This window comes from Embleya sp. NPDC056575, from assembly GCF_042793325.1.
Taxonomy (GTDB): Bacteria; Actinomycetota; Actinomycetes; order Streptomycetales; family Streptomycetaceae; genus Embleya.
This window is the reverse complement of sequence record NZ_JBHTVA010000025.1, coordinates 1-115343: the sequence shown is the minus strand read 5'-3', so window position 1 is coordinate 115343 and position 115343 is coordinate 1. Positions and strand designations below refer to the sequence as shown.

Sequence of the window (115343 nt, the reverse complement as noted above, 5' to 3'; positions counted from 1 at the left end):
GGCCCGAACCCCCGAGGAGGAACTGGCCTCCGTATGGGTGCACGAGGTGTCGCATCTGCTTCGCGACCACCACGGGCGCAGCGACCGGGTGGCGCGCGAGCGCGGGTTGACCGGCCGCGGTGACCGGCTGCGGATGAACCTCGCCGCCGACTGCGAGATCAACGACGACGCGTTCGACGACGGACTGCCCCGGCCCGAAGGCGCCGTGCTACCGAGCCTGTTCGGGCTGTCCGAGGGCGAGTTGATGGAGACCTACCTGCGCGAGATCGTGATGGGACTGGTCACGCGGGACCTGGCCTGGCTGGACTGCGGCAGCGGCGCCGACGGGTTGGACCGGGAGTGGGATCTGGGACCGGACGGCGCGCACGGCCTGAGCGAGCACGAACGGGACGCGGTCCGGTTCCGGGTCGCGCAGGGCATCAGGGGTCGGCCCGGGCATGCCTCGAAGTCGTGGCGGCGGTGGGCCGAGGAGGTGTTCCATCCGCCGCAGCCGTGGCGGCAGCTGCTGGGCGCGGCGGTTCGCTCGGCGGTGGCCGGTGCCGGGGGCGCGGACGACTACACCTACGGCCGGCCGGCCCGCCGTTCGGCCGGCGTGCCCGGGGTCGTGTTGCCGAGCCTGCGTCGCAAGCCGCCTCGGGTGGCCGTCGTGGTCGATACGTCCGCGTCGGTGAGCGACGCCGAACTGGGCAGCGCCCTTCTCGAAGTGGCCGCCATCTCCCGCGCCGTGGGCGGCCGGCGCGACCTGGTCACCGTGGTCTCCTGCGACGCGGCGGCCCGGCTCGTGCAACCGCTGTGCGACGGCGAGGGCATCACGCTGCTCGGCGGCGGCGGTACGGACCTGCGCTCGGGCTTCGCCAAGGCCCTGCGCCGCAGCCCTCGCCCCGACGTCGTCGTGGTGTTGACGGACGGTCAGACGCCCTGGCCCAGTTCCCGCCCGTCCTGCCGCACGGTGGTGGGCCTGTTCCCCCGCATCCGCGACTACTCCGCGAACGAGGACGACCCCGAGTACACCCCGGACCTGCCACCCGACTGGGCCCACGTGGTGACGATCGGTCCAACTCCCTGACCGCCCACGGGAGTCCACCGGTGTTCGGGGTGTCGGCGGCACGGTGTCGACATCGCCGTCCCCGGCGTCGCGGTGTCGGACCGGGATGGAAGCATGGGGTTCCCGAAGTCGTGTCGACGACCCGGAAATGGTCGGCCTGCCGAGGAGGTCATCATCAGCGACGCCACCGGCCTGTGCATCGCGCCCCGCCCCGACGGCGGGTGCCGTGCACCGGCCCTCCCCGACGCCCCGGTTCCGCTGTGCGCCGAACACGTGGCCGCCACCTGCGAGTTCGCCCACGACGGCCTACCGGGCGACGAGGAGGAGGAGACCCCCTCCGGCCGGCGCCCGCGCCGACAGCCCACCGAGGTCACCATGCTCGGGGAGGGGCTCGTCTACTTCGTCCGCACCGACCGACGGATCAAGATCGGCTTCACCACGGACCTGCGCCACCGACTGGCACAGTCCGCCCCGGGCGAGGTCCTGCACACCGAACCCGGTTCGATCGCCGACGAACGCCGCCTGCACGCGGCGTTCCAGGACCTTCGCCTGCGCGGCGAATGGTTCCGCGCCGACCCTCGCCTCCTCGACCACATCGCCACCCTCAAGGCGAAGGCAACGGCGTAGCTTGAGGCCGCGGGCGGCCGCGAGGGTCGAAGCGAAGGCAACCGCGTGGATCAGGCGTCCCGTTCGCCCAGCACCGCCGCCAGGACGTGGCGGGCGTTGGTGGTCATCGCCCGGTTGGTTTCGCGGTAGTACGGGAGGGCGATCAGGGCCTGGGACAGGGTGCGGGCCCGGCCCAGGATCCAGCTCGCGTCGTCGACGTCGAGGGCGTCACGGAAGGTCCGCCGCGCGTCGGCGGGCAGCAGGTTCCAGGCCGGGAACAGGTCGCAGGCCGGGTCGCCCAGCCCCACACACCCGAAGTCGATCACCGCGGTCAACCGCCCGGCGCCGTCCACCAGCAGGTTGCCCGGCATCAGGTCGGCGTGCAGCCACACCGGCGGCTCGTCCCGCCCGGCGTCGGCCCGCAGTCCGTCCTCCCATACCGCGATCGCGGCATCGCAGTCGACGCCCTCCGCCGGGATCGCGCGCAGTTCCTCGATCGCCGACCGCGTCGAGGCGTCCAGCTCGGCGAGCGGTCCGCCCCGATGGGCCTTCGGCGCTCCCGGCAACTCGACACCGCGCATCGCCGCCACGAACTCGGCCAGGTCCTCGGCCAGCCGCGCGGGTGCCCGCAGTGCCCCCGGCTCCGGGTTCTCCCCCGCCAGCCACCGGTACACCGACCACGGCCAGGGATACCCGTCGGCCGGCTCCCCCGCGCCCAACACCTCCGGCACGGCCGTCGGCAGCAGCCCGACGAGGCGCGGCAACCACTCCCGCTCCAGCGTGACGTCCGCGACCCCGCCGCGCACCAGCGGCAGCCGCACGACCATGTCCGCGCCCAGCCGGTACATCGCGTTCACCGTGCCGCCCGACGGAAACCGCTCCACCGGCAGTCCCGCCCATCGGGGGAACTGCCCGGCGACCAACCGCCGCACCAGGTCGTCGTCGACGGGGTGCATACCGGAGTGCATCTGGCCTGTGTTCATCACCGGCCATCCGACCGCCCACCCGCGACGCCCGTCAACCGATTTCCGCCCCCACCCCGCCCCTGCGGCGCGCACCCGCCCAAGACGGCTTGCTCACTCGCCCCAGCGCGAAGCCGCCGCCCCCTCCTCCATCCCGGTGCGGCCCGTCCCGTCCTCGCCCCGTTCGCGGAGCAGTTCGCCGGGGAGGCTGTAGCGGGGGGCGTTCTGCGGATTCCGGCGGGCGTGGCGGACGATTTCCCCGGTCAGGGTCGCGGCCATCCGCAGCCGGGGGTGTTCGGCGTGGATCGCCCGTGCCTGGGCGTCGTCGACACATTCGGTGTCCACGCCGAAGTCGATGGCGATGCCCCTGCGGGTCAGGTACGTCAGCGTGCCGCGACGCTCGGCGATCCCGGCCGAGGTGTGCAGCGCGATGGCCTCCCAGACCCGGTCGACGTCGGCGGCGGCCGCCCCGCCCCCGGTCAGGAACGCCGCGGCCATGTCGGCCCCTTCGACCTCGAATCGTTGCCGGCCCTCGGCGTCGGGCGAGGTGCCGAGGTCGTGCAGCGCGCAGGCCGAGAACAGCAGATCGGGGTCGAAGTCCGCGCCGGGCCGCAGCCCGTCGTACGCGGCCTGCAATACGGCGAACCGGTAGCTGCGGAAACTGTGCTCCGCGGTCGGCCGCGACGTGCGAGCCCGCACGTACTCGATCGTCCGGTGGGCCAGGGGCGTGGTGGGAACGGCGGCGACTGTGTCCATGCCCCGACGGTAATCGGCGGATCGGCGCCCGAGGCAGTGGCACGATTGCCATTGATCGATAGCATCGTGCCATGCCCGCAGCAGCCCGTACCGGGGCCGACGCCCCGGTGCCACGCCCGCCCCACCACGTCGTCGTCCTGGCCCAACCCGGTGTCCTGGCCCTGGACTTCGGCATCCCGATCCAGGCGTTCGGCGACTGGGAGGGAAGCCCGTACCGGGTCACCGTCTGCACCGAGCACCCCGGCCCCGTCCCGGTCCACGGCGGCCCGTCGCTGCTCGTCGACCGCGGTCTGGACGCCCTCGCCGACGCCGACACGATCGTCGTGCCCGGGCTGGTCCCGCCCGACCCCCCGTCGCCGCGACTGCGCACCGCCCTCGCCGAGGCCGCCGCCCGGGGCGCCCGCATGGTGTCGATCTGCACCGGCGCGTTCGTCCTGGCCGGCGCGGGAGTGCTGGACGGCCGCCGCGCCACCACCCACTGGCAACGCGCCGCCGAACTGGCCCTGCGGTACCCGTCGGTGCGCATCGAACCGCAGGTGCTCTACGTCGACGAGGGCGACGTGCTGACCTCGGCGGGTGTGGCCGCCGGCATCGACCTGTGCCTGCACATCATCCGCGCCGACCTCGGCGCCACGATCGCCAATCAGCGGGCCCGCGCCCTCGTCGCCGCCCCACATCGCGCGGGTGGCCAGGCGCAGTACATCGCCCACCCCACCCCGCCCGAACGCGGCGGCGGGCTCGACGAGTTGCGGGCCTGGGCGCTGCGGCACCTGGACGAACCGCTGACCGTCGACCTGCTGGCCCGACGGGCCCGGCTGTCCCGGCGCACCCTCATCCGCCGCTTCCACGAGGAGACCGGACTGCCGCCCATGCAGTGGTTGTCCGACGCCCGCGTCGACCGTGCCCGCGAACTCCTCGAGGACTCCGACCTGTCCATGGCCGCTGTGGCCCGCCGGTCCGGCCTCGGCACCCCCGCCAACCTGCGCACCCTCTTCAAGCGCCGCCTCGGCGTACCCCCCAGCGCCTACCGCGCCACCTTCGACACGGCCGCCGCTCCGTAGCTGCGCCGGCCCGGCGGCGGCGTGGGGGCGCGTTCGATCGCGACCACGGCGGCGTCGTCCGCGAGCCGGCCGCCGACGTACGCCGGCAGGTCGTGCCGGAGGTGGTCGAGCAGCCCCTCGGGGCCGAGACCGCTCCACCGCGCGACACGTTCGGTCAGGGGATAGAACGTACCGTCGGGCGCCCGGGCCTCGATCACTCCGTCGGTGTACAACACCAGGATGTCCCGGGCGTGGAGCGTGAAGGTGTCGACCACGTAGTCGGCGGCGCCGATGCCCTGGCACAGGCCCAGCGGGGGTGCGGGCCACCGCGCGTCGAGGGTGTGCACCCGGCCGTCGCGCAGGAGCAGCGGGGGCGGGTGCCCGAAGGTGGTCAGCGCGCCCTCGCCGTCGTGTTCGCGCAGATCCGCGACGATGCCGGTGATGAAACGCTCGTCGGCGTCCGCGTCGGTCGAGGACAACTCGGCCAGGTAGCGGCAGATGCTCTCCTCCAGCGCGGCCGCCAGTTCGGGCAGCGCGGCGAACCGATGGGCGCCCTCACGGAACGCGCCGAGCAGTTGTGCGGCGTCACCGACGGCGGCGAGGCCCTTGCCGCGGACGTCGCCGATGATCAGGCGGATCCCGGCGTCGGTGCGGGCGAGCGCGTACAGGTCCCCGCCGATCTGCGCCTCGTCGTCGGCGGCCAGATAGAACGACGCGATCCGCAACGAGCCGACCCGACGCGGCAGCGGCCGAAGCAGGACCCGCTGTGCGGCCTCGGCGACCGAACGCAGCCGGACCACCTCGCGTCGGCGCTGTTCGCGGCGCAGACACAGATACCACACCAGTGCGGAGATCATGGCGACGGAGATGACCTGCATGAGGTGGTTGCGGGTGGTCAGGCCGCCGCGCAGCATGGCGATGAGCACCTGGGCGCCGACGGCGAGGGCCCCGATCCCGGCGGTCAGCCGCGGCCCGGCGAACGAGGCGGCGAGTGCGGGCGCCACGACCAGGAGTGGGCCGAGGTGCACGTCGGGTGAGGAGATCAGGTCCACGACCGTGATCACCACGATCAGTACGACGGTGAGTACCGGCAGTGCATGGGCCGTTTGCCATGGATGCCGGAACTCCGCGAGCCGCCGTCGGAGTACCACGTGTCCGAGTGTGCCCCTTCCGCGACGCCCTCGCGCGACCGAACCCCGGCGCGCCGGCATCGGCGGCGCATCGCGTGACGATCGATCACCGTCGGGCGGCCGGGGTCGCGGGAGGGTCGGATTACGGCATTCGTGGCATGCCGTGGTCCGGTACGGCGCGTTTGCCTTCGAGTCGGTCGTCCCCCGTGTTGGACTCGGCGGCGTGGCGAGGCGGTGGGCGTGCGGACATACGCGCGCGCGGCGCCGGTCGCGATCGGCATCGGCGGCAGTCGTGGACAGGAGCGGTGATGGCACGCGGCACGCACATCGAGGATCAGGAGCACGGCCGGCGCTGTCCGCTGGGCGCGACGTCGGCACACGCGTGCGGCGGCCCGACCGACGAGCGCGGCGTACCGATGCTGGGCCGCTCGCCGGCCGTCGGCGACGAGGACGGTCCGCCCGGGTGCGGGGTTCATCTGGGCGAGGTGCTGGTGATGCGCGATCCGGACCTGTGGATCGGCGTACTCTTCGACGCGCCCACCGACCGGGCCGCCGACTTCGACGGCGACGCCGGGGCGGTCGCGGAGTTCGCCGAGCATCTCGCCCTCGACGTGGCGGACCAGAGGGTCGACGAACTCGAGGAGCACGACGGCTTCGTCGCCCGCCCGGTGACCGCGGACGAACTCGCCAGGGCGGTCGAGTACGCCCTTGGCGCCATCGGCGTCGCGTAGTCCTCGCGCCGCGATCGCGCCGTAGTCGCGCGGTAGTCGCGCGGTAGTCGCGCGGTAGTCGCGCGGTAGTCGCGCGGTCACCGAAACCCGCACGGTGACCGGCCCGCCACACCCCGTCGGTGCAACGAGCGGACACGACCCCGCACCACCGCCCCGGCCCCGCACCACCCCCACCCACCGCCGTCACCGGCCCCTCTCCCGGGCCCCGTCGTGTCGACTGGCGATGCTCCGGACCAACCGCGAAGCTGGAGATCGGACCGGCATTCGCGACTCGGGTGCCGTCCGGTGCGACCGCCGAGCGGCGCACCAGCAACCGCCCGGTTCCGGTCGCGAAAAGACCACCGCGGCATGCCAGACCCGGCCGGCCGTCTCCCGTTCGGCTCGGATCCGAAACAGCCCACCCGCCCGTGCGCCGGTTCGTTGCCGGGCGCGCCCGGATGGCCGAAGGACTTCCGATGGCAGGTTCCTGCTTCACACCCCGGCAGCCCGAATCCCCCGCCCGGTCCGCGACCCGGTCCGCCTCCGGGGCAGCACCCTCCGCCGTTGTGACGCCGACCCCGACGATGGGCGTCGAGGAGGAATTCCTGCTCGTCGACGCCCGCACCGGCGCGCCCGCCCCACGCGCCGAACTCGTCCTGGCCAAGGCCGCCGACGCGGACACCACGCGTCTGGAAGCCACCCGCTACCAGGTGGAGTCGGCCAGTCCCGTCGCGCACACGGCCGACGAACTACACGCCCACCTCGTGCGATCGCGGCGCGAGTGCACGGAGGCGGCGGCCGTGTTCGGGTGTCGCCTCGTCGCCGGCGCCACCCCCGTCATCGCACCCGGTCCCGGGCCGCTGCTGATCGACGCCCCGAGGCGGCACGACCAGTCGATCCGCTACGGCGACCTGACCGACACGTTCGTCAACTGCGGCTGCCACATCCACGTCGGCACCCTCGACCCGGAGACCGCCGTACAGGTGACCTGCCGGCTCCGCCCCTGGCTGCCCACCCTGATCGCGCTCGGCGCCAACTCGCCGTTCCGCGACGAACACGACACCGGGCACGCCAGTTGGCGCAGCGTCGTCAACACCATGTGGCCCTGCTCCGGTATTCCGCCCCGGGTGACCTCCGTGGGCGCCTACGAGCACACCGTCGCCGGCCTGATCGCCACCGGCGCCATCAAGGACCGCAAGATGATCTATTGGGACGCGCGCCCGTCGGCGTCCTGGCCGACGGTGGAGGTCCGGGCGCCGGACGTGGCGACCACGGTCGACGAGGCCGTGCTGCTCGCCGTCCTGGTGCGCGCGTTGGTCGCCGACGCGCTGACCACGATCCGCGTGGGCGAACCCGCTCCGGACATCCCTGCGGAGGTCCTGGTCGCGGCCCGCTGGCGTGCCGCCCGCGACGGTCTCGAGGGCATGGCCGTGCATCCGGAGAGCGGGAAACTCGTGCCCGCGAACACGATGGTCGACGCGCTGGTCGAGCGGGTACACGACCATCTGGACGCGGCGGGCGACCTCCCCCACGTCGCCCGAACCCTCGCCGGCCTGCGCCGCGACGGTTGCGGGGCGCGGCGCCAACGCCTGGTCTTCGAACGCCGGCACCGTTACACCGACGTGGTCCGCTACCTCGCGGACGCCACCGAGCACCAGGGCGGGTAGCCCGGGGGTGGCCCCGTCGGCGGCCCGCGCACCGGCATGCGGCGTCGCCCCCCTCCTCCGCCCGGCCATGAACCCGTGAACCCTGATATCTCCGGGAGTTCGTCATGTCGTCGATGCCCACAACCGTGCCCGCCGCCGAACGTTTCCGGGCCCTGGGACCGCATCATCTGGATGAGATCGCGGACCGCTACGGTCTGTCGGACGACATCCGCGAGACCATCCGCGCGGTCGCGTGCGTACTGCCGTTCCGGGTCAACGAGTACGTCCTGTCCAATCTCGTCGACTGGGACGACATCCCCGACGATCCGATCTTCCGGCTGGTCTTCCCGCAACGCGGCATGCTCGACCCGGCCGACGAACGCCGACTGGCCGAACTGGCCCGCGCGCCGGAGGGCAGGGCCGAACTGCGGTCCCTGGTACGGCGCATCCGCGACGGCCTCAATCCGCATCCGTCCGGACAGCGACAACTCAACGTGCCGCGCGTGGGCGGGGCCGAGGTGCGGGGGTTGCAACACAAGTACCCGCAGACGGTGCTCCACTTCCCCGGGCAGGGCCAGACCTGCCACGCCTACTGCACGTACTGCTTCCGATGGGCGCAGTTCGTCGGCGACCCCGACCTGCGCTTCGCGGCGCCGACTCCCGACGGGCTCCTGGCCTACCTGGCGGTGCATCCCGAGGTAGAGGACGTCCTGGTCACCGGGGGCGATCCGCTGGTGATGTCCACCGAACGGCTGCGCGCACACGTGGAACCGATCCTGGGTGTCGAGACGGTGCGCACCATCCGCGTCGGTACCAAGTCGCCCGCCTACTGGCCGCATCGGTTCGTCACCGACCACGACGCCGACGACCTGCTGCGCCTGTTCGAGGAGGTCGTCGCCTCCGGGCGCAACATCGCCGTGATGGCGCACTTCAGCCATCCCCGGGAGTTGGAGACCGACCTCGCCCGCCGGGCCCTCGCGCGCGTTCGCGGTACCGGCGCGCTCGTGTACTGCCAGGCTCCGCTGATCGCGCACGTCAACGACGACGCGGCGGTGTGGGCTCGGCTCTGGCGGGCCGAACTGGCTTGCGGGGCGGTCCCGTACTACATGTTCGTCGAACGCGACACCGGCCCGCACGACTACTTCGCGGTACCGCTGGCCCGGGCCGCGGAGATCTTCCGCGGCGCCTATCGCACGCTGCCCGGCCTGGCCCGCACGGTCCGCGGGCCGGTGATGTCGGCGACGCCGGGCAAGGTGCTCGTCGACGGTGTCGAGGACGACGGGAGCGGCCGGTACTTCCGGTTGCGGATGCTCCAGGCACGGGAACCCGCCCTGGTCGCCCGCCCGTTCCGGGCCCGCTACGACGCCGGCGCCACCTGGCTCGACGACCTCGTGCTCGCCCCGGACACCCCCGCCGACATCGCGGCGGCGGTGGGCACATCCGGCCGCGGCGACATGAGCGGCACGAACGCCCCGGACACCCCCGGCGCTCCGCACGGGCTCGCCGATTCGGCGCGGCGGCGGAGCGGGTACGACCTTCGGCCGGCGGAGGCGACGCGGCGATGACCACCTGGCGCACCTCGCCCAATCTGGCGCTCAACGAGGTCGTGGATCGCCGCCGGGCCGCGGGGGTGCCGATCGTGCACCTCGGGTTCGGCGAGTCCCGGCTGCCCGTCTTCGCCCCGCTCCTGGACCGATTGCGGGCCGGGGCGCCGACCAACGCGTACGGCCCGGTGGCCGGTGACCTCGCGGTCCGCGCCGCGGTGGCCGGATACTTCGCCCGTCGCCGGCTGCCCACCGATCCGGAACAGGTCGTACTGGCACCGGGCAGCAAACCGCTGCTGATGGCGATCCAACATGTCGTCCCGGGTGACGTGTTGTTGCCCCGGCCGTGTTGGAACTCCTACGCGCCCCAGGCCCGGTTGGCGGGCAAGACGCCGATCGGGGTACCGATTCCCCGCGACTACGGGGGAGTTCCCGATCCGGACACCTTGCGGGCGCGGATCCGCGCCGCCCGGGCCGACGGGCTCGACCCGCGCATCGTGGTGTTCACCCTGCCGGACAACCCGACCGGGACGCTCGCACCGCCGGACGTGGTGCGCCGGCTCTGCGCGATCGCCGAGGCGGAGGACCTGGTGGTCGTCTCGGACGAGATCTACCGCGATGTCGTGCACGATCCGAAGACCACCGAACTGCTCAGTCCGGCGGAGGTGGTCCCGGAACGAACCGTGGTGACCACGGGGTTGTCCAAGAGCCTGGCGCTGGGCGGTTGGCGGATCGGCGCGGCGCGGTTCCCGGCCGGTGCGCGAGGTGCCGGTATCCGGGCCGAAGTCGTCGCGGTGGCCAGCGAGTTGTGGTCGACACCGGCCCGACCCATGCAGGAGGTCGCGCGGTACGTGTTCGAGGAGCCCGCGGAGATCCGCGAACGCCTGGCCGCGAGTGCCCGGCTGCACGGGGCGGTGGCCCGGGCGGTGTACACGCTCGCGGTCGGAGCGGGCGCCGAGTGTCGGCCGCCGACGGGCGCGTTCTACGTCTACCCGGACTTCGAGCCGCTGCGCGGTCCGCTCGGCGCGCTCGGCGTCACCGACTCGGCGACCCTGCAGCGCCGACTGCTGGACGAGTGCGGCATCGCGGTGTTGGCCGGCCACCTCCTGGGCGACGACCCCGGCGCGCTGCGGTTCAAGGCCGCCACCAGCATGCTGTACGGCGAAACGATCGCCGAACAGGAGGCCGCACTCGCGGATCCCGCCCCCACCGAACTGCCCCATGTCCGCGCCGGACTCGCCGCCATCGAGGCGGGTTTCGGCACACTCGGCGGTCGAGCGCACGGCGGCTGAACACTCGGCGGCCGCGCCCGCTCGCGTCGGGTCGGTCCGCCGGACGCCCGTCGGTCAGCCGGTCGCCCGGTGTGCTGCGGTGGTAGAGCACCCGGCGGCCGGCACGGCTGCGGGTCACCAGGCCCGTGGCGTGCAGGACGCGCAGGTGCTGGGAGACCGCGCTCGGCGTGACGTCGAGCCGGTCGGCGATCTCGACGCCGGCCATCGGCTCGGCGAGGAGGACGAGCGGTTCGGCCTTGGCGGCGCCGACGAGGCAGGCCAGGGCACCGGCGTCGGGGACGGGCTCCCGGATCCACAAGGTGGCCACGCCGCGGCTGGGATACATCGGCATCGGCGGCTCCTCCGCGCTGAGCGGCGGCGCGGGTTTGTGCGCGAACACCGAGGGCACGAGGAGCAGTCCTCGACCGGCCGCCGCCACGTGGTGCCGGCCGATCATCTTGTCGATGTACAACACGTCGTTGTCCCAGCGCAGGTTCGGGTGCATGTCGGCGAACAACGAGCGCGCGCCGCCCAGGGCCGGTTGCCGGGCGCGGTAGGTCATGTCGGCTTCGAGCAGGAGTCGCGGGCAACGATGCCTCGACCGGCCCCGGAGCGGAGTCCGCCATCCGCCGGAGCCGGCCGCTCCCGCGCGGTCCGACGGGCCGGGAATGCCCCGTCGGCTGGTCCTGATCCTGGCGCTGACCTGCGCGGTCGGCGTGGGCAACATCTACTTCCCGCAGGCGATCGTCCCGCTGATCGTCGCCGGCCCGCACGAGTCGCCCGACGCCACCGCCCTGGTGGTGACCGCGACGCAGATCGGCTACACGTTCGGGATCTTCCTGCTCGTACCGCTCGGCGACCGCCTCCCCAACCGCGCGTTCCTGGTCACCCTGCTCTCCGTCACCGCCGCCGGGCTGCTGCTCGCGGGCTGCGCGCCCGGTGCGAGTGTCCTCGTCGCCGCCGGGGTCGTGATCGGCGCCACCACCGTGGCCGCGCAGATCGTCGGCCCGTTGGCGGCCGGACCGGTCGCCGCCGAACATCGCGCCACGATGATGGGCACCCTGTTCAGCGGCTCGATCGGCGGCATGCTGCTCGCCCGCACGTTCAGCGGCGCCCTCGGCGAGGGGCTGGGCCGGCGTGCCCCGTATCTGGTGGCGGCGGCCGTGGTCGCGCTGCTCGCCGTCGCGCCGGCCCGGGCCCTGCCCGAGACCGAGCCCACCTCGCGCCAGGCGTATCCCGCACTGCTCGCCGAGCCGCTGCGGCTGCTTCGGGCCGAGCCGGAACTGCGCCGCTCCTGCCTGTACCAGGCGACCGTCTTCGCCGGGTTCTCCGCCGTGTGGACCTGCCTGACGCTCCTGCTCACCGGCCCCGCCCACCGCCTGGGCGCCCAGGCGGTGGGGCTGCTCGCCCTGGTCGGCGCGGCGACCATGGTCTGCACCCCACTCGCCGGGCGCCTGGTGGATCGGCGCGGGTCGGATCCGGTCACCCTGATCCGCCTGCTCGGCGTGCTCGTCTCCGCGGCCGTCCTGGTCCCGGGCGCCCGGGGCGGCGCCTGGGGTCCGGCCTCCCTGGTCGTCGGAACGCTGCTGCTCGACGTGGCGATGCAGTGCGGGATGGTCGCCAACAGGCCCGGGTGTTCGCGCTGCGCCCCGACGCCCGGAGCCGACTCGACACGGCCTACATGACGTGCGCCCACCTCGGCGGCAGCGCCGGTTCCTGGCTCGGCGTGCGGGTGTACGGGCGGGCCGGCCGGCAGGGGGTGTGTGCCCTGGTGGCGCTCCTCGCCGCCGTCGCACTGGCCCGCCACTGCGTGGCGCCGTACCGCCGTCGCCCGGTCGCGGTCGACCGCCCGTCGCTCACCAGGTGACCGGCAACTCGGCGACCCCGTACACCGCCGACGACGCCCGCAGCCGCACCCGCTCCGGCGGCACAGCGCAGCTCAGGGCGGGAAATCGGCGCAGCAACGCGGGGATGGCGATGCCCAGTTGCATGCGGGCGAGTTGCGCGCCCAGGCAGTGGTGGGTTCCGTGTCCGAAGGCGAGGTGCGGGGTGGGCCGGCGGTCGGGGTCGAAGCGGTCCGGTCGGTCGTGCACGGCCTCGTCCCGGTTCGCGGATGCCAGCGAGACCACGACGTGGTCTCCCGCGGCGATCGTATGGTCCCCGATCACCACGTCGGTCAGGGCCGTTCGGGGCAGGCCGTAGGGAATGACGCTGAGATAGCGCAGCAGTTCCTCCATCGCGTCCGCGACGGCGGCCGGGTCCTCGGTGTCGCGCAGTCGGTCGGCCGCCTCGGGTTCGTGCAGGAGCAGGAAGGTGCCCAGGCCCAGCATCGCGGCCACGGTTTCGTGTCCGGCCTCCAGCAAGTGGTTTGCCAGGCCGATGAGTTCGGCGTCGGTGAGGGTGTCGGCGTGGTCCCGGACGAGGCTGCCGAGCAGTCCGTCGCCCGGCCGCTCGCGTTCCCGGGCGACGAGGTCGGCCATGTACGCGTGCGCCTCGGCCGCCGCCGCGGCCACCTGCTCGGTGGGGCGGGCGAAGTCGAGCAGGGTGTTGGTACGGCGTTGGAAGCCCTCCCGGTCGGCGTAGGGCACGCCGAGCAGTGCGCAGATCGCCAGGGACGGGACGGGGAGCGTGAAGTGGGCGACGAGGTCCACCGGAGGTCGCATACGTTCCAGGGCGTCCAGGGCGTCGGACACGGTGCGTTCGAGGTCCGCGCGCATCGCGCGTATTCGGCTGGGGGTGAACGCTCCGACGAGCAGTCGGCGGACCCGGGTGTGTTCGGGTGGGTCGAGGCGCAGCAGGTTTCCCACCCGTCGGGCCTCGAGGTCCGGGCCGGCCGGGCGCAGCAGATCGGGCGTGCGGGCGGTACCGAACCGACGGTCGACCAGGACGCGGCGCGCGTCCCGGTCCCGGCTGACCAACCACAGCGCGCTGCCGTCGGGTAACGACACTTTGCGCAGCGGCTCTTCGGCACGAAGTCGGCGGAAGGCGTCGGGTGGGTCGAACGGGCGTCCTTCGGGGCGGACGCTGGGCAGGGGGATTGCACTGGTCCCGGACACGGGGCACCTCGCAGACGGTCGTCGAACGATGACGGTGGGTTGGTGCGTACTCTCGCCGGGGCGTCGCGACCGGGTCGGGGACGGTCTGCTCGGGGCACCGGGCGAAGGCGTCCCGATGTTTCCCCGACTCGGGACCGGCTACGCGCCGAGTCGGGACACGCCGTCGGCCCCGACCTCGGGTGGGGTCGGGGTCGGGGTCGGGACGACGTGGGGTGGGTTCAGTGGGAGGTGGACGCGAGCACCCGGTCCCGATCGGCCGCCAGGGTGGGGTAGTCGATGTAGCCTTCCTCGCCGCCCGTGTACATCAGGTACGCGTCGCGGATCGGGTTGAGCGGGGCGCCGGTGCGGAGGCGGTCGACCAGGTCGGGGTTGGCCAGGAAGGCCCGACCCAGGGAGATCAGGTCGGCTCCGGCCGCCAACAGCCGCTCGCCCGCGTGCCGGCCGCCGTCGGCGGGCAGCGGCCCTCCCCAGCCCAGGTTCGGGTTGGCGATCAGGGTGCCCGTCCAGAGTCGGCGGATCTCTTGGAAGACGGGCTGGTCCGGGTCGGCGAACACCACGTGCAGATAGGCGGGTTCGAGTTCGGCGAGAGCGGCGACCAGGGTCGGGTAGATGGCCTCGGTGTCGCCCTCGGCCATGCCGTTGGCGGTGACTCCGGGCGAGATGCGTACGCCGACCCGGTCCGCACCGATCGTGTCGACGATGGCCCGGACCACCTCCAGGGTGAAGCGGACGCGGTGCGCGACGGGGCCGCCGTAGGCGTCGGTGCGGTGGTTGGTGTTCTGCCCCAGGAACTGGTGCAGGAGGTAGCCGTTGGCGGAGTGCACCTCGACCCCGGCGAAGCCCGCGTCGATCGCGTTGCGCGCCGCGGCGGCGAAGTCGGCGACGGTGGACCGGATGTCGTCGAGCGTCATGACCCTCGGGACCACCGCCTCTTGGGGTCCGTCCGGGGTATGGATCGGCTCGGGGAGCGGGATCGCGGAGGGGGCGAGCGGGGTGAAGCCGCTGTTGTCGGGGTGGCCGACCCGGCCGCCGTGCTGGAGTTGGAGGAACATCCGCCCGCCCTCGGCGTGTACCGCGTCGGTGACGCGCCGCCACCCGGCCACGTGGTCCCGGTCGTGGATCGCGGGGATGTGGGGGTAGGTCAGCCCCACGGCGTTCGGCGTGGCGGCCTCGGCGATGATCAGCCCGGCGGTGGCGCGTTGTGCGTAGTAGGTGGCCATGATCGAGCGCGGGACGCCGTGGGCGTCGGCGCGGTTGCGGGTCATCGGCGCCATCACGAGGCGGTTGGGCAGTTCGAGGCCGCCGAGCCGGGTGGGCCGGAAGAGGGGGCTCGTGGTCGCGTCGGTGTGCACGGTGGTGTTCATGATCGTCTTCGTCCTTCCGTGGCGGGGGTCTCCCACCGGGCGGGTCGTCGGTTCGAGGTCTTGGGGCCGGGATCGGGACGCCGTGCGCCCTGGGAGTGCGATGAGGTCGGGTGCTCCTCGGTGACGGAGACGACTCTGTCCGGGGGCGCTTCGGGGATGCTTCGATGGCGCTGAGGGTCCGCTGAGGGTTCGCTGATGCCCGGTATGTACGGTGAACCGCATGCGATACGGGGTGCTGGGTCCGCTGATGGTGTGGGACGACGAGGGGGCGCCGGTCCGGGTCCCCGAGGCGAAGGTGCGGGCGCTGCTGGCCGACCTGCTGGTCCACGAGGGGCGGCCCGTCTCCACCGATCGGCTCGTCGACGACCTGTGGGGCGAGGAGCCGCCGGGCAACCCCGCCAACGCGCTCCAGGCCAAGGTCTCCCAGTTGCGCCGGGTACTCGGGCGCAAGCGGGTGGTGTACCAGCCTCCGGGCTACCGACTGTCCGTCGACGCGGAGGCGGACGAGGTGGACGCGGACCGTTTCCGGTCGCTGGTGGCCGAGGCGCGCCTGGCCGGCGACCCCACCGTGCGCGCGGCGCTGCTCACTCGGGCGCTGGGGTTGTGGCGGGGGTCGGCCTACGCCGATTTCGCCGACGCGGAGTTCGCCCGGACGGCGGCGCGGCGGTTGGCCGAACAGCGCCTGGCGGTGGTCGAGGAGCAGGCCGAAGCACGCCTGGAGTCGGGCGAACATACTTTGCTGATCGGTGAGTTGACCGACCTGGTGGCCCGCCATCCGCTGCGCGAGCGGCTGCGCGCGGTGCAGGTGCGGGCCCTATACCTGGCGGGCCGGCAGAGCGAGGCGCTGGCGTCGTACACGGACCTGCGCAGGCTCCTGGCGGACGAGTTGGGAGTGGATCCGGGGCGGGAACTGACCACCCTGTACGAGGCGATCCTGCGCCAGGACCCGACCCTGGCACCGACGGGGGGCGGGGCCTCGTCGAGCGGCCGGGCCGCGTCGGGAGCGCAAGCCGCGTCCCGGACCGGCGACTCGTCGGGAGCCGACACCTTGACGGAGGCCGACTCTCGGTCGGGGGGCGGCGCCGCGTCGGGGGCCGGCCCGGCTCCGGGCGCCGGGCCGAAGGCGGCGGCGTCCGGGGCCGCCCGGTCCAATCTCCCGGCCCCGCTCACCGCCCTCGTCGGGCGCGATGCCGACGTGGAGGAGGTCGGTCGGCTGATCGGGGGCGCGCGGCTGGTGACGTTGACCGGGCCCGGCGGTGTGGGCAAGACCCGGCTCGCGATCGAGGCCGCCGGGCGAGTGCACGCGGACCTCGTCGACGAGGTGTGGCTGGTCGAACTCGCCGGGCGACACGGCGAGACGGCCGATCTGGTACAGGGCGTCGCCGCCGCGCTCGGCATCCGCGACGACACTCCCGCCGGCCTGCCCGGCCTCGGCGAGCCCGAACATCCCGCCGACCGGCTCGCCGCCGCCCTGCGCGATCGGCGCCCGCTCCTCGTCCTGGACAACTGTGAGCACGTCGTGGAATCGGCGGCCCGGCTCACCGAGGTGTTGCTGCACCGGGTCCCGGGACTGCGCGTACTGGCCACCAGCCAGGAGCCGTTGGGCCTGACCGGCGAAACGTTGTTCCTGGTCGAACCGCTGCGCCCCGAGGACGCGGCGGCCCTGTTCGCGGCCCGCGCCGCCGCCGCGGCGCCGGGTTTCTCGCTCGACGCGGCCACCCCCGAACTGCGCGCGTCCGTCGCCGAGATCTGCCGGCGCCTCGACGGCATCCCGCTCGCCCTCGAACTGGCCGCCGCCCGCGTGCGCGCCCTGGGCGTACCGGAGTTGGCGGCCCGCCTCGGCGATCGTTTCCGAGTCCTGACCTCCGGACAGCGCGGCGCGCCGGCCCGCCAGCGCACCCTGCGGGCGGTGCTCGATTGGAGCTGGGAACTGCTCGGCGCACCGGAACGCGTCGTGCTGCGCCGCCTCGCGATCCACACCGACGGATGCACCCTGGACGCCGCCGAGGCGGTGTGCGCCGGCGACGGAGTCACCCGGGACGAGGTACTCGACCTGGTCGGCCGCCTGGTCGACCGCTCACTGGTCGTGATGGCACCGGGGCCGGCGGGCCCCCGCTACCGCATGCTCGAATCCGTGACCGCGTACGCCCTGGAACGCCTGGACGAGATGGCGGACCTCGCCGACGTCCAAGATCGCCACCTGCGGCACTACCTGGACCTGGCCGAAGGGGCCGAACCGCACCTGCGCGGCGCCGAACAACGCGCGTGGCTCGACCGGTTCGACGCCGAGGCGGGCAATCTGCGGGCCGCCTTGGACGAGGCGATCCGGCAGGCCGGCGCCGGTCGCCCGGAGGGAGCGCACGCGGCGGTCCGCCTGGTCCGCGCGCTCGCCTGGTGGTGGTTGCTGCGCGGCCGGCTGGTCGAGGGCCGCCGGGCCCTCGTGGCGGTCCGCGCGATCGCCCCGACGGCCCGTGCCGCCGGCCCCGCCGCCGCCGCTGCCGCCGCCGAAATCGGCGTCCTGCACGACGCGTTCGCGTTGCTCACCGGCGATCGACCCGCCCGGACCGCGTTCCCCGACGCGGCGATCGAGGATACGTCGCGGCGCGGCCGGCTCGCCTGGCTGTACGCCTACGCCCTGTTCAACGGCGGCGATCCCGTCGCGAGCGCCCGCGCCAACACGCACGCGCTGGTCCTGGCCGCGCGGGACGAGGATCGCTGGTCCGGGGCCGCCGGCCTCGGCCTGCGCGCGATGCTCGCCCTGGTCGGCGGCGACCTGGCCGACGTCGCGCGCGACGGCCTGCGCAGCGCCGAGCTGTTTCGTGAACTCGGAGACACCTGGGGCGAGTCGCAAACCGTGGCGGCACTGGCCACGATCGCCGAGATCCGCGGCGACTACCCGGAGGCGGTCCGCCGGCACACCGAAGGACTGTGCATCGCTCGCGAGTTGCGGCTCCCGACGGAGATCTCCGCGCGCCTGTCCGGACTCGGCCGACTGGCGCTGCTCGCCGGCGACCCGGAGCGGGCGCACGACCTGCATCGGCGGGCGCTGGAGTCGGCGATCGAGCAGGGCTACGTGTTCGGCGAGGTGCACGCGCGGATGGGACTCGCCCTCGGCGCCCGGCGCTCGGGCGACCTCGACACCGCCGAGACGCATCTGGTGCACATGCTCGACCGGTACGCCGACGTGTCCTCGCGGGCGGGCATCCATCTGCGCCGGTCCGAACTCGGCTTCGTCGCCGAACTGCGCGGCGACGCGGACGCGGCCTCCGCGCACCACCTCCTAGGCCTGGAACTCGCCGGCGTCCTGGGCGAGCCCCGGGCCATGGCGCTGTCCCTGGAGGGCCTGGCGGGTGCGGCGGCGCTGTCCGGGGACCCGGACCGTGCCGCGTTCGCGGCCCTGCTCCTGGGCGCGGCCGACGCGGCCCGCCGCAGCGTGGACGCCCCGCTGCCACCCGGGGAGCGTACCGACGTCGACCGGATCACCGCCGCGACGACGGCCACGCTCGGACCGCGAGCGTTCGCCGAGGCATACGAACGCGGCGCCGCCCTGGACCCGAACGCGGCCGCGCACATCGCCCGCACGACGCCCTCCCCCGCGTAACGAAGGTCGGCGACGGCCCGACGCCCGTGCTCACCCGAGGAGTTCGGTGAGGCGGGCCGCCTGGCGCTCGGCGGTCCCCGGTGGATTCCTGAGGTTCCGCGGATCCTCCATCGACAACAGGAACAGCCAGACGAGGGCGAGCAGGCGTCGGCAGTCCGACACACGCGCGGCCTCCGCCGGGGTGAGGTCGACCCGATCGAGCAGTCGACGCACGTCCAGGGACGTATCCACCCAACTCGATACGTGTTCGGTGATCTCCGCGAGTTCGAAGGCCCGGTCGCTGCGCCCGGACTCCTCGAAGTCCACGACCCGGATCCGCGCCTGTGTCCCGCGCACCGCGTCGTCCGGGCAAGCCCCGGGATCTTCCAGGTAGTTGGCGAGATTTCCGTCGCCGGGACCGAAAACCGCGGGCACCCGCCCGCGACCGAGGGCCCGCCGACCACCACCCCGATTCAGCCAGTGCACGCCCGCCGCGAGGGCCCGGCGGACCGGGGGTGTGGTGTCGAGCCGCCACCTCGCCCACTCGTCGATCCGGGCGATGATCGGATCCTGCTGCCCCGGCCGGACCGGGAGTTCGCGGACGACCTCGTCCGGGACGGCCGCGTACAGCGTGTTCAACGTCGTGGCCAACGCGTCGACACGCTCGTCCCGCACGCTCGTGCCGCGCAGCGCGGCCCCCGGCAGCCGGGACATCACCACGACCGGGCACGACGGTCGAGGATCCCGGCTCACCGGGCGCGGTGCCAGGTCGGGCGCGAAGCGGTGCAGCAGGGTCAGCGCGGTCCATTCCCGCCGGTGGTTGTCGTGCGCTCCGGCGCCGAACGTCTTGACCACCGTGTCGGGTCGGAATTCGAGGGTGTGGGTGCTCCACGGGCCGTTGGTCGTCATCCGGCCCAATCCTGCCGGATGGGCGCGTCTGGCACGGGTGGCCCGACGCGGCCCGCCCGGAGCCGGCAGCCCGCAGGTCAGGCGAGGCGCCCGCCACCGTCGACATGCAGGACGGTGCCGGTCACGTATGGGCTGGTGAGCGCGAACAGGACCGCCCGCACGACGTCGTCGGGCGTGCCGACCCGGCGGGCCGGGTTGCGCTCGGCGACCTGACGCAGGAACGCCTCCTTGTCGGCGCCCATGCCGTCCCAGGCGCCGGAGTCGACGATGCCGGGCGAGACGGCGTTGACCCGCAGCGGGGCGAGTTCCACCGCGAGCGCTTGGACCAGGAAGGCCAGCGCGCCGTTGGTGGTGGCCATCACCACCCGCCCGGGCGCGGGCCGCCACGCGGCCACACCGGAGAAGAAGGTGAACGAGCCGCCCTCGCGCATCCGGCCGGCCAGGTGCTTGGCGAGCAACATCGGCCCGATCACCTTGGCCGCGAACGCGCGCTCCACGGAGGCGAGTTCGAGGTCGGCGACCGGACCGTTCGCGGGCATCGCCGCGGTCGAGACCAGGTCGTCGAAGCTCCCGACCTCGGCGGCGAACGCGGCGATCGAGTCCTCGTCGGCCAGGTCGAGGGCCAGGGTCGCGGTCGGCCCGGGCAGTGTGTCCGCCGTCTCCCGCAGCCGGGCCGGGTCCGGACCGGCGAGGATCGTTTCGGCCCCGGCGGCCGACACCCGCGCGGCCAGGGCCCGGCCCATGCCGGATCCGGCCCCGACGACGACGATCCGCCGCCCTTCGAGGCTCGGGGCGGGGGTGTGCGCGGCGGTCCGGGAGAGGTCGGGCGTGACAGACATGGGTGGCACCTTCGTTGCTCATGCCGTATTTCGGGTGCATACGGCCGTGTATCCCGACTCTGCGGCACACCCCACCCATACGTCCAAGGCATAGTTTCTATCTCTGCCATAAACTGCGTCTATGGCAACGTTGCGGCAGTTGGAATACCTGGTGACCGTCGTCGACGCCGGGTCCTTCACCCGCGCCGCCGAGCTGCTGCACGTCTCCCAACCCGCGCTCTCGCACCAGATCCAGGCCCTGGAGCGGGACAGCGGGGGCCCGCTCCTGGAACGGCTCCCCCGCGCGGTCCGGCCCACCCCGATGGGCCGCGCGATGTTGCCGCACGCCCGTGCCGCACTCGCCGACGCCGCCCGGGCCCACTCGGCCGCCCGCCGCGTGGCCGGTCTGGAGACCGGCGAACTGCACCTCGCCTCGGTGTACTCGGTCAGCCTCGGCGTGCTCCCACCCGTACTGCACCGGTGGCGCCGCACCCACCCCGAGATCCGGGTGAGCCTGGTGGACCACCGGCACGCCGGCGAACTGCACGAGACGATGACCGCCGGACGCGCCGACCTCGCCGTCGGCCCGCCCCCACCGCGCTGGGAGGGACCACTGCGCGACCTGGGCGTCGAGGAGTTCGTCGTGGTCGTCCCGGCCGACGATCCGGCCGCCGCCGACGGCGCGACGCGGGTGCGGATCGACACGCTGGCCGAGCGCAGTTGGGTGCACTACGCGGCGGGCAACGGCCTCGCCGACGTGCTGGATCGTGCCTGCGCCGCCGCCGGGTTCCGGCCGAACACCGCCGTACGTACCGAACAGACCGCCGCCGCGCCCCTGCTCGCCGCGGCCGGCCTCGGTCCCACCCTGGTGCCCGCGAACGTCATCCCGCCGCACTTCCCCGGCCGACTGCTGCGCCCCGACCCACCCGTGCGCCGTGCCCTCGCCGCGTACACCCGCCCCCGGCCGGATCCGTTGACCACCGCGTTCCTCGACACGCTCACCGAGCACGCCCGCGTGCTGCCGGCCCACGTGCGCGCCCGGCTCGGTCCCGACCCGGACGGGGCCTGACGCCCGGCGACCGCCGACCGACGTTCGGCCTCCTCGATCCAACAGCACGAAAGCATCATTCGTAGGGGAAACCGGGCTTTCCCACACACGGCGCACTCCGACGCGCGATCATGTCGACATCCCGGGTGTGGGTGTTCCCGCACACCGGGCACGTCGAGCGAAGGAGTCGCCGGATGGCGTCGTCGGTTGAGGAACTGCGCGTGGCGCTGGAACGGGAGGCCGATGAACTGGCCCAGCGTCGCGAGGAGTTGGAAACGGAACTGGCCGAGGTGGAGCGACAACTCGACGCCCGCCGCAACGCGGTCGCACACCTGACGGTGATCCGCCCCCTCGTCGCGTCCGTACCGCGGCCCCGCAGGGAGCAGAAGTCCGCGCCGCCCGCCGCCGCTCCGGACCCGGCACCCGCGCCCAAGGCCGCGGCCGAGGCCAAGCGCACCACCCCCGCGCCGCGCCGTCGCAAGGCCGCGCCCCGCCCCAAGGCCGCCGCCCCGGCACCGGCCGGCCCGCGCCGGAAGGCCGCCCGCGCCCCGAAGGCCGCCGTCCCCGCGCCCGCCGCCGAGCGTCGGGTCCGCACCCACCTGCGCGACGAGATCGCCGCACTGCTGAGCGCGAGCGAGCAGCCGATGAACGTCCGCCGACTCACCGAAGCCCTGGGCGAGGAGCCCACGAAGAGCCGCCTGGAGAGCGTCCGCACCTCCGCCGAGGGCCTGGTCAAGGCGGGCCGCGCCGGCAAGGCCGGCAGGGGCCTGTTCACCGCCTCCGGCTGACCGGACCACCCGCGCCCACGACACCGCCCGCACGCCCCACCGGCCCTGAAGCCGACCTCGATCGGCGGCCCGTAGCGCCTTGCGCCGGGCGGGAGTTCGGGGGCCGCGGTGGCCACGGCGGCCCGCCGCGCGCACCTGCCGCGCCGGTCCGCCGCAACCCCGGCCGGCCGTCCGGGTATCCGCCCGGACCCACCCCACCCGAAAACGCGCCGGCAGCGCGGCACGAGCCCCCTCGGGGTCGGTGTGCCGCGCTGCCGCGTGCGCCGGGGGTCAGCGCTCGGCCGGGAGGTCGTATACGTTCTCCGGGGTGACGACGGAGGTGATCGCCTTGGCGAACAGCGTGCTGGGCTCGTTGCCTTCGTGCAGGATGTCGGTGTTGAGCAGGATGACCATCGTGGCGTCCTGCTCCGGCAGATACACCGTCACACTCTCGTAGCCCGGCAGCGAGCCGTTGTGCCCGACCCAGCCGCGGACGCGGAACAGGCCGAGCCCGTACCCGGCGTCGTCGAAGCCGGGCACGGGCACGAACTGCTCCCGCTGCTCCTGCACGGCCGGGGAGAGCAGCGTCCCGGTGGCCACCACCTTCGCCCAGCGGCGCAGGTCGTGCAGGTCGGAGATCATCGCGCCGGCCGCCCACCCCCAACTCGGGTTCCAGTCCGTCGCGTCGGCGACCTCTCCCGTCGGCGTCTGGTCGGTGTACCCGTGCGCGTGCGGCTCCGGGAACTCGGCGCCGCGCGGGAACAGCGTGTTCCGCAGGTGCGCCGGTCCGGTGACCCGCCGGTGGATGAACTCGGCCAGCGGCATCCGGCCCAGCTTCTCCACGACCAGGCCCAGCAGGATGGTGTTGGTGTTGGAGTACTGGAACTCGCTGCCCGGCGCGAAGACGTTCGGGTGCCGGAAGGCGTAGGCCAGCAACTCCTGCGGGGTGAACGCACGGGTCGGGTCGCTCTCCAGCGCCTGTACGAAGTCCGGATCGGCGGTGTAGCTGAACAGACCGCTGCGCATCTCCGCCAGTTGGCGAATGGTGATGTGGTCGCCGTCGGGCACCTCGTCGATATACAGGGAGATCGGGTCGTCCAGCCGGATCCGCCCCTCGTCGACCAGTTCCAGGAGGGCGGTGACGGTGAACGTCTTGGTCTCACTGCCGATCCGCATGTTGAGATCGGGCGTCATCGGCGCACCGGTGGCGATGTCGGCCACCCCCGTCGATCGCACGTAACTGCCCCGACCGGGGAACCACAGACCGACCGTCACCCCGGGCACGCCGGTCTCCCGACGGGTCTGCGCGATCACCTCGTCGAGACGGGCCACGATCGCCGGATCCAGGCCGTGCGACGCGTGGTCGCCGGGGTCCGAGGCTTCGACGCGCGGATCGCCGGCGACGACGATCGTCGGTGGGGCGGCCTGGGCCAGGGGGCCGGCCAGGGTGAGCGGGACGAGGGCGGAAAGTGCGAGCAGGGCGGTGGCGAGGCGGTAGCCGGAGGCACGGCGCATGGCGATATGTCTCTTCCGGAGATGAGGGGACCGGACAGCGGAGGGGACCCGCACGGCCAAGGTGATCATCCGTGCGCGCACCGGAGCGCGCGCCGACCGGCACCGCCCGGCGATTCCACCCGTACGGCCGCCGGCGCCGCACCCGGACGGCCGACATCGCACCCGGGCGCCGACATCGCGGGCCGACCGGCGCCGCCCCTCGGCCCCGATCGGGCGCCCGATAGCCTGAGGCGCACGCTTCCCGGCCGGTCGGGCGTCCAGCTCCACGGATGTCGGTCGCCGATTCGGCTTCGGTCCGGGAGCGGCCGTGTCGGGACCCGAGACACGTGCCGGTCGCGGTCGTCCCGCGGTCGGCACGCGGCCCGACACGACCGGCTCGCATCCCCTACCAACTCGGAGGTTCCCATGTCACAGACGGTCAACTTCAAGGGCAACCCGGTCGCCGTCGCCGGTCGCCTCCCGCAGCCCGGCGACAGCGCGCCCGACTTCTCCCTGGTGGCCAAGGACCTGTCCGACGTGTCGCTGGAGAACTACGCCGGCAAGCGGAAGGTGCTCAACATCTTCCCGAGCATCGACACCGGCACCTGCGCCGCGTCGGTGCGCCGGTTCAATGCGTCGGCGGCCGACCTGACGAACGCCGTCGTGCTGTGCATATCGGCCGACCTGCCGTTCGCCCAGGGCCGTTTCTGCGGTGCGGAGGGCCTGGACAACGTGGTGACGCTGTCCACCATGCGGGGCCGCGAGTTCCTGGAGAACTACGGCGTCGCGCTCACCGAGGGCCCGCTGGCGGGCGTCGCCACGCGCGCCGTCGTCGTACTCGACGAGAACAACGTGGTCGTGCACTCCGAACTGGTCGCCGAGATCGCCGAGGAGCCCGACTACGAGAAGGCGCTCACCGCCCTGAAGTAGGACGTGTCGCGGCGGGCCGATCGGATGGGGCATCCGTACGATCGGCGCCGGCCGCCACGACGCGGGACCGGATCGAGCCGACGACCTCGGCCGATCCGGTCCCCGGTTTCGGAACATCCATTTCGCGCGGAGATCCCCACATCGGCCGCGAATGGTCGATCCTGGTGCGGCCATCCGATGCCAGGTTTTCACCGATTGTCAGCCGGTACGACACCATCCGGCGGGTTCCTCAGGCCGGACGCCCGGATCGCCGGAGAGCATCGGTGCCGTACCGTGCCACGTCGTACCGCGCGTCGGCCGTGATTCGAAACGAGTCCCCGATGTTCGAACACGACGCACCGGACACGCCACGCGCCGCCACCCGCGCCCGGGCCCGCCGCCGGCCGTGGCGCGCCCTCGCCGTGACCGCGTGTGCGGTGGCCGTCCTGGCGTCGTCGACCGCGTGCGGCGGAGGCGACGACAAGAAGGCCGCCGCCGCGCCGCCGCCGAGTGCCGGTCCGCAGACCCCCGGTTCGCCGCCGCCGCCCGCCGCCGGCAGCGCCACCCCCACCGCGTCCGCGTCCCAGTCGTCGGTGCGGCCGTGTGTACCGGTCACCGCGACCGACAAGCCCACGCGCGGCACCCTCACCCGCGAGGACCTGCGCTTCGCGTCCCGCGACCCCAGGCCCGTCACCGGCGACGAGGTCTTCGGCCTCGCACAACTGCCGTACAAGTACGCGGGTGGCATGCTGACCCGGACCTGCGTGAAGACCGTGGACGACTGCACGGCCGTGGCCTTCGGCAAGGCCGCCGAGCAGATCGCGCGATCGGGCTGCGAACGCGGCGTCGTCGCGCTCTACGTGGACAAGGCGAACAACGTCCAGACCACGGTCGGCGTGCTCCAGATGCCCACCGCCGTGGCCGCCGCCACCCTCGCGGTGGACGACCCCGACGGCTTCCGGGCGGTCACGCCGCCGACGGCGTCCGGCGCCGAGAGCTTCGCGCCCGACGCCACCTTCAGCCGGGTCAACGAGTCGCTGTACCGCTACTACATCTACGAAATATCCGGCCGCGCGGACGGCAAGCAGCGCGAAGCCGGCGAGGCGGACCGCCACATCGCCGCCCAGAACGCCGTCTACCACCTCGTCGGCGACTCCCTGGACCGCCGCTCCGCCGGCGCCGCGTCGTAACCGACCGCCCTGCTCGGGACGGCAACCGCCCCGAGCGGGGGTACGGCACACATCCGGCGGTCGTGGGTATCGGATCCGCACGACCGGCGAGTGCCACCCCTCCGCACGACCGGCGATCGCTACCCCGCCACCATCGACAACGCCGACATGGGCTCTCCCGCCCAGATCCGCCGGGAGGCCTCCTCCGGATAGGCGGTGACCGTCGGCTCGGCGGCGAAGACCCGGGTCGCGCGCGATCGCGGCTCGTACGCGGGCCATCCCGGGTCGCCGTCCCTCGCGAAGGCCGTCCAGGCGGCGCGCATGTGGGCGGACAGCGCCTCCGCCTCCTCGGTCGGACCGGCGCCGAACAGCAGGGCGGGTTGGCCCCGATCCAGGTTGCCGAACACGAGCGGGACGTCGAGGCCGTGACAGGCGCCGAGGACACCACCCATGCCGGGTGCGGGCCAGGTCAGTTCGTACACGTGCGCCCGGCCGCCGCCGGCGATCCGCGCCTCGGCCAGATGCAGGCTGGGCATCCGGAACAGCCGGTCGGAGCGCACCAGTTCGTACAATTCCTCCGGACTCGCGTGCGGATACCCGGCGCGGTACCGGCTCGCGGCGTCGCGCTCCGGGCCGAACACGTCCAGGGCGGTCGCGGCCTGATCCTGCGTCACCTCGCCGAGCAGCCCGTCGAGCACGGTGAGCAGGCGCTGTTCGTCGCGCGTGTGGCCGACGAGGAGCGGTACGTCCCGCCCGAAGCCGTCGGCCAGGGCCCGCCACGGTGTGGCCGGGAGCGAATCGCCGTCGACGATCGGCGCGAACGGGGTCGCCCCGTGTGCGGCCGGCCCCCACCGCCCGGCCCAGCGGGTGATCCCGGCGGCCACCGCGTCCCCGGCCGCGGCCAACAACTCCGGCTCCACCTCGGAGAGTTCGGCCGTCGTGGAGCGCAGCCCCAACTCGGCGGCACAACACGCCGCGATGTCGGCGGCGAGTGCCGGCGTGAAGAACGTGCCCTGCACGCTCTGCGCCACGGCCCGGCCGAACAGCCCGGCCGCGCGCGGCATCGCCGACAACGCCGCGACCGACCCGCCGCCCGCCGACTGGCCGAAGACGGTGACCCGGTCCGGATCCCCGCCGAACGCCCGGATGTTGTCCCGCACCCACGTCAGCGCCGCGATCTGATCGAGCAGCCCCCGGTTGGCGGGCGCGCCCTCGATCAGGCCGAAACCCTCGAACCCCACGCGGTAGTTGAGCGTGACCACCACGACGCCGCCGTCCCGCGCCAGTCGCGCGCCGTCGTACTCCGGCAGACCTGACATGCCGACCGTGTAGGCGCCGCCCTGGATCCACACCATCACCGCAAGCCCCGCGCCGGGACCCGGATCGGGCGACCAGACGTTGACCGTCAGCCAGTCGTCGCCCGCGGCGCCGCGCGCCGACTCCGCCATCCCGAGCGCGCCGCCCTGAGGCGGCGGCGGCCCGTATGCCAGGGCCGGTCGCACCCCGTCCCACCCGCGCACCGGCCGCGGCGCGGCGAATCGCAGCGCACCCACCGGCGGCTCGGCGAACGGGATGCCCCGGAAGACCGCGACGCCGGCCTCCCGCCCGCCCCGCACCGCCCCGACCGCCGCCCGCACTTCGGGCTGCTCGACATCGAAGGGCTCGGGGGGCTCGGGGGGCTCGGATGCGCCAGGAATCATCACGAATGCCTTTCGGAGCGGGTCGGGTGCGCACGGCTTCGGCCCGAAGCACGGCGGAAAGCCCGCGTCGCCCCGGACACCCCGGATCATCCCGCCGCACCGAGCCGCGCGCCGGCGATTTACCCCCGAGCCGCCCCGCCCGCGACAAGCCGAAGCCGGGCGGCGGTACGGGACGCCCCCTCCTCGCCCCGCACCGCCGCCCGGCCCCGGCCGGCCGTGGCCGTGTCTCGGCTAGCGGCGCTCCAGCATCGGCAGCCGTGACCGGGCCGAGTGTGCGGCGACCGTGTACCAGAGGTTGACCAGGTCCATCAACTGGTCCGGGCCGGTCGCCTCGCAGCGCACCGTGAGCAGGTCGACCCGCTCCGCGCCCGGGACCGCCGCCGCGAGCTCGGCGGCCAGCGGGATCTGGAAGCCGACCTCGAAGACGAACTTCTCCGGCAGTTCCAGCGGCTCCAGGGCCCCGGCCTTCTCCACGGCCGCCGCGGCGCCGGCCCGGATCAGGTCCTGGGCGACGGTCGGGTGCACGTTGTTCGCGGCGGTGAAGCCCTCGGCGGTCTTGACCGGGACGGTGATCACACCGGGGAAGGCCGCGGCGGTGGCGGCGCAGACCTCGTTGTCGCCGGTGACCAGTCCGATCGGGACGCCGTGCCGGGCCGCGAGGAGCGCGTTGACCTCGGCCTCGGTGACGGGCTTCCCGTTCAGCCGGACCGAGGTGAAGTCCGACGAGAAGGTGTGCGCGAGCACCCCCGGCGCGCCGGCCGCCGCGTGGTAGCCGATGAACAGCGCGACGCCGTGGTTCGCGCCGAGGCCGTGCGCCATGCACTGGGCCTTCGGGCTGCCCAGGATCACCCGGGCGCGCGGGTCCAGGTGCTGCACGATCAGGTTGTCCATCGTGCCGTGGCTGTCGTTGATCAAGACGTTGTCCGCGCCCGCCGCGAAGGCACCCTCGATGGCCGCGTTGGCCTCGCCGGTCATGATCTCCTGCGCCCTGGTGTAGCCACCGCCGCCGCGCACGATCTGGTCGAGGGTGGCGATGCCCGCCACTCCTTCCATGTCGATCGAGATGTATACGTCCATGGAGTCTCCCGTTCGTCGCCGGTTGCCCGCCGCCCAGTGCCGGATGTCCGTCGGGCACCGCCGTCGGGCATCGCCCGTCCGGTGAGCATCACGCACCCCGGCCTGGACAAGCGTCGGCCATTCGGACAGGTTCGCATGGGGTTCTTCGTCCTCTCGGACGATTCGACCGCCGCGCACGCTGCCTAGCGTGAGCGCTCCCCGCGGCAGACCGCCGCCCGTCGAGGAGGTGCCCGACCCATGGGACGACCCACCCCGCCCGATGCCGCCACGCCGGCTTCCGGCCGCTCGGACCACTCGGCCGCAACGGGTTCGACGGTGTCCCTGCCGACCGCCGAAGACCTGCGGACGCGCCTCGCGGAGCTGGTCGAGAAGTCGGGGATCCCCGGGGCGAGCCTCGCGGTCCGGGTCGGCGATCGTACCGTCGCCACCGCGGTGGGCGTACTCGACGTCGAGACGGAGTACCCGGCGACCACCGACTCGGTCTTCCAGATCGGCTCGATCACCAAGGTGTGGACCACGACCCTGGTGATGCAACTGGTCGACGAGGGCCTGATCGACCTCGACGTCCCGGTCCGCACCTACATCCCCGATCTGCGACTCGTCGACGAGGACGCCGCCGCTCGGATGACGACCCGTCACCTCCTGTGCCACACCGCGGGTTTCGAGGGCGAACTGTTCGACGACCACGGCAACGGCGAGGACTCCCTCGCCCGCCTGGTGGCCAGTCTGGCCACGGTCGGCGAGCAACTGTTCCCGCCCGGCGAGACGTTCTCGTACTCCAACGCCGGATTCGACCTGCTCGGCCGCATCGTCGAGGTGTGCACGGGAGTGACCTGGGAGCGGGCGCTGCGCGAACGCATCGTCGCTCCGCTGGGTCTGAAGCATGTGGCCAACAACGCGACCGAGTCGATCCTGCTGCGCAGCGCGATCGGGCACATCGGCCGTCCCGACGGCACCAACGTCAAGGCGCCGGTGCACCACACCGACCGCAACGGCGCGCCCTCCGGCTCGGCGCTCGCCATGACCGCGACGGACCTGCTCGAATTCGCCGCCGCGCACATCCGGCTCGGGCAACTCCGCGACGGAAAGCGCTTGTTGTCCGAGGAGTCGGCGCGGGCCATGCGCGAGCCGCAGGTCGAGATCGGCGGCGACGGCGCGTTCGGCGCGCGGCTGTGGGGCCTCGGCTGGATCCTGTACGACTGGTCCGGCGGCGAGGTCATCGGCCACGACGGCGGCACGATCGGCCAGGGCGCGATGTTGCGCGTGGTGCCGGAACGCGACGTCTCGATCGCGCTGTTGACCAACGGCGGTGCCCTGTACGGCGTGTACGACCTGATCTGCGAACTCCTCGAAACCCTCGCCGACGTGCGCCCGCCCGCCCGGGCGGTCCCGCCCGCCGAGCCGCCGGCTGTCGACACGAGCTACCTGGTCGGCAGTTACGCGTCGCCGGCGCAGCGGTTCGACATCGCCGAATCCGAGGACGGGCTGGTCGTCACCACGCGACTGCTCGGCCGGCTGGGCGCGCTGTTGGGCGACGACACGATGACCATGCGGGTGGTGCCGACGAACGAGCGCATGCTGATCAGCACCGAGGCGGCGGGCGGGCGGCACCAGCAGTTCCTCTTCCTCGGCGAGGGCGAGCGGGCCGAATTCCTGCACGTGGGCCGGGCGATGCGCCGCATCCCGGACGCCGGGGCCGAGTAGCCGGGGCCGGACGCGGCCTAGAGGTCGGCGAGGACCTTTTGGGCCTCGTCGACCGCCTCGGGGCCGGCCGGCAGCAGTGGCAGGCGCACGTTCGGGGTCGGGATGCGGCCCTGGGCGTGCAGCACGCCCTTGATCACGGCGGGGTTCGGTTCGCGGAAGAGCGCGGCCGCCAGTCGGGTCAGGGCGTGCCCGAGCGGCCGGGCCCGGTCGAGGTCGCCGCGCCGCCAGGCGTCGGTCAGTTCGACGAAGCGGTCCGTGGCCACGTGTGCCGAGGCGAGTACACCGCCGGACGCGCCGAGCGCGAGCAGGGGCGACAGGAACGAGTCGTCGCCGACCAGGACCGCGAAGTCGGCCGGGAGGTCGCCGAGCAGGTCCACCGTCTCGCCGTCGATGCCGCCCTGCGCGAGCTTGACCCCGACCACGCCGGGCAGCCGGCCCAGCGCCCGCAGCGTGGCCGCGTCGAGGGGGCGGCCGGTGCGGTACGGGACGTGATACACGATCAGCGGCAGCGGAGCGGCCTCCGCCAGGTGGGTGAAGTGCGCCAGTACGCCGGCCTGCGAGGGGCGGCTGAAGTACGGCACCGGCACCAGCGCCGCGGCGGCCTCCGGCCGGTGCGCGAGGTCGGCCAGCGCGCGGCCGCCGGCCCGGGTGTCGTTGCCGCCGGCGCCGATCACCAGGACCGCGTCGCGCTCCGCGCGGACGCGGGCGCAAACGTCGATCACGGTGGCGCGCTCGTCGGGGTCGAGCGTGGCGGCCTCCCCTGTCGTGCCCAGGGCGACGATGCCGGTCGCGCCCGCGTCCAGGACGGAGCGGGCCAGGTCCGCGAGGGCGTCCACCGCGATGCGGCCGTCGGCGGCGAAGGGGGTGACGAGCGGGACGAGGATGCCGGTCAGGGGTGTATGCCACTGCCGAACCTGCGGAGTCTGCGGAGTGTGCCGATTTTGCCGTGTTCGCGGAGTCATGAACACGAGGGTGACCCGCACCGATCATGCAGGTCCAGTTCACATTCGTGAAGCTGAGCGTAAGCTGAGCCGATGCTCGATGTCCGCCGCCTGCGCCTGCTGCGTGAACTGTCCCTGCGCGGCACGATCGCCGCCGTCGCCGAAGCCCTCGCGTTCACCCCTTCGGCGGTCTCCCAGCAGCTCGCCACCCTCGAACGCGAGGCGGGCGTCCCGCTCCTCGAACGCACCGGGCGACGGGTCACCCTCACCCCGGCCGGACACACCCTGGTCGGCCACGCCGAGGCCGTGCTGGCCCGGCTGGAGCAGGCCGCGGCGGAGCTCGCGGACACCCGCCGCGGCCTGGCCGGCCCGCTGCGGATCGGCGCCTTCCCGACCGCGACCCGGGCGATGATCCTCCCGGCCCTGACCTCGCTCGTGGAGCGCCACCCGGGTCTGGAGCCGATGGTGGTGGAGATCGACCCGGCCCGGGTCGCGGACGCGTTGCGCGCGGGCGACCTGGACGTCGCGCTGATCCACGAATACGACTTCGTCCCGACGGTCGCCGAACCGGGCATCGCCACAAGCCCGTTGTGCACCGAACCGATGTACCTGGCCGGCCGATCCGCACCGCCTGCGGGCACCCCCACCGGATCGGTGCTCGCCGGCTGCCGGAACTCCCCCTGGATCACCGCCACTCCGGGCACGTTGTGCCACGCCATGACCATCCGCGCCTGCCAGGCCGCCGGCTTCACCCCGCATGTGCGCCACCAGGTCGACGACTTCACCACGGTGCTGTCCCTGGTCGCCGCCGCCCAGGGCGTAGCCGTCGTCCCCCACCTGGGCATCCCCACCCACACCCCCGCCCTGTCCCTCACCCGCCTCCCCCTCCACCGCCGCACCAAAATCGCCCACCGAGAAGGCGCCACCCACCACCCGGCCATCCTGGCAACCACCAGAGCCCTACAATCCTCCATCCCCACCGAACTCACCCCGATGTAATCCCCACCGCCACCGAAAAACCCGTTGGCCGCCGACGGGCGAGCCGGGACAATCCCCGTGACCGAAGTAAGGGGACGCATGGCCCGGTTCGTCTGCGCCGAGTGCGGCGCGGTGTTGTCCGCACCTGTGTCACGGGTGGCACTTCCGGTCCACGCCGGCCACGATTTCAGCCACCAACTCCTCCCGCCGCTCATGGAATCCGGGACCTACGCCATCGACCCCGCGCCCTTCGGACCGCCTTGGCGACGCTGGGACGAGGTGGGGCCCGAAGAGGCGGCGGCCCGTGGCGTGTTCGCGCCCACCCATGCCGTGTGCTTCGGCACGCCCGGAACGATGGTCATCACACCCGGTGACGCCCGAAACACCGCCCTGATTCCCGAACGATGCGAGGGCTCCTGCTACGGGGTGGACGGCAGGGCCGGGCCGAACCTGGCCTGTACCGGCTGCGGCCGGCCGGTGGCCACCCGGATCGACGACTGCGGAGCCTGGCAGGAGGTGCGATTCGCCCCACAGGCCGTACACCTCCTCGCCGGCGACGACCGCGAACCCCCGCCGCTCGACTGGGCCGGGTTCGCCAACGAGCACCCGGCCGTCGAGCCGATCGAGCCACAGGGGTGGTGGAATCCCCGCTGGGAGGCGGCGGTGGGGGTGGCTCTGGCCCACGTGGTCGCGGCCTCGGCGGGCCGCCCGGTCACGCTGCCCGGCGGTCTGCTCACCGAGACCTTCGGCCGTTGGCTCAACATCCTGCTGCCGCCGGGCCCGCCGGCGAAACGCCTGGTCCTGGCCGGCCCGGGCCTGCCCGACCCCGACGACGATGCCGACATCCTCCTGGTCCCGCGCCACCCGCGGACCGGCGAGGCCTGGCAGCCGCCCGCCCCCGTCGCGGGAGTGCCCCTGGCCGCCGAGGTGTGGATGTACCTGGCGTTCCACCGGGACCGCCGCCGGCAATGCGACCGCCCGCCGATTCCGGCGACCGGCGGCCTGCCCGAGGGCGTGCTCCGCGACGACCCGCCGCCGCGCAACCCGGGGAGCCGATTCCAGCCCGCGGGCCCCCTGTTCCTGCGCACCCTCGCCGGCCTGCCCGTCGTGCGCCTCCCATGGCTGCGCGAGATCTACGACCGCGTCGAAGCCGCCCCGTACACCTTCCCGTACTGACCCGACGAGCCGCTCACCCGCTCACCATCGTGGGCCCGCGGCGAGTCGGCGTGTGGTGGTCGTGGTCGTGCCGGTTACTCCCGGAAGCCGGCGCGTTGGCGGAGCCTGGTTGTCATCAGGGCCAGTGGGGGCCAGTTCAGGCGGCCTTGGCGGGCCACCGCTCGGGCGCGCATCTCGACGGTGGGGGCCGCGAGGGGGATCAGTCGTACGCCGGGGGCCACGGTCGTGTCCAGGGGCAGCAGGCCCACGCCGAGGCCGGCCGCGATCATGCCCTGGACCAGGTCGAGGCTGTCGGCCTGGTGCGTCACCCGAGGGGTGAAGCCCGCCATCGAGGCGAGCGTACGGATCACCGTCTCGTCGGCGGTGTTGCGGGAGTTGACGATCCAGTCGTGGGTGTCGAAGCGGCCGAAGACATCGAGCGTCGTGCCCTCGCACGCGTCGGCGTCGGCCGGGACGCCCAGCCCCCAGCGCGCGGTCCACAGCGGCGTCGCACGCACCGTCGGGTCCTCGGCGGCCGGCGCCAGGTTGTAGTCGTAGGCCAGTGCCAGGTCGGTGGCGTCCTCGGCCAGCAATGCCAGCGCCTCGGCCGGTTCGTGCTCGCGGATCAGCACGTGCACGCGCGGATGGCTCACCGCCAACTCCGCGACCACCGGCAGCAGATGGGCCCGGATCGCGGTGGCGTAGCCGGCGATCCGCAGGGTGCCGTTGGGCTCCGCGCCGGGCGACAGGTCGTGGTGCGCCGCTTCGACGGCGGCGAGGATGGTCACCGCGTGCTCGGCCAGTCGGCGCCCGGCCGGGGTGAGCCGGACCCGGCGCCCCTGCGGCTCGATCAGCGCGGCGCCCATGTCCCGGGACAACGCCGCGATCTGCTGCGAGACGGTCGAGGTGGTCGTGTTCGACACGTCCGCGACCGCGCGCATCGACCCGAGTCGGGCCAGTTCCACCAGCACCTGTAGGCGTCGGGTCTCCATACGTTGCTCTCCCGGGTGCTCCGCCGTGAATCGTCCACGATTGGTGAACGATATCTTTCGGATCGGCACGTGGACACGAACGATGAGCGAGCCCTCTACTTGTCATATGAGCATTCCGGATCCCCGCACCCGACCCCCCGAGATCGGGCGTCCCGCCGGCGGTCGGCCGCGACTGCCCGACGCCGCGACCGGGGCGTTGATGGCCGTCGCCGCGATGTCCACCGTGCAGCTCGGACTGGCCCTTTCCGTGCCGCTGATCGACGACCTCGGCGCGCTCGGCACGGTCGCCCTGCGACTCGCGTGGGCCGGGGTGCTCCTGCTGGTCCTGGTCCGGCCGCGGCCGCGCGACTTCGGCGCTCGGGACCTGTGGGCGTGCACCATGCTCGGCGTGGTGAGCGGGTGCCTGATGGTGTTCTTCATGCTCGCCGTCGCGCGCCTGCCGCTGGGCACGGCGAGCGCGCTGGAATTCCTCGGCCCGCTGGCCGTGTCCCTGTACGGCTCGGGTGGCGGGCGGCGGCGCTGGACCGCCCTGGCCGGGGTCGGCGTCGTGCTGCTCACCGAACCCTGGCACGCCGGCATCGATCCGCTCGGCCTGGCCTTCGCACTGGCCGCCGCGGCCTGCTGGGCGGCGTACATCCTGCTGACCCAACACGTCGGCGACCGGGTCACCGGCCTGAGCGGGCTGGCCGTCTCGATGCCCGTGGCCGGACTCGTCGCCCTCCTCGCCGCCGCACCGACCGGCCTGGGTCGGGTGACCTGGCACCTGGTGCTGATCATGTTGGGGCTGGCCGCGCTCGGCGCCGTACTGCCGTTCAGCCTCGAATTCCTCGCGCTGCGTCGGCTGACCACCTCCGCGTTCGGCACGCTGATGAGCCTGGAACCGGCGATCGCGCTCCTGATGGGCCTGGTGGTCCTCGACCAGATACCCGGCGCGATCCCGGCGGCCGGCGTGGTCTTCGTGGTTCTCGCCGGCATCGGCGCCACCCGCACCGGCGCCCGAACCGCCGCGCCGGAACCCGCCCACCCGACCGACCCGCTTCCGGATCCGCTCCCCGACCCGCTTCCCGACCCACAGGCCCGCGTGGCCGGATAGCGGCGGCCCGCTACCCCTCGCGCGCGGCGCGCGTCGCGGCCAGTCCGTCCAAAAGGTGTCCCAGGAGTCGGTCGAACGTCGCGTCCGGATCGGCGGGCCGTGCCGGTTCCGCCAGGATCCGGGCCAGGCGCGGATGGTCCGGGCTCGCGACGACCGCGCGCAGGTAGCGGCCCTGGGCCTCGGCCAGTTCGCGGGTGGTCCGCCCGGCGCGCACCGCGGCACGATCGCGGGCGACCTCGTAGCCGACGTGGCTCGCCACGAATCCCGTCACCAGGCTGAACACTTCGAGCGCGCCCTGCCCGTCGAACCCGGCCGGTTCGAGCACGGCGAGCACGTGTTCGGTGAAGGCGAGCGTGTTGGGGCCGAGCGTCTGCTGCTCCTGCAGGGCCGCCGGCAGCCATGGATGACGAAGCATCAGATCGCGTTGGGCGTGCGCGATGACGCGTAGATCCGCGGTCCAGGCCCCCGTCGGCGCGGGCGGGGTGGGCTGGTCGCCGGCCACCCGGTCGATCATCAACTCCAGCAGCGTCTCCTTGTTCGGCACGTAGGAGTACAGCGACATCACCCCGACGCCGACGCGCGCCGCGACGCCGCGCATGGTCACCGCGGCGAGCCCGTCGGCATCGGCGATCACGACGGCCGCGGCGGTGACCTCGGCGCGGCTATGCGCCGGCGGGCGGCCCCGACGCGGTTGCGGACGCTCCAGCCACAACGCCTCGGGGTCCACGCCGCCGCTGCGATCGGCCTCCGGACCGGCCACGACGGCTCCTTTCGCGGTGGGTGCCAGGGGTGTCCATCCAAGCATGCGTTATTCTCGTACTTAGTACGGGAAATGAGGCCCGCAACCAGGGCCGGCTCGTGCGGAAGGCGAGAGCACCATGACGAACACCACCGCCCACCCGACGTCCTCCAACCGCCCGCCGCGAAAGCCCCCACGCCTGGCACGGGCGATGCGGCGCACGATGCGCGGCATGCCCGCCGCCCCGCACCGGGTCCGGTACGAGGGCGGCCTGCGCGTCCCCGCCGCCAGCGGCGGTGCGCTGGTGGCCGACCACTACTTCCCGGCCACTCCCGGCGACTTCCCCACCCTGCTGCTGCGCTCGCCGTACGGGCGCGGGTTCCCGTGGGCGCCGATGTACGGTCTCGCCTTCGCCGAGCACGGGTTCCACGTGGTCCTGCAGAGCTGCCGAGGCACCGGCGGATCCGACGGCACGTTCGCGCTGTGGCACAACGAGGCCGCGGACGGGTCGGCGACCGTCGCGTGGCTGCGTGAACAGCCGTGGTTCACGGGCGTGTTGGGCACGATCGGGCCGAGCCACCTCGGCTACACGCAGTGGGCGACGGCGCTGGACCCGCCCTCGGAGCTGCGCGCCATGGTGATCCACGCCGGTCTGCACGATCCGCACGCGTACTTCCACGCCGGCGGCGTCTTCCACCTGGAGAACGCGCTTGCGAGCACCGCGGGCTTCGTGCACCAGCACCGGGGCAACCGGCACTTCGCCAAGGCCGCCCTCCGGCTGCACCGCGCGCAGCGCCGGGTCGCCCGCACGCTCCCCCTGCCGGACGCCTGTGCCGTCGGGCTCGGCGAGCGGGTGCCGTTCCTGGAGGACGCGCTCGCCCACCCCGACCCCGTCGACCCGCACTGGACCGGCGCGGACGCGGGCCGCGCCGCCGAGGCGCTGTCCGTACCGACGCTGCTGATCGCCGGGCGGCACGACGTCATGTTCGAGCAGAACCTGGAGCAGCACCGCCGACTGCGGCGGGCCGGGTGCGAGACGGGGCTGCTCGTCGGGCCGTGGACGCACGCCTCGATGTTGCGACAGGGGTGGCCGTCGGTCTTCGCGGACAGCCTGGCCTGGCTGCGCGCGCACCTGGACGGCGACCGGTCGGCGCTGCGCGAGGCGCCGGTGCGGATACACGTCGGCGGCGCCGACGAGTGGCGCGATCTGCCGGACTGGCCGCCGGCCGAGGCGGCGGTGCAGCGCCGGTACATCGCGGCCGACGGCACGCTGAGTCACGAGGCCGCAGCGACCGCGGCGCCCGCGGTCCTGCGCTACGACCCGACCGATCCGACGCCCTCCGTCGGCGGCGCGACCCTCTCGCCCAAGGCCGGGCCCCGGGACAACACCGCGTTGGAGGCGCGCGACGATGTGCTGACGTTCACCGCACCGCCGCTGACCGAGCCGCTGGAGGTCTGCGGTCCGGTGTCGGCGGACCTGTACGCGGCCACCGGCACCGACCACATCGACGTCTTCGCCCGCCTGTGCGACGTGGACGAACGCGGCCGGTCCACGAACGTGTGCGACGGCATCCTCCGGCTGGCCCCGAACGGCTCCGCCCCGGCGCGGGTCAGCGTCGCGATGAGTGCCACCGCGTACCGCTTCGGGCCCGGCCATCGCATCCGCCTCCAGCTGAGCGGCGGCGCCCACCCGCGCTTCGCCCGCAACACCGGATCGGGGGAACCCGCCCACACCGCACGGGAGATCGTGCCCACGAGCGTGGAATTCCACCCGGGATCGGCCCTCGTCCTGCCCGTCGTGCCGACCCGAAGCCAAGCCGGCGGATAGATTGCTAGCGTGCTAGCATTCCTCTCGTGGGTGACGAGGATGTGAAGCAGTTCAACGTGTATCTGCCGATCTCACTGATCAAGCAGGTCAAACACCGTGCCATCGAGTCGGAGCTGTCGCTGTCGGCGTTGGTCGCCGCCGCGCTGCGCGCCTACCTCGACGACACTCCGGGTGAACGAGAGCCATCGTCCGAAAAGGAGAGCTGACATGACGACCGAGGGCATCGAAGCCGTGTTCCTGGAGACGCACAACTGGGGCAAGGCCGCCAAGTTCTTCCAGGGACTGGGCTACGAGTTGGAGTTCTCGACCGGGCACAACTCCGGCCAACTGCGCAACGGCAACGGGCCGTTCGTATTCATCGCCGAGGTACCCGAGACGCGCGAGCCCGGGGTGCGGCTGGTCCTGCGGGTGCCCGACGAGGACACGTTCCGGCCCGCCGACGGGGTCGAGGTGGTCACCCCGTTCGAGGACACCCATTACGGGACCAGGGAGATGACCGTCCGCGACCCCGACGGGCGGGAGTGGACCCTGTCGGCGCCGGCCCGGCAGTGAACACCCCCGACGTCGACCGAACGGAGCGGCTTGTGCCCGACGAACGCATCGCGACGCCGGACGAGACGGCGCTGCGGGTGGCCCTGTGGCGGGCCCTGCACCTGCGCCTCGATCCGGCGCCGCACGTCTTCGAGGACGACATCGGCCTGCGCATCGCCGATCCCGACCCGGACTGGCGCGACCGGCCGGACATGGATCCGGACCTGACCCGCTGGTTCCGGGCCGCGATCGTGGCCCGGGCCCGCTTCATCGACGACCTGGTGATCGAACAGGTCGAGCGCGGGGCGGAGCAATATCTCGTCCTCGGCGCCGGATTGGACACCTTCGTCCAGCGCCGACCGGAAGTCGCGGCCCGGCTGCGGGTGTTCGAGGTCGACCAACCCGGTCCCCAGGCGTGGAAGCGCCGGCGACTGGACGAACTCGGCTACGGCGTCCCGGACCGACTGCACCTGGTGCCGGTCGACTTCGAGTCGGGCGCCTCGTGGTGGGACGAGTTGACCGACGCCGGATTCGACCCGACCCGGCCGACCGTGGTGGCCTCGACGGGCGTCGCCCTGTACCTGACCAGGCAGGCCAACGCCGACACGCTGCGCCGGCTCGCGTCACTGGCCCCCGGCTCCACGCTGGCCATGACGTTCCAACTGCCGCCGGAACTGCTCGACTCCGACGAACATCGCGCCGCGTTCCGGATCGCGATCGAGGGGGCCAAGGCAGCCGGGACACCCTTCGTCAGCTTCTATGCACCGGAGGAACTCCCGAAGTCGGCCCGCGAGCTCGGTTTCGCCACCGCCCGACACGTGTCGGCGGCCGAGCTCAACGAGCGCTACTTCGCGCACCGCCCGGACGGACTGCGCACCTCCAGCGGCGAGGAGTTGCTCGTGGCGACCACCTGACCGCGCTTTCGTACGCCCGCGTTCGCGGATGCTGGCGGTCCGCTCAGCGGCGCGGGCAGCCTCGGGTGGCCTCGGTGTGCGAACGCTCGAAGAAGGTTCGGCCGCCGCCGTAGCTCCACGGGAGATGGAAACCGTGGTGGTCGGTGGCGTCGAACCGCATCGCGAGTTCGGACCAGCGCTGCGACTTGGCCAACGCGTAGCCGAGCGCGCTGTGATCGGACAGCGCGCTCGGCCGGCGCGGCGAGCCGTCGACCGGGTAGCGGTCCAGGGCGGTGTCCAGGTCGCGCTGCCGGGACTCGGCGAGCCAGAAGGCCGTATCGTCGGCGGCGCCGTTCCCGCTGCCGTGCGTGTGCAGCGCGTACTCGATGTGCGCCTCGACCACGAGGATCACCAGGGGCGAGCCGTCCGGCGCCGCGGCCGCGGCCGTGCGGGCGAACGTGTACATCTCGTCGTGCGATCCGCACCATTTCTCGCACAGGTACTGCAATGCCGCGTCGTGCCCGGCCCGGTGGTGCGGATCGCGCTCGCGCAACGCCGCCCATCGGGCGTCGAACACATCACGCGCGACGCCGAGCCCGCGGCAGACCCACAACCACGAGACCCACGGGGTGGGATCGGCGCCGGCGGCCTCGGTCGCGAGCAGACAGGCGCGGTCGGCGTCGGCCAACAACCCCCGAAAGTCGGCGAATTGCCGTCCGCCGGTGAGGCTCGCCTGCTTCGCGGCGCGCGCGTTCCAGGCCGCGCGCACCATGGCGGCGGCCATCACCACCAGCGGGTCCGCCGATTCGGGGCGCTCCGCGCGCCACTTCCACACCCATTCGGGGTGCAGCGCGGCCGCCTCGCCCAACGCGGTCACGGCGACCACCCGCCGCGCCCAGTCGCGTCCCACCCGCTCCAATAACGCGGCGGCCGGCGTGAAATCGCCGTTGCGCGCAAGGCCCTGCGCGACCGCGCGGACCTCGGCGTCGTCGAGCGCGGCGTCCGACACGAACACAGGCACCGGCGCCGATCGCGGCGACGTGAAACGACCCCAAGCTGACATGGGCAAGGATCCTATGCGTCATCCCGACCCCCGGTCAGGGGGAGCGGGCGGGAATCGAGGAACGTCCACCCCGGGGGCACGGGAACACACGTGCCGGCGCTCCCGGACCCCGCCCGCGCGGCGGCGCGACCCGGAACACCGGGCGTCGGGGCGGTGGTTGCGACCGACGACATCGGCGTCCCGGGTTCAGGTCCGGCGCGCCCCCCGTCGGCGCAGGAACAGCACCGTCAGGCCGGCGCCGAGCAGAAGCGCGGCGGGCAGTCCCGCCCACACCAGCGGGCCGCCGAAGGCCCCGGATTCGCGGTTTTTCGCGGACGCGTGCCCAAGGTCGCGTTCGGGGCCGGTCGGGCCCTTCGATGCAGGGTTCTTCGTGGTCGGTGTCCCGGTCGCCGGCGGCTTCGGCTCGCGCGCGGAATCGAGGGGCTGCGCGCTTTGCGCGTACGCCGGGCCGGATTCCTTGGTACCGGCCACCGACACGTCGACCGCCAGCGACCGCGACGGCCCTTCGCCCTGGGCGGCCACGGCGATGTAGTACCAGCCGGGGAGCATGTCGGCGACCTCTTGTTGCCGGTCGCTGCGGTTGAGGAAGCGCACCGGACGGGTGGCGAAGGGGTCGACTCCCTTGGCGAAGATGTGCTCGGTGTCGTGGACACCCCACGCGTCCTGGGCCAACTGCTCGCGGACCGGATTGTAGAAGTGGGTCTGCACTCCGACGATCTCCTTCCCGCCGCCGACCCGGGTCTGGAAGGAGAGGCTCTGGCCCCAGTCGAGACGGACCCGGTAGAAGACCCATTCGCCCGGGGCGACGGTGTCGGTGTAGTGGCCGGAGCCGGGCAGGATCGCCGCCGAGGCGAACGAACCGCCGCCGCTCACGGGTCTGTCGGGGCCGCCGGGTTCGGTGTACTGCGCGATGTTCCCCTCGGCCGGGCCCTGGTCCAGGACCTGGGGTTCGAGCATGACCTGGAGTTCGAGCGGCACCGGGGGTCCGGTTCCGCGGCGGGTCACCGAGAAGACCTGGTGCCCGGGTCGCGCGCAGCCGTTGCCGCCCCCGCCGGACGCCGTCCACCGCACGGATGCCGTGACGACCTTGGCCAGGTTTTGATCGAGCCCGGTGTCCGTCTCGCAGAAGCTGTTGCCGCGCTCGCCCAGGTGCTTCACGTCCAGGGCCTCGATGCCCTTGACCTTGCTGACGGTGGTGCCCGAGACGTAGGCGGTGTAGCCCGCGGGCACGTCCACGGAGTAGTACCCGACCTCCTTGTCCGTCAACTCGTCCAGGTAGTTTCCGGGAGCCAGGACCGCGGCGCGGGCCGGATCCCGTCCACCCTCGACCGCGACCCCGGTCGGTTCGTAGCCACGCAGTGTGCTCCGCGTCATCGGGGCGAGTTCGCGTTCGGGTGAGGCCGCGCCCGAAGCGTCGGCGTACACCGCGCCGGAGCCTTGCCCGGTGCCGTGCGCCGTCGCTCCCAGTCCTGAAACTTCCGGCGCGATCGCCACCGCGACCGCGAGTGCGGCGGCGGCCGAACAGGCCGGGAGGGCTCTCCGTCTCATGCCCGGGAATGTAGATCGAATCACGGTCGCCAACAAGCCATTCGCAAGCGGGAACCCGGACGACCACAAGGTGCCTCTTTGCCCGCTTTTCGGACGCTTTTGGGGTTGCGCAGCCGGAGCCGGCCTCATCCCATTTTCCCGCAGTGGCGGAGATTCACTGTGCATATTGAAACCCAAATTCACCGATCCCCCGCTTTGCCAGTGCAATCCGTAACCGAGAAGAGGAAAGACGGGATTCGACTCGCGGCCCCGTCGACCGCAGAGTGACGTGACGCTCCGTGGTTGCGACCTGCACCGCGCGCGCGATGGAGACTCCGGCATATACGACCCCGAGGGACTTTTCGGATATCGGATCGCTCAATAACTGTGCAGATCGGAACCGACACCCGGCGACAGCGCGCTCTGCCAGTGCAATGTGTAACTGGAAAAGTGAATCCCGGGCACGTCGCGCTCTTGTACTCTTGGCGAAAGAAGCCTGGCGCATCGGGACCGGTCGCCGGAGGAAAGACAAAGACTTATAACCGTGGAGTTCGAGAGCCCTCGAGCCCATGGCGTAATGGCGTACACCTTCGCGCGGCCTGCCTCGGACGGATGACACGCCCGAATCGCATGGGATCCGCATTCGACCGCACGCCGATCCAAGAGATAGCGCTGGAGGTGCGATGAGCAAACCAACGGGAACCAACCCGTGGATTACTGCCACCGTGACCGAAGCGCCGGAGGTCCCGGACGTTCGACCCGTTTCCCCCACACCCGTCGTCACGCCGATCAAGCCGGGCCCCGGAACACTGTCTCCGCCGGACGGCGGTGGCCTCCCGTTCCGGACCCTTCAGCCGAACGAAAACGCTCCGTGGTGGTGGGTGGGATGTCACGGCGGTGCCGGGGTCGGCATGCTGAGCGCGACGTTTCCGGCGGGTCGTGACGCCGCCAGACAGTGGCCGATACACCATGACGGCAGGTACACGAGGGTCATCCTGGTCGCCCGGACCAGTGTCCCCGGGCTGCGCGCGGCACAGACGGCCGCGCGGCAGTGGGCATCCGGTGCCGTCCCACAGGTTCAACTCCTGGGGCTGGTCGCGGTAGCGGACGCGCCCGGCACCCTGCCGAAGCCGTTGCGCGATCTGGTGAAACTCGTGGCGGGCGCCTTCCCACGAACCTGGGCCATCCCCTGGATCGAGTCCTGGCGATTCGGTGAGACTCCCCCCCTCACCGCTCTCCCGAAATCCCTGACCCAGTTGGCCAGAGATTTAAGTCCCCTGGTTGCGAGAAATTGAGGCCCAGTCTTGACATCCACCCTGATTTCTTCGGCTCACGGTGCGCACCTTTGGGTGTCCGGCAAGACCCCGCCCCCGCCGGGGAACAAAGACATGCCGAAGCCGAAGACGTTCTCTCCGGCCGGAACCGGGCTCGACGAGGGCTTTGCCAAGATTGCAGGTCTGGCAATCTACGGAATTCTGATCATGTCTTTCCTGACGGCGATCCTGTGCACCGCCAACATCTTGAAGGCACACAAGGACGGGGGGCAGGCATCTTTCGTGGGGCTCGGGATGTCGATGCTCACCGTGATCGTCTCGGGCAGCATCGTCACCATCTTCAACTGGGTGACGTGACAATCGGCTCCTTCCAGTTCCCGTCGAATCGTTCGCGGCCCAGTCCGGAGAAAAGCGCATGGCTTGGATCAGAAGGGAACAGTCGGCAGGCTTCGGCTTCGACGACGATGAAGGCAGTCGCTTCGCTCAGCCCGGCTTCATAGCCTCGGCGCTGGTAATCCTGTTCGTCATCATATGCGCCGCTTATGTGATGATCGACGGCAGCGGTGGGGGCAAATCGGGCCCCAAAGCAGGGAAGCCGCCCCAGGCTCCGCCGGCGGCGACCCTGGGACCGGTGGATCTCCCACGAGACCCCGACGCGCCTTGCCCCCACATAGCCACAACCGACGAACGCCTCCTCACTCGGCCGCCTGCGGACGTCGAATGGATATCCTTCCGCACCGTTCTGGTTCCCATGTCACGCACCGTGGGGCCGGCCGTCGTACAAGGCGACGTGGCTCGTTGTTACGCACAAACTCCCACCGGGGCTCTTCTCGCCACCGCGCAGATCACCGCGCGCTACTTCCTGGCGGACAACTGGCCGAGAGTGGTCAAGAAACAGGTCGCGTCCGGGCCCGGGGCGGAGGCGTACGAGAACCAGCGCTACGCCGCGGAGCTGTCGCGAGGAGCGGCACCTGCCCCCGCGCCGGGGAGCGTCCCGCAGATCACCGGTTTCAAGTTCGTCAACTACAACGCGGACGGAGCGGTAGTGGAGCTGGCCCGCCGCCTCCCGGACGGCACGCTGCAGGCATTCGTGCACACGGTCGTCTGGAGAGAAGGGGACTGGAAACTCCAACTCGGGCCCGACGGCTCCGACTCCACCAGCGGCCAACAACTCACTTCACTCGAGGGTTTTGTTCCCTGGGGGGGCGCGTAACCACGTGATACAGAGCAAACGGCGAGCATGGCGGTCCCGTGCCGCAGCGGGAAAGCCTCGAAGCCGCTTCGAGGCCCTGGTGCGCACGGCGATGGTGGTCGGCATTCTTCTGGTGCTGTTCACGTTGCAGAGCGGCCACCCGAGCATCGCGGACGACAAGGTCGACAAGTGGGCCGCGGGCTGCGTCTGGATCCCGGAGAACGCCGCGGGCAGCAAGTGGACCTACTACTGCGCGACCGACGACCCGGCGAAACCTCAGATCGACGTCGCCCCGGGGTTCACGGTCCTGGGTGGCAACGCGGACGAGACCAAGACCGACCACGACCTGGAGAACTGGCTCAAGAACGAGAGCAAGCTCACCGGTGAGGCGTTGACGGCCAGCGGAGGCGTCGGTCGGACTCCGCTGACGAGCACTGATGACCAGAACAAGTCGTTCGTGCTCCCCGGCGGCAAGGAAGGCGTCAATCCGTGTGTCCTCATGGACGGCAAGCACGGCGGCCTGAACAAGAAACGAGACGTCCCTTGCGTCGACGTTCGCGCCGATCTCCTCGCCAACCCACCGACGAACCCTTGTTTGCGGCTGCCGAGCGCACAGGTGGCCGCGACGCAGTCCTGTCTGCGTGCACACCCTGTTTGGCGCGAACTCGCGCCTCCTCAGATCGGGGACGTCCCGCCGTGCAGCGGGGGCGTGAAGAGTTCCCTGTGCCCCGACAGCGGAGTCATCACCACAAACGCGAAGGAGCACGAGGACGACGCGTTCCTGACCAAGCCCATCACCTTCATCCGCGAACAGAGTCAGACCGCTGTTCGCATCACGTTGATGTGGTGGATCACCTCGCCGGATCCGTTGATCAGCGAGAACAAGCGGGACTGCCAGCCGGACGCCGACAAGCCCACGGACGCCGAAAAGGCCGCGGCACGCGACAAAGGCTATCCGTGCAGCCGCAACACGGCCGATTTCCTGACCCGGTACACGAACCCCTTCACGTACACCCTGGCCCTGGCCTGCGTCGTCATCGCAGGGCTCAGACTCGCCTACACACGTGACGTGAGTTCGGTGCGGGACGTGGTGAAGGGCACCTTCACCCTCATCCTCGTCACCGGCAGCGCGGTGTTCGTGGTCAATCTCGCGGTCAAGGCCTGCCAGGTCTTCACCAACTGGATCGTCGTACGCGGGCTCGACCCCGATACCACCGGATACGACTCCTCGGAACGCGCTCTTCAAGAGGCCGCGGACAGGTTCGCCAAGAGTCTCGAAAGCTTCAATTCCATCGTGCTGTTCCTGATTGCCGCGCTGATCATCATCGCGTCGAACATGGTCCAGTACTTCTACATGACGGCGCGCCTTTTCTTCGTGATCGTGCTCACGGGAACGCTTCCGTTGTCGGCCTCGGCGACGTCCACAGCCGCCGGAAGGAACGTTTTTCAAAAGCACATCTCGTATCTGGTGGCGTTCATCTTCGTCAAACCCGCGTCCATGATCATCTTTGTCGCGGGTGCGAGACTCTGGGCACCTCCCGGCTACGAGTCGCTGAACATGGCCGAGCAATTCCGCGGCCTGTTCGTACTCGCGCTCGTCACCCTGGTCGGACCCGCGACCGTGCGTGTCGTCTTCGCACTGACCGGCCCTGCCGCGGGTTCCAGCGCCGCAAACATCGGAACTGCCGGAGCCGTCCTGACGCTCGGCGCCCGACCCGTCACCGGCGCGGCGAACCTGCTTCGGCACAGATAGGTGATAACTGATGACCAACACGATGTCCCAGGAAGTGCGCACCTACGGCAACTGGCAAAAACCCATTTCTCCGGGGCTCGGCCGTTTGGGATTCGCGGGAACCGCAGCCGGTATCGTCGGCATGCTGTTCGTCATCATCGTGATGATGTTCTCGTTCATCGGCGCGATCGTTCTGGGCGTGATCATCGCTCTGGCCCTGGTGCCGATGGTCATGCGCGACAAGCACGGCCGAAACGGGCTTCAGTGGGCGGTCGCCCGGACGTCCTGGTCCGCGGGCAAGTCTCGGGGGGCGCACCTCTACCGCTCGGGCCCACTCGGTCGGGTCGCCCTCGGAACGTGCAAACTCCCCGGCCTGGCCGCGGGATCCAAGCTGTTCGAGGCGAACGACGCGTACGGCCGGCCGTTCGCGATCGTCACGATTCCGGCGACCAATCACCACACTGTCGTCTTGACGTGCAGTGCCGACGGCGCCTCCCTCGTCGACCCCGCCCAGGTCGACACCTGGGTCGCGTACTGGGGCCATTGGCTCTCCCAGATCGGCCACGAGCCCGGCCTCGTCGCGGCATCGGTCACGATCGAGGCCGCGCCGGACACCGGTGAGCGGCTGCGTAGCGAGGTGGAGCTCAACCTGAGCCAGGATGCCCCGTCGTTGGCCAAGCAGGTCCTCCATGAGGTCACCCAGGCGTACGGCCAGGGCTCGGCGCAGATGTCCACGCGGGTCGCGCTGACGTACTCGGGCGCGGCCCGGGGATCGCGCGCCCGGCGCAGCGCCGAGGACATGGCGGTCGACCTCGGTATGCGCCTCCCAGGTCTGTGCAGCAGCCTCCAGATGACCGGAGCGGGACCGGCCCGGCCGATGAGCGGCCGCGAACTCACCGAAGTGATCCGGGTGGCCTACGACCCCAGCGTGGCGACTTTCATCGAACAGGCCCGCTCCAATCCGAAGAGCAGCCTGAAGTGGGACGACGCGGGTCCGACGGCCACCGAGGAGGCATGGGGCCACTATCGGCACGACAGCGCCTACTCGGTCACCTGGGCCATGTCGGAGGCCCCCCGCGGCGAGGTGTATTCGAGTGTTCTCACACGGCTGGTGTCACCGCACCCGGACATCATGCGCAAGCGGGTGACCCTGCTGTATCGACCGCACGACCCCGCGACCTCGGCGCGGCTGGTGGAACGCGACCGCAAGGACGCGATGTTCAAAGCGAAGCAGGCGAAGGTCGAGAACGCACGCGACTCCATCGCGGTGCAGGCGGCGAACCAGGCCGCCAAGGAAGAGGCGACGGGTGCGGGATTGGTCCGCTTCGCCATGTTGATCACCGCGACGGTCAACGAGGCCGCCGACATCAAACTCGCGGCGTCCGCGGTGGACAACCTCACCGCCTCTTCGCGCATTCTCGTGCGCCGCGTATACGGGTCCCAGGCCTCCGCCTTCGCGGCGGCGCTGCCGCTCGGCCTGGTCCTGCCGAACCATCTCAAGGTCCCGCAGACGATTCGTGAATCCATGTAGCAGGCCGTCGTTCGGCCGCGCCCGCATTCGCAACCAAGGGGAGCTGAGCTTCGTGACAAGTCACACCTCGATGAGCGAGGAACACTCGCTCGACGGGGGCGCGCCGGTGCCGCCTCCTGCCTCGGCGGCCAAGCGTGGACGGGGTCTGAGGAAGCAAGGGAAGAACGTCGACGCCGCGCGGCCGGAGCAACCCAAGCGCCCCATGGTTCGCCTGCCGGGACCGCGCGGCTTTCGAGGCTGGGCCAGGGGCACTCCGGGGTATGTCGAGACCCCACCGGAGTGGCGGGGAACAACGGTTCAGGTATGCGGCCTGTGGCCGTTCGGAGCCGGTTCCGGTACACCCAGTGTCGGGGTTCCGTTGGGACGGTCCCTGGCGGGTGGCGCGACCGTGTGCTGCGATCCGGTGAGCTGGTTCACCCGGGCCAACCTCCTGTTGAACCCCAGTGAGTTCGTCTTGGGCAAGCCGGGGCTCGGCAAGTCCACCATCGTGCGTCGCCAGGCCCTGGGGCTCGCGGGGTACGGGGTCAACCCTGTGGTGTTCGGTGACCTCAAGCCGGACTACGTGGACCTCATCCACGCGTTGGACGGGCAGGTCATCACGCTGGGGCGCGGGCGCGGCTACCTCAACGTGCTCGACCCCGGCGAGGTGACCGAGGCCGCCGCGCGGCTGCCGATGAAGGCTCGAACAGCCCTCCTGGCGGAAGCGCACGGAAGGCGTCTGAACGCGGTCGCGTCATTGGTGACCGTGCTCCGCGGCCGCCCGCCGACCGACCGTGAGGAGAGCATCCTCAACACCGCTCTGACGGTCCTCAACGACAGGCATCAGGGCGTCCCGGTGATGGGGGATCTCGTGCGCCTGCTCCAGGACGCGCCCGAGGCGGTCCGCGCCGTCGCCCTCGACCGCGGCGACATGAATCGCTATCGAACCATCACCGAGGACCTCGAGGCATCGCTGGTAGGTCTGCTCGGCGGGGGACGGCTGGGCGAGTTGTTCGCGCATCCCACCACCGAGGCGATGCATCACGACAAGCCCGTGTGCTTCGACGTCAGCAGCATCGACGACTCGGAGAGCCAGCTCCAGGCCGCGGCTCTCCTCGCCTGCTGGAGCTACGGGTTCGGTGCCATCTCGGTGGCCCAGGCGCTGGCGGATGCCGGGCTCGAGCCACAGCGGCACTACTTCGTCATCCTCGACGAACTCTGGCGCGTGCTGCGGGCCGGGCGTGGCCTGGTGGACCGTGTGGACGCGCTCACCCGGCTGAACCGTCAGCGCGGTGTCGGCATGGCGATGATCACGCACACGATGTCCGACCTGCTGGCGCTGCCCGCAGAGGAGGACCGGATGAAGGCCAAGGGCTTCGTCGAGCGTGCCGGGATGGTGATCTGCGGCGGGTTGCCCGCCGCGGAGATGCCGCAGTTGACCGAAGTCGTGCACATGACGGAGTCGGAGCAGCAGATCATCACCGACTGGTCCACACCTCCCTCGTGGGACAGCGATTTGGGAGCGGACTCGGCCCCCCCGGGGCGCGGGAAGTTCATGGTCAAGGTGGGTGGTCGTCCGGGCATTCCGGTGCAGGTCGAGTTGACGCCGTCCGAGATGCAGATCAACGACACGAACCGAAAGTGGACAGCGACGTGAATGGGCGAGGACACCGCGCGTGGCGCGGCCTCACCCGGTCGGCGGCCCGATTGTTCGTCGTCTGTGCCGCCGTGCTCCTGGTTTCCGCCGCGGGCGGCGTCGCACCGGCACAGGCCGTCCGGGCTCCCGCCACGCGTCCCATGGATCCACCGCCACCCGCGAGCCCACCCCCACCCGCGGCCTCGCCGACCCCCAAGCCACCGCTGTGTCTGCAGGTGCCCCGGGACCTCCAGGGATCCAAGTTTCGCATCTATTGTCCCGGAAGAATCCCGTATACATATCAGAATTACGCCAAATGCGGCGCCATGGGCAGAACCAGCGACCGTCCGAACGGCTACCAGAACTCACCGGGCATGGCGCTCAGCGTGACCTGCGACTACGACTCGGTCTCCGGTATGGAGAACTGGATCAAGGACAACAAGAAGAAGGTGGGAAACGAAAAATTCCCCAACCCGCAAGGAATCAACGAAAATCCGTGCAACGCGCTCATCGAAGAGGAACGACCCGGATGCGCGGACGTCAGAACCTCCAATTACAAGGATCTGAATACCCACCCGTGCATGTGGAAGAACCCGGCCACCGACAAACCTATTCTTCCGAAGTCGGACCAGGAGTACTGTTTCGCCGACAACCCCTGGTTCCTGGACGGCTACAAGCCTCCGGGCAGGGGGGATAAGAACGCCTACGACACCAGGGATTATTCGGCCCCCAAGGAGCTTTCCGATCCTCTGATGAGCATCGTCGGCTTCCTGGTGTGGGCCTGCCTCGCCGGATGTCTCCTCTGTGCATTCTATTGTCTTTTCCAGATCCACAAGGCATATCGCGACGGCGGTCAGATCGCGGGCGGTCTATCTTACGTCTTCGCCGGCAGTGTGATCATCGGCAGCGCGTCGGCAACAACCCAGTTCCTACTCATCGGCTGACGTTTCAAGGGTCGCCCGAAGGAGGTTTGCGATTTGAGTGCCACCAATAAGAAACGCGGTCCCAACCCCTACGGCGACCTTTATCTGCTCATGGGTGTCGTGGGAGTGCTCATGGCCGTCACGGGCGCGATGTGGATGGGGGCGAAGGCCGCCACGCCCGCCGAGCAGCCGGCACCGCCGCCACCGCCTCTCATCCTGTTCGGCCTGATCTTCGAGAAGTACACCTGGCCCGGCACCGAGGCCACCGTGATCGCGTCGCTCCTGTGCACGCTGCTCGCCGTGCTGGCGGCCGGTGCGACGGCATTCGTCGTAGCCGTCCGGCGTCGGGAGATCGCGATCGATCGCGCCATCCCCTACCTGGCCAAGCCCAGGGACCTCCGAGCGGTGACGACCAAGGGCGTCCGCGTGAAGGCGGGCGAGTTCGGCGTGGGGCCGGACGAGCCGCCGGGCCTGTACATCGGCAAGACCGTTCGCCATGGCCTCGACGTATGGGGCTCGTGGGAGGACATGCACGTGGACATCTGGGGACCCCGGACCGGAAAGACCACGTCCCGGGCCATTCCCAACATCGTCTCGGCACCCGGCGCCGTGCTCGTCACGTCGAACAAGCGCGACATCGTCGACGCGACTCGGGCCTCCCGTGCCCGGCGCGGCAAAGTGTGGGTCTTCGACCCGCAGAACCAGGCCGGTGCCAAGCCCACCTGGTACTGGGACCCCCTTTCGTACGTGGGCAACAGCATCACCCTCGCGGTCAAGTTGGCGTCGCGCTTCGCCGGCATCAACCGGCCCGGACACGCGCGCAGCGACGCCTACTTCGAGCCGGCCGCGGAGGATTTGATCGCCAATCTCCTGCTCGCCGCGTCGATCAGCAACAACCAGATCACCCAGGTCTTCACGTGGCTGACCCGGCCCACCGACGACACCCCCGAGCGCATCCTTCGCGAGGGTGGGCATCCCGCGTCGGCGGACGCCGTGGACTCCATCATCAACTCACCGGACCGGCAACGGGCCGGCGTGTACGGCACCGCGGCACAGATCGTCTCCTTCCTCATCGCCCCGACCGTCACCGCGTGGATCACGCCGGGCGACCAGCCCAATCGACCGGCGTTCGACTACAAGGCGTTCGTCCGCGGCGGCGACACCTTGTACCTGCTGTCGGAGGAGACCAACAAGATGGCGGCGCCGTTGGTCGTCGCCCTCACCGCGGCCCTGGCCGAGGAGGCCGAGAACTACGGCCGCGACTGCCCCGGCGGTCGGCTTCCCACTCCCATGCTCTTCGTGCTCGACGAGGCCGCGAACGTCTGTCCGTGGAAGGCGTTGCCGGACAAGTACTCGCACTTCGGTTCCCGTGGGGTCGTCATGATGACGATCCTTCAGTCCTGGGCACAGGGAGCCGCGGCCTGGGGCGACGTGGGCATGGCGAAACTGTGGGGCGCGGCGAATGTGCGCGTCTACGGGGGCGGCGTGATGGACACCAAGTTTCTCGGTGACCTGTCCGCCGCATCCGGCGTATTCGAGCCGGGAACGACCAGCTATTCCCGGAAGTCGACCGACTTCTTCGAGAGCAACGTCAGCAAGGCATCCCGGTCCGAGGCCGTCCTGGACGTGGCCGACCTGACCTCCATGCCGCGCGGACGGGCATTCGTACAATTCAGCGGCACCAAGCCTGCCCTGATCCGGACGATTCCGTGGTGGGAAACCGAATATGCCGACGAGATCCGCATGTCCATAGCCGAGTTCGACCCGGCGTCACAGAATCTCGCCGTCGAGCTCAAGAAGGTGTCATGAACCAGGACAGAGACACCGAGCCGGCCATATTTCAGGCAGAAGCCGACCCGGAGGAAGTACCCGCGGAAGGAGCGGGCACACCACCGGAGCCGGAGGTTCTTTTCTTCGAGTCCGTCGAAGTGTTCGTGACGGAATACCTGTCGCAGGTGATCCGGCGAAGGCTCAATCGCGCCGTGGCGCTCTGGTGTCCGAAATGGTGGGCACATCCGGAAGCCGTGGCTCGCCTGACGAGCATCTGGCGCGCATTCGAGTACCTGCGGAAGGACCCTGCACTCGGCATGTCGGTCTGGTGGCTGCATCACGCCGATCCGCATCTTCGCGCCTTGATGGATCCCGATTTCGGGCCGTTCGGGGTGTGTGATCCCAGGGAGGGGCACAACAACAATCCGCTGGACGGACTTCCGCTCGTCGCCGTGCCTCCGGGCCTGTTGGATCACCCCGGATTCAGGGTCGAAGAATCTCTCTTCGCGGAGATGAAGGCGAAGGAAACGCATGGGTCGTCGACCCATAAACCGAGAACTGGATATCCCAAGGACAAGGTCTTGAACAAGAACATTGGGTTCTAGTTCCGATGAAGGAGGGATCACGTGGCCGACGAAACTGGAGTCGAAGACATCTTCAAGGCATTCTATGGCCTTATGGGTGCGGTATTCGACAGGGCGGAGTCGACGCTGGACACCGTCGGCAAAGGAGTGAGAGCAGGAAGCATGGTGCCGGGTCTCGCTCCGGTAGCGGACTTGGTGAGATCGATTTCGGCAGGCAAGTAATAGACAGCGGTATCGCAGTCGCGACTTTCGCATCGACGGTTGACGGAGAGGGAGATGAAGAAAAAGAAAAAGCTCGTGGTGGGAGCCGTATTCTTCTTTCTACCGTCGGGAACCGTCGCTTTTGTCGTCCTGATGGCCGCCATCATAGCCGCAATCGCCGCGAACCCGTTCAATTTCGGCAAGGAGCTCCTGAGCTCGGCATTCAAGGCCGACGCGGTTCCCGCACAATTCAGAAACTTCGTGGCGCAGACCGGAAAATTGTGCCCCGAAGTGACCCCTGTGGTCGTCTCGGCGCAGATTGAGCAGGAAAGCAGCTGGAATCCCACCATCGTGAGCCCCGCAGGCGCGGTGGGCCTGAGCCAGTTCATCCCGGGGACCTGGGCGACATGGGGGGGAGGAGCACCTCAGACGGACCCGCGGGCAAACATCATGGCCCAGGAGAAGTACGACTGCCATCTCGCCGGCGAAGTCAAAAAAATGCAGGCCGGAACATTTCCCGACAGCGGCTGCGTCATGGAGATGCACGGGGTCGTCTACAGGAAACCCGCCCCCAAGGCCGGCGAGATGGTGGGCTCGACGTTCGATTTGATGCTCGCTTCGTACAACGCCGGCCCCGGAGCGGTGTGCTATTACCGGGGTATTCCGCCCTGGAATGAGACTCAGGGGTACGTCCCGGGCATCAAGGCAGCCATGGCCAAGTATTCGGCCCCGGCGGTCAACGACGCCTTCTATCGAACCAGCGACAAGACACTCGGCGGGCGCGCCGTAAAACTCGCGCAGGAATCCGTGGGGAAGTATCCGTATTCATGGGGCGGCGGCACCTTCACCGGCCCGAGCGAAGGCTTTGCCCAGGGCGCGGGAACCGTCGGGTTCGACTGCTCCGGCTTCGTGCGCTATATCATCTACCAAGCATCCAATGGCCAGATAAAACTTCCTCGCACCGCTGGGGAGCAAGCAAAAGTAGGCGAGCGGATTCTCCTTTCACAGGGTCCGCCAAGCGCTGCGCAGGAAGCCCAGATGTTGCCTGGAGACGCAATCTTCTTCACCCGCGGCGGCGCCATTGGCACCGATGCAACTCACCACGTGGCCTTGTACGTCGGGAGAGGTATGACCATCGACGCCTTCGCGACCGGCACGATCATCAGACAGGATCCCTTCTCGTCGTTCTCGAGGAGCGACACCTGGACGGTCCAACGCTACGGTGTCGTGGTGGCGAGGGCCTGAGATGCGCAAACCCACTGTGCTGCTCGCCTCGTTGCTGGTCGCCGCGGCCCTGGCCGGATGCAGCCTGGAGCAGAGCGGAACCCGGGATCGGGCAGTCGACGATCCTTCGAGGAGCTCTTCGGCCGGCGCCCAAGGCCCTGCCCGGACATCGAGCGCTCCTCCGACCTACCCGACAGCGCCGGGCACCGTGCCACCGATGCCGGCACTCGTCGGTCGAACGGGTACTCCCGCCGCCTCACTCCCGGCGGCGTCGAACGTCGACGGCGGGGACGCGACCGCCGTCGCCCGGGCCGCGGTGGTCACGATGTGGACAGTGGACACCGCGATCGACGCGACCCAGTGGGACGCCGCGCAACGCGCCGCGCCCTTTCTGACGCCGGCATACGCGGAGAACCTTCGCATCAGTCCGCAGGTCGCCGGTCCGGGGGGAACCTGGTTGATCTGGGCTCAGCACAAAGCCGTCACCCGCGTCGTCGCCACGTCGGCCGACGATTCCGGCAAGCCCCCGGACACGGACACCAAGGCCCTGCACGCGTTCATGGTGACCATCACCCCGTCCGGTGCCAATGGCTGGACGGGCCCACCCGTGATCGCCACGGCCTTCGTCTCGCTCGAACGGGCGTCGGCCGCGCAACCGTGGAAGGTCTCCTCGGTGCGCCTGATCGACTAGCGCGTGTCCGGCGCGGTGAACATTGCACAGTCTTCACCCATCGGCGGTATCACCTTGCCCAGTCGGTCACGCGAAGACTTGTTCGGCGATTTCGAGCCGCCTAGCGTCGCAATGGAATCAAAGGCGTTCACATGAGAGCGCCGGCATCAGACACCCCAAGCACAGCGCAGGAGCACCCCTTGGCCTCTCGGCGTGTCGTGAGACGCCGTCGGCGAGCGCTATCGTCGGCTGCCTCGATCCTTCTGGCCTTCGGCGCGGCGACCGGCTGCTCGGGTATGGGGGGCGGGCAGGCAGCTCCCCAGGAGCGCAACCCCACATCCGCGCCGGCGTCGGCCGCTCCGGTGTCCATTTCGGTGCCACCGAATCTCGACAACAAACGCGGTTGGCAGAACAACGAGACCGGCCGCGCGTACACGATGGCTCCGCAGGCCGGGTACTTCGTGGACGTATACGCCGGAAGCGACGACTTCTCCGGGGAGTCCGTCGACCCTGTGGCGAGCGGCGGGCCGACACCCACGGCCACGAGTTCCGAGACCGCCAAGAGCACCAAGGGCGCCCAGGCCGAAGGCACTGTGGTCATCGCCCGAAACGCGGACAAGGGCGCGGTCGTTTGGTCGTCGACCCCGCTGAAGAAGCTTTCGATCCTGCGCAGCCCCATCCTCCGGGTAGTCAACACGCACGACGGTGAGTTCGTCGTCCTGGTGCGCTTCGGCGTCGTCCCCGGCACCGGCCTGGTGCGCGCACGCCGACTCACCGTGGTGGACACGTTCTCGATCGCGTCCACCGGCGGCGCCGTGGCACCGACCCGGCATCTCGAAAGAGAGACTCCCGGCCCGTTCTCGGCCGTCGGTGTCTCGATCGGCGACGGCGGCGTGCTGTTTTTGGGCGACCGAGTGGAAGACGCCTCGAACGACGTCATCGAGGCCGGACCCGCCACGCTCTGGGATCCGACCACCGGGGCGAGCAGCACCGTGCAGGCGGGAGACAAACGCCGGTCGGATGTGTGCGGCCCCGATGAGATGAACGGCTGTACCGTCCGAGACGTCCCCGTTTCGACGATCCCGGCCGGCGTTCTGACCGCCGAGATCCCGGCTCGCCCCAATGCCAGGTTCGGCCTCGCCGGCGGCTGGAACAGTACCCGGATCGGCCCCGCCGGGAGAACGAACGGAACGCTGCTGGGCACTCTGCCGGGCGCGTTGCTCGCCGCTTGGCCGGCGAACGACAAGCACACCATCTACGCCGTGCACGATCCCGCGTCGGGTGCCGTCCTGGTGTCCGGTGAATGTCCCAACGCGGACGGTGGCGACGCCGATCCCGAAGCCCTTCGGGGATCTTTCGCCGCCTCTCCGAACGGGCGGTACATCGTGGCCGGTTCGTTGGCGATCGACCTGTCGGCGCGCACGCTCGGGTGCCTGGCCGGCGATGCCGACCGTCGCGGTGCCGCGCTCACGATCGTGGGCGACAACGGCTTGGCCTACGGCTCCCTGCTCGCCGACCGGCCGCCGCCGCCGGAGAACGACGAGACCCCTGGCGAGGTCGTGCCCGTCCAGGAACCCGCCATGGTCACCGTGGCAACCCGCAAGATCGACCTCCTCCGCGCAGGCACCCGGATCCCGGAGCGGCTCACGGCGTCGGGCGCGGGACTGTTCACCCTGTCCGTCCAAACCGAGGAGGAGAACTCTTCGGCGGTGATCGCGATGTGTCCCGCCGCACAACCCCCGCCGTGACAACCGCACCCTCGCGTTGATCCCGCTCCCGGCCGCACCCGCGGCCGGGAGTTCGAGAGGTGGGCACATCTCTCGCACCATCCGAAGAACGCGCCGAACGTGGCGCCGGCCGCCGCGCCGGCAGCGCGTTCGGCACCCAAGGATCGTGGACCGGTCCGTGTTCCAGGGAGAAGCCCCATGTCCCAGCGCCCCGCGCCCGACTCGCCGACCCCGTCGTCGGCTCGGGAACCCGATCCCGAGCCGCAGTCCCCCCCGCCGCGTGAAAGCCGCCTGTCCCGCGTTCCCGGGCTGTCCCGCCTGCGCCTGGACCGCAACCGTCCGACCGCGATCGTGGCGATCGGCGCGGCCGTCTCGGTCATCGCCGCCTCGGTCGTGGTCGGCATCGGCGCGGCCGGAGCCGACTCCGACCTCTCGGACGTGGGCGCGTGGCTGCCCAGCGGCTCCAAGAACCTCGTCGTGCACGTGAACGGCCTGACCGGACGGGTCGACGCCCGGATCACCCTGCCCGGCGGCCAGGACCCCACCACCTTGCAGGTGAGTACGGACGGCAAGACCGTCCTGGTGCTGAACCGCAAGACCGGGCAGCTCAACCAGATCGACCCCCGCCAACTCACCGTCGCCCAGACCTCGCCGGACGGAACCCCCAACCAGGACATCGCCACCGGGGGCGGGAACGCGTGGCGGATCAGCCCCGGCAAGGGGGAGGTGCAGCGCATCGACCCGCGGCCGACCACCGACGCCGCCAACGCGCTCGGCTCGTTCGCCACGATCGGACCGCCGATCATCTTCCAGGACGCCCAGGGAGGGCGCATCCCGCTGGGCAAGAGTCAGGCGGACTCCGACGGCACGCTGTGGGTACCGCTGTCCGCCACCGGTGAGGTGGTGCCGATCCGAGGCTCCGACCGGGGCGCGCCGATCAAGGTCGCCGAGCCCGGACATCCGCTGCTGTTGACCCTCGTCAAGGCCGCGCCGCCGGGCAACGAGGGCGGGCGCAAGTCCGGCGCCGACCGCGTGGTGGTCACCGACGTGACCGCCGGCAAGGCCATGACGCTCACCCAGACGAGCGTCGCGAGCACCTTCAAGCTGCCGACCGACCTGACCAAGGGAGCGCCCGACAGGTTCCTGGTGCCCGGCGTCAGCGAGGGCGCGGTCGTGCCCTTCCTGGCCTCCGACACCGGCTCGTTGGCCCTTCTCGACGTCAACAGCGGTTCCATCCAGGCCGCTCCGGTACAGACGCAGAAACACACGTACGGAAGCCCGTCGGTGCTCGGCGCCAAGGTCTACGTGCCGGACTTCGACACGGGCGCGCTGCTCGTCTACAACACGGTCCAGGCCAGGTTCGAGGAGCCGATCAAGGTCACCGGCGCCAAGGGCACGCTGGAGACGTACGTCAGCAACGGCCTCCTCTGGGTCAACGACCAAAACAGTGCCGAGGCGGCGGTCGTCGACGTCCAGGGACGCATCCATCGGATCGGCAAGGACGGCGAACCCGGCGCCGACGGTGTCCCGGGCGACCAGGCCACTCCCACCATGACCAAGCCGCCGGGCGCCGGCGCCACCTCCGCTCCGCCCTCGACTCCGCCGTCCTCGCAACCGCCCGCCGAGGACCAGCAGTTGCCGGGCGGTGGCGAGGCACCGCCGCAGAACGTGCCCAGCGACGATCCCTTCCCGCCGCCGCCCACTCGCGACACGAAGCCCACACACGACCCGAAGCCCAAGCCCGATCCCAAGCCGCCCACGGACGACACTCCGCAGCTGCCGGTGCCGCTGCCGAGCAAGACCACGTCGGCCGACCCGGTCGAGACTCCCAAGCCGCAGCCGACGAAGACGGCCGGCACGCCCACCGCCCCGGGTACGGCCTCGGCGTCCGCGACCTCGTCCGCGCCGGGCACGACCGAGCCGAGCGCCACCACGAGTGCGACCGGTGGCACGAGTCCGACGGGCACCACCCCGCCCTCCACCACCCCGCCGACCACCGCGCCCGAGATGAAGGCGCCCGGCACACCCAAGGCCACGTCGAGCCAGGGGAAGATCACCCTGACCTTCAGCCCCTCGGAAGGCGCCAAGCCCACCCGGTACACGCTGGGCAACGTGACCGCCGGTCTCAGCGTCACCCCCGACGCCGTCGCTCCCGGCGGCACGATGAAGTTCACCGTCTCGGGGGGCGAGTGCGGCAAGGAGTACAAGTTCTTCGTCAGTGCCGAGTTCGCCGGCCAAAAGACGATGAACTCCGGTTGGTCCCAACCCATTCAGCCGTGTGTCAAGCCGCCCAAGCCGGAGAACGTGAGCGTCACCGTGCCGAGCGGCGGGCACGGCGCGACGCTGAAGTGGACGCTCGCCAAGGGCGCCGACCCCCAGACCACCTACCAGGTGAAGATCGGCGCGAACACGTACGCCGTCTCCGGGACCTCCTACGTCGCCAAGGGCCTCAAGAACAGCCAGCAGTACGCCGTCACCATCACCGCGAAGAACGCGGCGGGCAGCGGCTCCGCCACCACGACGATCGACCTGACGCCGCCGAAGCGGACCTACAACGTCGGTCCCAACCGGAACAACTCGATCGGCATCGGCATTCACGCCGGGCCACGAATCGACGCCGCCACCCGCAGGGGTGAGATCGGCCCCAACTACACCGGCAGCATCACGGTGCACTGCCAGACCATGGGCCAGAACGTGACCCGCACGGGCACCAACGTGCACGGCGCCGTGTGGGACCGGGTCGACTACAAGTCCATCTCGGGCTACGTCAGCGACCTGTACGTGCGAACCCCCAATTCCGACAGCGGCAAGTTCTCGCCTCCGCTCTGGGAGTGCGAGTAACACCCCGGCTTCACCCATCGTGTGATCACTCGCGGGCGGCGGGCTCTTACGCCCGTCGCCCGCCGTTCCACCCAACTGGAGCACCGTGACCCAGCTCGCCACCCCGGCGAACGGCAACCAGCCGGCCGAGGCCCCCCAGTTCCACGCCGGCGACGCCCTGCGGCTGTTCCGAGAGTGCTTTCGCGCGCTCGGAGACAACATCGAGCGTGTCGTCGTCGGCAAGCGCGATGTCGTGGACCTCGCCCTGATCGCCCTGTTCGCCGAGGGCCACCTGCTCGTCGAGGACGTACCCGGCACCGGCAAGACCACGCTGGCCCGGGCGATCTCCGCGTCCATCGACGCGTCCTGGCATCGCATCCAGTTCACCCCGGACCTGTTGCCGTCCGACATCACCGGTGTGTCGATGTTCCGCCAGACGACGAACACCTTCGAGTTCCTTCCCGGACCGGTCTTCGCCCACGTGGTGATCGGCGACGAGATCAACCGCGCCTCGCCCAAGACCCAGTCGGCGATGCTCGAGGTGATGGAGGAGGGCCGGATCACCGTCGACGGCACCACCCACGAGGTCCCGCGTCCGTTCATCGTCATCGCGACACAGAACCCGGTGGACATGTCCGGGACCTATCCGTTGCCCGAGGCCCAGCTCGACCGCTTCCTGATGCGCGTCACCGTCGGCTATCCCGACCTCGCCTCGGAGATCGCGGTCGCCTCCGGCGCGGGCGGCGGGGCGACCATCGAGGGCCTGCCCGTGATCGCGACGGCGCGCCACATCCAGGAGTTCGTCCAGGTGGCCCGGCACCGGGTCGGCGCGGCGCAGCCGGTCGTCGACTACGCCGTGCGGCTGGCCCGGGCCACGCGCGAGAACGCGCACACCCGCCTTGGCGCCGGTCCGCGCGGCAGCGTGGCCCTGGTCCGGGCCGCGCGGGTGCGGGCCGCGTCACAGGAGCGCAACCACATCCTTCCCGAGGACGTCAAAGCGCTGGCCCGACCGATCCTGACCCACCGCCTGCTGCTCGCTCCGGACGCCGAACTCGGCGGTGTCACGGCCGCCGACGTGCTCGACGAGATCCTCGACCGGGTGCCGGCGCCGCAGCCGACCGCTGCGAAGGGTCACGCTTGATGCTCTCCACCGGCGGTCGCGGAATGCTGGCGGTCGGCGCGGTCCTGTGCGGGGTGGGTTGGGGGCTCGGGTACGGCGAGGCCCGGGTGTTGGGGGTCGCCGCGTTGGCCGCGGTCGCCCTCGCGCTGGCGTGGACGGCACCGCGTCCGTCGGTACGGGCCCGGCGTACCGTCGTGCCCATCAAGGTCGCGCGCGGCGACGCCGCCCACGCGGTCGTCGTACTGGTCAACACCGGTACCCGGCCGCTGCGCGGGCTGCGTGCGGAGGACCACGTCGCGGGTGAACCGGTGTATCCGGCCACGCTGCCGGCGGTGCCTCCGGGGGCCGAGGTCGGCGCCCGCTACCCGCTGCCCACCCATGTCCGCGGCCGGGTCGCGGTCGGCCCCATGTCGTTGGTGCGCGGCGATCCGCTCGGCCTGAGCCGACGCGCGCGCGAACACGGCGCGGTCGAGACCCTGTTGGTCCGACCGCGTACCGTCGCGTTGCCGGTGTTGCCGGCCGGCCGCACACATCACCTGGAAGGACCCACGTCCGACACGGCCGAGGACGGCACGCTGACCTTCCACTCGTTGCGCGAGTACACCCTCGGCGACGATCTGCGGCGTGTGCACTGGCGTTCGACGGCGCGTACCGGGGTCATGATGGTGCGGCGCATGATCGACGTGAGCCTGCCGGCGACCACGGTCGTGTTGGACACGTGCGCCGGGTCGTACGCCGGCCGACCGCCGTGGTCGACGTCGGAGGAGACGTTCGAGGTCGCGGTCGAGGTGGCCGCGTCGGTGGCCGCCGCGGTGGCCGGAAAGAACTTTCCCCTGCACGTGTTCACCGGCGCCGGGCCGCTCACGGGCGCGCGGGATCGCCAAGCCGGTTCCGGACGCCTGCTGGATCTCTTCGCGTTGGTCGAAGCCGACGCCGCGCACTCGCTGCGCGACACGTTCGAGATCCTGGAGCGCGGTCGCGACAGCGACACGCTCGTGGTGGTCACCGGCGTCGAGTCGGCCGCCGAACTCGAGGGCCTGGGGCGGGTGACGCGTCGTTTCGACCGGGTCGTGGTGATCCGGGTGGCCGCCCCCGGCGGCCCGCCGCCGGGGGCGCTGCCGCTGCCCGCGCAGGTGACCAGGCTGCTGGTCACCGACCTCGAGGAACTCGCGCGCGCGTGGCACCGCGAGGCGGTGCGATGAGCGGCCCGGGTATTCGCCGTCGCGGGTGGTCGCTGGTCGCGACCACGTCCGCCGCGCTGTGTGTGGGATTCGCGTTCCGCCGGGTGTTCGGCACGGGCGAGGTGATGCTCACGGCGACCCTGTCCGCGATCGTGCCGACCCTCGTGGTCCTGGCCTGCTCCGGCGGCCCCAAACGTTTCGTGACGGACGCGGAGAAGGCCCGGGCGACACGGCCGTTGTGGCCCTCGCTCGTGTTGTCCGCGCTGGCCTGGATCCTGGTCGTCTCCGCCTCGCTCTTTCGCGACCGCGCGGTCGGGCACGTGATTCCCACTCCCTCGGGCATGCGCGACATCGCCGGCGCCGTCGTCGACGCGCCCAAGTCGATCCTGACCACCGTGCTGCCGGCGCCCGCCGACGGGGAACTGCTCGTCCTGGTCTCCGCGTGCGTTTGGGTCGCGGCCCTCGCCGGCGCCGAACTCGCCCTGCGCACGGCCACCGTGTCGCTGCCCGCGCTGCCCGCGCTGCTCGCGCTGATCGTCCCCGTCATCCTGGGCGTCGGCGGCCCCGGTTCCAATCTCCCGGTCGTGGTCGCCATGATCGGCGCGATCGGACTGCTGCTGTTGATCCGGGCGCCGGAACGGCTGCCACCGCTGGGCACGGCTCTGGTCGGCGTGCCGATCGTGATCGCCCTGGCGTGTGTCGCGGCCCTGCTCGGTCCCGACCTGCCCGGCACCCGCACCAGGCGCCCGCCCGATCTGCGCGACCTGGTCGCGCTGCCGCAGCCGGAGCGGTTGACGGGCATCAGCCCGCTGGATCGCATCTCCGCGTGGCTGATGTCCCCCGACCAGCCGATGTTCAGCGTCGACGGGCCCAGTGCGCCCGATCGTTACTGGCGGCTGACGGTGCTCGATCGCTACGACGGGTCGAGTTGGTATCCGGTGCGGAACCTGCGCATCACCGCCGGCCGCGTCCCGGAGTCGCCCGACGGCCGACCACCCGTGCTGTCCACGGTGGTCAACACCGTGACCGTGCGCGACCTCGGCGACATCTGGCTGCCGGGCACCGATCGGCCCACCGAAGTGGACGCACCCGGCCTGGAGTTGCGGGTCGACCCGGACAGCGGGGTGATCGCGAGCGGCTCGGGCTTGCGCTCGGGTACGCGCTACCGGATCGACACGCGCGTCCCCGCGTTGGATCCGGACCGCCTCCAGTTCCTGCCCGCGGCACAGGATCCCGCGAACACGGCCCTGCCCGAGAGCGATGCGATGGGACGGCCGATCCCGGCCCTGGAATCGTTGCGGGCCAAGGCCACCGTCGCCACCTCGGGCAGCACCTTCCCGTACCAGCAGGCACTGCGCCTGGCCCAGTGGCTGCGGGCCAATCACCGTTACGACATCTCCGCGGTGCCCGGCCACTCGTATCGCAATCTCCAGTTCTTCCTGGAGACCACCAAGGAGGGTACGTCGGAGCAATTCGCCACCGCCTTCGCGGTGATGGCACGCACGCTCAATCTGCCCAGCCGGGTGGTCGTGGGCTTCTCGGCCGGACGCGAAGGCGCGAACGGTGTCCGGGAGGTGCGCAGCGGTGACATCGTCGCGTGGCCGGAGGTCGAGTTCGAGGGGGTCGGCTGGGTGCCGTTCTTCCCCACGCCCGGACAGGCCACCGACTCGGGCGCCCGCAAGCAGGCTCCCGAGCAGAAGACGCCCGCGACCAGTGCTCCGGCCAAACCGGTCACCCGTGCGGAGAAGGACCGGGAGATCGCCGGGCAGACGCGCTCGGGCCCCGCGCCCGATACCGCGACCCGCGCCCCCGCGCACCGGGGCGGGGCCCGGTGGTGGCTGTTCGTCGCGGCGGGCGCGGGTACGGGCGTCGTCGGGTATGTGGCCGCGGCCGGACTGGGTCCCGTCCTGGCCCGGCGCCGACGTCGCCGGGGCGAGCCTCGTGAGCAGGTCATCGGTGCCTGGCGACAGATCAACGACGACCTGGTGGGTGCGGGGCTGCGTACGAGCGGGTCGCTCACGGTCGGCGAGATCGCCGACTACGGCGCGAGCCGCCTGCCCCCGGAGGCCGGTGCCCGATTGCCCGAACTGGCCTCCCTGGTCAACGACATCGCCTATGGGGATCGCAGGATCGAACAGGCGGACGCGGATGCCGCGTGGCGGGATCGGGCGATCGTGGCGGGCGCCGTGCGCCGGATCGACGACCGGCCCCGCCCGCACGTCCGGGCCTATCGCAGGATGCGCCCGCGTTCGGTGGCACTGGTATTTCGATCGCCCGACAAAGGACGAGAGTGAGTTCTGACGTGACCATCGACCGACTCGGCGCCTCGGACCCCGCGGACCCGACCGGGAGTGACCCGTCGAGCGGCGGGCCGACCCTGCACGAGCCGAGGTGGTGGGGCCTGGTCCGCGACCAGGCGTCGGCACCGCCGCAGGAGGAGGCGCCCGCGGAGGTCGAATCGGGTCCGACGGGAGTCTTCGTGCCGCCGGCCGTGGCGCCGGACGCCGGGCGTACACAGTTCATCGCGGCGATCGGCGCGGTCGAGTCGGGAGCGTCACCGGTGGCACCCGCGCCCGGCGACGCCGGGTCGGCGCGGGAACAGGCGGCGCCGGCAACCGACGACGAGACGACGCCCGAACAGCCCGTGCCTGCGCCCGAGGACACCCCGGCGGCGCGGGAACAGGCGGCGCCCGCACCCGACAACGACGTGGCGACGCCCGAACAGACCGTGTCCGCGGCCGAGCCCGAGCCGGTGTCCGCGTCCCACCGCGTCGACGCGGCGCGAGAGCGGGCGGTGCCGGAGGTCGGCGGCGAGGCGGCACCCGAGCAGGTGGCACCGGTCGCCGGCGATGTCGGCGCGGAATCACGAGAGTTCGCCGCGCCGACCCACGAAGTCGAGGCGGGCCCCGCGTGGCTCCCGCCGGCGAAGCCCGTCGCGGACGTCGCCGAGCCGATCCCCGCTCCTCCCCCGCGGCCGACCGCACCTCCGGCGAGCGCACCGGAACCGGCGGGTGACGTACCGCAGTCGCAGTGGTCCGCCGCCGACGCGGGCGAGACGTACGCGCCGCTGTCGCGGGCGTTGGATCCCGCCGCCGAGCACCGACCGATGCCCGTCGGCGCCTGGTCGACGGCTCCGGAACCGAGCGGCGACGGAGAGCCCGGACCTCGATCCGATGTCAAGTCGCCGCTCACGCTCCCGATTCCGGAGCCGGAGCCGGAGCCGGGGCCGGGACAGGAGCCGGAATCGACCGAGGCGTTCGGATGGGACTTCCAACAGGCTTCGACCGAGCCCCACGAGTGGTTCCCCGCGCCCAAGCGCCGTCCACGCTGGGTCGTGTTCGTGCTCGCGGGCCTGGTCGTGCTCGTGATCGCCTCGGTCGGCGTCATCGTCCTGGCGGCCCGGAAGGAAAAACCCGTCGCGGCGGCGCCGACCGCACCGCCGGCACCGGCGACCATGATGGCGCCGGACGCGGCCGCGCCATTCCGACCCCAGGGGGTGTCCGTCAAGTCGTTCGAGGGGCGCCTGCTGGTCTCCTGGAAGGTCCCGGAGCGCACCGACCTCATCGTCGGGTACCTCGTCGTCGCGCAAAGCCGCGAGGGTGCCGTGCAAAAGACCGAGGTGCCGCGCGCCGGGGAGTTGACCGCGGTGTTGGCCGGCCCCGAGGTCGGCCTGAACTCGTGCGTCGTGGTCACCACACTCGTCAGCGGCGAACCGAGCATGATGATGTCCCGCTCGGACCCGGTCTGCCCCCGGTCGGCGCCGGCGAGGTCCGGCGACCCGGCGACCGGAGGCTCCGCGACACCGAACCAATCGGGAGGCTCCAATGGGTGAGCACACCGCCGTCCCCGCATGGCCCGTGATCCTGATCGAATTGGGCCCGAACGACACCGTGGAGATCGGCGGGGTCCCCGTCCCGGTGGAACCCGGACGCAACCCGAGGGATGTGGCATTGGCGGTCGCCGCGGAAACCGCCGGAGTACTCGGTCGCGCGGTGCGGGTCCAGGCCGTCGAGCCGGACGGCACGACCTTCCCGTTGATCGTCGACTCGGAAGGGAACGTCGTCCAGGCCGGGGATCCGACGCCCGTCAAACCGGCCCGCCGCGGGTTGGGCCTGCGCCGCGGGCGAACCGGTACGGCGACCGGGCCGAATCGGCCGCGCCGGGGGGCGGCTTCGGCTCCCGAGGTCCGGGCCGCCCCGCCGCGGGCGCCGGAGTACGAACCACCGGCGTTCCCGGGCCTGTCCGGCGGCGCGGAGCCGTTGCGGTCGCCGGTGGACCCGCCGTCGACGCCCACGCCCGCGGTGTCGGCCCCGCCGCCGGCGCCGGTGGGACATGCCGAGGTATCGCCGGCCCCGGCCGCGAAGGAGGCCGAGAACGCGTGGCCGGACGAGGGCGCGTGGCCGGACGAGAGCGGTCGTCGGGACGCGGGCGAGCCGCCGTACGTGCCCACGCCGACGCCCGAGCAGCAACGCGCTCTCGGGGTGATCGCCCGGGCGCTCGACCAGGGCGAGCCGGACCGGGCCCTGATCGTCGCCAAGACCATGGCGAGGGCGGCCGCGGCCGCGGGCGACATCGGCGCGGCCGTGGCCACCCGGGAACTGCACGCCTACCTGGCCCTGTTGGCCGACCGGGCCGACCTGGCGGCCCGGCTCTACGACGAGGCCATCGCCCTGTTCGACCCGAGCCTGGTGGATCGGAGCGGCTGGCGGGAGCGGCTGGCCGAGAACGCCCGCCGGTGTCGGTCGCGGGCGGCTCTCGACCGGGTGACGCGGGCCTGACGGCCCGCGTCGGCTCAGGAACGTGTGGCGGGGTCGTGGTCGGGGTGGGCGGTGGTCGTGACGTGCGCCACCGCCCGCAGGGCGAGCCACAGGTCGATCTGGGTGGCGGGGCAACCGATCAGGCCCGCGCCCAGGCGTTCCTCGATCCGGACCAGGCGCTTGCGCACTCCCGGCCCGGAGATCGCCAGCGCCGCGGCGGTCGGCTCGATCCGGGCGTCGAGGTCGAGCCAGGTCCGCAGGGTTCGCAGATCGTGGGATCCCGTGTCCGAACCGAGCGGGCGGACCAGATCCTCGGCCCACGCCCGGACCCGAGGCAACGCCAGCAGATGTTCGACCGTCACCGCTTCGGCGACCGTCCCGCTCTCCTCCGCGCCGGTTCCGGCACCGCCGTCCCGGTCGCCCGCACCGCGCAGCGCCAGGATCCGCAATGCCAGGGACAGTTCGGCCCGAACGGCCAACGAGTCCAGGTTCGCGTCCAGGAGCGCGGCCACGGTCTTCAACCGTGCGATCAACGTGTTGCGGTGCAGGTGCAGTCGGCGTGAGGCACGGCCGCCCAGGCGCAGCCAGGTCTCCAGGGTGGTGGCCAGTTCGTCGGCGCCCGGGTCGGCACGTCGGGCGGGTCGATACGCCCGCAGCGGCGCGAGTCGCCGCCGGGCCCAGGCCACCCCGTCGAGGCCGATCAACTCGTCGGGCGTCGCGTGTTCCTCGAATCCGACCACTCGATCCACTCCCGCCGGCGCCCGCGACACCGCGCGCGCGGCCTGCTCGTAGGCCACCGAGGTGTGTTCGAGCGCGACCGCGTCGCCGACTCCGACGAGGACGTCGACGAACTCCCGGCTCAACCGACCGGCCACCCGGTGGGCCGCCTCGGGTCGTTCCGCCGCTGCGGCGCCACGCTCGCGGGTCCCGGCCGGCGATCCGTGCGCGGGTACCAGGAACACCAGGCGGTCGGCGTGCGTGAGGTCCGGCGCCCATCGCACTCCGTCGCCGGACAGGCGGTGCGCCGCGCGTTCGATGCCACGACGGCGCTCTTGCGGGAAGCGGACCACGAGCACGGCCACCACGTCGGGCAGCGGGGAACCCATGGCCAGGGCGACGTCCCGGGCGGTCGAGGTGTGACCGGTGCTCAGCAGTCGCAACACCGCCTGCCGACTGCGCGCGTCCGCCTCGGCGCTCCGACGGCGCTCGGCCGTCGCGCGCTCGGCGTTCCAGGCCCAGCCGAGCACGGGCACGGTGTCGGCGAGCAGGACCTGCGTCCGTTGCCCGGCCCGGCCAGGGTCGAGGAGTTGCAGTGTGCCCTGGGGGGTGTCGCGCTCGCCGCCGATCCCCAGCGGGATCGTGTGCCCGGTGCCGGCTCGTGATCCGGCGTCGCGGCCGGCGGGGTGCGCGCCTTCCCCGAACGCCTCGTGGTGGACCGCCCCTTCGTGGTCCACGATGCGCATGTGGGTGCCGGTGCGGTGGGCGAGCCAGCGCAGCAGGTCGCGGGTGCCGTTCGGGCCGGCCGCCAGGCGCTGCGCGGTGAGCAGGTCGCGCACGCGCCGATCGCTCGCGTGCTCGTCGTCGGCGTCCGGGTGGAACGGGTCCGCGTACGCGTCGGCGCGCGCCTCGGCGAGCGGGCCGGGGTGCTCGAAGCGGCTCTCGTCGAATCCGGGACGACCGGTCGCACGCGCGTGTTCGACGCGGCTCGTCTCCGCGTAGGTCGCGCTCATGACCGCCGCCCGCACGGCGTGTGGGCGGGCGTACCCGTCGAAGCCTCCCGCGGGAGGATCCTGTCCTGTTCGCTCATACCGGCCCCCGTTCATCCGGCCCGTCGCGGTGTGGACGTGGGTCGGGTGGTCCGCCGGGAAGTAGGGGACTGTGCGCCGTGAACGCACCCGAAGCGTGTTCCGCCGCGGTCCCCGTCTACCCGTCACGCCTGCCGGCCCGGCCGGGATCATTGCGTTTTCGCGGCCCTGCGGGCCTCCGCGCCGTGTAAAGCGCATTGCCCAGGATTTTTGACCGGGGGGGAAATCTCGATAAGGCCGAGAGGGTTACCAGAGTTTGGTATACCTTTCGGTAACATCGCTCCGGGCGGGGGGATTTCGGGGCGTCGTCACCCGGGCGTCGAATCCGGCCCACCATTCGTTCGGCCCGGCGCCCGGAATTTGCCCACAGCAAATATAACGTGACTGTTGCGAAATGTCTCGCACCGGCGAGGACCGCGTGGCGGCACCTGCCGTGGAGAATTTCCAATCACACACGGTATCGCGTCGGATGCGTCGTGGAATTCCATGGCGGAGCGTCGGTCGCGAATGCGTGGGCGCGGTGCGTCGGCTACCGTTACGGGCCATGACCTACGTCACCGACCCGCGAGTCGACACCTACATCGAGGCCCTGCCCGAGTGGCAACAGGCCATTTGCCGCGAGGTCCGGGACCTGGTGCACGCCGCCGACGACGAGGTGGTCGAGACCATCAAGCGCACCGTCCGGCCCTACTTCGTCCTCCAGGGCAACATCTGCGCACTGCTCGCGGCCAAGGACCACGTCAACGTGTTCCTGTACGACGGCGCCATCGTCCCCGACCCCGAGGGGATCATCACCGGCGGCCACGACAACAAGACCGCCCGCACGGTGGCCGTCCGCGAGGGCGAGGCCATCAACGGCCCCGCCCTCAAGGCCATGTTCGAGCAGATCATCGCCAACAACCGCGCGGGCGGTTGGCGCAAGCTCAAGCAGTGACCGCCGCAACCTCGCCGGAGAGGGCTCAGCGACCGATCATGAAGGCGTCGGGGCGCAGCGCGCGATCGACGACGCGCACGTCGCCCACCCAGGCGTTGACCGTCTGGTCGAGCTTGCCGTCGTAGGCGTAGCCGCCCAGCATCCAGGGGAGGTTGAGCGTGGTCAGGCCGTTCGCGCGAGCCGTCGGGTTGCGCACCACCGGGCAACCGTCGATGTACATCGTGGTCTGCCGGGAGTCGTTCACGACCGCGACGTGCCACCAGGCGTCCAGGGCCAGTTCGTGGCCCCAGTTGGTGGCCGAGCCGTCGCCGTCGAGCGGGTAGACGCACCACTGGAGTTCGCGTCCGCCGGACAGGCTCAGCGTGACTACCGGCTCCTGCGGGTCGCCCTGTGGCTTGCGCGCCTCGCCGCTCATGCCCCAGCGGCTCAGCAGCGCCGACCACGCGTCCTTGCCGCCGTCCCAGTCGGCGGGCAGCTTGAAGAACGCCTCGACGGTGTATCCGGAGCGGAACGTCGCCCGGTTCAGCGGCGCGTCGTTCGCGGTCTGGAAGTGGCCGCCCCGCAGCGGGGACTTGCCGCCCGCGAGCCGCACGCTGCCGTGTCCGGGCTGGTCCGGGTGGTACTGCCCGGACCAGCTCACCGATCCGGCCGCGGCGCCCGGCGCCGGAATCAGGGTCAGATCGTTGCCGCGCCCCGACAGGTCCTTGACGCGCTGCCCGCCGGGCACGGGCGCGCCGTCCTGGTGCGCGCCGTCGAAGCGCCAGTAGGCGACCGTGCCGGGCACCACCATGCGGGCCGCCGGACGGGCCGGGCGCTGGGGGATCGGCGCGAAGCGCGCAAAGCGCTTGTCGAAGTCGACCGGCACCGAGAAGTAGTCGTCGGGTCCGGTCAACTCCATCTCGCGGCGCTCGAGTTCGTTGAGGTCGCGGCTGTTGCGACCGAGGATCCACGGGGACAGCGTCTGCACGTCGATGGTGTCGCGGTCCAGGTCGAAGTGGTAGAGCCGGATCATCGCGGCGCCGCCGAAGTAGCGGTTTTGGTAGTTGGTGATGTGCAGGTGCACGTCGTTGCCGGCGTCGTTGCGGCGCGTGCTGCGGCCGGCCGGCCAGTAGTGGCCGTTGAGGGTGAGGAAGATCTGGTCGTTGCCCTTGATCAGCTCGTCCCACAACCGGCGGCCGTGGTCGGAGAATTCCGCCTCCCGGCCCGGGACGTCGGCGGAGACCAGTTCGTGGCTGGTCAGGATCACCGGCGAACGCGGGTGGTCCGCCATCACCTTGCGCGCCCACGCGATGCTCGCGGGCGAGGGGCGCCAGTCCAGGGCGAGGACGAGCCATTCCCGTCCCCCGGCCTGGAACAGGTGGTAGGTGTTGTAGCCGTCCGGGGTGGCCCCGCCGAAGGAGCGTTTGCCGCGGAAGCGTTGCGGGCCGAACGTGTCCAGGTACGCGGACCGGCCGCGCCGGTCGTCGGTGCCGGAATCGATGTCGTGGTTGCCCGCCAGCACGCTGTAGGCCACGCCCTTGCGGTCGAGCACCTCGAACGCCCGGCCGATGCCGTCGAATTCGGGCTTGCGGCCGTTCTGGGTGAGGTCGCCCAGGTGCGCCATGAAGACGATGTTGTCCTCGCGCGCGTGCTCCAGGATGTACCGGAAGGACGCCTCGATCGGCGCGGTGGTGATGCTCGGCTCGTCGAACATGTACTGCGTGTCCGGCATCACCACCAGCGTGAATCGCCGACTGTCGCGGTCCGGACGCCACGCCGGCATGCCCTGCGCGTCCACCGGCGCGTCGGCCGCCGCGCCCTCGGCGCCGCCCTCCGCCCCGGCGGCGGCGGCCGGCGAGATCCCGACCGCCCCCACCGCGGCGGCACCGGCTCCGGCCAGCGCCGCGGAGCGCAGGAAGGCCCGCCGGGCGGGCCCGGACAGGGGCGTGACGGGCTGGGGGCAATCGTCGTCGTGCTGCTCGCACATGGTGCTTCTCCGGGCGCAGGCGGGGTTGGGGCATGCGCACGGTATTGGTTGGAAAACCCACGAAGATCATCCACACCGCCAACAACGGCCGACGACCGGGTGAATTCGCCGCCGGCACACGGGGATGCCGCACCCGCCGTGTCCGCCCCCTCACCCAAGGGGCGAATTCACCCCCGACGGCTCTGCGGCACCCGCACCGACGCCATGCCCGCGGCGGTTGCGGCCTGGATCCCCATCTCGGTGTCCTCGAAGACCAGGCAGTCCGCAGGGGCGACGCCCAGGTGCGCGGCGGCGCGGAGGAACCCCTCGGGGTCGGGCTTGGCCCGCGTGTAGTCCTCGGCGCACACCAGCACGTCGAACCGGTCGAGCAGGCCGAGGGTGTCCAGCGACGAGGTGACCGAGTCCCGGGTGCTGCCGGAGACCACGGCGGTCGGTATCCGCCCGCACGCGTCGTCGATGTGCGCGAGTATCCCCGGCACGGGGGTCAACTGCGGCAGATACTCCCGAAAAAGCAGTTCCCGCCGCTGAGCGACCGCCTCGACCGGCATGGCCAGACCCTGGTCCGCGTTGAGCGAGGCGATGATGTCCGTCACCGTTCGCCCGCCCCAGGCGTAGAACAGCTCCTCGGGGAACGCGCAGTCCCACTCGTCGAGGGCCTGCTTCCAGGCCCGATAGTGCAGCGGCATGGAGTCGGCGATGGTTCCGTCGCAGTCGAACAGGTACGCGCGAAACTCACCGGGCGGCAGGGAAATGATCATCGACTCACCGTATACCCGCCCCGGCGCCCCTCTGCTACCGTTACCGGCATGAAGCGCGCTGCCATGATGACGACGACGCCGGAGAGTGTCCCGGCGCGCTGACGGATGTCTTGGTCAAGAAGCCCCGGGGCGAGTGCCCCGGGGCTTCGGCTTGTGGTCACTCGCCCCACATCAGCGAGGAGACCCCCGTGTACGACCACCGCAGGCTCGGCCGCGAGTTGAACCTGTTCGACACCGACCCGCTGATCGGCGCGGGACTGCCCTACTGGCTGCCCGACGGCGCCACCGTGCGGCACACCCTCGAGGAGTACATCCGGGGCGCGGAGCTCCGGGCGGGCTACCGGCACGTCTACTCGCCGGTGCTCGGCAAGCGGGAGTTGTACGAGATCTCGGGCCACTGGTCGCACTACAGCGACGACATGTTCCCGCCGATGGACCTCGGCGGCGAGCAGGTGGTGCTGCGGCCGAGCCTGTGTCCGCACCATGCGGTCATCTTTCGCTCCCGCGCCCACAGCTACCGCGAACTTCCTTTGCGGATGGCCGAGTTGGGCGGGATGTACCGCTCCGAGCCGTCCGGCGTGCTGGGTGGGCTGACCCGGGTGCGGGCGATCCAGCTCAACGACGCGCACATCTTCTGCACCCTCGAGCAGGTCGCCGACGAGGCGCGGGCCGCGCTGGAGATGATCCGCCGGGCATACGAGGCGCTCGGCATCGAGGCGAGCCGCCACCGGCTCTCCCTGCCGGGGCCGGGCGGGAAGTACGTCGCCGCGCCGGAGAAGTGGAGTCGGGCCACCGCGTTGTTGCGGGACGTACTCGACCGCTCCGGCCTGCCGTACGAGGCGGCGGAGGGGGAGGCCGCGTTCTACGGCCCCAAGATCGACATCCAGGTCACCGACGCGGCCGGCCGGGAGTCCACCCTGTCCACCGTCCAGGTCGACTTCCATCAGCCCGAGCGGTTCGACCTTAACTACATCGGCGCCGACGGCGCCCGGCATCGGCCGGTGATGATCCACCGCAGCATCATCGGCAGCGTGGAACGGGCCGTGGCACACCTGATCGAGCAGCACGGCGGGGCCTTCCCCGCGTGGCTCGCGCCGACCCAGGTGGTGGTCCTGCCGATCACCGAGGCCGAGTGGCCGGGCGCCGAGGCGGTGGCCCGCCGCTGCGCCGACCTCGGACTGCGGGCCGAGGTCGCGGGTCCGGAACGAGGCAGCCTAGGTGCCCGGATCCGGGAGGCGCGACTGGTCCCGTACCAGGCCGTGATCGGTGCCCGCGAGGCCGCCGCCGACCACGTCGCGCTGCGCCTGCGCGACGGCCGCCGGCTCGACGCGCGGCCGGCCGACGACGTACTCGCCCGGATCGCCGCCCTCGTCGCGGCGCACGCGGGCGAATTGTGGGAGGACAGGCACGCCGAGGTGTAGGACCGACGGGAGTCGGGTGCCTCGCGCCGCGACGATCGCCGCCGCGACAGGGCGCCCCAGGCACCCGGCTCCCCCGCGTCAGATGTCCAGGAACCGCACGTCGGCGGCGTTGCGTTGGATGAATCCGCGCCGCGCCTCGACGTCCTCGCCCATCAGGATCGAGAACAGCGCGTCGGCCTGTGCGCCGTCCTCCAGCGTGATGCGACCGAGCACCCGGTGGTCGCGGTCCATGGTGGTCACCCGCAACTCCTCCGCGTTCATCTCACCGAGCCCCTTGAAGCGCTGGATGCTCTCCTCGCGCAGCCGCCTGCCCTCGCGCCGGCCGCGTTCGACGAGCATGTCGCGTTCCCGATCGGCGTAGGCGTACTCGATGTCGCCCCGGCTCCAGGTGATCTTGTACAGCGGCGGCCGGGAGAGGTAGACGTGGCCGGCCTCGATCAGCGGCCGCATGAAGCGGAAGAGGAAGGTCAGGAGCAGGGTGTTGATGTGCCGGCCGTCGACGTCGGCGTCGGCCATCAAAATGATCCGGTGGTAGCGCAGCCGGTCGATGTCGAAGTCGTCGTGCACGCCGGTGCCGAAGGCCGAGATGAGGGCCTGGATCTCCTGGTTGTCCAGGATCTTGTCGACGCGGGCCTTCTCGACATTGAGGATCTTGCCCCGGATCGGCAGGATCGCCTGATATTCGGGATCGCGGCCGGACTTGGCCGAACCACCCGCGGAGTCGCCCTCGACGATGAAGATCTCACAGGCGGCCGGATCGGTGGACCGGCAGTCGGCGAGTTTGCCGGGCAGCGCGATGGATTCCACCAGGCTCTTGCGGCGGGTGAGATCACGGGCCTTGCGCGCGGCGAGCCGGGCGGTCCGGGCCTGGACCGCCTTGCGGACGATCTCCGTCGCGTCGACCGGGTTTCGGGCGAACCAGTCGGTCAGCTGTTCGTGCACGGCCTTGTGTACATACGTGCGCGCCTCGGTGTTGCCCAGCCTGGTCTTGGTCTGGCCCTCGAACTGCGGCTCGCCCAGCTTGACCGAGACGATCGCGGTCAGCCCCTCGCGGATGTCCTCGCCGGGGAGGTTTTCGTCCTTGTCCCGCAACAACCGTCGCTCGCGCGCGTAGCGGTTGACCACGCCGGTCAGCGCGGCGCGGAAACCTTCCTCGTGCATGCCGCCCTCGCGGGTGTGGATGGCGTTGGCATAGGAGTACACCCCTTCGCTGAACCGGGAGTTCCACTGCATCGCGACCTCGACGGACACCGACTGCCCCGCGTCCTCGGCCCGGATGGAGACGACCGACGGGTGCACCGGCTCGCCCTTGCCGGCGTTGAGGTGGGTGACGAAGTCGACGATGCCGCCCTGATAGCGGTACTCGACGGACCGGGCCGGCTCGTCGGCGGCGGGCGTACGTGCGCCGTGGCGTGCGTCGGTCAGGGTCAGGGTCAGGCCCTTGGTGAGGAAGGCCATCTCCTGGAGGCGACGGGCCAGGGTCTCGAACGAGTACTCGGTGCTCTCGAACACGTCCGGGTCGGCCCGGAAGGTGAGCGAGGTGCCGGTGTCGGAGACGGCCTCGTGCCGGACCAGTTCGGTGACGGGCACACCCCGGCGGTAGTCCTGGGTCCACCGCCGGCCGTCGGCGCGGATCTCCACCGACAGGTGCGTGGACAGCGCGTTGACCACGGACAACCCGACACCGTGCAACCCGCCCGAGACCGCGTAGCCGCCACCCCCGAACTTGCCGCCCGCGTGCAGCACGGTCAGCACCAGTTCGACGGCCGGTAGCCCCTTCTCCGGGTGCGGCCCGACCGGAATCCCGCGCCCGTTGTCCACCACCCGCACGGCGCCGTCGCCCAGGAGCGTGACATCGATGCGATCCGCGACACCGGCGAGGGCCTCGTCGACGGAGTTGTCCACGATCTCCTGCACCATGTGATGCAGCCCGCGCTCGCCGGTCGAGCCGATGTACATCCCCGGCCGGCGGCGCACCGCGTCCAGCCCGTCCAACACGGTGATCGCGCCGGCATCGTACGCCGGGCCCCGCCCCCCGCCGCCGCCGGACGACGCGACGGCGGAAAGGCTGCCGGAATCAGTCACAAGGCCCTCTTTTCTGGCATCACGAATCACGCTCCCGCCGCGATGGCGGGAGCGGTCGTGTCGTCGGGTGATACACCGGCCCCGGACAGGCCGAACAAGCCCCGAGGCGCGGGGGTTTCCTCGCCTCGGGAACTGGTCCAGCATACCCAATGTGGGCCTGAACACCAGATCTTCAGGGCTTCTATACGCCTTTCTGGGCGCCTGAAATCCCATGAGCCAAATCCCCCTACTCAAACCCGCCTTTCAGGCCGTTAGATCGCCATACAGCGCTTCGCCTCGACACGGGCCGACCCCACGCCGACCACCCGGCCCGGCACACGGCAGGATCGTCCTCACCGCGGCCCGGTCGCGGTGCGGCACCACCCGTCCCGATTCCGCGGAGGCTTGGCACACATGAGCGACAACGGCACCGACACCTGGGCGCGGCGCATGGACGATCTATGGGCCGACTTCGACGCGCATCAGCCGGACGACTTCGTGGCCGCCGTCCGGGCGCTGGTCGACGAGCGGCCCGACGACGACGCGGTCGCGGCCTACTGGATGGGGTCGGCGTACGACTCGACCGGCTACGAGGCCGAGGCGGCGCCGCACTATCGGCGCGCCTTCGCCCTCGGATTGCCCGAGGACATGCGTCGCCCCGCCACCATCCAGTTCGCCAGCACGCTGCGCAACCTCGGCGAACTCGCCGAGAGCGTCGCGCTGTTGACCGCCGAGCGGGAGGCCGGATCCGACCACCTCGACGACGCCCTGGCCGCGTTCCTGGCCCTGTCCCTGGTCGACTCGGGGCGCGAACGCGAAGCGGTCGGCCTGGCCCTGGGCGCGTTGGCGCCGCACCTGCCCCGCTACACCCGCTCGGTCACCAACTACGCCCGCGCCCTGGTCGAGAACGCGGAACCCCCGACGGCCGGCTGAGCCTCACCCGCACCGGCCGGACGCCGATCCTCGTCGAGCCCGGTGCGCAGCGCCACGGCCAACGCCTCCAGGGTCCGCCGCCACGCGTGCCCCGGCGGGGTCGCGTAGCCGATCACGAGCGCCGCCGGCCGGGTCGGGTCCGCGTCGTGCCAATAGCCCTGGTCGTGCAGGCCGTGCAGGCGCAGGCCGCGCCGGGCCGCCGCGGCGATCACCCGGCGCTCGTGGTCGGCCGAGGGCAGCGGGAGCAGTGCGTGCAGGCCGGCCGAGATGCCGCTCAGGGGCGTGTCGGTCACGTCCGCCACACACTCCGCGAGGTCGGCCCGGCGGCGCGCGCAGCCGAGTCGGACTCGCCGGACGCGCCGGACGTGGTCGCCGCGCCGGATCAGGTCGGCCAGGGCCAGTTGCTCGATCGCGGACGGCGCCGCGCCGGTCTCGACCACCGCCCGCAGGACGGCGTCGCGCAGCGCGGCCGGCACGACCAGCCAGCCGATCCGCAACCCCGGGGCCGGCGTCTTGCTCGCGGTGCCGGCGAAGACGACCCGGTCCGGATCGAGCGCCTGGAGCGCGCCGACGGGGCGGCCCCGATAGCGGAACTCGCCGTCGTAGTCGTCCTCCACGATGTATCCGCGGCAGCGCCGCGCCCATGCGACGAACGCCGCGCGCCGCCGGGCCGAGAGCACCACGCCCGTCGGATGCTGATGCGCGGGCGTGAGCAGCACGGCCCGTACGTCCGACGGCAGTTCGTCGGGATCGGCGCCGTATCCGTCGACGGCCGGCGGGATCGGGACGACGCCGGCCGCGCGCAGGAGATCCCGGTGTCGGGCCAGACCGGGCTCCTCGGTCGCCGCGCACCGCCCACCCGAGGCGGCCAACGCCCGCCCCACGACGGCCAGTCCGTGCGCGAAGCCGGTCGTGATCACCACCGCGTCCGGCGTCGCCCGCACACCCCGGGTGCGGGCCACGTAGGCCGCGATCGTCGCCCGCGTCTGCGGCACGCCGCCCGGCTCGGGCTGACCCAGCACCCGCGCGTCCATCTCCGCCACGACCCGACGCACGCTCGCCGCCCACCGATCGCGCGGAAACGAGGTGAGATCGGGCAAACCCGGCCGCAGGTCGAACATCGGCCCACTCCGCGACGGCACCGTCGGCGGCGCGGGCTCGCCGCCCCGCCCGGCCACGAAGCCCGGACCGCACCGCCTCCCGCAACGCCGCTTCCAGCGCCCGCCCGACCGCACCGTCCGCACGCACGACATCAAGATGCAGATCGAGCCCACCGACCCCCACCACCCGCTCCACCGACACGCCCCACCTCCCGCAGACGAACGACCGACCGGGACCCTCTCGCGTCCCCCAGCCTACGAAGCGGCCGGCGAGCATCGAGGCAGGCGGGCCTCGACAACCTTCGCGGCCGTCACCGCCGGTTCTTCAGGTGATGCGGATGCGTCGACACCGGTGGTCGCGCGTGCCCCTCCCGCAACCACGCCGACGTACCGTTCGCGCCGTTCGCGCCGGTCGCGCCCGTCGCGGCACCCGTCGCCTCCGGCGCGCCCGCCGCCGTCGCGCCCGAACCCGGCGCCGATTCGGCGGTCGCGTTCTCCAGGAACCGCAACAGCTCCACCGGGAACGGCAGTACGACGGTGGAGTTCTTCTCGGCCGCCACCTCGACGATGGTCTGGAGCAGGCGCAGTTGCAGTGCCGCCGGGCTGCTCGACATCACCGTCGCCGCCGAGGCCAGCTTGCGCGACGCCTGGAACTCGCCGTCGGCGGTGATGATCCGCGAGCGCCGCTCCCGCTCCGCCTCGGCCTGCCTCGACATCGAGCGCTTCATCGACTCGGGCAGTGCCACGTCCTTGATCTCCACCCGGTCGATCTCCACACCCCAGCCCACCGCCGGCGAGTCGATCATCAGCGCCAGCCCCTGATTCAGCGCCTCACGATTCGACAGCAGGTCGTCCAGGTCGCTCTTGCCGATGATCGAGCGCAACGACGTCTGCGCGACCTGCGACACCGCGAACTCGTAGTCCTGCACCTCGACCGTCGCCTTGACCGGATCGTTCACCCGGAAGTACACGACGGCGTCGACCCGGACGGTGACGTTGTCGCGGGTGATGCCGTCCTGGGCGGGAATCGGCATCGTCACGATCTGGGTGTTGATCTTTCGCAAACGGTCCACGACCGGCACGATCCGGGTCAGCCCGGCCGTACGGATCGGCTCCTGCACGCGGCCGAGGCGGAACACCACGCCGCGTTCGTATTGGCGGACCACGCGCAGCCCGGTCGCGGCGGCCAGCCCGACCAGCGCGACGATGCCGACGACGAGGATGATGATCACGAGCGCCACGGTCATGGCCGACTCCGGTGCCGAAACGACTGTCCCGAGCATGCGGGCGTCCCCGAGCACTCCCTGCTCTCCCCACTGTAACTCCGGCCCCGGCCCGGCGAAGACCCTCGGCTATCGCCCGTCGCCGCTCCCGGCCGCGGACCGATCCGCCGCCTCCGCCTCGCGTCGCCACAGCGCGCTCGGCCACCACATCCGGTGCCCCAGGTCGAGCGTCAGCGCCGTGACCACCACCGACCGCACCACCAGGGTGTCGATCAGGACACCCAGCGCGACCGCGAAGCCGATCTCGGCGAATCCGACGATCGGCAGCGTGGCCAGCGCCGCGAAGGTGCCCGCGAGCACCAGGCCGGCCGAGGTGATCACCCCGCCGGTCGCGGCCAGACCGGTCAGCGCACCGGTGCGGGTGTCCGTGCGCATGCTCTCCTCCCGCACCCGGGTGCTCAGGAAGATGTTGTAGTCGATGCCCAGGGCGACCAGGAAGACGAACACGAGCAGCGCGAACGAGGTGTCCTCGGCCACGAAGTCGAACACGTGGCGAAACACCAGCGCGCTGATCCCGAGTGTGGCGGCGAACGACAACACCACCGTCGCGATCAGCACCACCGGCGCCACCACGGCCCGCAACAACAGCGCCAGGATGATCAGGACGACGGCCAGGATGATCGGGATCAGCACCTTCTCGTCCCGGACCGAGGCCCGGTTGCTGTCGAGTTGGGCCGCGGTGCCGCCGCCCACGAGGGCGTCGGCGTGCGGCACCGCGTGCACCGCGGAGCGCGCGGCGTCGACCGTGTCCCGGGCCGCGCCGCTGTCGGCGGCGGCGGTCAGCGTCGCCTCCACGTACGAGCGTCCGTCGCGCTCCGCCGGTACGCCCGGTGGCGTGGTGACGCTGTCGGCGACCACTCCGGGGACGGCGGCGAGCGAGGCGCGGACCGCGTCCATCGACGCGGTGTTCGCGACCACCTGGAGCGGTTGTCCGGTGCCGGCGGGGAAGTAGCGGGCCTGGACCTTCTGGCCGACCACCGAGTCGGGGGTGCCGGTGAAGCTCTCGGCGGTGGTCAGGCCCGAGGCGTTCAGCGAGATCAGGCCGAAGGACAGCGCGACCAGGACGGCGACGGTGGTGATCCACACGGTGCGCGGGCGGCGGGCGATACGGCGGCCTGTCCGGGCCCACAGGCCGGTCTCGGTCGGCTCGGGCGAGCCCAGGTGCGGAACGGCGGGCCAAAAGATCCACCGCCCGGTGATCAGCAACACCGCCGGGAACAGGGTCAACATCGCGAGCAGCGCCACCGCCACCCCGATCGCGGCCACCGGTCCCAGGCCGTTGGTGGAGTTCATCTCGGCGGCGAGCAGGCACAACATGCCGACGATCACGGTGGAGGCGCTGGCGATCACGGCGGGTCCGGCCCGGTGCAGGGCCAGCGCCATCGCCTCGTGTCGATCCTCGTGCCGACGCAGTTCCTCCCGGTAGCGGGCGACGAGGAGCAACGCGTAATCGGTGCCGGCGCCGAAGACCAGCACGGTCAGGATGCCCGCGCTCTGCGCGTTGACCACGAGCGAGGCGTGTCGGGCCAGTACGTAGATCACCGCTTGTGCGGCGAACAGCGCGCCGACCACGCAGACCACCGGGACCAGGAGCAGCGTCGGACTGCGGTAGGTGCACAGGAGGATGACCACGACCACGCCGAGGGCGGCGAACAGCAGGGTTCCGTCGATGCCCTGGAACGCGTCGCTGCTGTCGGCCGCGACGCCGCCGGGTCCGGTGATGTGCGCTTCCAGGCCGTCGTCGGGGTGGTCCGTCACGATCGGCCGGATCTGATCCACCGCCTTGGCGATGGTGTTCCAGCCGTTGTCGCCGAAGGTGATCGGGACCAGGATCACCTTCGCGCGCGGGGCGGCGAGGCGGTCGGGAAAGGGACCCTGTACCTGGGAGCCGACGATGCCGTGGGCGGTCAGGGTGCGCAGCTGCTCGGCGTCGGCGGCGATGGTCGCGTCGTCGGTGGGTGTCAGCCCGGAGTCGCGCGCGTACACCACGACGGCGGTGACGTTTTGCGGCAGGAACACCTTCGATTCGTCGACGACTTTGGTCGACTCGGCGTTGCCGGGCAACCACGCGGAGGCGTCGTTCTTCTCCGCGTCGGTCAGCTTGCTCGCGGCCGAAGCGGCCGCGGCGAGGACCACGATCCAGAGCACAAGGATGATCCACTTGGCACGCCGTCCGCAGACCAACCGCGCGGCTCTCCCCGCACCACCCATCCCCCACACCTCCACCGCTCGAACGTGATGTGGTGTCGCCCGAGGTGCACTCTCTTCAGGATGGCATCGGCCGGCGGATCCCGCCCCCGCCGGCGCCGGCCGATCGCACTCGGGTGCGCGACCCTGGACGACATGAGCGACAAGGCACACGGCCGCTTCGACCTCGTCGTCGAGGCGTACCGTCCCGGTGACACATATCGGCTGGTCATGCTCGCCGACGGGTCCTACCGTCGACTGCACGAACGGGGCGAACTCGACGCCCTCGCCGCCGAACTGGGCCTCGACCCCGCCGACCGCGACCAGGTCGCCTGGGAGGGCGGCGACGAGTGGCCCACGCACGACGGCGGTTGACCCACCCACGGCCGACGCGCGTCGTGCGTCACACCTGCGCGCCGCGCACCCACGCACCCGCGCACGACAGCGAGGCGACGTTCGACCCGCATGATCGACCACGGCCGTTCCCGGTGCGTCAAGAGGCAACCGAGAACCAACCGTAAGCGAGTCTTTACGCGCCGTCGGAGCTTTCCGGAGCCCACGGACGACTTTCGCCGACCCGCCGTCGGCTCGAAGTCGCCCCTGCGTCGACACCACCACGACCCTGTGTAGCCGCATGTTTCCGATGGGTAATATTCACTCGGGTGCCGGCGCGCGGCGCCGGCCGGCCGTCGAGCGCATACCTCCCCCACCCATGCCCGCCTCCACCCCGCGTCGGGATACCCGGCCGGGCTGCGTCGCGGCGGAGTGCGACACCGGCCTCCGGTTACCCGTGGTAAACCTCACCCGTCGCAATGGGCCACCTCACGTTGGCTCGTATTCACCTGTTCCAAAGACGGCTCGCGAACCTAGTTTTCATTTCGCCTTCCATGCGCTATCGGGCAAATCTTCAGCCCGGCACGAGTCGCAATAGGCGGCACGGCCGTGATCTTCCCGGTCAAGAATGATCACGACTTCGAATTGCACAGAGAGCCGAACCCAAGGCGCCCCTACGGCGTTCTTCGGCTCTCCGGCCGTTCGCCGGAATCCACCGCGCGAAACGGCCGCGTCGGCTCGTCTCGGGCCGTTTCGGCGGGTGCTTCCAGATCCTTGAGTACGTCTTCACCTGCACCGATGGCGCCTGCACGTCGCGCCCTTCCCCGTAGCGCCGGTCACGCGCGGGCGGTGTCGCAGCGGTCCTCCATACCTGTCGTGTATGTCGATCTTCAGGCATGCCCGATGGAATCTCATTATTCAACCGGGTTTACATAAATCCCCGACGAGGACGAGTCATGACCCGTATGAGAACCACTCCCGGACCGGTGGACTCGGTCGTCGCCCCGGGGGCCTCACCCCCGACGGCCACTCCCGACAAGTCGCCGATCCGCGTACTTCCCCATTTCTTCGAGCGATCCTGCGACCGCAATCCCGAGGCCGTCGCCGTCGTCTGCGAGAACACCTCGTTGAGTTACGCGGAACTGGACCGCCGAGCCAACCGCTTGGCGAATCTGCTCCGAAACCGCGGGGCCGCGCCGGGCCGCACCGTCGGAATCCTCCTCGAACGCTCGCTCGACGCCTACGTCGCCCTGCTCGGCGTGATCAAGTCCGGCGCCGCCTACGTCCCACTCGACCCGTCGTTCCCGGCCGAACGGGTCGCCTTCATCGCCCGCGACGCCGACCTGTGCGATCTGGTCAGTACGTCCGAGATGCGCGGGCGCACCGCGGAGGCGACCTGCCCGGTGCTCGAACTCGACGTCGCGGCGCACGACTTGGCCCGGCAACCGGAGGATCGACCCGACGTGCGGATCGACCCGGGCTCGTGGTCCTACGTGATCTACACCTCCGGGACCACGGGCCGCCCCAAGGGCGTGGCCGTCTCGCACGCGAGCATCGCCAACTTCCTGCACGTGGTCACCCCGATCTACCGGGTGAGCGCCCGGGACCGGGTCTATCAAGGGCTCTCCATCGCGTTCGACTTCTCGGTCGAGGAGATCTGGCCGGCCTGGATCGCCGGGGCGACCCTGATCTCCGGTCCCACCGACGGCGGACGGGTCGGCCAGGGGCTGAGCGACTTCCTGCTGGAGCACCGGATCACGGTGCTGTGCTGCGTACCCACCCTGCTGACCACCATCGAGGGCGAATTCCCGCTCCTGCGCAGCCTGTTGGTCAGCGGCGAGGCCTGCCCGCCGGACCTGGTCCGGCGCTGGTCGCGACCCGATCGGCGCATCCTCAACGCGTACGGACCCACCGAGACCACCGTCACCGCGACCTGCGGCGAACTGGGCCCGAACCGGCCGGTGACGATCGGCGTACCGCTGCCGACCTACCGGGTCTACATCCTCGACGAGCAGCTGCGCCCCGTCGACGAGGGCGCGGGCGGGGAGATCTGCGTCGGTGGTCCGGGCGTGGCGGTCGGCTACGTCAATCGCCCCGACCTGACCGCCGAGCGGTTCGTGACCAACCCGATCGAGGCCGAACGCGCCGACGCGCCGAGGATCTACCGCACCGGCGACCTCGGCCGGTTCACCGCGACCGGCGAGATCGAATACCTCGGCCGGGTCGACACCCAGCTCAAGATCCGCGGCTATCGCATCGAGGCGGCGGAGATCGAGGAGGTGCTGCGCGAGGACCCCGCGATCGAGAACGCGGTGGTGACCCCGCTGGAGCGGAACGGCGTCGTGCAGGACCTGGTCGGCTACGTGACACTCGTCGGCGGCGGCGACGGGGCGTCGGCCCCGGCCTCCGACGCGTTGCGGGCCCGGTTGCGGGTGACCCTGCAGAGCCGGTTGCCCGCGTACATGATCCCGTCCTACGTCGAAGTGCTGCCCGAATTCCCGTTGCTGGCCGCGGACAAGGTCGACCGTGCCGCGCTGCCCGCGCCGACCTCCGCGCCGCTGAACCGGCGCACCGGTACCCACGTCGCGCCCGAGACGGCGCTGGAGCGGCACCTGGCCCGGGCCTGGGCGGACGTGCTCGGCGGCGCGGAGGTCTCCGTCGAGGACGACTTCTTCTGCGACCTCGGCGGCCACTCCATGGCGGCGGCCCGGCTGATCTCGCGACTGCGCCGGGAACCGGAGTTGCGCGGCGTGGCGATGGGCGACCTGTACGCCCATCCCACGATTCGTGGCCTGGCCCGGCACGTCGAGGCCGAGGCGGCGGCCGAGGCCCGGGCGGCCGGTGTCGCGCGGCGACCCGCCACCCCCGCGCCGGCGCCGCTGCGGCACGGCAGCCGGCGGGTATTCGCCTGTGGTGTCGCACAGTTGGTCGCACTGTACGCGTGGCTGCTGGTCCTGGGCCTGCCCGCGGTCGTGCTGCTGTACCGGGTGTTCCTGGCCTGGGACCTGCCGATCCACGAGCCCGCGCCCGGCGGCGTGCTCGACCGCCTCACCCGCCTCCACCTGCCCGGGTTCATCGCCTTGGAGGTGGGGTGGATCGTCGCGAGCCTGCTCGTCTCGCTGTTCGCCGCGCGGTTGTTGATGCTCGGCGTACGCCCCGGGTGGTACCCGCTGTGGGGCGTGACCTACCTGCGGTTTTGGCTGTACGGCCGGATGCTCGCGTTCAGTCCGCTCGCGTTTTTGACCGGATCCCCGCTCCTGGCCCCCTGGTTGCGGCTGGTCGGCGCCCGGGTCGGCCGCGACTGCCATGTGTCGGCGGTGCTCGGGCTGCCCGCGTTCGTGGAGATCGGCGACGGGGCGAGCATCGGCTACGGCGCACGCATCCAGCCGTACGTGGTCGAGCACGGGTGGTTGCGGCTGGCGCCGGTCCGCATCGGCGCCGGTTGCTTCGTCGGGACCAACAGCGTCGTGCTCGCGGGCGCGGTGATCGGCGACCGCACCTCGATCGGTGAGCAGTCGTTGGTTCCGGCGGACCACGTGTTGCCCGCCGACGAGCACTGGGCCGGCTCACCCGTCACCCGCCAGGAGGGCGCGCCGGCCCTGCTCGACGCGATGGCGGCCGAGGACGACGGCCGGGCCTGGCCGCTGCGGGTCCTGATCGGATTCGGCGCCGGCGCCGTACTGCTCGCCCTGGTCCCGCTGTTGGTCGCCGGTGCCGCGGGCGCGCTCGTGGGGGTCGTCGCCTGGCGGTACGGCTTCGGCTGGGCGATCGCCGCCACGCTCCCGGCCGGGCCGCTGGTGGTGCTGTTCACGTGTGTGCTGGTGCTGGTGGTCAAGCGTGTGGTGCTGCCGCGTTCCCGGGCCGGCATCCATCCCGAACGCAGCGGCCTGGGCGTGCGCAAGTGGATCGGCGACGGCATGATGACGGCCAGTCTGACGCTGACCCACGCGCTCTACTCGACGCTGTACCTCGTCCCGTTCCTGCGCCTGCTCGGTGCCCGTACCGGGCGCTGGTCCGAGGTGGCCACGGTCAGCTTCGTCGACCCCGAGATGCTGATCATCGGCGAGCGCAGCTTCGTGGCGGACGTCAGCGTGGTCGGTCCGGCCGTGTTCCATCACGGACAGGTCGCGCTCGCCCCGGCCGAGATCGGCGCGCGCGCTTTCGTCGGCAACGGCGCGCTCGTTCCCGGCTCGTGCCGGCTCGGCGAGAACAGTCTGCTCGGCGTGCACTCGCTCGCGCCGACCCGGCCGATCGACCCCGAGACCACCTGGCTCGGTTCGCCCGCGATCTTCCTGCCGCGCCGCGAGGAGAGCCGGGAGTTCCCGGCGAAGTTGACGTACGACCCCAGCCGGGGGCTGATCGCGGCCCGGCTGGCGATCGAGTATTTCCGGGTGACGCTGCCCGCCACGATCGCCGCGCTGGGCGCGCTGGGCAGTCTGTACGCGGCCGTCCGGCTCGCCGGGGTGTGCTCGCCGTGGGTGCTGTTCCTGCTCGGTCCGGCCCTGTTCCTGGCCGTCGGGGTCGGCTCCACGCTGGCCGCGGTGGTGCTGAAGTGGCTGGTCATCGGCCGCTATCGGGCCAGGGTCGAGCCGTTGTGGAGCATCTGGGTGCGCCGCACGGAGCTGATCACCGGGCTGTACGAGAACCTGGTCGTACCGAGTCTGCTCAACCTCCTCACCGGCACTCCCCTGATGGGCCCGGTGTTGCGGCTGTTCGGCGCCCGGATCGGCCGGCGGGTCTGGCTCGGCACCACGTATCTGACCGAGTTCGACCTGGTCGAGGTGGGCGACGACGCGGCGGTGGCGGAGGTGACGTCGCTGCAGACCCACCTGTTCGAGGACCGCGTGATGAAGATGTCCGAGGTCCGGATCGGCGCGGGTGCCGCGGTCGGCACCCGGTCGGTCGTGCTCTACGACGCGCGGGTCGGCGCGGGCGCCTCGCTCGACGCACTGTCCCTGGTGATGAAGGGCGAACACCTGCCCGACGAGACCCGGTGGCGCGGCATCCCGGCCCGCCCCGGGTGAGACACCCCGGTCCTCATCCCATTCCCGTCCCCCATCCCCCATGTCCCATCCCCCATGTCCCATGGTCCCCATCGGAGATCCCCATGACGCTTGCCCAGGTCACCATGACCGAGCCCCACGTGGCGTGCGACCTACCCGGTCCGCGCTCCGCCGAACTGCTCGCGCGCCAAGCCCGGCGCGAGTCCAACGCCCGCACGTATCCGCGTAATCTGCCCATCGCGCTGGCCGAGGCCGCCGGCAGCTTCGTGCGCGATGTCGACGGCAACGTCTTCATCGACTTCCTCGCCGGCGCCGGCGTGCTTTCCCTGGGCCACAACCACCCCGAGCTGGTCCGCTCCGTCACCGCGCAACTGGGCGTGCTCACCCACGGGTTGGATTTCCCGACGCCGGTCAAGGACGCGTTCCTGGAGGCCCAGCTGTCCATGCTGCCCGCCGGGATGCGCGAGCGTACGAAGGTGCACTTCTGCGGTCCCACCGGGGCCAACGCCATCGAGGCGGCGATCAAGCTCTGCAAGATCGCCACCGGTCGCGGCGACGTCGTCACCTTCCAGGGCGGCTTCCACGGCAGCACACACGCCGCCATGGCGCTGACCGGTCTGGTCTCGGCGAAGCGGCCCGTCCCCAACGGCGTGCCCGGCACCCACTTCTTCCCGTTCTCCTACTGCGGCCGGTGCCCGCTGGCCCTGAGCCCCGACACGTGCACCACGAACTGCGTGGCCTACCTGGAGCGTTCGCTCACCGATGGCAACGCCGGCATCCCGCTGCCCGCCGCGGTGCTCCTCGAACTCGTGCAGGGCGAGGGCGGCGTGGTGCCCGCGACCGCCGACTTCGTCCAGCGACTGCGGGCGCTCACCCGGGAGTTGCGGATCCCGCTGATCGTCGACGAGGTGCAGACCGGCTGCGGGCGCACCGGAACCTGGTTCGCGTTCGAGCAGTACGGGATCGAACCGGATGTCGTGGTCGCCTCCAAGGCGCTCAGCGGCATCGGCACCCCGATCGCGGTGATCCTGTACGACGACGCGCTCGACGGCTGGGCGGCCGGCGCACACATCGGCACCTTCCGCGGCAACCAACTCGCCTTCGCCGCCGGGGTCGAGGCCGTGCGCATCGTCCGGCGCGACGACATCCTCGGCAACGTGCGTCGGCGCGGCGCGCAGATCGCCGACCGGCTCACGCCGCTGATGGCCGACCCCTGGGTACGCGAGGTGCGCGGCCGGGGCCTGATGTGGGGCATCGAGATCGCGGACCCGGAAACCGGGCTGCCCGCCGCGGAGTTCGCCCGCGCGATCCAGGCCCGGGCGCTGCGCCGGGGGCTGATCGTCGAGCGCGGCGGACGCGAGGACTGCGTGGTGCGGATCCTCCCGCCGCTCAACGTCACCGCCGAGGTCGTGGACGCCGCGTGCACGATCCTGGTCGACGCCGTCGAAGCCGGTCACCCGTAGGCCCATCCGCACCGGGCCACCGGCCGACCCGGCGCCGACCGGCCGCCCGTCCGAGGCGGCCTCGAGGAGATCTCACTCCATGGTTCTCATCGTGCAGAAGTACGGCGGCTCCTCGGTGCACAGCATCGAGCGCGTCAAGCAGGTCGCCGAACGCGTGGTAGCCACACGTCACGAGGGTCACGACGTCGTCGTGGTGTTGTCCGCCATGGGCGACACCACCGACGAACTGCTCGACCTGGCACGGAATATCTCGCCCTTCCCGCACCCGCGCGAGCTGGACATGTTGTTCACCTCGGGCGAGCGCATCTCCAACGCGCTGGCCGCGATGGCGATCCGCGACCTGGGCGCGCGGGCGTGTTCGTTGTCCGGACCCCAGGCGGGCGTGTTCACCACCGCCGAATACGGCAGGGCGCAGATCGTCGAGGTGGTACCGCATCGGGTGCGGCGCGAACTCGACCGCGGCTGCATCGTGTTGGTCGCCGGATTCCAGGGCCTGAGCCGGGACACCGACGACATCACCACGCTGGGCCGCGGCGGTTCCGACACCACGGCCATCGCGCTGGCCGCCGCGCTCAAGGCCGACGTCTGCGAGATCTACACGGACGTGGACGGCGTGTACAGCGCGGATCCCCGGATCGTGCCGAGCGCGCGGCTGCTCGATCACATCACCTACGACGCCATGCAGGAGATGGCGGCATCGGGGAGTCGGGTGCTGGCCCTGCGCTCGGTCGAGTACGCCCGCCGCTGGGGCGTACCGATCCAGGTCCGGTCCTCGTACGGGGACAAGCCCGGAACCACCGTGTCCGGCGCGCCCGACGACGCCGGCGCGGAACCGTCGCGGATCACCGGCGTCGCGCACGACCTGTCCGCCGCGAAGGTCACCGCGCACGGGGTCCCGGACGGCGCGGGGGCGGTGGGCCGGCTGGTCCGCGCGGTCGCCGACGCCGGGGGCGAGATCGACATGGTGGTGCGGAACGCGGCGCGACCGGACGACGCCCGCGCCGATCTGACGTTCGTCCTGCCCGAACAGGGCGTGGCCGGCGCGCTGGCCGCACTCGACGCGACACGCGCCGAACTCGGCTTCGAGGGGGTGAGCCACGACGCGGACGTCGGCAAGGTCTCGCTGATCGGCACCGGCATGCGGGCCGGTCCGGGGGTCACCGCGACCTTCTGCGAGACGCTGGCGGCCGTGGGCGTCAACATCGAGATCATGTCGACGTCGGAGATCCGGATCTCCGTCCTGTGCCGCACCGCCCAGGTGGTCGACGCGGTGCGCGCGCTGCACACCGCGTTCGACCTCGACACGACGGAGGAGGCCCTGGTCCACGCGGGTTCGGGCCGCTGACCGTCGGCCCGCCGAAGGCCGCCGGCGTCGGGAACGTGTCCCGATGCCGGCGGTCGTCGGTTCCACCCGGAAAATCCCGGCCTCGCGCCCGTTCGTCGTTCGCTACGCTGCGCAGATGGCGACTGACGGGGGTGCGGGGGATGCCGGGGTCGAACAGACGCCCGCTCAGGGGCGGTTGGGGTCCGCGGACGGGACGGCCAAGGTGTTTCACGGCCTCGGGTTGGCCGTGTTGCTCCTGTCCGAATACTGGCGGTCGTTGATCCACGGGCTGCGACCGGGGGCCGCGCCCCCGGACCGGGTTCAGGCGCTCGCCCGGGCGGCCGTGTCGATGGCCGACAACGGGTTGCACAAGACGGCGGCGAACCTGTTCGAGACGGCGTCGTTCGGACAGGAGCGGGCGGCGGTGTGGGCGGCGGTGTGTTGTGCCCTGGTCGTACGCCTCAACCGGCACGGGTCGCCGGAACTGCAGAAAGCCCTGTCCTATGTGTCCGCCGCCTACTGCGCGTTGGCCGTCGCCGTCGGCATGTACTACCTGTTCGCGTCCGGGCCGATCGTGCTGCTCGCCCTCGGGATCGGCTTCGGAGTGATGCACACCGCGACCCGCAAATGACCGCGTGTGGACGGGGGTTCGGCGCCCGTCAGCGATTCGGATAGGTCGCGCAGACCAGCGTGGTGTCGTTGTGGGCGACCCAGTACCAGTAGTACGTACGGTCGTTGGCCACCCTGGCACACGCACCGGCGTGGACTTCGGCCGGGGCCCGGTAGACGCCGGTGACGGCCAGGAGCGAATCGAAGCTCGCCGGGATGCGCGCCGCGCCGCAGTCGATCCAGGTGAACAGGTTGGCTGAGTAGCGCGGGGAGTTCTCGGTCCCGCCCGAGCGGGAGACCAGGAAGCACTGGCCCTTGCGGAACTGCCGTTCCAGGCACAGTTCGACGTCGCGGTAGCGCCAACTGGTCACCCCGGGGTCGCTGATCGGGCAGTTCGTGGCGTTCACTCCGGCCACGCGCACGAACGCGCTGTCCGAGTCGCAGTCCACCGCACGCGGGATGTCGGTGTTCCAGCCGCCGCCGCGCTCCGTCCCGGTCTGCCACGCGTTCAGGCAGGTCCCGTTGTGGGCCACCGCCGCGAACGCGTCCGCGCGCGGGTCGCGCACGGGGGTCGGCACCGAACCGCCGGGCCGGGAATCGCTCCCGCTCGGCGTCCGCCCGGGCGTCTGCCGGGGATCCGCCGGCAGCCCGCGCACGGTCGGGAACCCCGTGGGCGGCCTCGCCGTCGGCGCCCCCTTCGTCGCGGCGGCCAACGCCGCCGGCGCGCCCCCGGCGCGCTTGTCGTCCCTGTCGTCCTCCAGTACGCGGGGCAGCACGATCACCGCGAACAGCAGTGCCGCCACCAGCAGTACAAGATTGCCCTGCTGCCGCTTCGAATCCCCGACCCCCGTCATGCCGCGCCATGGTACGGACCCGCGACACATTCCGACACCACCATCGGTCGACTTCCCCGACGCCGGTCGGGGCATCGGCACGTGCCGCCGGAGCGGCCCGCTCCCCGGCGTCCGGAACTCCTTCGGGGCGTGTCCCGAACATGTTCCGAACGCTCGGGGTCGTTCCGCCGTCGCCACCACGCGGTGGAGGCTGATGTCGACCGAACGGGGTCGAGTTCGGTGCTACGGGTATCGGGGGAACTCGACCTCGCGACGAGCGGTGCGGGCGACGTGCGCCCGCACCGCTCGTCGGGTGCACGGGCTGCGGAAGGCCGAGGGGTGCGCGGGTGCGCGGGTTGCGCGAAAAAGCCGCTCATTGTCGTGGCTGATCGATCGCGGCGCCGGGGCGGCGCGCCCTGCCCCGTTCCCAAGGTCACTCGAAGGAGTGACACCGCGTGCCGATCGGGTGAACGTACGGCAACCGGCGTGTATCGATCGCGGGCTCCTCGTTGTCCGCTCCGACACCGGATCCCGCTCCGGGAATCGGCGCACCCCGCTCGGCACGCGGCCGGCAACCGACGCCCGCCGCCTTCGGCCACCGCCCGAATCAGGAGACCGCCACGCAGCGAACCCGACACCCGTCGAACCTCGAACCCCCGCGCGCCGGGCCCGACCTGCCGCCGTCGCGCCCTGTCCGCCGCCGCCACCCCACCCCCGGCCCGGACGACGGCGGGTGCCGATGAGGGCCGGTCGACAGCGCCTCCCGTCGATCGCCAGGGTGGCCACGACACCGGAGCCCGGCCTGATCGCGCTCGCCGTCGTCGGGATCGGCATCGGCGGTCGCTCGGGATCCGGCCTCCCGGTCCTGTTCGCCGCCGGTCTCGCGTTCGCCGTCCTGCTGCGCACGGCGCGCGGGCCGAACCGCTCGCGCGCGATCGCGTTCGGCACGCTCACCATCGGCGCGGGCGCCCTCCAGGCCGTCCCGCAACCGACCGGGCGGCCCCTCTCCCCGTGGCCCCCGCTCGCCTTCCTCGCGATCACCCTCGCCGTCGTACTCGCCGCCGCCGTCCGCCTGTTGACCGAGGTCGTGCGCGTCACGGGCGGCCGCGCACCGCGACTGCGCACCGCCCTGGACGCGTGGCTGCTGGTCGCGTCCGTCCTCACCCTGGGTCGGATGACCGCGCTGCACTGCGCCGCCGGCGACCCTCGGCACGGGCCCGCGTCGACCGTCTGGGTCCCGGTGGGCTGGTTGTGCGTCGACGTGGTGTGGGTGTGCCTGGCCCCGCTGCTCTACGGCACGCCGACCCGGGGGCGACGCGGCGGCGCGGCCCTGGTGACGCTGGTGGCCGTGGCGGTGATCGGTCTCGGCGGCATCGAGGTCCTCGTGTCCGGCGCGGGCGACCGGGTGGGCCGCCTGTCGACCGCCACCCGGGTCGTGGGCATGGTGATGATCGTGTGTGGGCCCTGTACCCGCCCGGGCGGCATATCCGTGTCCGCGAGCACACCCCGCCGCCGGGCCGCGACCGCCGTGCTGGCCGCGAGCGTACCCGTGCTCGCCTGTACCGTCGTCGCCCTCGTACACCTGCTCGCCGGACACCGCTGCGACCGGCTCACCGTCGTCCTGGCGGGCTCCGTCGCGGTTACCGTGTGGGCGCGTCAATGCCTGGCCCGCCTGCGCACCCTGTGCCTGGCCGAACAACTCGCCGACCACGTCACCGCACGCCGGCCGCGGATCCCGCACCAGAGCACCCGCCGGCCGAGCTGACGGCGACCCGACCCCGAAGTCGGCTATGCCAACAGCCACTTCCGGGTCGGCGGCAGTCCCGGACCGCCGGGTCGGCGGTGGTACCCAGGACCGGGCTCTCGCTCGTGGGCGCCGGCGGGCGGGTGCGGGGTCGTCACCCGCGGCGGGCGTCCTCCGGCGAGCCGACGTCCGCGACGCGGGCGGGCGCTTCGACCGGCTGCTCGACCGGCTCCTCGACCGGCTCGGCCGGGCGCGGGCGCGGGCGCGTCGCGACGATCAGGACCACCGACGCGACGATGATCGCGCCGCCGAGGTAGACGTTCGGGCCCACCGACTCGCCCGCGATCGCCGCGCCCAGCAGCACCGCCACCACGGGATTGACGTACGCGTAGGTCGCCACGGTGTCGTTGGGGAGCACGCTGTTGACGTACATGTACGCGCTGAACGCGACGATCGACCCGGCGAACACCAGCCAGACCAGCCCCAGCCAGGAGGCGGTCGAGATGCCGGCCACGTCCAGTCGCCCGAACTCGCCGCGCAGCGCGGCCAGGACGAACAACATCACCCCGGCCGTGGTCATCTCCAACGAGGTCACCACCAGCGGATGCCGAGGCAGCGGCGCGGTGCGCGCGTACACCGAGCCGCCCGCCCACAACACGCACGCGATCAGGACCATGACCACGCCGCCGATGTGCACGTCGCCGCCCGGGCCGCCGACCAGGACGCCGATGCCGATCGTGCCCAGGAGCAGCGCGAGCAGGACCGCGCCCGACACCCGGGTCCGGGTGGCCAGCGCGTTGATCAGCACCATCCACACCGGCACCGTCGCCACGACCAGCGCGGCGAAGCCCGAGTCGAGGTGTTGCTCGCCCAGGCTCAACAGCCCGTTGCCGCCGACCAGAAGCAGCCCGCCGATGATCGCCGCCGAGCGCAGGTGCGGCCAGGTGGGCCGCTGCTCCCCGCGTGCGTGTCGCGGGCCGACCACCGCGAACATCAGCAGTCCCGCGACCAGGAACCTGGTCCCGGCCGAGAGCAGCGGCGGGATCGTCTCGACCGCGTAGCGGATGCCCAGATAGGTCGAGCCCCACACGATCCACACGGTCACGAGGGCGACCCACGGCAACAGTCGATCCCTCTTTTGAGGAGACAACACGACCAGCACACCTCATTAAATTAGGAGATCCAAGCTGCTAACCTTTTTTAGAGTAGGTCAGACACGATCGCCGGAACAAGGGGCTTTTCCATGACGCGGCAGCTCGACGAGATCGACCGGGCGCTCCTTCGCGCGCTGAGCGCGGACGGCCGGCGCACCGTGCGCGCCCTGGCCAAATCGGTGGATCTGTCCGAACCCGCCGTGCGCGAGCGCATCCAACGGCTGGAGCGCGACGGGGTGATCACCGGCTATCACGCGGAGTTGGCCCCGGCGCGGGTCGACGCCGGCACGGCCGCGTTCATCGCGCTGCGCTTCGACGCGGGGCGGGCGGCGCGCGATCAGGTCGAGGCGGCGATCCACCGCGAGCCCGCCGTCCTGGAGGCGCACGAGGTGGCGGGCGAGGACTGCTTCTGGATCAAGGTCCGGGTGGCGTCCACCGCCGCGCTCGCCGACACCCTCGACCGGATCCGCGCGATCCCGGTCATCCGCGGCACGGGCACCACCATCGTGCTGCGCACCGTCTTCGAACGCCCGCTGCTGTCCGCCGAATCCACGGTCGAGGCGGCCGACGCGGCGGCGTCGGACACCCGCGTATAGCGGTCACGCCGGCACGCCGAAGACCCCCCGCACACCGGCGTGCGGGGGGTCTTCGGCGCGTTCCTCGCGTGGAGCTTGGCGCAAAACATACCTGCGCGCCCTTTGCGGATAGTGATTGGCTGACTTCCGTCGGTTATCACGGTGGGGTGAGGAGTCACGCGTGATCATTCAGCTGTACGGCGAGTGGACCCAGCGCTCGGACACGTCGGCGAACTACGCGCGGGCGGTGGCCGGCTGCCAGGACGTCGCGGACCGGCAACGGAAATATTTCACCGCCGACGGACAAAAACATGAGCGTTCCATGGTCAACAAGGGCCTCGCCCTCTACATCGACGTCCCGCACCACCTCCTCGGCTTCGACGACTCCGGTGCGCGGGGCATCGCCGAGATCAAGCCGAACAACTGGGACAGCGGCTTCCTGAGTTTCGCGGTCGGTGGCCGGCGCAGTTGGACCGACGGAGTGGTCACCGCGCCCGAGTCGGTGTTGTGGGCGGCGATCCACGCCTACTGGAGCGTCCGGGTGCCGGAGTACGCCGACGCGTCCGCCCGGGAACGGCAGGCGTACCGACGCGGACACCTGCCGTCCGGGGCGAAGGGGGTGCCCTCCATCGAGGACCTGTCCGGCCTGATCGACTACACCAGGTGCCGCCGATCCGGACCGGTCGTCGTGGTGGCGGGCCGACGCGTGGAGTTCGAGGAACCGGCGGACCGCCAGGAGGAGTTGCCCTTCCTGGTCGCTCTCACCGATCCGCTGCACCAACCCCCGTTCACCGGCCCGTACAGCTACCGCGGCGACCACGACGACACGGCCCGCCTCGCCAGAATCCGCAAACTCGAACCCCAGTCCCGTACGAGCCGCCGCTGACCGGCCCGGATCCGCCGCGCCGACGGATCAGTCGACCAGGTGCGCGACGGTCGGTACCACGGGGCCGAAGAGGTCGGCGATGGTGGTCAGGCTTGCCGACTGGAGGGTTTCGGCGGGGGTGACGCCGCCGTCGAGGGTGGGCAGGGCCCGGGTGGCGGTGGCTTCGGCGACGACGGTGGGGCGGTAGCCGAGGTTGAAGGCGCCCTGTGCGGTGAAGGTGACGCACATGTGGGTCATGAAGCCCGCCAGGATCAGATCGGGGCCGGCGTCCAGGTCGCGGAGTGTGTGCTCCAGGTCGGTGTCGTGGAAGGCGTTGGGAACCTGCTTGACCACGACCGCTTCGCCGTCGAGCGGCGCCACTTCGCCGCTGATCGCGCCGATCTCGGCGCGGATGTCGTACAAGGTGCCCGCTCCGCCGTCGTTGACGACGTGCACGACGGGCGTACCCGCCGCACGGGCCGCGGCGAGCAGCCGGGCCCCGGCGGCCAGGGCCGGTTCGACGCCGGCGAGGGCCATCACGCCGGTGCGGTAGGTGTTCTGGAAGTCGATCATGATCAGGGTGCACGCGCCGCCGAGGCGGGGCGGCGTGTTGTCGAGGCCGATGACCTCGCGCAGGGTCGTGGAGGAGCGCATGAGTCGGAAGTACCTTTCGTTTGAAGCCGGTTGCATGGATTTCGGGCAGGGCAAAGCCGCCGGGCCACGCGGGTTCGTACGCCGGGGTCAGGACGCCGTGCGAAAGCGGCGGCGGTAGCCGGCCGGGGTGATGGTGAGTTGTTTGCGGAAGGCCCGGTGCAGGGTTTCCACCGAACCGAATCCGGTGGCCGCCGCGACCGCCTCCAGCGGTTCGTCGGTGCTCTCCAGGAGGCGGCGGGCCGCCTCGACCCGCGCGGCCTCCACGTAGGTCGCCGCGCCGGTGCCGGTCTCCTGCCGGAAGACCCGGGCGAACTGACGCTCGCTCAGGCACATCCGCCCGGCCAGCGCCGACGTGGACAGGTCGTGGTCCAGGTGTTCGGTGATGTACACGCGCAGTTCGTCGATGTCCCGCCGGCCGGTCGCGGGTCGGCTCAGCGGCACGCTGAACTGGCTCTGTCCGCCCTGCCGACGCAGGTACACGACCAGTTGGCGGGCCACCGCGAGGGCCAGGTCCTCGCCGTGGTCCTCGGCCACCAGGGCCAGCGCCAGGTCCATGCAGGCGCTGATCCCCGCCCCGGTCCAGACCCGGCCGGAGCGCACGAAGATCGGGTCGGCGTCGACCCGCACCTCGGGGTGGTCGGCGGCCAGTTGCGCGGCGGTCGACCAGTGTGTGGTCGCCCGTCGCCCGTCCAGGAGCCCGGCGGCGGCGAGCACGTGCGCGCCCACGCAAACCGACGCGATCCGGCGGGCGTGCGGCGCGGTGGCCGCGACCCATGCCACGACGGCGTCGTCGACCAGGGCCACCGGACCGTCCGGGCCCATCGCCACCGCACCGGGGACGAGCAGCGTGTCCACCGCGGCCCCCACGTCGGCGAAGGCCACGTCCGCGAGGATCCGTACGCCGGCCGACGTGCCGACCGGGCCGGCCTCGGGGCCCGCCAGGCGAACCACGTAGCCCGCCGCGCCGGCGGTCTCCCGGTTGGCCAGCGCGAAGACCTCGGCCGGGCCGGTGACGTCGAGCAGGTCGACGTCGGGGAAGACCGCGATCACGACACGGTGTGGAGTGGACATGCGTCCATCGTGGTGCCCACACCCGATGGCCGCAATGACGGGTATCCGTCACATTCGGCCATCGACGCGGCGCGCCCGCGTCGGCCACACACGAACGCGGCGGGCGCGTCCGGGAGGTCCGGAGCGCGCCCGCCACGTGAGGGTCATCCGTGGCCGGCGGCGGCCAGGAGGCGGGGGAAGCGGTCGTTGGGTCTACAGATCTCGCCGAGGTCGGGGTCGTCGACCTCCTCGATGCCCGGCTCCACCCGCGCGACGTACGCCTCCGGGTCGCCCGCCTCCTCGGTCACGGCGGGAGCCGGCGTGGGCCTGGCCGCGTGCAGCCGGCCCGCCCAGTGGTGGGCGTCCTGCGGTTCGCCCTCGATCCGGTGGTGCAGGGTCAACAGGCGCATCGCCTCGACGTCGTCGGCGCCGGCCGCGTACCGCCACCAGAACGCCGCCGGCGCGGGCCGCCCGGTCAGATACAGCAGGCACCCGAACACCAGCGCCCCGTCGGCCTCGCGTTCGTGCACGAAGTCGCCGAGGAGGGGACCGGTGGTCGGCCGGGCCACCACGGCCTGGCACAGCTGTTCCAGGTCCGCCGCCGCCGCGTTCTGCGCGGCGTGCGCGTCCGCGAAACCGGTGCCGCGTTGCGGACCGATGGTGCCGGGCCGGACCAGCGCGGCCAACAGCTGCTCCTGCACGATGCGATCGGCCAGCCGCCGGGTCGCGGCCCCGGCGTCGTAGTCGGCGAAGGCCGCGTCCATGTCGCGCCGGCGCTGTTGGAGGGCGTGGTCGAGGGAATTGAGGTGGTTCATGTATTCGGTTCCCGAGGGTGCGATGGGGACGACGGGGTGGGGTCGGGATGCACGTGGCGGGCCCGCTCCAGCGCGGTGGCGAGTTGTTTGCGGGCCGCGTGTACGTGGCTGCGGACGGTGGAGATGGTCACCCCCAGGTAGTCGGCGACGTCCTGGAGCGGCAGCTGCATGACCAGGTGCAGGCGGGCGCAGGTGGCCCGCTTGACCGGCATCGCGGCGATCGTGCGATCCAGGATGTCCAGGTGGGGCACCACCGCGGCCGGGTCGCCGTTGCCGGTCGAGGCCACGTCGGGGGCGCCCGGCGCGGTGAAGTCGAACAGCACCTCGGGGGTGCGCCCGCGCCGCCGACGGATGTCCACCACCCGGCGGCGCAGGATCCCGAAGGCGAGCGCGAGCGGCGGGCTGGGGTGGCGCACGATCTCCGCCCAGCGCCGGGACAGCGCGAGCAGCACGTCGGCGACCGCCTCGTCCGCGTCGTGCGCGCAGCCCAGGCTCTTCCAGGCGTGGTCGATCAGGGTCTGCTGGTGCTCCCGGCAGAACCGGACGAAGTCCGCGGGCGCGTCGATCACCGGACCGCCGGGGGCGGGGCGCCGGCGGTCCACGGTGTCCCGGACCAGGTCGCGCCGCAGCCGGCGGTCCTCCAGGGCGTCGGTGAGCATCCGGAACGCGCGCTTGACGGGCGGCGCGGGCTCACGCAGTACGTCGTCCCAGCGCTGGAACAGGGCGAGCAGCACGTCGGCGACGATGTCCTCGGCCTCCGGGCGCGAGCCCAGGTGGTCGTAGGCGAAGCGGGTGAGCGTGAGTTGGTGGCTGTGGCAGAAGGCGACGAAGTCGTTGCGCAGGAGGTCCACCAGGTCCACGTCCACGGCTTGGGCCTGCTCGGGGTGTCGGGGTTCGGTCATCGTCCGCCGCCCTTTCCGCGCGCGGAGTGTGTGCTGCGATACCCGTGGCCGCAGTGGCGGTGCGGCTCGGGGAGCGCGAAGCCACGCATCAGGGCACCGAGCGGCGCGCGCACGACGACGACCAACACGCCTATGACCAGCCACAGTTGTCTGGCCTCGGGGCCGAGGATGTTGTTCAAGGCAGCGGTTCCTTCCGTGAAGTCCGGCGCGAACACCGCCGAGCGCGTTGCACGTTGCACCCGACGGTGTCCACGAGACCCGAAGGCCTCTCACCCCCTATCTCGCCGGCCGACCACCCGCCGTCCAAGCCGAGACCGCAAAATCTCGCGCAACGCGCCCGAACGACTACACGTTGTCGCCCCACCAGGCCGAACACCCGATGCGGCGGGCGCCGCGCCGGGACCGGTCACCACGGGAGTGTGCCGTCGGCGTCGAAGTAGCCGCCGGTCGAACCGCCGGGGCCCAGGCACGCCATCCGCACGATGACCTCGGCGAGGACGTCGAGGCCGCAGGCCGCCGCCGCGGCCCGCACGAACGCGTCGTCGGTGACGTGCGGTCGGATCGCCCGCACGCGCCGGCGGACAGGGCCTACGCGTGCGCTTCCACGCCGTACAGGCGCAGGCCCCGACTGCGGTAGTTCTTCAGGGCGTTGGCGTGGTCCTCGGACGAGGTGTGCAGCCAGACCCGACACACCGAGGCGGCGTCCGGGAGCGGCGGGGTGGCCCACGCCTGACGGAGCACCAGGGTCAGGGCCCAGCCGCCCAGGCCCTTGCCGACGTATTCGGGGAGCAGGCCGAAGGTGACCACCTCGACCACGCCGCCGGGTTGCGGTTCGAGGTTGCCGATGCCGGCGCTCTCCCCCCGATGGGTGATCAGCCAGGATTCGCGCAGCGGGTGGGCGGCGCGAAGTTCGGCCCAATCATGCTCGGTTCGCTCCGTGCTGCGCCAGCCGTAGGGCGCGCCGATCCGCGCCTGGAGCGCGTACACCTCGGGCGAGGGCTCCACCCGCCGCAGTCCCAGTGCCTCGACGGGCCGTGACGGCCGCAGCTCGTCGGGCGCGGTCATCTCCAGATACATCAAACTCTTGCCCATTGCGACAGGCTATCGAGGCTCGCGGACACCGAGGCCGTCGCCCGATCGGCCGCTCCAACGGGTGATCTTCGTTGGGCCGTTCGGGTGACCCGCCACCGAATGGTTGCCGCATGGGGCGGCCGGGATCGAGCACTCGCCGACCCCGTCGAGGTCACCCCGGGCGCGGTCACCAGGCGACCGGGAGGGCGAGCGGGAAACGCCAGATGGACACCGTGTTCCACCGCACCCGCTCGGCGGGAACGGCCAGTCGCAGATCGGGGAACGCGGCCAGCAGCGAGCCGATGCAGACCTCCAATTCCATCCGGGCCAGGTGTGCGCCCAGGCAGTGGTGGGTGCCGTGCCCGAAGGCCATGTGCGAGGCCGGCTTGTCCCGGTCGAAGTCGAGTTCGTCGGGCCGCTCGTACACCGCGTCGTCGCGGTTGGCGGTCAGATACGACACATGCACCGTGTCGCCGGCGCGCACCGTGACGCCGTCGAAGTCCACGTCCTCCAGGGCCACGCGCGGGATGCCGACGCCCTGGCGGAAGGGGATGAAGCGCAACAACTCCTCCAGGGCCTTGGGCAACCGGTCGGGGTGGGCGCGCAGTTCGGCGAGATGGGTCGGACGGGTCAGCAGCGTGTAGACGATGTTGCCGATGTCGTAGGTGAGCGTGTCGTGTCCGGAGACCATCAACAACATGGCCAGAACCGTCAGTTCGCTCTCGTCCAACATCTCGTCGTCGATCCGTGCGGTGGCCAGCGCGCTGATCAGATCGTCGCCCGGGTCGTGGCGCCGCGCGGCGCACAGTGCGGTGAAGTACGCGCGCAAGCCCGCCTTCGCCGCGGCGGCCGAGGTCCGATCGGCGACGTTCATCGACATCATCGCCACGGCGTGCCGGCGGATCCCGGGTCGGTCCGCCTCCGGAATGCCGAGCAGTTCACTGATCGTGCGCAACGGCAGTTGCCCGGCGAGCAGTTCCATCAGGTCGGCCGGTGCGCCGTGCTCGGTGACCCCGGTGAGCAGTTCGTCCACCACACGCTGCGTCCACGGCCGCAGCTTCTCCACCTGCGCGTTGCTGAACGCCTTGACCACCAGCCGGCGAACCCGGTTGAGGACGGGCGGGTCCATCAGGTTGATCGCCTCGGACTGGGCGATCGGCGCCGGGGTGATCCGGGGGAAGTCGGTACCCACCAGCGCCGCCCGGCTGAACCGGCGGTCCGAGGTGACCAGGCGTACGTCCGCGTGCCGGGTGACCAGCCAGCAGCGCCCCTCGCCGTAGGGCATGCGGACCCGGGCGACCGGTGCCTCGGTGCGCATCCGGGCCATCGTCGGATCGGGCTCCAGAGCCTCGTCGTGCCGGAACGGGCATGCCCATACCTGCTCGTCGGTGGTCATCGTGTCTCTCCCAGTCCACGGGGGCGGGTCGTTCGCCGGCGATACCGGCGACATGTGCCCTCCACGGTGGACGCACGGGCGTCCCGAACGCGTGGGGCGGGGGTCCCGCGCACGTCCCGGTCCGGTCCCGACGCCCGTTCCCGGTGCGGCGCGACGCCGCCGGCGCCGGGCCCGACGACGTGGCCCGCATTGGCCTTACGGCGGGCCGATCCGGCCCCTACGATCGGCCGATGACCACGATTTTGATCATCGGCGTGGGGGACATGGGCGAGCGGGTCGCCGACGGTTTGGCCGCGGGCGGCCCCGGGCGGCGGCTGGTGCCGGCCGCTCGGCCACGGGCGACGCGGCGTCGCCTTCAACGAACGCCTCGCCGCCGGCGACGGCATCGACCGGATCGACGCCGACGGCACGGTCCGGCTCACCACCGCCGCACACCGCGCGGTCGCGGACATCGCGCCGGACCTGGCCGAGCCGATCGCCGTCGACCGGATCCCGGCGCGCGCGGCCCGGCTCAGGCCTTCGACCTGACCTCCCACAGGTCTGGGAAGACCGGGTTGAACAGGGTGGAGCGCAGATAGGCCGCGCCGGACGAGCCGCCCGTGCCGAGCTTGGCGCCGATGGTGCGCTCGACCATCTTCATGTGCCGGTAGCGCCATTCCTGAAGGCCCTCGTCGATGTCGACGAGGGCCTCGCACACCTGCGCGGCGTGTCCGGTCTCGTCGCGGTAGACCGCCTCCAGGCTCGCCTGCACGTCCGGGTCGGCCCGCCACGCCAGGCTGGGATCGCGGTCCAGGACCCGCGCGGGCACCGGGTAGCCGAGGCCGGCGAGGTGGCGCAGCAGCGAGTCGAACACGGACGGGCGGTGCGCGGCGGCCTTGAGCCGGTCGTCCAGGTCCAGGTCGTAACCGCCGAACTCACGGCGCCCGAGCACCGCTTCCAGCTCGCGGAACTGGGCCGACTGGAACCCGCTGGAGGTGCCGAGCGCGTCCCGGAACGACGCGAACTGGCGGGGCGTCATGGTCTCCAGGATGTCGAGCTGGCCGACCACGGTCTTCAGGATCTTGGCCACCCGACGCGCCGTATGCAGCGCGCCCGCGCTGTTCCCGGTCTCCAGGTGTCGCTGGAGCAGTGCCACCTCGTGCAGGATCTGCTTGAACCACAGCTCGTAGACCTGGTGGATGACGACGAACAACATCTCGTCGTGCGCGTCAGTGGCCGGCTGCTGGCACGACAGCAGGGTGTCCAGCCGCAGATAGCTGCCGTACGTGATGTCTGCGGTGTCCACGGCGTCTGCGGTGTCCGTGCTGTCCATGCTGTCCGGCGCGTCGCTCATCGGCGCGTCCTCTCCTCGCGGGCTGTCAACCGTTCCGATGGCCTCGGAGACGACGGGCACCATCTTGTGCCGGTCGCGGCCTTTCAGGAATGGCCGACACACGGAAACGCGCCGGCTGGATGTCATGATCACAACACGTTGTGCGGGGTCGTGCTTACGTTCGTAAACCCTGCCTGATCGGGGCGCGAACCGGGCCGCGAGGCCGGGGTGCGGGGGCGGCCCGCCGCTCGGGCACGATCGGCCGGGGCGGGAGGGACTCAGTCCTCCCAATCCCAGTCGAGCGACTCGCCGGTGAGGTCGTGGTGAACGCTCGCGATCTGCCCGACACGCACCCCGGGCAGTCCGGGTCGCCAGGCCGGGAAGGTCTCGGGATCGGCCCACAGGGAGCGGTAGTACGCCCGGCCCCGGCTCACCACCCAGTGCGCGACGTCCTCGGCGCCGTCCTCCGAGTCCGGCAGGTACGGGGTGAACGGGTCGTCGAGCAACTCGACCACGGCGTCCAGGAATTCGCGGTGGAAGCAGGCGAGGTCGGCCGGGCCCAGGGCGCGCAGGGCGGCGTCGACCCGCTCGGGGTCCCGGCACACGTCCTCGACGCGCTCCCAGAAGGAATCGGGGAGATGGTCGGGCGGGGATGGCGCGCTCTCCGGGTTCACGCGGGGCATGGTTCCAGACGGATGGGACGACCGGCGCCCGGGGGTCGACCGGGGCAACCGCCGTGCCGGCGAGGCGTGCGAAGACGGACCGGATTCGATCCCGGTCGCCCCTCCGCGATCAGCCCACGCGCTCCTCGTAGTCGGCCACGCGGGTCTGCACGTACTTCAGCAACTCGCCCGCCGCGCTCCCGAGTTCCTTGGCGCCGTCGGTCCGACCGTCGCTCCACTCGGCCGACGACACGACCAGGGAACGTACCGCCATGAGGCGACCGAAGTCGCCGGTGCCGCCCGGCGGTACCGGCTCCAGGGTCGAGCCGGCCGGCGGGTCGAGCGCCACGACCTGGTAGCGGATCGGATCCGCGCCCGTCAGGGCGAACAGGGCGGCGGCGTCCTCGGCGCGGTTCATGGTGACCACCGCGACACTGATCCGCATCCGCCGGTCGGCGTCGGTGTACAGCGCGGCGGCCAGGCGCGTACAGCCGGCGCCCCGGGCGACCGCGGCGGCCAGGTCGGGCGCGAACATCTCGGCGCAGGCCCGGGGCACATGCACGTCGACCCGCTGGAATTCGGCCCCGGACGGCAGGCGTACCCGCGCCTCGGGGAACGCCCGCGTCTCGGGCACCGGCGGCGCGGCCTCGGCCCGGCCCACCTGGGGCGGCGTGCTCGCGCCGCCCCCGGCGGGAGGGCTCGCGGGGATACCCGCGGTCGGGGTGACCGGCCGGATCACCAAGGTCGGGCGCGCGGTGGAGACCACCGATACCTCCGCCGTGTTCGGCCCGCTGTCGGCCGGGCGGACCAGGCCGTACACGCCCACCGACAGGATCACCGAGCCCACGACCGACGCGGCGAGCCATCCGGGGGACACGTGCCCACGCGGCCGCGCACCGGATCGTGTCCCGCCCCGGTGCGGGCCGTTCCCGCCGCGGTCACCGCCCGCACCCGTACCCGCACCCGCGCTCGCTCCCGCGCCGGGAAAGTCCCCACCCGCGCGGCCGGACGCGTCGTTCGCCCGCGCGACCTCGCGCGCGAGAAACGCGTCCCAGTCCGGCTCGTCCCGCCCCGTCATGACCCGCCCCCAAGCTCGCAAACCCCCCACACGCAGCCTACCGACCCGCCCGCCCGCGAGATTGCTCCACCCGGCCCCGAACCGGGCATCGGGGCGGGGCGGATCGGGCCGGGCGGATCGGGCGGGGCGGTACGCGGTGCCGGCTCGTGTCGCCGCCCTACTCGGTGCGCAGCGCCGTGGCCGTGCGCGTGCGGGCCGCCCAGGTCGCCGGGAGGAGCGCGCCGAGGGCCGCGATGGCGACGCCCGCCAGGCCCAGGAGGGCCAACTCGGGGAGGTCGTACACGTCGAGCACACTCGGCGGCAGGTTCGTGCCGGCGGCGTGGCCCATCCTGGGCACCACGTAGCCGTGCAGCGCGTAGCCGACCGGAACACCGATCAGGCCGCCGGCCACCCCGATTCCGACCACCGAGGCGAGCACCAGGCCCACCGTCTGTCGCGGGGTCATCCCGAGCGCCTTGCACACGCCGAGGTCGTGCACCCGCTCCCGGGTGTCGAGCACGACCGAGTTGAGCACACCCAGCCCCGCCACGGCGACCAGCATCAGGGTGAGCAGCGCGGCCATCGCGTCCAGGACCAGGATCAGGCCGTCACCGCCCGAGGACGCGTCGCCGAGCACCGCGCCGCCCAACGGATCCACCACGCGGGCGAGATCGGCGGCGTAGCGGTCGCGGTCCACACCGGGCTTCAGGCCGATGAGGTACACGTCGGGGTGCGCCGAGGCGAAGGAGGCCATGTCGGCGTGGATCCGGGTGCCGTCGTCCGAGGTGTCGAACGCCTCGCCGACGATCCGCAGGGCCTGGACGTCGCCCTCGTGGGTGACCCGGATCGTGTCGCCGATCCGGCTGCCGGTGCGGGCCAGGAACCGGGTGGGCACCACGACCTGCCCCGGGCCGTCGAGCCAGTGCCCGGCGATCATCGGGTAGCCGCCGGGCCGCGAGTCGCCCTGGTACAGCGCGGCCCGGACCGAGCCGGGCATGCCGGTCACGGTGACGTCGGCGTGTGCCACGCCGTAGCTCGTGGCGGTGCCGGGCGCGGCCGCCACGGCGGCCCGGATCCGGGCCGAGTCGGCGGGGGTGGAAGCACCGCCCCCGGCGGGGACGTTGCCGCCGCTCCCGCCCGGGGCCGGGGCGTGGCCGCCGCCCGGTCCCGCGCCGCCCGCCGGCGCCCCACCCGGTCCGCCGGCGGCGCCGGCGAGCACCGTGACCGCCGCCCGGCTCTCCGGGTCGTGCGCGTCCCCGACCGCGTTCAGCGACGCGGTCAGGCCCACCGCGAACGTCGCCGCGACGGTGCCGAACACCACCGCGAGCACCATCGCGAGAGTCCGCACGGGATGCGCGAACGGGCTCGCGAGGCCGTACGTCACCGCCCGGGGCAGCGGCAGCCGCCCGGTCGCCCGGTACGCCCACCGCCCCCGCCCCGTCCGCGGCGCCCGACCGACCGCGATCGCCTCGACCGTGCGCAGTCGACCCGCCCGCAGCGCCGGCACCAGCGCGGCGACCCCGACCACGACGAGGGCGCCGACCGCGACCAGCACGTCCACCCACCAGGCCACCGACAACGAGGCGTCGCCGTAGACCTGTTCGGTGTCCGCCAGGAGCGGCAGCGCCATCAGGTTCCCGAGCACCACGCCGAGCCCGACGCCGACGGCGGCCGGCACCAACGCCTGGGCCACATAGGCCCGCACCACCTCGCGCGGGGTGAAGCCGATCGCCTTGAGAATGCCGATCCGGCGCAGCCCGGTGCCGACCGCGCCGCTGACCACACTCCCGACGATGATCACCGACATGGCGATGCCGAGCACGCCGAAGGCGGTCAGGAACGGGATGGTCGGCGCGGCGTTGCCGTCGGCGGCGCGCTTGGTGTCCAGGTGGGACCGGGCGCCGAGGAACGCCCCCGCCGGTACGGCCGACACGATCTCGGCCCGGCGGTCGGCGACCTCGCCGTCCGTTCCGGCGGCGGCGAAGCGGTAGAGCATCTGCAGCCCCGCCGGCTCGTTCGTGGACGCGAGCGCGCCGACCTGCTCCGGAACGACCCAGGCGCCGGCGGTGCGGCTCACCGATCGGGCGACGCCGACCACGGTCAGGATCGGCGCGCCGGGGGCGTCGGAGCCGGCCAATGTGAAGCCGGGCGGCATCTCGGGGCCGGCGAACTCGGTGGACAGCACGATCTCGCCCGGTTTCTCCGCCCAGCGGCCCGAGGTGAGGTCGAGGTCGTCCACGGCCGCGTGCGGGCCGGCGCGACCGGCCACGGTGAGCGCCGGGAAGTGCCCGCCGCGACCGTCGGTGGGGTGGATCGTCGCGGTCGGGTACGGTCCCGCGCTCGCGGTGACGCCGGCCAGGTGCCCGGTGGCCGCGAGGTCCGCCGCACCGACCTTGTCCGGGTCGAACTGGGCGCTCAGGTGCGCCCCGTGCTGGTGGGCGAAGGCGTGGTCGAAGGGCGCGTTCGCGGCGACCACGAGCGATCCGGCGACCACCGCGGAGGCCACGGCCATCATCGTGGCCAACACGATCACCACGGTCTGTACCCGACGCCTGGACACCCCGGAGCGGACCACCCGGCCGAGCGCGCCGCCGAGCCCGATCATCGGACCGCCTCCGCGCGCGGGTCGAGCGCCAGGTGCCCGTCGACGATGTGGATCGACCGACTCGCGCACGCCCGGGCCAGCGCCGGATCGTGGGTGACGAGCACGATGGTCTGCCCGTCGCGGTGCAACTCGGTGAGCAATTCGCGGACGTCCGCGCCGGAGGCGCTGTCCAGCGCGCCGGTCGGCTCGTCGGCCAGCAGCAGTGCGGGCCGGTTGATCAACGCCCTGGCCACCGCGACCCGCTGGCGCTCTCCGCCGGAGAGCCGACCGGGGTAGGCGCGGGCGTGTTTCCCGATGCCCAGCACCTCCATCAGCTCGCCGGCCCGCGCCGCCGCCTTGCGTCGGCCGGTTCCGGTCAGCTGCGCGGGGAGTTGGATGTTGTCGGCGACGGTGAGGTCGTCGAGCAGGTTGAAGAACTGGAAGACCATGCCGATGTGCTCGCGGCGGAAGCGGGCCAGCGCGTGCTCGCTCAGCCCGTCGATGCGCTGCCCGGCCACGGTGACCGTGCCCTGGCTCGGTCGGTCGAGGCCGGCGATCAGGTTGAGCAGCGTGGACTTGCCGCTGCCGGAGGGGCCGGTCACCGCCAGTGCCTCGCCGCGGGCCACGCCGAGGTCGAGCGGGCCGAGCGCGGGCGCTCCACCGGTGTCGTAGCGCTTGGCCACGCCCACGAGTTCGATCACAGGGGTCATGGGAGTCGTCCATCCTTGGCGTTGTGGGGGGTGCGTGTCTGCCGGCCTCGGCGACGCTAGGTGCGCGGGTGCTCGCGGCGCGTCGGCCGCCGCGCCGACATCCGGCCCTTCCCGGGAAGGACCCGCGGGCGGGGTCATCCCTGCGACGTACGCCGCGCGGCCCGGGGCACCGGTCGTGCGGGGGGATGCGGCGGCCGGCGGACGGGTCGCACAATGGGCCGGTGTTCAGGGACGATTGGCGCCGATGGCGCGGGCAACTGGGGGTCGTGCTGCGCCCGGAGGCCGAGCCGGCACCGCTGTCGCGGCGGGCGCGGTACGCGGATGTGCTGCTCGCGGTGGTGCTGACCTTCGTCGCGCTGGTGGTCGCGGTGCGCTATCCGGACGCCGGGCCGGGGCCGGTCGGTCCGATGGGCGACCAGCCGATGCCGCCGGAGCCGCCCGAGCCCTGGCTCCCGCCGCCGCCCGAGGAGCACGGACTCGACTCGGGGGCTTGGCCGTTGGTGGTGTTGTCCGCGCTGCCGCTGGCGGTCCGCCGCCGGTATCCGCTGGTCGCCTTCGCCGTGATCCTCGGTGCGACGGTGTGCATCGGCGAGGACCACGCGTCCTGGATCAACGTGACCACCTGCGTCCTGGGCGCCTACAGCGCGGTGGTGCACAGTCGCTACCGGGGCCGCGCCGTGGTCGGCCTGGGCCTGGCCGCCGTGCTGGCCGGCGCCGCCTTTCGGGACACCCCGCCGATGTTGCCCGGCTGGTCCAGCCCGGGAGTGGTGATCCTGATCGCGGGCGGCCTGGCCGGTCTGGTGCTGTTCTGGCAGCGGCAACTGGCGGCCGGTCGGCAACGATACGCAGACCTCGAACGTGCCCAGGCCGAGGCCACCCGCCGGGCGGTCGAAGAGGAACGATCCCGGATCGCCGCCGAGTTGCACGACGTGGTGACCCACAATGTGAGCGTGATGGTGATCCAGGCGGGGGCGGCCCGCACGGTGATGGACGCGGCGCCGGAACGATCGAAGGCGGCGCTGTTGGCGGTCGAGGCCGGCGGGCGGGCCGCGATGGCCGAACTGCGCCACGTGATGGGCCTGCTCGCCGCACCCGACACCGAACGCCCCGACGAACTCGAACCACAGCCCGGCCTGGACCGGCTCGACGCGCTGATCGAACGGGTCCGCGCGGCCGGGACCCCCGTTCGCCTGGCCGTGTCGCTGCCGCCCCGGCCGCTGCCGCCGGGGGTCGACCTGACCGCCTACCGCGTGGTCCAGGAGGCGCTGACCAACACGATCAAGCACGCGCCCGGCGCCGACGCGCACGTGACGATCGGCTACACCGGGGAGCGGTTGGAGATCGAGGTCATCGACACCGGCGTCACGCCCGCCGGGCCGACACCGGTCGGCGGCGGCAGCGGGCGGGGCCTGCTCGGGCTGCGCGAACGGCTCGCGGTCTACGCCGGCGAGTTGACCGCCGGGCCGACGCTGACCGGCGGCTACCGGATCCGGGCGCACATCCCGTGGCGCACGGCGTGAGCGGGGCGCCGCTGCGCGCGGTGATCGCCGACGATCAGGCCCTGGTGCGCACCGGGTTCGGGATGATCCTGAGCGCGGACGGCATCGAGGTCGCGGCCGAGGTGGCCGACGGCGCCGACGCGGTGGCCGCGGTCCGGCGTACCCGCCCCGACGTGGTGCTGATGGACATCCGCATGCCGCGCATGGACGGCATCGAGGCGACCCGGCGCATCCTCGCCGAGCGTCCGGACGGCTCCGCCGGCACCCGGGTGATCATCCTGACCACGTACGACCTCGATCACTACGTCTACGCCGCGCTCACCGCCGGCGCGAGCGGCTTCCTGCTCAAGGACGTCACTCCCGAACACCTGGTCGCGGCGGTGCGCCTGGTGCGCTCCGGCGACGCCCTGCTCGCCCCCGCCATCACCCGCCGGCTGATCGAACGTTTCGCCCACCGCGACGAACCCCCCGCCGCACTGCATCGCGACCTGTCCGACCTCACCCCGCGCGAACTCGAAGTCCTGCGCCTGCTCGCCACCGGCCTCAGCAACGCCGAACTGGCCGACCGCCTCACCCTGAGCCCGACCACGGTCAAAACCCACATCGGCCGAATCCTCGGCAAGCTGGACCTGCGCGACCGTGTCCAGGCGGTCGTCCTGGCCTACGAATCCGGCCTGATCTCCCCGGGATCGACCCCCTGACCCGCCCCGCCGACGCGACCACCGCAGCCGTTCCCGGCCGGAAATCGCCTGCGGGGAAGGGCTGTTCGAAATGCTAGGCCGGTTTGCCGGCGCGCAGGGAGTACATCAGCGGAACCCTCGGCCGGTCCGCAGGGTAGCGATAGACGCCGGACCGTTCCTCGAGGTCGGGGAAGCGGGCGAACAGGGTGTGGTCGTGTTCGTGCAGGAATTCCAGGCGCAGGCCCGTCGCGGTCAGCGCGCTGACCACCTCGCCGATGCCGTGCTGCCACTCGACCGTGACGTTGGCGCTGGTCTCGGCGCTCATGTCGGCGTAGGTGCCCGGCTCTTCCCAGACGGTGCCGTCGCGCCGGAAGTAGTCCAGCTCGACCGTGCGGCCGTCCTCGGCGAGCACGTCGGCGAACGGGTGGAACTCGGCCAGGTAGAGGAAGCCGCCCGGGGCGACCAGCGCCGCCGCGGTGCGGGCCCAGCGCTCCAGGTCCGGCAGCCAGCACAGCGCGCCGAGCCCGGTGTAGACGATGTCGAAGGTGCGTCCGCCGAGCGCGGTCGGCGCGTCGTAGACGTCGGAGGTGACGAACCGGGCCGTGTCGGCGCCGATCCGCGCGGCGATCCCGCCGGCCGCGGCCACCGCCGGCGCGGAGAAGTCGAGCCCGGTGACGGTCGCCCCGCGCCGGGCCCACGACAGCGTGTCGAGCCCGAAGTGGCATTGCAGGTGGACCAGGCTCTTCCCGGCCACGTCCCCGACCTCGGCCGTCTCGAAGTCCCGCAGCGAGTCCCTGCCCGCGACGAACCCCTCCACGTCGTAGAACCGACTGGCCGTATGGATCGGGACCCGCTCGTCCCAGTTGGCCCGATTGACCGCACGCCAGTCCTCGACCACCGAATTTTCGCTCATCCGGTCAAACTAGCCGGCCTCCGCCAACCCCCTCAACCGATATACAACCGCCCGCCACCGACCCCCACACGCCTCGCATCGGTAGCGGTTCGGGCGGGTAGGACAAGGGCAGATCGCGCCGTCTCGCTCGGTTCTGTCGACCTCGATCGATTCGATGCAATCGCAACCCCGCGCCGGTACAGTCGCATCCCACATGTCGGCCCGCCGGCCCGCTCGAAGAGTGGGTGTCGGGACACGACGGGCGGCCGAGTCGCGTGCGACGGTCCGGTGCCGAGGGAAAGAGGTGCGGGTGAGCGGGAGAGTGGATGGCGGTCACGGCCGGAAGCACGTGCGGCGACGCGGAGCGGCGAAGGCACGGAGCCTCGCCTCCCGCACCCGCGCCACCCGCGATCAGCTCAGTTGGCTCAACGAGGCGGGCCTGCGGATCGGCACCACGCTCGACCTGAAGACCACCGCACAGGAACTGGCCGACTTCACTGTCCCCCGTTTGGCCGACGCCGCCGCCGTCGATCTGCTCGAGTCCGTACTCCAGGGCGACGAGGGTCGACGCCCCAGCGGCCTGGGCAGACCGGCCCGGCGGGCGATGTCGGTGGCGTACATCGACCGACTCGCCGACCTGGAACCCGACGAGATCGGCGAACTCTCCACCTCTCCCCCCGAGCGGGACTCGCGCTTCACCCGGGCCCTGGCCGACGGTCGGCCATTACTGATCAGCAGCTTCGGGCCGGAGGACTTCGACGAGATCGCGCCCACCCCCAGCGCGGCGGCCAAGCTCCGCCAGGCGGGCGTGCACAGCTACATGATGGTGCCGCTGATCGCGCGCGGAGTGCAGCTGGGTTCGGCCGACTTCATCCGCGCGGGCGACCGGCCCGGCTTCTCCCAGGCGGACCTCGCGCTGGCGACGCAGCTCGCCTCCAAGGCCGCCATCGACATGGACAACGCCCGGCTGTACGACCGCGAACGCGAACACGTGGCCAGGCTCCAGCGCAACCTGCTCCCCCGTGTCACCCCCCGCACCCCGGGCCTCGGGATCAACTCCCGCTACATCCCGACCGCCGACCCGCTCGGCGTCGGCGGCGACTGGTACGACGTGGCCCCGCTGCCGGGCGGCCGCACCGCCCTGGTGGTGGGCGACGTGATGAGCCACGGCATGGCGGCGGCGGCCACCACCGGCGTACTGCGCGCGGTCGCCCGCACGCTGATGGCGCTGGACCTGACCCCGGAACGTATGCTCGCCCGCCTCGACCTCGCCGCCCGCGACCTGGAGGACGACCAGGTCGCGACGTGTCTGTGCGCCGTCTACGACCCGGCCGAGGGCGCGTACACCCTGGTCAGCGCCGGACATCCGCCGCCGCTGCTGATCGACGCCGACGGCAAGGCGTCGTTCGTGGACGTGCCGATCGGCGCGCCCATCGGCGCCGGCGTCATCCCGTACGACCCGCTGCGCCTGACAGTCCCGCCGGGCAGCCGACTCGTGCTCTACACCGACGGGCTGGTCAAGTCGCGGACCGAGGACATCGACGTACAGCTTGCCCGACTGCGCGACCGGGCCGCCCGGCTCGGTCCCGACGAGTTGGACGCCGGCGTGCTCGGCGATCCCACGCCCGGCGCGGGAGCCCGCTTCGACGAGGCCGTGATGATGGTCGCGGCGAGCCAACCGCCGCTCCTGGGCGGCGACTTGTTCGTCTGGGACCTGCCCCCGGACGGCTCGGCGGCGGGCGTGGCCCGCAGGTTGGTGCGCGGGCGACTCGACGAGTGGCAACTCGGCGACCTCTCCGACGTCACCGAACTCGTGGTCAGCGAACTCGTCGGCAACGCGCTGCGCTACGGCCACGCGCCGGGCCGGTTGCGGCTGCTCCGGCACGATCGCCTGGTGGTGGAGGTCTCCGACACCGGCCCGGACCTGCCGCAGATCCAGCACTCGTCACTCAGCGACGAGGGCGGGCGCGGCCTGCAACTGATCAACATGTTGTGCCGGGGCTGGGGTTCCTGCCGCACCCCCACCGGCAAGATCGTCTGGGCCGAACAGGACATCCCGTAGCGGCCCATCGACCCCTCATCGGGACCGTCGCCGCCGATCCGGCGGCGACGCGCATGTCTCGGTTGCGTTTCGGTGCATACGCGGAACGCCGGCATGCGGGATCGTACGAACAGGGCCGGCGCGCTGCGGGAGCGTTGGCCGTCGACGTGTGATCGGGGAAACCGAATGACCGACGATCGGGACTGCGTCTGTCACGTGCGCCAGGGCTACGCGCGGGTGACCGCGCCCAGGGTGCTCGACGTCTCCGTCGCCCACCATCTGCGCAAGGACCTCGTGTCGCAGATCAACGCCCTGCCCGACCACGTGGTCGAGCTGGCGTTCGATCTGTCGGGCACCGAGGTCTTCGACGCGGCGGGTGCCGCGGCGATCGGCTCGGCGTGCCGACACGCCTTCCTCCTCGGCCTGCGCTCGCGCTGCCACACCGTGTCACCGGAGCTGCGCGACGCGTTGGCCTGCCAGGAGGCCGATGTCGCCCTGGTCGACCGGTAGTTCGTCCGGACGACCCGAATCCGCGCCGGGACACCGGCGGCACCCGGATACCGCCGGTATCCCGGGGCACGCGGAGATCCTTGGATTGCGCGGTGCCTCTTGGATAGAGTGCCGCCCGCCCGACGGCCATACGTTCCACGGAGGCGACTTGCACCAGGATCCGGGATACCCACCGCCCTACCCTCCCGCTCCGCCGCCGCACCCGACCCAGCCCAGGTGGGCGTGGTGGGTCGTGGGCATCGCCATCCCGTTGATCGGCATCGTCGTCACCGTCGCCGTCAGCCGATCCGGCTCCGACGGGGACTCGAAGGCGCCGTCCGCGAACACCGCGCCGGCGCCGGAGCGGCAGAACACGCCGCCGGGCAACGGGACATCCGGGTCGGCGGCGTCGCCGAGCGGGCAGACCGGGCAGACAGGACAGTCGCCGGCCGGCACCCCCGGCCCGACGAACCGGCCGGCCAAGGTGTTGTTCGGCCCCGGCACGGTCACCGCCACCGCCTCGTCCCGCTATGTGGACCTGGACACCAGCCCGCCACTGGTCACCCCGTCGGGCAAGGCCGCCGACCTCGTCTTCGGCTTCCTCTTCGGCAAGCCCGACCTGGTCACCGAGGGGTCCAGCCCCACCCTGGCCACGCTCCCCGACGGCAGCCCCGATCCGACGGCGGCCGACTGCGCCGAGGCGGTCCGCAAGCGCGGCTCCTACCTGGGCGGCGAACTGGCCCTGGGCTCCCGCTTCTGCGCCGTGACCGACGAGGGCCGCACCGCGTACTTCAAGCTGACCTCCGTACCCGCCGGCGAGGCCCCGGTCCGCATGGAGGTCACCGTCTGGGACCTCGCCGGCTGAGGGCGACCGCTCCGACCCGAGCGCCGGCGACCGCTCCCGCTCAGGGGCATACCGGTTCGCCGGTCGTGGGGCGCACGCCGACCGCGTTCCACGCGGCCCGCGTTGCGCCGAAGAGGGCGCACGTGGGGTCCAACCGCAGGGCCGCGTTCAGGGTCAGCCGGCGCTCCTGTGCGTACTTCGTGTTGGACGTACGCCCGAGCAGGGCCTGGTACACGATTTTGCCGGCCGTCCGGATACCGACGCCGGTGACCGTCGAGTTGTCGCACGTCGGGCTCTTCGGCTTGCCGCCACCGGGGTTGCTGCCCTCGGCGAGCAGGTAGAACCAGTGGTTGAGCGGTCCGGCCGCCGCGTGCTCCTCCATGTTCGGAATGGCGGAGCTGTAGCAGTTCGGGTCGCCGACCAGCGACGGGTTGTACATGTAGCGCAGCGGTCCGTTGCCGGTCAGGTCGATCTTCTCGCCGATCACGTAGTCCGGCTCGTCGTACGGCAGCGGCTCGTTGGCGTACGCCTCGGTCAGGGTGCCCATGATGTCGGCGAAGCCCTCGGCCAATCCCGGTTCCCGGAACGGCCAGCCGGGGGCGGTCTGGTCGACGGCGTGGCCGTACTCGCGCCCGACCAGGTCCATTTCGGTGATCCACTTGCCGCTCGTGGTGTGCCCGATGTCGATGGCGCCCGCGGTCGCATTCCAGCGCAGGCCCACGTCGTTCAGGCCCACGCGCAGCGGCCAAGCGCCGCCCTGGCCGTTCTGCCCGTTGCGGCCCAGCCAGGTGCGGAACATGTCGAACTGCCTCTGCGCCGCCCACAGGGCGTCGACACAGGCGGTCTCCAGGTTGGTCGGATCGCCGTTGCCCCAGTCGTCGACCGCCTTGGTGAAGGTGCCGCCGCCGTTGTACTTCGTACAGGCCAGGTTGGTCCGGATCGGGTCGCGCAGCGTGTACCCGGAGCCGATGCGCGTGGTGTCGATGGCGAGCGGGTCGGGCCCGTTCCACGCGCCGTGTCCCGTCCCGGTCGACACCGCGCCGGCGACGGCGGGCCGGGGGCCGGCGGCGTGCGAGGTCTGCGCGGTGCCGAGCAGCAGGGCGATCAGCAGGGCCAGGCACGAGCCGAAGGTGAGCGTGCTGCGATGCATCCGAACTCCCCGGGATGGAAGGCGGGTTCGTCACGCGGGCGAACGACACGCTCACACCCCGCCGGGGTGCGGTCAACGCCGGCGGCGGGCATCGGCACATTCCGGCGAGTGGCGGGCCGCGTGGTGCCGGTCGTCGCTTCGGATCCGACCATTCCGGTTCGATACGGCATGGTTAGACCCTATTTCGGATCATGCCGCCGGGGTCCGCGGATCGATGCGGACCTCCCTTCCGATTCGGCTTGTCGCCGACCGGTCACAGGGGGCAACGTAGGGTGTGTGGCGGTGTTCGGACGGGGCCGAAGACGTGGGACGGCGGCCTATCCGCGGTCCGCGTACCTCCTGCGCGAGCAGCACGAACGGTTGCTCGACCTGATGCTCCTGGAGTTGGCGAACGTCCGGGAGCGGCTCGCCGGGCAGCCGCCGGACGAGGCCGTGGAACGGGGGCGCCGGGAACTCGTGGCGCAGGCCGCGCACTTCGCCGGGCGGATCCCGCCGGGCTTCCCCACCGTGTTCGCGAGGTGGGCGACGATCCTGGAGGCCGCGCGGGAGTACGACGTCGCCCTCGCGTTGGACCTGGGCACGTCCGCGCTGCGTCAGGCCCGGGAGGACGCCGCGGCCAACGCACGGGCGACCGCCGCGCATCTGGCCCTGGCCGACGCGCACGCCCGGACCCTGTGCGCCGTCGGCGCCCCACCCGCCGAACAGGTCGCGCTCGCGGACCTGCGGCGCACGTGGACCGGGCGGATCGAACCGGACGGGTAGCGCCCGCGCGGGCCGAGCAGCGCCGCAACCACCGGAAAAGGCGGGTGCCGGAC

The 115343-nt window shown here is 71.8% G+C and carries 96 protein-coding genes and 1 pseudogene (1 of these 97 running past the window's edge); 57 read left to right on the top strand and 40 right to left on the bottom strand.

Going from position 1 to position 115343, the window contains the following annotated elements:
* Both ACFRCG_RS21210 and ACFRCG_RS21205 read left to right on the top strand, forming a co-directional pair.
* On the top strand, positions 1–1066 hold the 3' portion of the coding sequence (locus ACFRCG_RS21210; RefSeq protein WP_380033595.1) for a VWA-like domain-containing protein. 182 nt of this gene lie to the left of the window's left edge; only the last 1066 of its 1248 coding nucleotides appear in the window; the start codon falls outside the window, past its left edge; it ends in the stop codon at positions 1064–1066.
* 93 nt (positions 1067–1159) lie between these two features.
* Complete coding sequence (locus ACFRCG_RS21205; RefSeq protein WP_380033593.1) at positions 1160–1672, top strand: GIY-YIG nuclease family protein; 513 nt, start codon at positions 1160–1162, stop codon at positions 1670–1672.
* 50 nt (positions 1673–1722) lie between these two features.
* Here ACFRCG_RS21205 and ACFRCG_RS21200 read toward each other — a convergent pair whose 3' ends face one another.
* Both ACFRCG_RS21200 and ACFRCG_RS21195 read right to left on the bottom strand, forming a co-directional pair.
* Positions 1723–2634, bottom strand: a complete 912-nt coding sequence (locus ACFRCG_RS21200) for an aminoglycoside phosphotransferase family protein (protein WP_380033591.1) — start codon at positions 2632–2634, stop codon at positions 1723–1725.
* A gap of 93 nt (positions 2635–2727) precedes the next feature.
* Positions 2728–3369 (bottom strand): HD domain-containing protein, encoded by a 642-nt coding sequence (locus ACFRCG_RS21195; RefSeq protein ID WP_380033589.1) that lies wholly within the window; start codon positions 3367–3369, stop codon positions 2728–2730.
* Between the two features lie 71 nt (positions 3370–3440).
* On the opposite strand from ACFRCG_RS21195, the gene ACFRCG_RS21190 reads away from it, so the two are divergent.
* Entirely contained in the window at positions 3441–4430 is a 990-nt protein-coding gene (locus ACFRCG_RS21190) for a GlxA family transcriptional regulator (RefSeq protein WP_380033587.1), read from the top strand.
* Here ACFRCG_RS21190 and ACFRCG_RS21185 read toward each other — a convergent pair.
* Entirely contained in the window at positions 4394–5560 is a 1167-nt protein-coding gene (locus tag ACFRCG_RS21185; protein ID WP_380033585.1) for a PP2C family protein-serine/threonine phosphatase, read from the bottom strand. The genes ACFRCG_RS21190 and ACFRCG_RS21185 overlap by 37 nt on opposite strands.
* 287 nt (positions 5561–5847) lie before the next feature.
* Between ACFRCG_RS21185 and ACFRCG_RS21180 the strand changes: the two genes are divergently transcribed.
* From ACFRCG_RS21180 to ACFRCG_RS21165, 4 genes are all read left to right on the top strand, one after another.
* A complete protein-coding gene (locus ACFRCG_RS21180) occupies positions 5848–6270 on the top strand; it encodes a hypothetical protein (RefSeq protein WP_380033583.1) in 423 nt (140 codons plus the stop codon).
* 545 nt (positions 6271–6815) lie between these two features.
* Complete coding sequence (locus ACFRCG_RS21175; RefSeq protein ID WP_380033582.1) at positions 6816–7916, top strand: glutamate--cysteine ligase; 1101 nt, start codon at positions 6816–6818, stop codon at positions 7914–7916.
* A gap of 113 nt (positions 7917–8029) precedes the next feature.
* Positions 8030–9460: a KamA family radical SAM protein gene (locus tag ACFRCG_RS21170; RefSeq protein WP_380033647.1), complete on the top strand. Its 1431-nt coding sequence runs from the start codon at positions 8030–8032 to the stop codon at positions 9458–9460.
* Positions 9457–10731, top strand: coding sequence for a pyridoxal phosphate-dependent aminotransferase (locus tag ACFRCG_RS21165; RefSeq protein WP_380033580.1), 1275 nt, complete (start codon positions 9457–9459; stop codon positions 10729–10731). The genes ACFRCG_RS21170 and ACFRCG_RS21165 overlap by 4 nt, the downstream gene beginning before the upstream one ends.
* Positions 10732–10834: 103 nt before the next feature.
* On the opposite strand, the pseudogene ACFRCG_RS21160 reads toward ACFRCG_RS21165, so the two are convergent.
* Positions 10835–10936: pseudogene (locus tag ACFRCG_RS21160) on the bottom strand (ArsR/SmtB family transcription factor); the annotation flags it as partial.
* A 442-nt stretch (positions 10937–11378) separates the two neighbouring features.
* On the opposite strand from ACFRCG_RS21160, the gene ACFRCG_RS21155 reads away from it, so the two are divergent.
* Together ACFRCG_RS21155 and ACFRCG_RS21150 are read left to right on the top strand one after the other, a co-directional pair.
* Positions 11379–12395, top strand: coding sequence for an MFS transporter (locus ACFRCG_RS21155; protein WP_380033579.1), 1017 nt, complete (start codon positions 11379–11381; stop codon positions 12393–12395).
* Positions 12392–12577, top strand: coding sequence for a hypothetical protein (locus tag ACFRCG_RS21150; protein ID WP_380033577.1), 186 nt, complete (start codon positions 12392–12394; stop codon positions 12575–12577). The genes ACFRCG_RS21155 and ACFRCG_RS21150 overlap by 4 nt, the downstream gene beginning before the upstream one ends.
* On the opposite strand, the gene ACFRCG_RS21145 is transcribed toward ACFRCG_RS21150, so the two are convergent.
* Both ACFRCG_RS21145 and ACFRCG_RS21140 read right to left on the bottom strand, forming a co-directional pair.
* A complete protein-coding gene (locus tag ACFRCG_RS21145) occupies positions 12567–13766 on the bottom strand; it encodes a cytochrome P450 (RefSeq protein ID WP_380033575.1) in 1200 nt (399 codons plus the stop codon). The genes ACFRCG_RS21150 and ACFRCG_RS21145 overlap by 11 nt on opposite strands.
* A gap of 218 nt (positions 13767–13984) precedes the next feature.
* The gene (locus ACFRCG_RS21140; protein ID WP_380033574.1) at positions 13985–15130 is read right to left on the bottom strand and encodes an alkene reductase; all 1146 of its coding nucleotides are present in this window, start codon (positions 15128–15130) and stop codon (positions 13985–13987) included.
* A 220-nt stretch (positions 15131–15350) separates the two neighbouring features.
* Here ACFRCG_RS21140 and ACFRCG_RS21135 point away from each other — a divergent pair, with 220 nt between their 5' ends.
* The gene (locus ACFRCG_RS21135) at positions 15351–18731 is read left to right on the top strand and encodes a BTAD domain-containing putative transcriptional regulator (RefSeq protein ID WP_380033572.1); all 3381 of its coding nucleotides are present in this window, start codon (positions 15351–15353) and stop codon (positions 18729–18731) included.
* A gap of 30 nt (positions 18732–18761) precedes the next feature.
* Here the strand turns inward: ACFRCG_RS21135 and ACFRCG_RS21130 are convergent, their stop codons facing one another.
* Complete coding sequence (locus ACFRCG_RS21130; protein ID WP_380033571.1) at positions 18762–19619, bottom strand: phosphotransferase family protein; 858 nt, start codon at positions 19617–19619, stop codon at positions 18762–18764.
* A gap of 77 nt (positions 19620–19696) precedes the next feature.
* Positions 19697–20458 carry an SDR family oxidoreductase gene (locus ACFRCG_RS21125; RefSeq protein ID WP_380033569.1) on the bottom strand — a complete coding sequence of 254 codons (762 nt, stop codon included), beginning with the start codon at positions 20456–20458 and terminating at the stop codon, positions 19697–19699.
* A 121-nt stretch (positions 20459–20579) separates the two neighbouring features.
* On the opposite strand from ACFRCG_RS21125, the gene ACFRCG_RS21120 reads away from it, so the two are divergent.
* On the top strand, positions 20580–21506 hold the full coding sequence (locus ACFRCG_RS21120) for a LysR substrate-binding domain-containing protein (RefSeq protein WP_380033567.1): 927 nt from the start codon (positions 20580–20582) through the stop codon (positions 21504–21506).
* A gap of 173 nt (positions 21507–21679) precedes the next feature.
* The gene (locus tag ACFRCG_RS21115) at positions 21680–22273 is read left to right on the top strand and encodes a hypothetical protein (RefSeq protein ID WP_380033565.1); all 594 of its coding nucleotides are present in this window, start codon (positions 21680–21682) and stop codon (positions 22271–22273) included.
* Positions 22274–22543: 270 nt separating this feature from the next.
* On the opposite strand, the gene ACFRCG_RS21110 is transcribed toward ACFRCG_RS21115, so the two are convergent.
* A complete protein-coding gene (locus tag ACFRCG_RS21110) occupies positions 22544–23767 on the bottom strand; it encodes a serine hydrolase domain-containing protein (protein WP_380033563.1) in 1224 nt (407 codons plus the stop codon).
* 405 nt (positions 23768–24172) lie between these two features.
* Here ACFRCG_RS21110 and tpx point away from each other — a divergent pair, with 405 nt between their 5' ends.
* Positions 24173–24676, top strand: coding sequence for a thiol peroxidase (gene tpx / locus ACFRCG_RS21105; RefSeq protein ID WP_380033561.1), 504 nt, complete (start codon positions 24173–24175; stop codon positions 24674–24676).
* Between the two features lie 320 nt (positions 24677–24996).
* Entirely contained in the window at positions 24997–25845 is an 849-nt protein-coding gene (locus ACFRCG_RS21100; protein ID WP_380033559.1) for a hypothetical protein, read from the top strand.
* Between the two features lie 119 nt (positions 25846–25964).
* Here the strand turns inward: ACFRCG_RS21100 and ACFRCG_RS21095 are convergent, their stop codons facing one another.
* The gene (locus ACFRCG_RS21095) at positions 25965–27524 is read right to left on the bottom strand and encodes a carboxylesterase/lipase family protein (RefSeq protein WP_380033558.1); all 1560 of its coding nucleotides are present in this window, start codon (positions 27522–27524) and stop codon (positions 25965–25967) included.
* A gap of 231 nt (positions 27525–27755) precedes the next feature.
* Positions 27756–28601, bottom strand: coding sequence for a M55 family metallopeptidase (locus tag ACFRCG_RS21090; RefSeq protein WP_380033557.1), 846 nt, complete (start codon positions 28599–28601; stop codon positions 27756–27758).
* Between the two features lie 237 nt (positions 28602–28838).
* Between ACFRCG_RS21090 and ACFRCG_RS21085 the strand changes: the two genes are divergently transcribed.
* Positions 28839–30305: a serine hydrolase domain-containing protein gene (locus tag ACFRCG_RS21085; protein WP_380033556.1), complete on the top strand. Its 1467-nt coding sequence runs from the start codon at positions 28839–28841 to the stop codon at positions 30303–30305.
* A 17-nt stretch (positions 30306–30322) separates the two neighbouring features.
* On the opposite strand, the gene ACFRCG_RS21080 is transcribed toward ACFRCG_RS21085, so the two are convergent.
* Positions 30323–31267, bottom strand: a complete 945-nt coding sequence (locus tag ACFRCG_RS21080; RefSeq protein ID WP_380033554.1) for a 4-hydroxy-tetrahydrodipicolinate synthase family protein — start codon at positions 31265–31267, stop codon at positions 30323–30325.
* Between the two features lie 72 nt (positions 31268–31339).
* On the opposite strand from ACFRCG_RS21080, the gene ACFRCG_RS21075 reads away from it, so the two are divergent.
* Complete coding sequence (locus ACFRCG_RS21075; protein ID WP_380033552.1) at positions 31340–32245, top strand: LysR family transcriptional regulator; 906 nt, start codon at positions 31340–31342, stop codon at positions 32243–32245.
* A gap of 57 nt (positions 32246–32302) precedes the next feature.
* Entirely contained in the window at positions 32303–33400 is a 1098-nt protein-coding gene (locus tag ACFRCG_RS21070) for a hypothetical protein (RefSeq protein WP_380033550.1), read from the top strand.
* A 74-nt stretch (positions 33401–33474) separates the two neighbouring features.
* Here the strand turns inward: ACFRCG_RS21070 and ACFRCG_RS21065 are convergent, their stop codons facing one another.
* Positions 33475–34371, bottom strand: coding sequence for a LysR family transcriptional regulator (locus ACFRCG_RS21065; RefSeq protein ID WP_380033548.1), 897 nt, complete (start codon positions 34369–34371; stop codon positions 33475–33477).
* 106 nt (positions 34372–34477) lie between these two features.
* Here ACFRCG_RS21065 and ACFRCG_RS21060 point away from each other — a divergent pair, with 106 nt between their 5' ends.
* Positions 34478–35464 (top strand): DMT family transporter, encoded by a 987-nt coding sequence (locus ACFRCG_RS21060; RefSeq protein ID WP_380033546.1) that lies wholly within the window; start codon positions 34478–34480, stop codon positions 35462–35464.
* Positions 35465–35474: 10 nt separating this feature from the next.
* On the opposite strand, the gene ACFRCG_RS21055 is transcribed toward ACFRCG_RS21060, so the two are convergent.
* Positions 35475–36224 carry a TetR/AcrR family transcriptional regulator C-terminal domain-containing protein gene (locus tag ACFRCG_RS21055; protein ID WP_380033544.1) on the bottom strand — a complete coding sequence of 250 codons (750 nt, stop codon included), beginning with the start codon at positions 36222–36224 and terminating at the stop codon, positions 35475–35477.
* Positions 36225–36342: 118 nt separating this feature from the next.
* Between ACFRCG_RS21055 and ACFRCG_RS21050 the strand changes: the two genes are divergently transcribed.
* The 4 genes from ACFRCG_RS21050 to ACFRCG_RS21035 are packed head-to-tail and all read left to right on the top strand — an operon-like array spanning position 36343 to position 39476.
* Positions 36343–38031 (top strand): CocE/NonD family hydrolase, encoded by a 1689-nt coding sequence (locus tag ACFRCG_RS21050; RefSeq protein ID WP_380033542.1) that lies wholly within the window; start codon positions 36343–36345, stop codon positions 38029–38031.
* 26 nt (positions 38032–38057) lie between these two features.
* Positions 38058–38237 carry a ribbon-helix-helix protein, CopG family gene (locus tag ACFRCG_RS21045; protein ID WP_380012165.1) on the top strand — a complete coding sequence of 60 codons (180 nt, stop codon included), beginning with the start codon at positions 38058–38060 and terminating at the stop codon, positions 38235–38237.
* Position 38238: 1 nt separating this feature from the next.
* Positions 38239–38583, top strand: coding sequence for a VOC family protein (locus ACFRCG_RS21040; protein WP_380033540.1), 345 nt, complete (start codon positions 38239–38241; stop codon positions 38581–38583).
* Positions 38584–38615: 32 nt separating this feature from the next.
* Positions 38616–39476, top strand: coding sequence for a class I SAM-dependent methyltransferase (locus ACFRCG_RS21035; protein ID WP_380033539.1), 861 nt, complete (start codon positions 38616–38618; stop codon positions 39474–39476).
* Positions 39477–39519: 43 nt separating this feature from the next.
* Here ACFRCG_RS21035 and ACFRCG_RS21030 read toward each other — a convergent pair whose 3' ends face one another.
* The gene (locus ACFRCG_RS21030; RefSeq protein WP_380033537.1) at positions 39520–40476 is read right to left on the bottom strand and encodes a hypothetical protein; all 957 of its coding nucleotides are present in this window, start codon (positions 40474–40476) and stop codon (positions 39520–39522) included.
* Positions 40477–40704: 228 nt separating this feature from the next.
* Positions 40705–42066, bottom strand: a complete 1362-nt coding sequence (locus ACFRCG_RS21025) for a hypothetical protein (RefSeq protein WP_380033536.1) — start codon at positions 42064–42066, stop codon at positions 40705–40707.
* Between the two features lie 662 nt (positions 42067–42728).
* Between ACFRCG_RS21025 and ACFRCG_RS21020 the strand changes: the two genes are divergently transcribed.
* The 18 genes from ACFRCG_RS21020 (at position 42729) to ACFRCG_RS20935 (ending at position 66387) form a co-directional block, all read left to right on the top strand.
* Complete coding sequence (locus ACFRCG_RS21020) at positions 42729–43340, top strand: DUF6668 family protein (protein ID WP_380033534.1); 612 nt, start codon at positions 42729–42731, stop codon at positions 43338–43340.
* Between the two features lie 54 nt (positions 43341–43394).
* Complete coding sequence (locus tag ACFRCG_RS21015; protein WP_380033532.1) at positions 43395–43676, top strand: hypothetical protein; 282 nt, start codon at positions 43395–43397, stop codon at positions 43674–43676.
* A gap of 58 nt (positions 43677–43734) precedes the next feature.
* On the top strand, positions 43735–44532 hold the full coding sequence (locus tag ACFRCG_RS21010) for a hypothetical protein (protein ID WP_380033530.1): 798 nt from the start codon (positions 43735–43737) through the stop codon (positions 44530–44532).
* A 79-nt stretch (positions 44533–44611) separates the two neighbouring features.
* A complete protein-coding gene (locus ACFRCG_RS21005; protein WP_380033529.1) occupies positions 44612–46264 on the top strand; it encodes a hypothetical protein in 1653 nt (550 codons plus the stop codon).
* 10 nt (positions 46265–46274) lie between these two features.
* Positions 46275–47774 carry an SCO6880 family protein gene (locus ACFRCG_RS21000; RefSeq protein ID WP_380012138.1) on the top strand — a complete coding sequence of 500 codons (1500 nt, stop codon included), beginning with the start codon at positions 46275–46277 and terminating at the stop codon, positions 47772–47774.
* 403 nt (positions 47775–48177) lie between these two features.
* The gene (locus tag ACFRCG_RS20995) at positions 48178–49410 is read left to right on the top strand and encodes an ATP/GTP-binding protein (RefSeq protein ID WP_380033527.1); all 1233 of its coding nucleotides are present in this window, start codon (positions 48178–48180) and stop codon (positions 49408–49410) included.
* Between the two features lie 305 nt (positions 49411–49715).
* Positions 49716–50333, top strand: a complete 618-nt coding sequence (locus tag ACFRCG_RS20990; RefSeq protein ID WP_380033526.1) for a hypothetical protein — start codon at positions 49716–49718, stop codon at positions 50331–50333.
* Positions 50334–50366: 33 nt separating this feature from the next.
* Positions 50367–52121 carry a type IV secretory system conjugative DNA transfer family protein gene (locus ACFRCG_RS20985; protein WP_380033524.1) on the top strand — a complete coding sequence of 585 codons (1755 nt, stop codon included), beginning with the start codon at positions 50367–50369 and terminating at the stop codon, positions 52119–52121.
* Positions 52118–52687: a DUF4913 domain-containing protein gene (locus ACFRCG_RS20980; protein WP_380033522.1), complete on the top strand. Its 570-nt coding sequence runs from the start codon at positions 52118–52120 to the stop codon at positions 52685–52687. Before ACFRCG_RS20985 ends, ACFRCG_RS20980 begins: the two co-directional genes overlap by 4 nt.
* 255 nt (positions 52688–52942) lie before the next feature.
* Entirely contained in the window at positions 52943–54112 is a 1170-nt protein-coding gene (locus ACFRCG_RS20975) for an NlpC/P60 family protein (protein WP_380033520.1), read from the top strand.
* A gap of 196 nt (positions 54113–54308) precedes the next feature.
* Positions 54309–54782, top strand: coding sequence for a hypothetical protein (locus ACFRCG_RS20970; RefSeq protein ID WP_380033518.1), 474 nt, complete (start codon positions 54309–54311; stop codon positions 54780–54782).
* A 353-nt stretch (positions 54783–55135) separates the two neighbouring features.
* The gene (locus tag ACFRCG_RS20965) at positions 55136–56509 is read left to right on the top strand and encodes a hypothetical protein (RefSeq protein WP_380033517.1); all 1374 of its coding nucleotides are present in this window, start codon (positions 55136–55138) and stop codon (positions 56507–56509) included.
* A gap of 177 nt (positions 56510–56686) precedes the next feature.
* Positions 56687–59329, top strand: a complete 2643-nt coding sequence (locus tag ACFRCG_RS20960) for a fibronectin type III domain-containing protein (RefSeq protein WP_380033515.1) — start codon at positions 56687–56689, stop codon at positions 59327–59329.
* Positions 59330–59414: 85 nt separating this feature from the next.
* Complete coding sequence (locus tag ACFRCG_RS20955) at positions 59415–60449, top strand: AAA family ATPase (protein ID WP_380012111.1); 1035 nt, start codon at positions 59415–59417, stop codon at positions 60447–60449.
* Entirely contained in the window at positions 60449–61630 is a 1182-nt protein-coding gene (locus tag ACFRCG_RS20950) for a DUF58 domain-containing protein (RefSeq protein ID WP_380033645.1), read from the top strand. The genes ACFRCG_RS20955 and ACFRCG_RS20950 overlap by 1 nt, the downstream gene beginning before the upstream one ends.
* On the top strand, positions 61627–63903 hold the full coding sequence (locus tag ACFRCG_RS20945; protein ID WP_380033513.1) for a transglutaminaseTgpA domain-containing protein: 2277 nt from the start codon (positions 61627–61629) through the stop codon (positions 63901–63903). The genes ACFRCG_RS20950 and ACFRCG_RS20945 overlap by 4 nt, the downstream gene beginning before the upstream one ends.
* On the top strand, positions 63900–65441 hold the full coding sequence (locus tag ACFRCG_RS20940; RefSeq protein WP_380033511.1) for a hypothetical protein: 1542 nt from the start codon (positions 63900–63902) through the stop codon (positions 65439–65441). The genes ACFRCG_RS20945 and ACFRCG_RS20940 overlap by 4 nt, the downstream gene beginning before the upstream one ends.
* Complete coding sequence (locus ACFRCG_RS20935) at positions 65434–66387, top strand: hypothetical protein (protein ID WP_380033509.1); 954 nt, start codon at positions 65434–65436, stop codon at positions 66385–66387. The genes ACFRCG_RS20940 and ACFRCG_RS20935 overlap by 8 nt, the downstream gene beginning before the upstream one ends.
* A 14-nt stretch (positions 66388–66401) precedes the next feature.
* Here ACFRCG_RS20935 and ACFRCG_RS20930 read toward each other — a convergent pair whose 3' ends face one another.
* Positions 66402–68096: a helix-turn-helix domain-containing protein gene (locus tag ACFRCG_RS20930; protein ID WP_380033507.1), complete on the bottom strand. Its 1695-nt coding sequence runs from the start codon at positions 68094–68096 to the stop codon at positions 66402–66404.
* A gap of 619 nt (positions 68097–68715) precedes the next feature.
* Between ACFRCG_RS20930 and ACFRCG_RS20925 the strand changes: the two genes are divergently transcribed.
* The gene (locus ACFRCG_RS20925; protein ID WP_380033506.1) at positions 68716–69105 is read left to right on the top strand and encodes a DUF1801 domain-containing protein; all 390 of its coding nucleotides are present in this window, start codon (positions 68716–68718) and stop codon (positions 69103–69105) included.
* A 25-nt stretch (positions 69106–69130) separates the two neighbouring features.
* Here the strand turns inward: ACFRCG_RS20925 and ACFRCG_RS20920 are convergent, their stop codons facing one another.
* Complete coding sequence (locus ACFRCG_RS20920) at positions 69131–71071, bottom strand: LamG-like jellyroll fold domain-containing protein (protein ID WP_380033505.1); 1941 nt, start codon at positions 71069–71071, stop codon at positions 69131–69133.
* Positions 71072–71238: 167 nt separating this feature from the next.
* The gene (locus ACFRCG_RS20915) at positions 71239–71829 is read right to left on the bottom strand and encodes an HAD family hydrolase (protein WP_380033504.1); all 591 of its coding nucleotides are present in this window, start codon (positions 71827–71829) and stop codon (positions 71239–71241) included.
* A 188-nt stretch (positions 71830–72017) separates the two neighbouring features.
* Here ACFRCG_RS20915 and thrS point away from each other — a divergent pair, with 188 nt between their 5' ends.
* Positions 72018–73250, top strand: a complete 1233-nt coding sequence (gene thrS / locus ACFRCG_RS20910) for a threonine--tRNA ligase (protein WP_380033502.1) — start codon at positions 72018–72020, stop codon at positions 73248–73250.
* A 78-nt stretch (positions 73251–73328) separates the two neighbouring features.
* Here the strand turns inward: thrS and gyrB are convergent, their stop codons facing one another.
* Complete coding sequence (gene gyrB, locus ACFRCG_RS20905; protein ID WP_380033501.1) at positions 73329–75335, bottom strand: DNA topoisomerase (ATP-hydrolyzing) subunit B; 2007 nt, start codon at positions 75333–75335, stop codon at positions 73329–73331.
* Positions 75336–75728: 393 nt separating this feature from the next.
* On the opposite strand from gyrB, the gene ACFRCG_RS20900 reads away from it, so the two are divergent.
* Positions 75729–76247: a tetratricopeptide repeat protein gene (locus ACFRCG_RS20900; protein WP_380033500.1), complete on the top strand. Its 519-nt coding sequence runs from the start codon at positions 75729–75731 to the stop codon at positions 76245–76247.
* Here ACFRCG_RS20900 and ACFRCG_RS20895 read toward each other — a convergent pair.
* From ACFRCG_RS20895 to ACFRCG_RS20885, 3 genes are all read right to left on the bottom strand, one after another.
* The gene (locus ACFRCG_RS20895) at positions 76199–77368 is read right to left on the bottom strand and encodes a PLP-dependent aminotransferase family protein (RefSeq protein WP_380033499.1); all 1170 of its coding nucleotides are present in this window, start codon (positions 77366–77368) and stop codon (positions 76199–76201) included. The two genes, ACFRCG_RS20900 and ACFRCG_RS20895, sit on opposite strands and share 49 nt — an antisense overlap.
* Positions 77369–77658: 290 nt before the next feature.
* Entirely contained in the window at positions 77659–78594 is a 936-nt protein-coding gene (locus ACFRCG_RS20890; RefSeq protein ID WP_380033497.1) for a slipin family protein, read from the bottom strand.
* Between the two features lie 105 nt (positions 78595–78699).
* Positions 78700–80841: an MMPL family transporter gene (locus tag ACFRCG_RS20885; protein ID WP_380033496.1), complete on the bottom strand. Its 2142-nt coding sequence runs from the start codon at positions 80839–80841 to the stop codon at positions 78700–78702.
* A gap of 132 nt (positions 80842–80973) precedes the next feature.
* On the opposite strand from ACFRCG_RS20885, the gene ACFRCG_RS20880 reads away from it, so the two are divergent.
* From ACFRCG_RS20880 to ACFRCG_RS20860, 5 genes are all read left to right on the top strand, one after another.
* Positions 80974–81192 carry a hypothetical protein gene (locus tag ACFRCG_RS20880; RefSeq protein ID WP_380033494.1) on the top strand — a complete coding sequence of 73 codons (219 nt, stop codon included), beginning with the start codon at positions 80974–80976 and terminating at the stop codon, positions 81190–81192.
* Between the two features lie 914 nt (positions 81193–82106).
* Positions 82107–86174, top strand: coding sequence for a Pls/PosA family non-ribosomal peptide synthetase (locus ACFRCG_RS20875; RefSeq protein ID WP_380033493.1), 4068 nt, complete (start codon positions 82107–82109; stop codon positions 86172–86174).
* Between the two features lie 83 nt (positions 86175–86257).
* Positions 86258–87616 (top strand): aspartate aminotransferase family protein, encoded by a 1359-nt coding sequence (locus ACFRCG_RS20870; protein WP_380033491.1) that lies wholly within the window; start codon positions 86258–86260, stop codon positions 87614–87616.
* Positions 87617–87695: 79 nt separating this feature from the next.
* On the top strand, positions 87696–88961 hold the full coding sequence (locus tag ACFRCG_RS20865) for an aspartate kinase (protein WP_380033490.1): 1266 nt from the start codon (positions 87696–87698) through the stop codon (positions 88959–88961).
* A gap of 115 nt (positions 88962–89076) precedes the next feature.
* Positions 89077–89571 carry a hypothetical protein gene (locus ACFRCG_RS20860; protein ID WP_380033489.1) on the top strand — a complete coding sequence of 165 codons (495 nt, stop codon included), beginning with the start codon at positions 89077–89079 and terminating at the stop codon, positions 89569–89571.
* Between the two features lie 28 nt (positions 89572–89599).
* Here ACFRCG_RS20860 and ACFRCG_RS20855 read toward each other — a convergent pair whose 3' ends face one another.
* Complete coding sequence (locus ACFRCG_RS20855) at positions 89600–90403, bottom strand: hypothetical protein (protein WP_380033487.1); 804 nt, start codon at positions 90401–90403, stop codon at positions 89600–89602.
* A gap of 757 nt (positions 90404–91160) precedes the next feature.
* On the opposite strand from ACFRCG_RS20855, the gene ACFRCG_RS20850 reads away from it, so the two are divergent.
* Positions 91161–92147 (top strand): hypothetical protein, encoded by a 987-nt coding sequence (locus ACFRCG_RS20850; protein ID WP_380033486.1) that lies wholly within the window; start codon positions 91161–91163, stop codon positions 92145–92147.
* A gap of 133 nt (positions 92148–92280) precedes the next feature.
* On the opposite strand, the gene ACFRCG_RS20845 is transcribed toward ACFRCG_RS20850, so the two are convergent.
* The gene (locus ACFRCG_RS20845) at positions 92281–93279 is read right to left on the bottom strand and encodes an EamA family transporter (protein ID WP_380033484.1); all 999 of its coding nucleotides are present in this window, start codon (positions 93277–93279) and stop codon (positions 92281–92283) included.
* Positions 93280–93369: 90 nt separating this feature from the next.
* Here ACFRCG_RS20845 and ACFRCG_RS20840 point away from each other — a divergent pair, with 90 nt between their 5' ends.
* Both ACFRCG_RS20840 and ACFRCG_RS20835 read left to right on the top strand, forming a co-directional pair.
* On the top strand, positions 93370–93876 hold the full coding sequence (locus ACFRCG_RS20840; protein WP_380033483.1) for an Lrp/AsnC family transcriptional regulator: 507 nt from the start codon (positions 93370–93372) through the stop codon (positions 93874–93876).
* Between the two features lie 160 nt (positions 93877–94036).
* Positions 94037–94741: a hypothetical protein gene (locus tag ACFRCG_RS20835; protein WP_380033482.1), complete on the top strand. Its 705-nt coding sequence runs from the start codon at positions 94037–94039 to the stop codon at positions 94739–94741.
* A 27-nt stretch (positions 94742–94768) separates the two neighbouring features.
* Here ACFRCG_RS20835 and ACFRCG_RS20830 read toward each other — a convergent pair whose 3' ends face one another.
* The 13 genes from ACFRCG_RS20830 to ACFRCG_RS20770 all read right to left on the bottom strand — a co-directional run bounded on the left by ACFRCG_RS20830 (position 94769) and on the right by ACFRCG_RS20770 (position 106933).
* On the bottom strand, positions 94769–95374 hold the full coding sequence (locus ACFRCG_RS20830) for an isochorismatase family protein (RefSeq protein ID WP_380033481.1): 606 nt from the start codon (positions 95372–95374) through the stop codon (positions 94769–94771).
* 87 nt (positions 95375–95461) lie between these two features.
* Positions 95462–96445, bottom strand: a complete 984-nt coding sequence (locus tag ACFRCG_RS20825; RefSeq protein ID WP_380033479.1) for a GlxA family transcriptional regulator — start codon at positions 96443–96445, stop codon at positions 95462–95464.
* 143 nt (positions 96446–96588) lie between these two features.
* Entirely contained in the window at positions 96589–97239 is a 651-nt protein-coding gene (locus tag ACFRCG_RS20820; protein ID WP_380033477.1) for a hypothetical protein, read from the bottom strand.
* Positions 97236–98141, bottom strand: coding sequence for a sigma factor (locus tag ACFRCG_RS20815; protein WP_380033475.1), 906 nt, complete (start codon positions 98139–98141; stop codon positions 97236–97238). The genes ACFRCG_RS20820 and ACFRCG_RS20815 overlap by 4 nt, the downstream gene beginning before the upstream one ends.
* On the bottom strand, positions 98138–98320 hold the full coding sequence (locus tag ACFRCG_RS20810) for a hypothetical protein (RefSeq protein ID WP_380033474.1): 183 nt from the start codon (positions 98318–98320) through the stop codon (positions 98138–98140). The genes ACFRCG_RS20815 and ACFRCG_RS20810 overlap by 4 nt, the downstream gene beginning before the upstream one ends.
* A gap of 227 nt (positions 98321–98547) precedes the next feature.
* Positions 98548–98712 (bottom strand): hypothetical protein, encoded by a 165-nt coding sequence (locus tag ACFRCG_RS20805; protein WP_380033472.1) that lies wholly within the window; start codon positions 98710–98712, stop codon positions 98548–98550.
* Positions 98713–98729: 17 nt separating this feature from the next.
* Positions 98730–99233, bottom strand: coding sequence for a GNAT family N-acetyltransferase (locus ACFRCG_RS20800; RefSeq protein ID WP_380012024.1), 504 nt, complete (start codon positions 99231–99233; stop codon positions 98730–98732).
* 166 nt (positions 99234–99399) lie between these two features.
* Positions 99400–100608: a cytochrome P450 gene (locus ACFRCG_RS20795; RefSeq protein ID WP_380033470.1), complete on the bottom strand. Its 1209-nt coding sequence runs from the start codon at positions 100606–100608 to the stop codon at positions 99400–99402.
* A gap of 511 nt (positions 100609–101119) precedes the next feature.
* Positions 101120–101941, bottom strand: coding sequence for a tryptophan 2,3-dioxygenase (locus tag ACFRCG_RS20790; protein WP_380033468.1), 822 nt, complete (start codon positions 101939–101941; stop codon positions 101120–101122).
* Positions 101942–102198: 257 nt separating this feature from the next.
* Positions 102199–102594 carry a hypothetical protein gene (locus tag ACFRCG_RS20785; protein ID WP_380033466.1) on the bottom strand — a complete coding sequence of 132 codons (396 nt, stop codon included), beginning with the start codon at positions 102592–102594 and terminating at the stop codon, positions 102199–102201.
* 118 nt (positions 102595–102712) lie between these two features.
* Positions 102713–103660, bottom strand: coding sequence for a hypothetical protein (locus ACFRCG_RS20780; RefSeq protein WP_380033465.1), 948 nt, complete (start codon positions 103658–103660; stop codon positions 102713–102715).
* Between the two features lie 157 nt (positions 103661–103817).
* A complete protein-coding gene (locus tag ACFRCG_RS20775) occupies positions 103818–106244 on the bottom strand; it encodes an FtsX-like permease family protein (protein WP_380033463.1) in 2427 nt (808 codons plus the stop codon).
* Positions 106241–106933 carry an ABC transporter ATP-binding protein gene (locus ACFRCG_RS20770; protein ID WP_380033461.1) on the bottom strand — a complete coding sequence of 231 codons (693 nt, stop codon included), beginning with the start codon at positions 106931–106933 and terminating at the stop codon, positions 106241–106243. The genes ACFRCG_RS20775 and ACFRCG_RS20770 overlap by 4 nt, the downstream gene beginning before the upstream one ends.
* A gap of 221 nt (positions 106934–107154) precedes the next feature.
* Here ACFRCG_RS20770 and ACFRCG_RS20765 point away from each other — a divergent pair, with 221 nt between their 5' ends.
* Both ACFRCG_RS20765 and ACFRCG_RS20760 read left to right on the top strand, forming a co-directional pair.
* Positions 107155–108453 (top strand): sensor histidine kinase, encoded by a 1299-nt coding sequence (locus ACFRCG_RS20765; protein WP_380033460.1) that lies wholly within the window; start codon positions 107155–107157, stop codon positions 108451–108453.
* Positions 108438–109133, top strand: coding sequence for a response regulator (locus ACFRCG_RS20760; protein WP_380033458.1), 696 nt, complete (start codon positions 108438–108440; stop codon positions 109131–109133). The genes ACFRCG_RS20765 and ACFRCG_RS20760 overlap by 16 nt, the downstream gene beginning before the upstream one ends.
* A gap of 73 nt (positions 109134–109206) precedes the next feature.
* On the opposite strand, the gene ACFRCG_RS20755 is transcribed toward ACFRCG_RS20760, so the two are convergent.
* Positions 109207–110025 carry a class I SAM-dependent methyltransferase gene (locus tag ACFRCG_RS20755; RefSeq protein ID WP_380033456.1) on the bottom strand — a complete coding sequence of 273 codons (819 nt, stop codon included), beginning with the start codon at positions 110023–110025 and terminating at the stop codon, positions 109207–109209.
* Positions 110026–110353: 328 nt separating this feature from the next.
* On the opposite strand from ACFRCG_RS20755, the gene ACFRCG_RS20750 reads away from it, so the two are divergent.
* The 3 genes from ACFRCG_RS20750 to ACFRCG_RS20740 all read left to right on the top strand — a co-directional run bounded on the left by ACFRCG_RS20750 (position 110354) and on the right by ACFRCG_RS20740 (position 113399).
* The gene (locus ACFRCG_RS20750) at positions 110354–112066 is read left to right on the top strand and encodes a SpoIIE family protein phosphatase (RefSeq protein WP_380033643.1); all 1713 of its coding nucleotides are present in this window, start codon (positions 110354–110356) and stop codon (positions 112064–112066) included.
* A 165-nt stretch (positions 112067–112231) separates the two neighbouring features.
* On the top strand, positions 112232–112555 hold the full coding sequence (locus tag ACFRCG_RS20745) for a hypothetical protein (protein WP_380033455.1): 324 nt from the start codon (positions 112232–112234) through the stop codon (positions 112553–112555).
* Positions 112556–112787: 232 nt separating this feature from the next.
* Positions 112788–113399 (top strand): hypothetical protein, encoded by a 612-nt coding sequence (locus ACFRCG_RS20740; protein WP_380033453.1) that lies wholly within the window; start codon positions 112788–112790, stop codon positions 113397–113399.
* A gap of 40 nt (positions 113400–113439) precedes the next feature.
* On the opposite strand, the gene ACFRCG_RS20735 is transcribed toward ACFRCG_RS20740, so the two are convergent.
* Entirely contained in the window at positions 113440–114528 is a 1089-nt protein-coding gene (locus ACFRCG_RS20735; RefSeq protein ID WP_380033451.1) for a M4 family metallopeptidase, read from the bottom strand.
* Positions 114529–114810: 282 nt separating this feature from the next.
* Here ACFRCG_RS20735 and ACFRCG_RS20730 point away from each other — a divergent pair, with 282 nt between their 5' ends.
* Complete coding sequence (locus ACFRCG_RS20730) at positions 114811–115290, top strand: hypothetical protein (RefSeq protein ID WP_380033449.1); 480 nt, start codon at positions 114811–114813, stop codon at positions 115288–115290.
* The last annotated feature ends 53 nt before the right edge of the window (positions 115291–115343 follow it).

Coding starts and splice junctions, on each gene's coding strand:
- ACFRCG_RS21100 (WP_380033559.1), top strand. CDS start 24,997: ATGTTCGAACACGACGCACCGGACACGCCACGCGCCGCCACCCGCGCC.
- ACFRCG_RS20920 (WP_380033505.1), bottom strand. CDS start 71,071: ATGTGCGAGCAGCACGACGACGATTGCCCCCAGCCCGTCACGCCCCTG.
- ACFRCG_RS20945 (WP_380033513.1), top strand. CDS start 61,627: ATGAGCGGCCCGGGTATTCGCCGTCGCGGGTGGTCGCTGGTCGCGACC.
- ACFRCG_RS21165 (WP_380033580.1), top strand. CDS start 9,457: ATGACCACCTGGCGCACCTCGCCCAATCTGGCGCTCAACGAGGTCGTG.
- ACFRCG_RS21010 (WP_380033530.1), top strand. CDS start 43,735: ATGGCTTGGATCAGAAGGGAACAGTCGGCAGGCTTCGGCTTCGACGAC.
- ACFRCG_RS21125 (WP_380033569.1), bottom strand. CDS start 20,458: ATGTCTGTCACGCCCGACCTCTCCCGGACCGCCGCGCACACCCCCGCC.
- ACFRCG_RS20870 (WP_380033491.1), top strand. CDS start 86,258: ATGACGCTTGCCCAGGTCACCATGACCGAGCCCCACGTGGCGTGCGAC.
- ACFRCG_RS21020 (WP_380033534.1), top strand. CDS start 42,729: ATGAGCAAACCAACGGGAACCAACCCGTGGATTACTGCCACCGTGACC.
- ACFRCG_RS21135 (WP_380033572.1), top strand. CDS start 15,351: ATGCGATACGGGGTGCTGGGTCCGCTGATGGTGTGGGACGACGAGGGG.
- ACFRCG_RS20925 (WP_380033506.1), top strand. CDS start 68,716: ATGACCTACGTCACCGACCCGCGAGTCGACACCTACATCGAGGCCCTG.
- ACFRCG_RS20890 (WP_380033497.1), bottom strand. CDS start 78,594: ATGACCGTGGCGCTCGTGATCATCATCCTCGTCGTCGGCATCGTCGCG.
- ACFRCG_RS20820 (WP_380033477.1), bottom strand. CDS start 97,239: ATGAACCACCTCAATTCCCTCGACCACGCCCTCCAACAGCGCCGGCGC.
- ACFRCG_RS21110 (WP_380033563.1), bottom strand. CDS start 23,767: ATGCGCCGTGCCTCCGGCTACCGCCTCGCCACCGCCCTGCTCGCACTT.
- ACFRCG_RS20830 (WP_380033481.1), bottom strand. CDS start 95,374: ATGCGCTCCTCCACGACCCTGCGCGAGGTCATCGGCCTCGACAACACG.
- ACFRCG_RS20840 (WP_380033483.1), top strand. CDS start 93,370: ATGACGCGGCAGCTCGACGAGATCGACCGGGCGCTCCTTCGCGCGCTG.
- ACFRCG_RS20990 (WP_380033526.1), top strand. CDS start 49,716: ATGGGCAGAACCAGCGACCGTCCGAACGGCTACCAGAACTCACCGGGC.
- ACFRCG_RS21085 (WP_380033556.1), top strand. CDS start 28,839: ATGGGACGACCCACCCCGCCCGATGCCGCCACGCCGGCTTCCGGCCGC.
- ACFRCG_RS21025 (WP_380033536.1), bottom strand. CDS start 42,066: ATGAGACGGAGAGCCCTCCCGGCCTGTTCGGCCGCCGCCGCACTCGCG.
- ACFRCG_RS21050 (WP_380033542.1), top strand. CDS start 36,343: ATGACGAACACCACCGCCCACCCGACGTCCTCCAACCGCCCGCCGCGA.
- ACFRCG_RS21190 (WP_380033587.1), top strand. CDS start 3,441: ATGCCCGCAGCAGCCCGTACCGGGGCCGACGCCCCGGTGCCACGCCCG.
- ACFRCG_RS21205 (WP_380033593.1), top strand. CDS start 1,160: ATGGGGTTCCCGAAGTCGTGTCGACGACCCGGAAATGGTCGGCCTGCC.
- ACFRCG_RS20855 (WP_380033487.1), bottom strand. CDS start 90,403: ATGACGGGGGTCGGGGATTCGAAGCGGCAGCAGGGCAATCTTGTACTG.
- ACFRCG_RS20900 (WP_380033500.1), top strand. CDS start 75,729: ATGAGCGACAACGGCACCGACACCTGGGCGCGGCGCATGGACGATCTA.
- ACFRCG_RS21095 (WP_380033558.1), bottom strand. CDS start 27,524: ATGATTCCTGGCGCATCCGAGCCCCCCGAGCCCCCCGAGCCCTTCGAT.
- ACFRCG_RS21115 (WP_380033565.1), top strand. CDS start 21,680: ATGGCGTCGTCGGTTGAGGAACTGCGCGTGGCGCTGGAACGGGAGGCC.
- ACFRCG_RS20880 (WP_380033494.1), top strand. CDS start 80,974: ATGAGCGACAAGGCACACGGCCGCTTCGACCTCGTCGTCGAGGCGTAC.
- ACFRCG_RS20875 (WP_380033493.1), top strand. CDS start 82,107: ATGACCCGTATGAGAACCACTCCCGGACCGGTGGACTCGGTCGTCGCC.
- ACFRCG_RS20770 (WP_380033461.1), bottom strand. CDS start 106,933: ATGACCCCTGTGATCGAACTCGTGGGCGTGGCCAAGCGCTACGACACC.
- ACFRCG_RS21090 (WP_380033557.1), bottom strand. CDS start 28,601: ATGGACGTATACATCTCGATCGACATGGAAGGAGTGGCGGGCATCGCC.
- ACFRCG_RS21120 (WP_380033567.1), top strand. CDS start 20,580: ATGGCAACGTTGCGGCAGTTGGAATACCTGGTGACCGTCGTCGACGCC.
- ACFRCG_RS21180 (WP_380033583.1), top strand. CDS start 5,848: ATGGCACGCGGCACGCACATCGAGGATCAGGAGCACGGCCGGCGCTGT.
- ACFRCG_RS20935 (WP_380033509.1), top strand. CDS start 65,434: ATGGGTGAGCACACCGCCGTCCCCGCATGGCCCGTGATCCTGATCGAA.
- ACFRCG_RS21065 (WP_380033548.1), bottom strand. CDS start 34,371: ATGGAGACCCGACGCCTACAGGTGCTGGTGGAACTGGCCCGACTCGGG.
- ACFRCG_RS20895 (WP_380033499.1), bottom strand. CDS start 77,368: ATGTTCGACCTGCGGCCGGGTTTGCCCGATCTCACCTCGTTTCCGCGC.
- ACFRCG_RS20915 (WP_380033504.1), bottom strand. CDS start 71,829: ATGATCATTTCCCTGCCGCCCGGTGAGTTTCGCGCGTACCTGTTCGAC.
- ACFRCG_RS21140 (WP_380033574.1), bottom strand. CDS start 15,130: ATGAACACCACCGTGCACACCGACGCGACCACGAGCCCCCTCTTCCGG.
- ACFRCG_RS20960 (WP_380033515.1), top strand. CDS start 56,687: ATGTCCCAGCGCCCCGCGCCCGACTCGCCGACCCCGTCGTCGGCTCGG.
- ACFRCG_RS21060 (WP_380033546.1), top strand. CDS start 34,478: ATGAGCATTCCGGATCCCCGCACCCGACCCCCCGAGATCGGGCGTCCC.
- ACFRCG_RS20800 (WP_380012024.1), bottom strand. CDS start 99,233: ATGGGCAAGAGTTTGATGTATCTGGAGATGACCGCGCCCGACGAGCTG.
- ACFRCG_RS21170 (WP_380033647.1), top strand. CDS start 8,030: ATGCCCACAACCGTGCCCGCCGCCGAACGTTTCCGGGCCCTGGGACCG.
- ACFRCG_RS20735 (WP_380033451.1), bottom strand. CDS start 114,528: ATGCATCGCAGCACGCTCACCTTCGGCTCGTGCCTGGCCCTGCTGATC.
- ACFRCG_RS20885 (WP_380033496.1), bottom strand. CDS start 80,841: ATGGGTGGTGCGGGGAGAGCCGCGCGGTTGGTCTGCGGACGGCGTGCC.
- ACFRCG_RS20860 (WP_380033489.1), top strand. CDS start 89,077: ATGGCGACTGACGGGGGTGCGGGGGATGCCGGGGTCGAACAGACGCCC.
- ACFRCG_RS21130 (WP_380033571.1), bottom strand. CDS start 19,619: ATGACGACCAACGGCCCGTGGAGCACCCACACCCTCGAATTCCGACCC.
- ACFRCG_RS21000 (WP_380012138.1), top strand. CDS start 46,275: ATGACCAACACGATGTCCCAGGAAGTGCGCACCTACGGCAACTGGCAA.
- ACFRCG_RS20970 (WP_380033518.1), top strand. CDS start 54,309: ATGCCGGCACTCGTCGGTCGAACGGGTACTCCCGCCGCCTCACTCCCG.
- ACFRCG_RS20755 (WP_380033456.1), bottom strand. CDS start 110,025: ATGAGCGAAAATTCGGTGGTCGAGGACTGGCGTGCGGTCAATCGGGCC.
- ACFRCG_RS20815 (WP_380033475.1), bottom strand. CDS start 98,141: ATGACCGAACCCCGACACCCCGAGCAGGCCCAAGCCGTGGACGTGGAC.
- ACFRCG_RS21080 (WP_380033554.1), bottom strand. CDS start 31,267: ATGACTCCGCGAACACGGCAAAATCGGCACACTCCGCAGACTCCGCAG.
- ACFRCG_RS21150 (WP_380033577.1), top strand. CDS start 12,392: ATGACGTGCGCCCACCTCGGCGGCAGCGCCGGTTCCTGGCTCGGCGTG.
- ACFRCG_RS21200 (WP_380033591.1), bottom strand. CDS start 2,634: ATGAACACAGGCCAGATGCACTCCGGTATGCACCCCGTCGACGACGAC.
- ACFRCG_RS21075 (WP_380033552.1), top strand. CDS start 31,340: ATGCTCGATGTCCGCCGCCTGCGCCTGCTGCGTGAACTGTCCCTGCGC.
- ACFRCG_RS20975 (WP_380033520.1), top strand. CDS start 52,943: ATGAAGAAAAAGAAAAAGCTCGTGGTGGGAGCCGTATTCTTCTTTCTA.
- ACFRCG_RS20825 (WP_380033479.1), bottom strand. CDS start 96,445: ATGTCCACTCCACACCGTGTCGTGATCGCGGTCTTCCCCGACGTCGAC.
- ACFRCG_RS20795 (WP_380033470.1), bottom strand. CDS start 100,608: ATGACCACCGACGAGCAGGTATGGGCATGCCCGTTCCGGCACGACGAG.
- ACFRCG_RS20930 (WP_380033507.1), bottom strand. CDS start 68,096: ATGAGCGCGACCTACGCGGAGACGAGCCGCGTCGAACACGCGCGTGCG.
- ACFRCG_RS21195 (WP_380033589.1), bottom strand. CDS start 3,369: ATGGACACAGTCGCCGCCGTTCCCACCACGCCCCTGGCCCACCGGACG.
- ACFRCG_RS20780 (WP_380033465.1), bottom strand. CDS start 103,660: ATGACGGGGCGGGACGAGCCGGACTGGGACGCGTTTCTCGCGCGCGAG.
- ACFRCG_RS20950 (WP_380033645.1), top strand. CDS start 60,449: ATGCTCTCCACCGGCGGTCGCGGAATGCTGGCGGTCGGCGCGGTCCTG.
- ACFRCG_RS20775 (WP_380033463.1), bottom strand. CDS start 106,244: ATGATCGGGCTCGGCGGCGCGCTCGGCCGGGTGGTCCGCTCCGGGGTG.
- ACFRCG_RS20790 (WP_380033468.1), bottom strand. CDS start 101,941: ATGAGCGACGCGCCGGACAGCATGGACAGCACGGACACCGCAGACGCC.
- ACFRCG_RS20980 (WP_380033522.1), top strand. CDS start 52,118: ATGAACCAGGACAGAGACACCGAGCCGGCCATATTTCAGGCAGAAGCC.
- ACFRCG_RS20865 (WP_380033490.1), top strand. CDS start 87,696: ATGGTTCTCATCGTGCAGAAGTACGGCGGCTCCTCGGTGCACAGCATC.
- tpx (WP_380033561.1), top strand. CDS start 24,173: ATGTCACAGACGGTCAACTTCAAGGGCAACCCGGTCGCCGTCGCCGGT.
- ACFRCG_RS21040 (WP_380033540.1), top strand. CDS start 38,239: ATGACGACCGAGGGCATCGAAGCCGTGTTCCTGGAGACGCACAACTGG.
- ACFRCG_RS21155 (WP_380033579.1), top strand. CDS start 11,379: ATGCCCCGTCGGCTGGTCCTGATCCTGGCGCTGACCTGCGCGGTCGGC.
- ACFRCG_RS20745 (WP_380033455.1), top strand. CDS start 112,232: ATGACCGACGATCGGGACTGCGTCTGTCACGTGCGCCAGGGCTACGCG.